The sequence below is a fragment of the Yersinia vastinensis genome (assembly GCF_902726565.1).
GTDB lineage: Bacteria > Pseudomonadota > Gammaproteobacteria > Enterobacterales > Enterobacteriaceae > Yersinia > Yersinia vastinensis.
On the sequence record NZ_CACVAF010000013.1, the window covers coordinates 1 to 106,928 of the forward strand.

Below are 106,928 nucleotides of genomic sequence, written 5' to 3' on the forward strand. Positions count from 1 at the left end.
TTATAAAAAATTAAAAGTTAACTTTTATGAGGCTAAATAATTAATTTAGCCCGCGGGTTAATTTTATTAAAATTTAAAGGAAAAATAATGATGAAGCGCAGTGTGCTGGCCTTAGCGGTCGCCTTGAGTATGGTTCCAGCTCTTTCAAACGCAGCAGAGATTTATAATAAAGACGGCAATAAGTTGGACCTGTATGGTCGCGTAGCCGCTAAATACCTTTTCTCAAACCATAATAATGCCGATGACACTTATGTGCGTTTTGGTTTTAAAGGTGAAACTCAAATCAATAGCCAACTGACCGGTTTTGGTCAGTGGGAATATAACGTTGCAGCAAAAAACGCTGAATCTCAGGGCGACAAAGGCAATAAAACCCGTCTGGGTTTTGCAGGTTTGAAATTTGCTGAATTTGGCTCTTTTGATTATGGCCGTAACTATGGCGTAGTTTACGATGCGCTGGCTTATACCGATATGTTGCCAGAGTTCGGTGGCGATTCAATCGCTTATACCGATAACTACATGACTGGTCGTTCAACCGGTTTGGCAACTTACCGTAACTCTGATTTCTTCGGTTTAGTGAAAGGTCTGAACGTTGCCGCTCAGTATCAAGGCCGTAACGACGAGGGTGACGCTGCTGATAATGGGCGTGCAATTCAGAAAGCCAACGGCGACGGTTTCGGTTTGTCTGTTGATTATCAAGATATCGAAGGTAGTGGTGTTGGTTTCGTTGCCGCATTCTCTTCTTCCAACCGTACCTTAGGTCAGAAAACACTGGCTAACAGTGCTACCGGTGATAAAGCTCAGGCTTGGGCTACTGCATTGAAATATGATGCAAACCAAGTTTATCTGGCAGCGATGTATGGTGAAACGCTGAACATGACCCCTTATAAAGCGCTGATTGCCAACAAAACCCAGAACGTAGAATTGGTTGCTCAGTATCAATTCGAAAATGGTCTGCGCCCGTCAATCGCTTATGTTCAGTCTAAAGGCAAAGACTTGGCCGTGGTGGGGGATGCAGACCTGCTGAAATATGCAGAAGTTGGTGTAACTTACTACATCAACAAAAACATGTTTGCCTATGTTGACTACCAGATTAACTTGCTGGATGAAGACAACAACCCATTGGGTCTGGGTACAGATGATACTGTTGCAGTTAACTTGACTTATCGTTTCTAAGTTGATGTAAGCATTTAATATTACCCTTTTCTGTGTCGGAATTAGGTGAATTGAAAAAGGCGGGGATAACCCCGCCTTTTTGTATTTCATACTATTCATAATGCTAACGGTAAGGGACGCGTCGCATATTATTGTGAGTATTGTTCTTCACCCCATTTCAACATGGTATTGATTATCTTATGGAGTAATTGTTGTAAATGCGTAGCACGCTCAGGCAAATAAGAATAGGGTTGAGTCTCAGACATGTAGTTTAATTGCGCTAATTCAAGCTGCACTGCATGTTGATGGTTTTGTGGTTGGCCGTACGCTCGCGTTATATAACCGCCCTTAAAACGACCATTTAACACATGGCTAAATGTTGATTGATTCTCGCAGCACTCAATCAGTTGCTCACTTAATGATGCCGAGCAACTGGCACCACTGTTGGTACCAAAATTCAAATCAGGTAGTTGCCCGTCAAATAATCGTGGGATAACCGATGCAATTGAGTGCGCATCTAACAATAGCGCATAACCAAAGTCAGCTTTAAGCCTAGCTAACTCTAATTGAAGTTGCTGATGATAAGGACGCCAGATGTATTGCAAATAGGATTGCCGCTCCTGCGGTGGCGGTGTTTTGCCCGGCATAAAACAAGGTTGTCCATCAAACAGTGTTTCTGGGAATAAACCGGTAGTTGCAGTCGTGTAAAGTGGCTGGTTATCCTCAGGGCGGTTTAGGTCGACCACCAGACGAGAGTAATGGCCAATCACCATACTTGCTCCAATGTGCTGGGCAAAGTCATAGAGGCGAGGAATATGCCAATCGGTATCACATAGGGAACGGGCCGCATCTGTTAGACCTGCTTCAACGGTAGGGGTCAACCGGGTTCCTGCATGTGGAATACTGATCAATAAAGGGAGTTTACCTGCATGGAAACTCAAAGGGTCAGTGAAATTCATTGGCGAACGTCTCCTTGAAAAACAACAGAAACAGGTAATTGACCACCGAGCCAATAAGCCAATTCGGCAGGGCGAGATAATGGCCAATGAATCCAGTTAGCCAATTTGCCAGTTTCAAGTGTGCCCTGAGAATCATGCAGTCCTAAAGCTTGAGCTGCATGACAAGTGACTCCCGCCAATGCTTCTTCAGGTGTCATCCGGAATAATGTACACGCCATATTGAGCATTAAACGCAAAGAAAGCGTGGGCGATGTTCCGGGATTAGCATCACTGGCTAATGCCATGGGGACGTTATGTTGGCGAAAGAGTTCAATGGGCGGACATTGTGTTTCCCGCAATAAATAATAGGCTCCCGGTAGTAATACCGCGGTAGTGCCTGCGTTTCCCATCGCCTGAATATCTGACTCGGTTGCATATTCAAGATGATCAGCAGACATGGCGCTATATTTGGCCGCCAGAGTACTGCCATGGAGAGAAGAAAGTTGTTCAGCATGTAATTTGATAGGTAAGCCGGCAAGACGTGCAGCTAAAAATACGCGCTCAACTTGCGCGGGAGAGAATGCCAGATGTTCGCAAAATGCATCAACAGCGTCGGCCAATCCTTCCTCGGCAACCTGTGGAATAATCGTATTGCACACATAATCGATATAGTCATCAGCTCGACCTGCATATTCAGGAGGGAGAGCATGTGCCGCCAGACAGGTTGTTTTTACGGTAATGGGCAATAACTCGCCTAACTTGCGAGCAACACGCAGCATTTTTATTTCACTTTCAAGACTGAGGCCGTAACCGGATTTAATTTCAATACAGGTAACGCCTTCGGCGAGTAGTGGTTTTAGGCGAAACAAGGCTTGTTCCAACAATTGTTGTTCGCTGGTGTCACGTGTCGCTTTGACTGTTGACACAATGCCTCCACCATTGGCTGCAATCTCAGCATAGCTCACGCCATTGAGGCGCTGTTCGAATTCAGCGCTACGATCACCACCAAAAACCAAATGGGTATGGCAATCAATAAATCCGGGGGTAATCAGGCCACCTTGATAGATGACCTCACGTGAAGCGCAGATTGACGGTAACTCATTATACGGCCCAATCCAGACTATTTTGCCGTCAGTAACCGCCATGGCTCCCTGCGGTATCAGGTGATACTTCCCGCCGCGCATGGTCACGATGTCGGCACCATACCACAGACTGTCACAGTGAATTGTTGACACCATCTGACCCCCTTAGAATGTACAGCAATAAGTTGTATATACAATTATGGACAACCTAGCGCATAAATTCACTATCGGCAAGATAGGGATTTAAACAATTGCGTAACACTTCGCAGTTCTTGCAGAGAAATAAAATTGTTCAGGACGACACGGTACCTTGTGCGGTAAAACGACCATAGAGTTGGTAGCGAGCACCCGGATAGAGCAGTTGAGCAGCTGTGACAATAGCTTTTCCATACCAAGTTCTACGGCGGATCAATAGGCAGGGTTCGTATTCACTTAATTGCAACAACTGGCGCTCAATCAGAGTTGGTATCACGGCTTCAACAATATGCTCACCTTCAGTCAGTGGGGCGGCTTGGGTGAGATAGCTGTAAGGGGTGATTTGATTGAAATCCTGCTTCATATAATCGGGTGCAGTACTTGGATTGACACAACGATTTTCAACTTGGATGGGGATGTCATTTTCATAATGAACTATTTGTGAATAGAACAGCTGTTGCCCGGGTTGCAAACCTAAAGCAACGGCTTCTTCTGCGCTTGCTGGGCGTGCCTCTAGTTGCAGAATTTTACTGCTGTGGCGATGACCCCGCGAGGTTATTTCATCAGCAATATTATGGACTTCGAGTAAGGCACTGTGCGCCTTTGCCTCTGCAACAAAGGTGCCCACACCTTGCATGCGAATGAGAAAACCTTCATTAGTGAGTTCACGTAGCGCCCGGTTGATAGTCATGCGACTGACACCTAACTCGGCAACAAGCTCACTTTCTGACGGGACTCGTTGATGTGGTTGCCAGATTCCAGTTTTGATCTGGCGGATGATGGCCAACTTCACCCGCTGGTAAATTGGCGCAGGAATATCGTCCATTGCGGCACTTAATTGTAGAACCGTTGGTTGTTCCGCCACGGCGTTAACCTCGTCAAATAAGAAGATTTATAGGGTAAGTCTACGGTTGAATTTAGCCAGTGTATATGTATATACAAGTAAGTGATTTAATTAATTGACGCAGCTGCTGTTCAGCGCGTTTGACTCTTTACAAAATATTGGGATATCGCTATGCCAGTTTATTTTACCAAACGCGCTTTCTTACCTAATGGATGGGCGGCTGACGTACAGATTACTGTCGATGAACAGGGGATCATACAGAAGATCACTACTGGCAATGGTGGTGTAGATTGTCAGGTTCTATCGGGGCCGATAGTCCCAGGAATGCCGAATCTGCACTCTCATGCTTTTCAGCGCATGATGTCTGGGTTAGCTGAGGTGGCAGGTAATCCGCAAGACAGTTTTTGGACCTGGCGAGATCTGATGTACCGATTGGTGCAGCAATTAACGCCAGAGCAGGTCGGCGTGATTGCTCGCCAGCTATATATTGAGATGCTGAAAGGAGGTTATACCCAAGTCGCAGAGTTTCATTACTTGCATCATGGCCCTGACGGCATCCCCTACGGTAATCCTGGAGAAATGACATCACAGCTAAGTCAAGCTGCACAAGATGCCGGAATAGGGATGACTCTATTACCGGTGTTATACAGTTATGCTGGGTTTGGTGCTCAGCCGGCTCAGCAAGGTCAACGCCGTTTTATACAAAATACAGAAAGCTATCTCAAGCAGCAGCAAGTGATTCAGCAACAACTGGCGAATCAACCGTTACAAAATCATGGGCTATGTTTCCATTCTCTACGTGCCGTAGAATTAAGCCAAATGCAGGACGTTTTACATGTGTCAGATAAACATTTACCTGTACATATTCATATTGCTGAACAGCAAAAAGAAGTAAATGATTGCCTTGCTTGGAGTGGGCAGCGGCCAGTGACTTGGTTATACGATAATCTGCCTGTTGATAGCCGCTGGTGTTTGATTCATGCCACTCATTTGGATGAGTCTGAGCTTGTACGTTTGGCTCAGAGTCAGGCTGTTGCAGGGCTATGCCCGACAACAGAAGCTAATTTGGGGGATGGCATCTTTCCTGCGGTAGATTATGTTCAACGCCAAGGGCGGTGGGGAATTGGTTCTGATAGTCATGTTTCTCTAGATGTTGTAGAGGAGTTGCGTTGGTTGGAGTATGGGCAGCGGCTACGAGATCAACGCCGCAACCGTCTCACTAATGAAAAGCATTCTTCAGTGGCAGATTTGCTTTATAGCCAGGCATTAGCCGGGGGACAGCAAGCTTGTGCCAGTAATATTGGGCAATTGGCCGAGGGATATCGAGCTGATTGGTTAGTTTTAGATGGTGATGACCCTTACATTGCGGGAACAGAATCTGCTTCTTTGTTGAATCGATGGCTATTTGCGGGGCATAAATCGCAAATTCGGGATGTTTATGTGGCGGGCAAAGCGGTAATTGTGGATAGATATCATCCCATTCAACAGCAAACTGCACAGGATTTTCTGGCTGTACTGAAAGCCTGTCAACAGGAGGTCTGATGAGCTTTACCGTTTTTGATTTTGCCAGCTTACCAGTGAGTCGTTGGCGAAATGGTGGCGGCGAAACCCGAGAAATTGCATGTTGGCCGGTAGGGGGGGATGATTTTGCCTGGCGGGCCAGTATTGCGACGATAGAACAAGATGGCCCGTTCTCTGTATTTCCTGATATCGACCGCTCTATTACATTGCTTTCTGGTGATGGGGTTGTGCTCTCTAGCCCAATTTGGGAAGCGCATACACTTTCACAGCCATTGCAACCCTTTGCCTTTCCTGGTGATACCCCTATTCATGCCCATTTACTTGGGAGTAGTAGCCAAGACTTTAACATTATGACTCGACGAGGCTGCTGGCAGGCATCAGTAACGTCTGTGAGCTCAGCCCAAGAATTGCCGGTATCTCACGGCGGATTGGTTTATGTGGTGAAGGGAAAGTGGTTGATCAGTCATACAGAAACCCATGAACTCACAACTTCACAGGGGTGCTGGTGGTTACCCACAATCAAAGTTGGGCAATTGGAGCCGTTGATTGCTGACAGTTGCTTGCTGTGGGTAGATTTATTCCCTGAGCGTTGAGAATGAGCTCATCTTATAATTTGTCATGACATATTGAACTCTATGTTTTTACATGAATTTCCGGTCAAGAGGAATGTCTAGCGCTGCCTATAGTTTTCAAGAGATAGAGCAGAGTTATGGCATTCCTCAATAATATTCTTTCTGTGTGTTTCACTTCAAATGACATCGCATATAAGCGATCTTTTCTGTTATCGACCCACGATCTTAGTCACATACACATGCTTAAATTATCAGCATTTGTTAGATCCCTGTCATAGTTTTGTTATTTGCCCGATACAAAATGCACATTTCGGTTGTTTGGTGTTAAAAATTTCAATAATCTTATTTATGAAATAAATGTTTAAAAAGAGATTTAGGATGTTAGAACCAAAGTTAATTTTTTAACTTTCTGTTTTGTAATTATTTTATGCTTTAAGGTCCGGGAGTGGGGCGGTTGCATTCACGGAAACCACACTGAGATACCTATAAAAAAGTCACATTTTCATTGCATTTAGTTAAGTGTTTGAAAAAATTATTTTCAATAAATAGGTATCAATAAGTTAATGCATTCCACTATTGAAGGGTATAGATCATGAAGCTGAAAAAAATCCTTATTACCTCACTCGCTATCTGTATGCTGCCATTGGGCTCCTATGCTAAAGACCTTAAAATTGGCGTTTCCATGGCTCACTTCGATGATAACTTCCTGACAATATTACGTCAGGCAATGCAAAATAAAATGAAAGAAGAGGGGAATGTTTCTGGGCAATTTGAAGATGCAAAAGGAGACATTGCTCAACAAATTCAGCAGGTCGAAAATTTTGTTAGTCAGGGTGTTGATGCCATTATTTTAAATCCAGTTGATACTCAAGGCGTGAAACCCATGATCAAATTGGCTGAACAGGCCAAGATTCCTTTGGTTTTTGTGAATCGCCGTCCGGAAATAACTTTACCGTCAGGTATGGCCTATGTAGGTTCTGATTCTGAACTTGCAGGGCGCTTACAAATGGAAGAACTTGCAAAACTGATGGGTGAAAAAGGCAATGTCATGATCCTTATGGGAGAGCTATCAAGTGAGGCGACCCGTGATAGAACAAGAGGTGTTGAGAAAGTCGCTGCACAATATCCGAATATTCATATTATTGATAAACAGACAGCAAAATTCTTCCGTAAAGAGGCTGTTGATGTCACCACGGATTGGATTCTTTCCGGGCAGCAAATCGATGCGATCGCATCCAATAACGATGAAATGGCTATTGGCGCTATTCTTGCTTTAAAACAAGCGAAGAAAAATGGTGTTGTGATCGGGGGTATTGATGGTACACCTGATGCACTTGAGTTTATTAAGAAAGGCGATCTCAATGTCAGTATTTTCCAAGATGCGAAAGGGCAAGGAGAAGGTGCGGTAGATACTGCAATTAAATTAGCGTCAGGGCAAAAAGTCGAAAGCAGCGTAATGATCCCCTATCAGTTAATCACTAAAAATAACTATCAAGACTTTGCCAATAAAAACAAAAAATAAAATAGAAGCTATTCTCATGACGAGTCAATGACATGAGTAGATCAGTTAATATATTTTTGAGTTTAAAACCATACGCAATATAAATGTGTGGAAGCTATTTTTACTTGGTGAGTCATGCCGTATTTATTAATTTGTTATTCTAATAAATACGGCATTCCGACATAGACCCTATTGAGGTGGAGATGATACATGTATCCTTACATTCTCGAGGCTGAAAGTATTAGTAAACAGTTCCCTGGAGTTAAAGCGCTGAATAAAGTAGGTATCAAAATAAAACCTGGAAGCGTCCATGCATTAATGGGAGAGAATGGAGCGGGGAAGTCAACACTGATGAAGTGTCTGATTGGAATATATCATCCGGATGAAGGAACGATAAAAATAAAAGGGGAAGTTGTAACCTTTGGCGATACGTTAGATGCATTACATGCTGGTATTGCAATGATTCATCAGGAGTTAAATTTAGTTCCGCACATGACGGTGGCGGAAAATATTTGGCTAGGCAGGGAACCTGTTCACTATGGATTAGTAAATCATGACTTACTGAACAGTAAAACGCGGGATTTATTACAATATCTTAATATAAATCTGAAGCCAGAAATGATAGTTGGTGAATTAAATATCGCCAGCCAACAGATGGTGGAAATAGCCAAGGCAGTTTCCTACGATGCGGATGTTTTAATTATGGATGAGCCGACATCTGCATTAACCGAAGGCGAGGTCTTTCACCTTTTTGCGATCATTAATGAATTAAAGGAGCAAGGTAAAGGTATTATCTATATCAGTCATAAAATGGATGAGATTTTTGAAATTACGGATGAGGTCAGTATTTTTCGTGATGGTATGTTTGTTGCCACTGATAAAACAGAAAATCTGACAAAACAATCGTTAATCACCATGATGGTTGGACGTGAACTGACCCACATGTTTCCCAAGTTTAATAATAATATTGGCGAAGAAGTGCTTAGAGTCAGTGCATTACGGCGCCATGCTTTATTCCGTGATATTTCATTTTCTGTTAAACGAGGTGAAATATTAGGTGTCGCTGGTCTGGTCGGGGCTGGTCGCAGTGAAGTCATGGAGAGTTTATTCGGTATGCATCCAGCTGATAGCGGTGAAATATTTATCGAGGGCTTACCCGTTAATATTGACTCTCCGTCAAAAGCTATTGAGCAGGGATTGGCCTTTTTGACCGAAGATCGCAAGAAATCAGGATTGTTTTTAGTACTATCAGTCGTTGAGAATATGAGTATTGTAAATCTTTCTGAGTATATCAATAAAAAAGGTTTTGTTAGCCATGGGCAAATGGCACAAGACTGTATGGAACAGATTAAAAAATTAAATATAAAAACACCGACCATGGATCAAATCATTAATAACCTTAGTGGGGGTAACCAGCAAAAAGTATTAATTGCTCGTTGGTTATTATCACAACCGAAGATACTTATTCTTGATGAACCTACACGTGGTATTGATGTTGGGGCAAAGTCAGAGATTTATCGTTTAATTAGCGAGTTGGCAAACCGTGGTGTTGCTATTATTTTGGTTTCTTCTGAATTACCTGAAATCCTCGGTATGAGTGACAGAGTCATGGTCATGCATGGTGGTCACATTACAGGAATATTAGATAAGCAAGATGCCAATCAAGAGAAAATAATGGCATTGGCCTCCGAATAATTATTTGAAGGTAACTAAAATGAGTAATATTAAAATTGATAAATCATTGATAAGTGAGTCTGCAAAAGAATACCCATTCCTATCAGGATTAAAAGGTAAATTACCTAAAGATACCGGTATCTTTATTGTCATGATTGGTATCGCACTGATTTTTGAATTTTTGGGTTGGTTTATTCGAGACCAATCATTTCTGTTGAATCCTAACCGTCTTCTATTGATTGTCTTACAGGTTGCCATTATCGGTATTATTGCCGTTGGCGTCACGCAGGTCATTATCACGACAGGTATTGATCTCTCGTCCGGTTCTTTAATTGCATTAACTGCTGTCGTTGCTGCGAGTTTGGCGCAAACATCCGATAGCATTTCTCCAATGTATCCACACTTATTAGATTTACCTGCGGCAATTCCCATTACAGCCGGTATTGGGGTAGGGGTTTTATGTGGTTTCATTAACGGATTTTTGATTACGCGTACTGGAATCCCACCCTTTATTGCAACTTTAGGAATGATGGTTTCAGCCAGAGGGCTTGCCCAATATTATACCAAAGGCAATCCAGTGAGTTTTCTTTCTGATGATTTTACAGCCATTGGCCAAGGAGCAATGCCGGTTATCATCTTTCTAGTTATTGCTGTCATTTTCCATATTGCTTTGAAACATACCCGCTATGGTAAATATGTCTATGCTATCGGAGGAAATATGATTTCCGCTAAAGTCTCCGGTATTAATGTTAATAAATATCTGGTGATGGTTTATACCATAGCGGGTGGTTTAGCCGGTTTAGCGGGAGTTGTTCTGGCGGCACGTGTGAGTAGCGGGCAATCCAGCATGGGCCAATCATATGAGCTGGATGCTATTGCTGCCGCCGTGATTGGTGGTAGCAGCTTGATGGGCGGCGTTGGGAGAATTACCGGTACGGTGATTGGCGCGGTAATCTTGGGCTTGATTAAGAGCGGTTTTACTTTTATCGGTGTGGATTCATATATCCAAGACATTATCAAAGGCATCATTATTGTCAGTGCAGTCGCCATTGATATGCATCGCAATCGTAAGAAACGTTAGTGATTAATGGCAAATGTCCCGTGGCTTATGCGATTCAAAGTTATTGATTGCTCAATATGTAATAGTATAACATAACAGTTAAGGCAATCAGCCAGGAGGCATAAATGTCAATAAAACTAACCCAGTTATCCATCATTGTACTTAGTGTTTGCGCATCATTGACCAGTTTTAATGTATTGGCACACGGGAAACACAGTCATGACCATGAGCATCAACAGTCGGATGTGGCGCGTAAAGCAAGCGAAGGCATTTTCGTCGATAAAGATGTTAAGGATAGGGGGCTGAGTGATTGGGATGGAGTCTGGCAATCAATTAATCCATATTTATTGAAAGGGGATCTAGAGCCAGTATTGATGGATAAGGCGAAGAAAAATAAGGATAAAACCGTTGTACAATACCGAGAGTATTATAAAAGAGGGTATGCCACCGATATCAATATGATTGGTATTGAAAATAACACGATTGATTTTCACACCACTCAAGCAGTTAATTCCTGCCGATACACATATTCCGGCTTTAAAATAATGCACTATGAGTCGGGGAAGAAAGGCGTGCGTTATTTGTATGAGTGTAAAGACATCAATTCCAAAGCACCGAAGTACGTACAATTCAGTGACCATATTATCGAGCCACAAAAATCTCATCATTTCCATATTTACATGGGAAACGAGTCACATGAACAGTTGCTCAAAGAAATGGATAACTGGCCAACCTTTTACCCTATATCTTCAAGCAAAGATGAAATCGTTCACGAAATGCTACACCATTGATTTTACTTTTATTATGTATTTGATGTGGCAAAAATCCGCGCAGTGTAGATTGCGCGGATTGTTTAGGCTAAATAACTATTTACCATGTAGTAATTATGCCCTCTTGCACAGGTCGGTTGAATTTGAAACTCAGCTGATTAGCCGATTTTTTACCCACAATATTATTATTGATGTGGCCGTCATCCTGCTTGTCTCTTCTGACTTTTTCATATTCATTTTGTGAAACTCGGACACCGAATTTTGAAACAATCTTTTGTTCGCCGGTCTCGCTGTCTTTTACCGACATCGAATAGAGTCTGTTTCCAGGGGTGACGGGTTCGACAATCAAGTACCAACTTTTGCCATTTGAGCTGTTATATGTGCGTTCAACCCCTGATTTTTGGCCTACACGATCAATTATCTCCAACTGAAGCGGCTGCTTAATGAAATTGTAGGTGCGTTCAAGTTCAGTCATAGCATCGACCCAGGTTTGAGGAACACCTGTATTCACCAGGTCTACACCTGCCAACATTTCTCTCGCTTCGGCAATTTGGTTGCTAATTATCGCCTTGTCTTGCGGTGAAAGCGGGAGGCTACGAAGTTCCTGAGTTCGTCTATCCATAGACTGATATAAACTCTCACGAGTTTGTTCCTTATCATAGGCTTCAAAAGCAGCACTGACCTGATTACTTGCACTTGGTGTATTTTGCGACAAAGCAAGTGTTGCCGCGGTTATGAGAGAAGCAATCTCTGGCGCTCGTTGAGTATAGAGTTCAAGGTTTGGGTCTTGAACTATTTGGCTCAAAGTTTCGTCCATCTTTTGCAATTTAGGTAAACTATCGAACAATTTCTGAGTTTGCTCGAGTCGCAAGGTTTGCTGTTTATTATTTTCAGATATATTGGTCAGATAATGTTGAGCATTCTCTTTTGAGGTAAAAGATGTTTCAGGTGATGATCCAATGGTTTGCTGTGTAGCATTGAACTCACCTAACACACTTTTTGCTTTAGTCACTGTCTGTTGGGCCGATTGTGCCGCGTAATTTAAATGAACCGGTTTTATCTCATCGATTTCTGTTGATAATTGCTGGGCCTGAGCTGTCAGAGCCGTGTTTTGCACTACCTGCGTGGCAATTTCTTGTTCCAGTGCTTGAATCTGGTTTTTATCAACGAAAATATGAATACTCATGCCGATAGCAAATAAGACAATTATGATACCTAGACCTGTGAGCCACGTCTTACTTGTCATATGTAAGAAGGTTACAATACGCTGGCTGACATTCATTTTGCTACTTTGAAAACGTAACCTATTGTCAAACCAGTTTTTTACCCCTTGTTCAATTAATTCGTCACTGATATCCGTACCTGTACTTTGGTAATAATCACGTATACGTTGAGCAATCCGCTGGCGTAACTTGGGCAGGTCCAAATGTTCTTCTAGCGCGATTTGTTGGGCATACAGAGAATCAATAATCGCCATGGCACCCAGCTGATCCCTTAGCTTAATCTCGCTCATTGGTGCACTCCATTTGGTTTATTAGATTGGCATTTAATGTGCATTAGAAACTGTCCGTAGAGCGGAAACCACCACCGCCCGTGGAGGAAGACGAACTGAACCCTCCGCCTCCTGAAGAAGAAGATGAACCGGAGCCTCTGCCGGCACTTGATGATGTTGATGAGGAACTGAATCCCTCACCTGAAGAAGATGAGCCTGAGCTTCTTCTTGCAGAGCGTCGGTTAGCTAATATAGCCTCCACTGCAAGGGTAGCGATAATACCTGTCGCCGTCGGTACGTCAGAGTCCTGGCGCGCCATGTTGAGTTGCTTGAATACCAATTCCAGGCTGATTGAGCCATTTAAGAAACGCTCAAAAAGATCTTCGAACCTCTCATGCCGACTTTCAATATATTCATAACGTGAATCATTAAGCCGGCTATTTATAAATGTTGACGCCAAAATCGCGGCGGCGGAAGCACGGGGTCGGATGCTGGCAATAGCGTGTTCTTCTTCGTGCTGTGTCTCTGCCAGTTTTACTTCCATACGTTTTAGCCCTCGGAGTTCCTCTAGTAAACGGTCGTCATCAGGCGTGGCAGTTTTTGCAACCAATGTATCCAATCTATCAAGGGGTAGCATCGCCATTTGAGCTGATAATTGCGTGGCGATACGGGCAAAGGTTTCGCTTTCGCCGAGTGAATATTGTTGCAGTTTTTCTTGTAAATTACGGGCTTCTTGCTGACTCGCCACCAATGCTTTTTCGAGTGACTCCAATTGTTGATAGCGGGGAGGTAAATGTATTTTTTCTTCGATTTCAGTAAGGTAATTCAAGTATTCGGAAGTACGCTTTTCAGATTGATGTTGCAATATTTGTAGGCGTCGCTCTGATTCTTTTGGTAGGGCCTGAAGCATTAGGTAATTGGCAAAGTTATTGGTGTAATTAATATGTCTTGCCAGCCAGCTATCCAAATTGCGCGAAATTGGCCCGCGATGATAATCAGGTTGTCCATAATTTTTACTCATTAAAAACATAAAAATAGGCTGATTAAGATACTCTGTTAGCTTAACGTCGGCTTCGACGAGTAATTCGCTATGATTAATCTTTTGCTGGTTAGCCTCACTGTATAATTGAACCATATCCCGCCGGGCAGCAATGGCTTCAGGATTTTGCTGCAATAATTGTTCTCGCTCATGCTCTAGTGGCACAATTTGCTTACGCAAGGTTTCCACCTGTGCGAGCTGGCGCAAAATATCGTTTTCGCTGTGCTGCAAAGCTTGCTGAGTTTGGGATAGCTCTAATTGCAGCTTATCCAGTAAATCTTGCACCATCTCAATATCATTAGCGGCACCATTGTCTTGCAGTAACAGTGAGGCTATTTGTTGATAAGTCGTCGCAATCCGTTGCTTTATCACCAGTTGTTGATGGCGTGTCTCTGCCAAATCTGATTCTGCTCGGGAAAGGTGTTTTCGTGTATTCGCCACCAGATCTATAAGATACTGGCTCACTTGTGCAGCTTGCATTGAGTCACTCCATGCACTCAGCTTCTACCTTTTCGTTTGCAATAGAGGCTGTTAAGGTTTATTTAGCGAGAGACTTCCGCTTTAGTCACAACGTCAGCAAAACGGCGTTTTCCCTCTTCAACAACAGAAGCCAACTCGTTGGCATTACTTGTCGCTTCAGCACGCAGTTCGTCAATCATGCGATAGCTTGACTCTTGGAATGACACAATGGCGTTAACGAGAGCACGGACAGAATCCGCTTTGATGGTCGAGCCATATCCAGCGCGTAACCCCTCTTCCAATTGCTGGCTACCTTGGGTCGCAATAGTTGTCAGGCCATCATTAATTCCCGCTTTCATTGCTTCCAGAGTTTGAGTGCTTTCGGACAAGCCTTGCAGAGATGTCATTGAGGCGGAAAGGGCGGTGAATACGATTTCGTTGGTACTAAAAAAGGTCACGCTTTGGCGGTAAACACGTTCCTTAATGGCGCAGGTTTGCTGGAGACGAGCAAATACGGCTTCCGCAGCGTTATAAGCAATCAGAAGGTTATCCGTCAGATCTTTGACTATCTGATAACGTTCATCTTCTTTCTGCATAGCTCTGATAGATTCATCACGGGCAAGTTCTAGACGTGAATGCTCGGCGGCGTCATTTTTCTGATATTGTTCTGTAGCAGTCTGCGCTTGTTGCAATAGCGACTGGCTTTTTTGCAGATTATCCTGCGCTATCGAAAGTATGGTTTGGGCATCAACATGAGCCTGTTTCAGGCCAAAACGGAAATCCTGATAGGCATCTAAAATTGCTTTCTCACGACTTATCTGCTCATCGGAAGCTTTAGCAACGTCCAAATAGATTTTTTTGATGCCATTGAATCGATCAGGGATAGAGCCGCGACGTAATGTAATCCAACCAGATTTTATACGCTCAATAACGTCGAGTTTGCCATCTTCTAACCAGCCGACCATTTGGGTGGCATCTTCACGAATGGAGTCAAACGCGGCAACTATTTTTGCCTGACGGTTGGCGACATCCATATTGGCAATATTGTCGCGAACCACAGCATTAAATGCACTTTGCTGCTGCAGTGTGCGGCCAATTGCTGTCACGCGGAGTGTATCAAGATCAGCGATGGCATCCAGCAATGCCAGAATCGGTACATCTGATTCTGGTGACAGAATAATTCCTAATTTTTGTAATTTTTGAATGGCTTGAGAGGTATAAGAGGTCAGCATATTACTCATTATTGATTCCATATGTGAGGAAGAGCCCTGATATCAATTTTTCTGCTTCATAAATTGCTCAATTAATCCTGTAAGAGTACCAGTTTTTCAACATATTAATGACTGTAACTAAAAAATAATGGCACAGGAATAGCAGTGATTATGGATACTTCATTCACCAACGTGAAGAGGGAAACAGAGACATCGACACTGGCTTTCTACTGATGTGTGATGTGCGTAGAACTAATTTTCATTAAAATTGAAATGTTGTTTTACTAGTGCTATCTTCGCTATAATCAAGCCAAACAACACATTCAATGGACTCGGTTTCATTGACCTAATCGGAGAGAACATAATGAAAATTGCACTGATGATGGAAAACAGTCAGGCAACTAAAAACGCGATAATCCTGAAAGAGCTGAACGCCGTAGCCTCAGAAAAAGCGTACCCGGTATACAACGTAGGTATGAGTGATGAAAATGATCATCACCTAACTTATATCCATCTGGGGATTATGGCCAGTATTCTGCTTAACTCTAAAGCAGTCGATTTCGTGGTTACCGGTTGCGGTACAGGTCAGGGCGCGATGATGTCATTGAACATTCATCCTGGTGTTGTATGTGGCTATTGTATTGATCCTGCGGATGCTTTCTTGTTTGCTCAGATTAATAACGGTAACGCTTTGTCTCTGCCATTCGCCAAAGGTTTTGGTTGGGGTGCAGAACTGAACGTTCGCTACATCTTCGAGAAGGCCTTTACTGGCGTGAAAGGCGAAGGCTACCCACTGGATCGTAAAGAGCCGCAAGTGCGTAACGCGGGTATTTTGAACCAAGTGAAAGCTGCGGTAGTGAAAGAAAACTATTTAGACACGCTGCGCGCTATCGACCCTGAATTGGTCAAAACTGCAGTGAGCGGTGAGCGCTTCCAGCAGTGCTTCTTCGATAACTGTCAGGTTGAAGAGATTAAAGCATTCGTGAAACAAGTTTTGGCGTAATAATACTCCGCGTCATAACACTAAGGCCCCTTTCGAGGGGCCTTTTGCTTATCTGAGATAGCCTACATTGGATGAAAGCCAAAGGTTAGCATTTCGGCGTTGTTCCTTGTGCAGGCAGATAGCGCAATGGATCAAGGGCGGTTGCCCGGTAACGAATTTGAAAATGTAGCATAAGAGTATCGGTTCCAGAGCTACCTAGAGTGGCAATTTTCTGTCCCGCTTTTACATCCTGTGCGTTTTTCACCAGCATTGTGTCGTTATGGGCGTAAGCGGTAATAAAATCATTACCATGTTTAATCATGATGAGATTGCCATAACCTCGCAGTTGATTCCCGACGTACACAACACGGCCTTTGGCTGACGCATATACTGGCTGTCCACGTTTACCTACAATATCAATACCTTTATTGCCGCCATCAGCAGAGGAGTATTTCGAGATGATTTTCCCGCTGGTAGGCCAGCGCCAACAACCACCAGCCCCCGGTGGAGGTGTTGATTTCGCTATCGCGGTATTTGAGGATTTACGTTTAGTCGATGTTAGACTTCCGCTAGATGCAGAACTGCTGAGGCGCAGTTTTTGCCCCACTTCTAATCGATAAGGGGGGCTAAGTTTGTTGATACGAGCAAGATCACTCACTTCATTGTCACTGATCCAGGCAATAAAATAGAGCGTGTCGCCACGTTTGACGGTATAGGATTTATCGCTGTAACTGCCTTTAGGCAATGTAGAATAGTCGCGATTCGATTTGTTTGAGCACCCAGCCAATAGCAAAATAGTCATTGCATATAACGCCAACCGTGGCCACAACCGCATTCTGCTTTTTGTGTTCAAAACGTTTCCTTTGTCATCAAAATATCAAGCACCCTCAGCCAGCTATATTAACATTTGCATGATATGCGTCAAAAGCCAGAGTAAGGTTATTGTTAAGAATTGAGGGGGATGAGAAAAATGAAAAGAGCTGAACAGCTTTTGTCGGGTATCATCAAAATAAAAATCCACGCGGTTGCGTGGATTTTTGTATAATAACAAAGAGTTAAAAGCCAATGGAGAGTGTATCAGCCTCCCAGATAGCTAAATCGCGTTTTACCGAGTTAAGTTTGGTATTTACCGCCTGATAAGCATCCTCACCCATAAAGAAGTGCAATGGCGGATTGTCTACTTGGCTTATTTTGATAAGTAACGCAGCTGCTTTTTCGGGGTCGCCAATCTGTTGACCATCCATCTGTTCTTTCACCCTTTTTTCGTTTTCACGCACAGTAAGATAATCAGCAATAGGATTTTCCGGCGACATAATAGAGCCTTGTGAGAGGAAGCGGGTACGCATATGACCTGGATAAACCAGTGTAACCTTAATATCAAATTCTGCTGATTCTGCGGCTAAAGCCTCCGTGAACCCAGCCACGGCAAACTTTGCTGCACAGTACACGCCCCAACCTGGAAAATGCCCTTGAATCCCTGCCATCGATGAAATATTCATAATGTGCCCACTCCGACGAGCTCGAAGATGCGGCATCACACTACGAATAACATTGAGCATACCGAATACATTGATATCAAAACTTTTGCGGGCCTCGGCATCACTTAACTCCTCCAGAGTTCCCATCTGACCGAAACCGGCATTGTTAACGACAACATCGATAGAGCCAAAATGATCCAGAGCTTGGTTCACTGCACATTTAACACTGGCTTCATCACTCAAATCGACACTCAGTGGCAAAAATTGTGGCGACGTAATACCCACTTCTTTTTCCAACAATGCTTTATTACGGGTTGTTGCCGCAACACGATGACCGGCGGCTAATAATTGGTGAGTTAAAGCCAAGCCGAGACCTTTGGATGCACCTGTAATCAACCAAGTCTTTGTTGCAGTCATACTATTTACCTCTTCACTGTTAGGTTTCTTGTATTGCAGAGAGCTAATCAAGGATGTTGAAATAAAGCCCACCTTTATTGACCAAAGTACGATTCGCTAATACCGTCAACTTTTTATCCTGCAGCATGTCGGCTGTAGAATGGATGTAATGCTGAAAGTGCGGAGTTTGGCGATGAAGCTCATAGGCAGCATCATCCGCATAGATTTCCACAAAGCGCCACTGTTCAGGGTGGCCTTTTACTGTGGCGGCATACATTGCTAACACACCGTCTTCTTTTTCAATTGCCGCTTTCATTTCATCGATGACAATTTGGCGAAATTGCTCATTTACCCCCTCTTTCAATGTGATTTCGGCAAAGCGTATCACTGGTTTATCCTCGCCATTGATTACCCTAACGGGGGCGGCTTTTTCAGCGAAAAACTGGGCTTCGGTTTCGGTAAGTTTCTTATGTCCTGTGAGCAGACTCGGTGCTTTCGCTTGGTAAGCCTGGAAATGAGGTGACGCTATATGTGCCTCATAAGCACTCTTATCTTGATAAATTTCGAATAAATACGACATATTTTGCTTATCTACTGGGCTGACGGTATACATTGCCAGCACGCCAGGCTCGGTGCTAACGGATGCCGTTAAATTCTCTTGACCAGCCACATTAAAAGCCTGCTGCTGATTATCCTGAATACCAAGTTCAAAAATACGTAATAGTGGTTCGGCATTAGCCGCTGACATGAGGCTGAGAGAAAATAGGGTCGTGGCGGCCATGCTAGTCAGAAAATTCATGTTGCTACATCCTCTGTTGACGATTTTGACTTTGTCAGGGCATGGTAGAAATACCGGATGCCCTGACACACCCAACGTGACAACAAAACATTATTCTGAAAGTGCTGCTAACAGCTTTTGTTGGAATTGCGCGATATTTTCCTCACTTGCACTCGCGACGTCATGAAACACCAACGGTTTCATATAATTCATTCCAACATAGAGCGCGCTGGCTTTCATTGGCGTCAATACTTCATCCATGGTGCTTTGAATCAATCCATTGTGAGAATAAGTATATTGGCTAGCACCAGCCGATGTGACGACCAGCAGCTGTTTGTTTTTGAGTGCATCGCCACCCGGACCGAAAGCCCAGCCATAAGTCCAGACTTCATTTAAATATGCTTTCAGCATTGGAGTGGTATTGAACCAGTGTGTCGGATACATAAAGACGAGACGATCAATACCTTCGTAAGCCATTTGCTCTGCGGCTACATCAAATCCGCTCACGTCATTGCCATAGAGAGACTCAAGGTTACGCACCTTGACGTTTTCTATTCCCTCCACGGTTTGCTGCAATGCTTTGATTATTTTTGATTGTGTTGGATAGGGATGTGAAACAATAACTAAGCTCTTCATTCTCTATTTCCTCTACTTATTCTCTTACTACTCACACTTGATGGCAGAGAGTATGCCCCTCTTTATTGATAACTTTAATGGCCTATATGGTTGAATAATATTTAACTTGAGGTTAATAATCGCTGCAAAGCTATTGGAAATATTAATGTCGAGGGGATGGATATGGAGTTATCACAACGAGTACGGGCAATTCTGTCTTTTGTTGAAGCCGCTGATTCTGGCAGTTTTACTGCAGCAGCTCGCATTCAGGGCATCAGTGCTGCTGCTGTCAGTAAAAATATCGCCAGCCTTGAACAAGCTCTCGGTATACGTCTCATGAATAGAACAACAAGAAAGTTAAGTTTGACAGAGGAAGGCAGTGTATTCCTGAAACAGGCCCGTATTGCGATTGAGGCACTGGATACGGCAGCGGATATGGTGGTTGCGCGCAAGATGGAAACCAGTGGGCATGTGAGAATTTCAACCAGTGCTGCATTTGGTCGAGAACAATTGCTGCCCACCTTGCCGGGCCTGCGATCACGTTATCCCGCCTTGTCGGTGGAAGTTGATTTTGACGACAGAGTGACGGATTTAGTTAGAGATGGCTATGATCTCGCCATTCGTGGTGGCCGTATCGTGGATTCATCATTGGTGTCACGCCCGGTTTGTCATCTCAATATGATTTTAGTTGCCGCGCCAGAATATCTGGCTTTGCACGGCGTTCCCCACTCTCCAGCAGATCTTGAGAAGCACCATTTAATCGCAAGACGGTTTTTGGGCGGTCGTGTTTCTCCTTGGGGATTCCGGGGCACTGATGGCAGTCTTACCTCTATGGATCCAGATTCCGCCGTGGTTACAATTTCAGCCCCAGAAGCACAAGTTCAGGCCGCCTGTTTAGGGCTTGGTATCGCACAAGTCGGGGTTCACCATGCGCTACAGCATCTAAAGTCTGGGGCATTGAAGATAGTGCTCTTTGGTCAACATGACCCGGGTAACTATGAAATGGTGATTCAATACCCACACCGGGCACTGATAGCGCCGCGAGTACGTGTCACGGTGGAATATTTGTTGTCCAGATTTAAACAGGATGAAACGCTGCAATTTCCACTCGATGAGTTGTCTCGTTTTCAGTAAAGAGTCAAAGTTGCAGCGCTATCAAGGGTTATAGCGAGGCTTCTATTTCAGGAATTAATTTGTTCGCCGACCCGCAGACGGTTACTTTGCTGCGGACCACGTCTTTCATCGCATCCATACCGACACGCATGTAATAACGTGGATCGTTGCCCTCGGGATTATCGGCAAACCATTTTTTCACCGCCGCCGCAAACGCGATTTTCAGCTCGGTTGCGACATTCACTTTACAAACACCCAGCTCGATGGCGCGTCTAACATATTCATCAGGGACATCACTTGCGCCATGTAATACCAGCGGAATATCGACAACGTCACGAATTTCGCCCAAGCGCTTGAAGTCAATTTTGGGGCGTTTGGTATACAAGCCATGTGCAGTCCCAATAGCAACAGCAAGACTATCGACTCCAGTAAATTCGACAAAGCGGCGAGCTTCTTGTGGGTCAGTGAGGAAGGCACTCTCCTCATCAACATCCATATCATCTTCTACACCGCCCAGACGACCTAACTCAGCTTCTACGCTGCAATCATGGCGATGGCAAAAATCAACCACGCTTCTAACAAGCTGCACATTCTCAGCAAATGGGAAGTGGCTGCCATCAATCATCGCGCTACGAACACCAGCATTGACTTTGCGGGTGATATCTTCCAGTGATTCATGATGATCAAGATGTAGCGCCAGCGGCATGTCATAGCTTTCCGAATAGGCTTTACACAGTGCATAGATCTCTTCAAAAGCAATGTGTTTAAAGGTGCCCGGAGTGCCGGCAAGGATCACCGGGGACTGCATCTCTTTACAAACTTCAAGGATTGCCTGAATGGTTTCGGCGTTATGGATATTAAACGCCGGTACGGCGTAGCCTCTGGCCTGCGCGTCTTGAAGAAGATATTTGGTAGAAATAATGCTCATATGCTGATCCTCTCAACCTTTCCAAGGGTGAATAACCACGCCTTTCACAACACGGTTGACTGTCCCGCTGGCGGAAGGGGTATCTGGAGTAATGCCCGCTTTGATGGATTCGGTCAGGGCGAAAATTTGTGCATACATCAGAAAGCAGAATGCTTGCTCGATGTCGATAAAGTCGCGGGAGGCGGGTAACAGAAGATGCGGCCCAGCGTCGATTTCTGGATGGGGTGTAGCAGAGATTGCCACAACGCGCATAGCCTGTTGGTCGCGGTGCAATTCAGCCAGTAAATCGAGATCATATTGACGGGTGTAAGGGTGGCTGGAAACAAAAACGACGACCAGTGTTTCGGCATTGACCAAGGATTTTGGCCCGTGACGGAAACCGGTCGGGGAGTCGTAAAATGCCACCAATTTACCGGCGGTTAACTCTAACACTTTCAGTGCTGACTCTCGTGCTACGCCCTGTAGCCCACCACTGCCGAGATAGACAATTCGTTTGAAAGACAAGTCACCAAACACGGCATGACTCAAATTACCTTGTGAGGCAATGATCTGCTGGCAGCGTGTTGCCACATCTTGAAAACGCGAACTGTTGATGACCTCTGGGGCGAAAACCGCCAGACAGCTAGCCATCATGGTGGTAATGCTACTGGTCATGGCGAAACCACGATCATGAGTTTCGGCGGGCATTAACAGTGCCAAAGCATTATCGCTCTTCACCGCATTTTGATACAGACTGCCAGCTTCATTACAGGTGATGACCAAATGATGGCACTGCTTGACGATTTGGTTAGCTAAATCGACTGCGGCAACACTTTCCGGGCTGTTACCGGAGCGAGCAAAAGAGATAAGTAAAGTCGGTTGTTCGGCAGACAGATAATCAGCGGGATTGGTGACGAGGTCTGTGGTGGGTACTGCAACAAAATTTTCCCTGGTGTGGCGTGATAACCATGGTGCAATAATGTCACCGATAAAAGCTGAGGTTCCCGCACCCGTCAGGACAATCTGCAAATCAGATTGTTGCAACAGTGGGGCAAGGAAAGTGTCGATATCGTGACGTAAACTTTCGATATTTTTTAATGATCGTATCCAGCACTCTGGTTGCTGACGGATCTCTTTTTCAGTCCACGTTGACGGGGGAGTACAGGAAAAATGGGTTTCATTCATAACTCAGTCCTTAGCAGTGCGAATTCAATGGGTCAGCACAAAGCAGAACATGGCGACCTTTCGTTTTGTTTCATTTAATGGGTTATATGCTTAAATGAAAATCTATAGAAAAGAAAACGAAAGGTCAACATAAGAAAGGAAATAAAACGAAAAATAGGATCTAAAAAAGAGTTGGTTATTAAAATATCGTTTATTTATAATGGATTACTTTTATTTGTGGTTAATGATGGCTGACTATTCGAAAGGAAAAGAAAGGTTTGTGACACAAAGGCCACAAACCAAAGTGAGGCATAATGAAAGTCTTACAGACGAATAGCTTGGCAATAAATCGTTATATCCCTTCCTCGACGGGAGTAGGTTCGCGATAGCGCCCCATCTCATCCACGAGACTGGTCAATCCTCGATGCCCGCACTCAAGTGCCATAAGACGAAACTCCTGACTACTAAGACCTTCGCGTTCCAGCACCATTTCTAGCACGAGCTGCATATTGACACCGGTGATCACTTCTCGGCCCACCTTCTGCATGGCTAAAGTGGAGGCTACGCGAAAGGGAGTGCCACCGAGTAAATCCGTCAAAAAAACCAGCCCATCACGTTCATCCAGATTGGCTATTGCCTCTTCAAACTGGGCAGTCAGCAGAGCGGTGGTGGAACATTCAGGAAAGTCGATGGCGATAACTTGTGGCTGTTCACCCAATATTTGTTTCATCGCCTTTTCCAGCCCGGTCGCAAATCCACCGTGACCACTGAGAATAATGCTTATCATATTTTCTCCTCTGACTTACAGAAAGTGGCCAAACTTTCCGACGATACCTAAGACCACGGTAAGCCCGATAAGCCGCAGGGGGCTCCAACCGCGTCGTACCAACCAGTACATGGTGAGGGTGTACACCAGTGGAAGAAAGGCGGGCATCAGTTTGTCGATAACGTCGGTTTGCAGTTTAACCACCGCGTCACCAGCAGTAATCTCAAGTGTGGTAGACAGGCGGACATACGTTGCCACCAGCGCACCAATCACCGTCATCCCAACAATGGATGCGGCATGACCTACTTTACGGGTGTTGGCTTTAATGAGTGGGATAGCCGCCACCCCCATACGGTATGCATAGTGAGCCAACCCGAAACGTAATCCAAGATGGACCACGTTAAACAGAACAATAAATACCACTGCGCCAAGGATGGATCCTTGTAGAGCTAGACTAGCCCCGATGCCACCACAAATCGGTAATAAAGTTAGCCAGAACATGGCATCGCCAATACCACCAAGTGGTGCACCCACGGCGATTTTTGTACTTTGGATACTGTTGACATCCTGTTTTGAACGCTCCATCGCCAAAATGATGCCAATGACGAACGTCACAAGGAAAGGATGAGTATTGAAAAAGCCCATATGGCCTTTCATCGCCCGCGCTAAATCATTCTTATTGGTATGGATCTTTTTCAACGCAGGTAACAGGCCATACAGCCAACCGGATGCCTGCATACGCTCATAGTTAAATGAGGCTTGTAGCAGCATAGAGCGCCATGCCACACGGTTAATATCTTTCTTCGTCAGCTCTGCACCGATAGTTTGATCTTCATAGATATTATCATTGCCATCAATCACTGATTTTTCCGTGACATTGATGTCTGGTAAAACGTGAGTATTAGATGCCATCTTCGAATTCCTCTTGCTCAGTACGGGAAGGCTGCTGCACCGTTGGGTCTTTACGCATAAAATCAATTAATGCCATAGCGAGCGCTGCGGCGGCAATCGCTAACACCGGTAGTTTCAGCCAAGCAGCAGCGACAAAACCAAGAATGAAATAGGGGATATAGACGTTTTTCATCATGATTTTCAGCAACACGGCAAACCCAATGGCTGGCATGATGCCACCTGCTACGCCAAGACCATCGATCAAACGGGCTGGCAGCACATCGATAACCGTTTTTGCATGTTCTGCGCCAAAATAGATGGGCAAAAAGGCGCACAAAAAATAGAAAGTCCCTAAGGCCAGTAAGGCGAGATAGTTAACACGCTCAATACCCGCGGTATCTGCATTTGCCGCCATTCTGTCGCAGCGTGCCATGACACCAGACATGATGGAGAACAAGAATGTGATACCCATTTGCACCGCCACGGCGAACGGCACTGCGACCCCAACAGCGACTTCAGGTTTTACGCCCGCGGTAATGGCAAAAGCCGTTCCGACGATGGTGCCGATAATCACATTGGGCGGTTGAGCACCCGCGAGTGGGGCAAGCCCCATCCAAACCAGTTCCAGAGTCCCGCCAGTGAGAATGCCGGTGTGGAGATCACCGAGTATCAGACCAACCAGCGGCCCGAGAACCACCGGGCGGTGCATATGGGTCAGGCCATTGAACATATCCAGACCGGCAATAAAGGCCAGAATCCCCAACGCTAATGCCTGTAGTAAGCTAATTTCCATAGAAAATACCTCAGAGGAGTTTGTAGAGATCCTGAGCCTGCTCAGTTGGCACGCCCTGAATAAAACATTCCACCCCAGCACTTTTCAGGCCATTGAAGGCAACAATATCCTGATCATCAACAGAGACGGTTTTCGTGATTTGTTGTTTCCCTTCGGCGTAGTGCATATTGCCGACATTAATGCGCGTCACGGGAACATCGCCGTTAACCAAGGTCAGAAAGTCTTTGGGTGTCTTGCAGACCAGTAAAATTTTCTGGCGATCTGCTGCGCGATGAATATTGTCGATAACTTTTTGCAGGGGCCAAAAGCGCACTGCAATCCCTTCAGCCAGTACCATTTCCATTAAATTTTGCTGGACCTGATCTTCGGCGACTTCATCATTGGCAACTAAAACCAGATTCGCGCCGGTAAAACCGACCCATTGAACACCAACCTGGCCGTGAATTAGTCGCTCATCAATACGACTTAATACAATGTTTGGCATATTTTATTCCTTGTTATCATTGTGTTAATGGGATGGCGATGTTCCCAGACAGGCAGCATGGTACTGGCGCACAACATCCTGGATATGGTCGATAATCAGTTCGTGCGGCGTTGCTGCGAGACGACCTTCACGGACCTTAACGTATTGAAGAGGCAGATACTGACTGATTAATGGCAGTGGAATCGTTTCATCCAGCAAATTTTCTATTAATCGAGAATAGGCATTGTCGATATTCTGATCGGGCCAATAGTAACGAATGCGGTCAGAATAGCTGTATCCACGTGCTAAACGACGTGCTTCATTGTTGCCGTGATAATGATGTTTCCAGTATTCAGGTTGTTCCTGCATGACACTCTCCAATACCTCTCGCAGCCCCGAACATTGGTAGGCAGGCCGCAATTCCTGTTCGATAGCTGCCAATGAAAATAAGGCTTCACGCAGTGCAAAAGTGAGCGCAGGGCCGACTTTCAAAATAGCGAAGTGATGCTGAACGAGCTGACGTAGCGCCAGTGGAGTTTGATAATCAGTGGAGTGGGCTTCAAAAACCATAGTGTCAAATTCTGCGATCATTTGACTGAGGGCAAGAGATTTCTCTGCTTGATAATCAATAACATGAGCATGATCGAATTCGACACCGGGTTGGACAACCAGCCCGATAATACGCGGCCATATATCGCTTAAACCCTGTTGCTCAAAAGCGTGTCGATGGGCCTCCAAGGTTGCTTTTGCCGCCTGTGGTGAGGTAACAACAAGAGTTGACAGTGTTTCGTGTGCGCCACCAGGGACGGGAACTTCAGTGCCAATGACGTAAACCAGATCAGAGGAACGATACTGCTCCTGACGGGTTTTTTCTGCTATATGGGCCAGTCTTGCGGCTCTTTCGGCAACAATTTGATCAGTGAGTGGCACCGGGTCATCAGCACAAGACATACTGCAATCGAGGTGAATTTTCTTAAAGCCCGCCGCCACATAGTGGCGAATAAGTTCCTCTGCATGAGCCATAGCTTCTTGCGCCGGTCTGTTTTGCCAGCGATTAGGTCCAAGATGGTCTCCCCCCAAAACCAACCGATCACGAGGAAGCTGGTGGTTATCCGCCATTTGTTCAACAAAACCACGAAAGTCTGCCGGTGTCATGCCGGTATAGCCACCATACTGGTCTACTTGGTTGGAGGTCGCTTCTATTAATAAGAGGGATTGGGTCTCCTGGGCGTGGCGTATTGCCGCTTCCAAAACCAATGGGTGAGCGGAACAGACGGCAAAAATGCCACATCCGGTATCCTGTTTATGGTCAGCCACAAACTCGGTTAAATGTTTCACTTTCCTCTCCGTATAATATAGTAAGGTACTTTTATCTTTCGATTTGTTTCATTGATACTGCTTTATCGCTTAATAAAAACAAAACGAAAGATTATAAAATTGAGATCTGTTTCGCAAAAGAAACATAATGAAAGGATTGTGAACCTGAAAGATCGCTGTTCTTGGGCAATGTTAAGACTTGCTTTCCCGCAAAAGAAAGGTGTTAATAGACAAAGTGAAATGAAACGAAAGGCTTTAGAAAGGATTTCCTATGAGCAATACTGATTCGGCAACGGATAAACGCATAACAGGCACCAGTGAAAGGCGTGAGCAGATCATTCAACGCCTGCGTCAACAGGGAAGTGTTCAGGTAAACGATTTATCGTCATTTTTTGGCGTTTCAACGGTAACAATCCGCAATGATCTGGCTTTTTTGGAAAAACAAGGGATTGCGGTACGTGCCTACGGCGGTGCGCTGGTGTGTGATTCAGGTACACCTGCGGTAGAACCTACGGTTGAAGATAAAAGCTCCCTTAACACATCGTTAAAACGCAGTATCGCCCGTGTTGCTGCCAATCTGATTAAGCCTGGGCACCGCGTCATTTTGGACTCAGGCACGACTACCTGTGAAATTGCGCGTCACATGCGTAATCATAAGGAGGTCATTGCGATGACAAATGGTATGAATGTCGCTAACTCGCTGCTTGATGCTGAAGGGGTGGAATTGCTGATGACAGGTGGGCATTTGCGCCGCCAGTCTCTTTCCTTCTATGGTGATCAGGCCGATCAGTCTTTGCAAAACTATCACTTCGATATGCTGTTTCTTGGGGTCGATGCCATCGACCTTGAGCGGGGGGTGAGCACGCATAATGAAGACGAAGCTCGACTCAATCGCCGAATGTGTGAAGTTGCGGAACGTATCATCGTAGTCACTGACTCCAGCAAATTTAACCGTTCCAGCCTACATAAGATTATTGATACCCAGCGTATACATATGGTCATTACGGATAAAGGTATTCCTACTGAAAGCTTGAATGGCCTACGCAAAGGGGGGATTGACGTTATTCTTGTTGGAGAATAAAAAGCATGTGCGCGCATAAATGTTGGGATTCACCTACCTGAGTGGCAGTGATGTGATCAACATGAGAAGCTCGCAATCCTCTTAGGTTTGTGAGCTTTTTAAATTTAACGCGATGACCTAATAACTATCGGTTCACCTTATTGTGATAATGATCATTCCGTTAAGATAATTATAATGTTATTTAATCATTCATTCTGACTACTTTAGGGGGATGCATTATGAATAATTTAGAATTGCAGGCGCTGAGGCAGCTTTTTTTCCTAAGTTATGACGAGGCGGCAAAGTATATTGCAGGCGATAACAACACTGACATGTGGCAGAAATGGGAAAGGGGAGAGCAAGATATCCCACTTTCTGTAGTTGATACGCTGATGCTCATGAATGAAAAAAGAAAGCAAAGAGTTAATGCCATTATTAAAAAGATAAATAATCGTATTGGGAATAATACTATGCGCTTTTTCCCTGATTATGCGGCATTTCATGCTGTGTATACAGAGGGGGACTTTATAGAATGGAAAATATATCAATCTGTAGCGGCCGAACTCTATTCTCATGATCTGGAACGGTTATGTTAAAAATAGGTGGTTTTTTACAACTGATAAATAAAATTACTGTGTAAAGTGAAATTATCTTGCATTAATTACACTTTGATTCTCTAGGTATATTGACAGTCTGCAGGAATTAATTATTTCATTTTACAGTATGATTTTCGTCATAAAATTGAATAATATTTTCTTCTCCTCACAAATTCAAAAATAAATATCTTGCCTATTATCACATATCAACGGCATGTTTATTTCTCCCTATTTTTCATTAAGCGTTATTACCTAGGGATTGATCCCGAATATGACACTCTTTGTGTTAAATATCCAACCATTATGTTGCTTTTATGTTGAAAAATGGATGGCAACTATGTAGATGACATATGATTATAAGAAAAAATACTGTATTGATATGCTCCATCTATAGAAATAATCTATGAGTTACTTTCAAAAAATGAATTATTTATTGCTCGACCTGATTGTTAGTATGGAAATGAGAAAAATACCGAATTTTTAAGAATTGTTTTACTTGCCATATTGAGTCTGGTTGTCATTTTCTTACACGACAACATTTACCGGGAAATATCTGTAGATCAGGTTTTTTAGATAACGATAGGAAAATTCCTGTAGGTTAAATTTAAAAATCCTTTTCTGGAAAAGGTTTATATGAAAAACAATTACATACCTACATCTATCGGCTTGTATATCAATTATTTGGTTCATGGTATGGGGGTCATATTGATCAGTTTGAATATGCCCCATTTACAGCAACAATGGCAAACTGATGCTGCGGGAGTATCTATTGTCATTTCTTCATTGGGAATAGGGCGGCTGAGTATTCTGCTTGTGGCAGGTATGCTGTCTGACCGCTTTGGTCGAAAACCTTTTATCTATCTGGGAATGTTTTGTTATTTAGGCTTTTTCCTCGGAGTCCTGAGTACACAAAGTATTGTCGTTGCCTATTGTTTTGGTTTTTTGGCAGGAATGGCTAACAGTTTCCTAGACTCTGGCACTTATCCATCGTTAATGGAAGCTTTCCCTAATACTCCGAGTACAGCGAATATTCTTATTAAAGCGTTTGTCTCCGGTGGTCAATTTATTCTGCCGTTTATGATTAGTATTTTGGTGTGGTTTGATCTTTGGTTCGGTTGGTCATTTTTGATTGCTGCCAGCATTATGTTCCTCAATGCACTCTATCTGTTTAAATGCCCTTTCCCACGACATGATTCTCCTGTGAAAATAGAATCCACAACGCAAGTTACAGAAGAACCTGAAGCATCTAAAACCTATACCTGTTCGATGCTGGATCTGGCCAGTTTCACGCTATATGGCTATATCGCAATGGCAACATTTTATCTTATCAGTCAATGGTTGGCGCAGTATGGGCAGTTTGTGGCAGGGATGTCTTATACCTTGTCAATTAAACTGTTGAGTGTATATACCATTGGCTCTTTGCTCTGTGTTTTTATTACGGCAGGGTTAGTTAAGAAAACTGTCAGTTCAACCACATTGTTAATGCTTTATACCTTCATCTCTTTTGTCGCGTTGTTAACGGTATGCCTATATACCACTGTCACCACGGTATTTATCTTTTCTTTTGTCATTGGATTTTCTGCGGCAGGAGGTGTTATGCAACTCGGGCTGACATTGATGGCAATGCGCTTTCCGCAAGCGAAAGGCAAGGCTACTGCAATTTTTTATAGTGCAGGGAGTCTGGCGACATTCACTATTCCGTTGATTACCGCAAAACTTTCACAAACCAGTATTGCCAGTATTATGTGGTTTGATGTTGGCCTCGCTGCGGCAGGTTTCCTGACAGCATTATTTATTGGTTACCGGAGCAGGAAAGAGCGGGGTTATATGGTAAAAATGAGTCAAGTTCAGGTTTGAAGTAGGCAATAGGCTGTAGGTGGAAATTACTGCCTACAGCGCGGGTGGGTTACTTGAACGTCATTTGTTGACATGCAGTAAAGATAAATTTCTTAAATGTTTGTGCCGCTGGCGATAATACCTGATCTTTACGGGTAGCTAGGCAAATATACCGTGTGGGGCCGGGGTCTTTGATGTGCATAACATGAACATTAGAATGTGAAAGCGTACTGATCCGCGGCATAATTGCAATGCCGTAGTTAATACTCACTAGCCCAACCATCGCGGTATCTTCTTCGACATAACAGGTTATTTCTGGAATCAGTTTCTTCTGCATAAACATCTTGTCAATAAACTGGCGTAATCCACTTTTTTGTGAAAAAAAGATATAGGGGTATGGAATGGTGTCCTCTAGCGCTATTTCACTTTCATTACGCAGTGCTAAGGGGTGATCACGGGACGTTACCAATACCAGTTCTTGGCTAATTAAAGGGATAAACTCTATTTCTGGTTCTTCCGGCATATGAGAACAGAAAGCCAGATCAAACTTATCAGCTTTCAGATCGTCAATAATCGATGAAGATGTTCCCTGATAGAAGCAAAAACGTTTATTTTCATTGCCGGAGACATGGATAAACCGATCAATCAACTGAGGAACTACTGTTTCTCCCATAGTGTAAATAAAGGCCAGTCTGATGGTATTATTTTGAGAACCACTCATTTGGCGTAGGGCAAGGCGGCCATTCTCCAATTCAAGCAGCGCATTTTCCACATAAGGTAAAAAAATTTTTCCACTCTGTGTTATTCGCACGTTTCTGCCCATTTTTTCAAACAAGGCCACGCCAAGCTCTTTTTCAAGCTCAGATATGGCATGACTTAGTGAGGGTTGGGCAATGAACAAACTCGATGCGGCTTCAGTGTAATGCTGCTTTTCGGCTAAACGCTTAAAATAATGTAATTGTTTTAAATTCATTCAGTTTCTCATCGCGGTTTATCAATTTATCTCATGTGAACATACGATAAACATTCTGCATGTACTAGGGTTACCGTCACATAATGTGCTGGTGCGCGAGAGTTATTATCTTATTAATTTAATGTCTTTGAAGGTTTGCTTTCGTAGGATGTGCAAAATTATTATGGCCTTGTGCAACATAGCATGCTCTTTTTACTATTGATGAAAACGCGCGGCGTAAATGAAGTGTTAAATAATTTAATTATAGTTTTATGGAAATCCCTATTGTTTTGTTGAGTAATTTTCTTAAATAAATTTATGGCTTAATAAATTTTAACTGCCTCACAAAATCAAACGATATTTACTCGTCGCGACGGTTTTTATTCCTCCATTCGTGTTGTGTTGGATGTGTGAAATTAAAACAAATTTTCAACAATACTCTTGTTATTTCTGGCTAGTGGTTTGCAATAAAATTGAAAACGAAAACGTTATATTACGTATAAATAACCGTGGGTGTTATATACATTATATAGGGTTGGTAGTTTATTGATGTTTTATAAGAATATATTTAATAAAAATTAACAATAAACGGAGAAAAGCATGAGCCAGAGCAGGGCCTTTAATGCGCCATTTTTATTAGCTGCGATAAGTATATACCTAAGCTACTTTCTTCATGGGATCAGCGTTATCACGTTAGCGCAGAATATGACTCCATTGGCAGAAAAATTTAACACAGACAGTGCAGGAATCGCCTATGTCATTTCCGGGATAGGTTTGGGGCGGCTCGTTTGTATCCTATTCTTCGGGGTCATCTCGGATAAGTTCGGTAGACGTTCGGTTATTTTCGTCGGCATTGCGTTATACATTCTATTTTTCTTTGGTATTCTCGCCAGTCCAAATCTGATCGTCGCATTTATTCTGGCATTTTGTGTTGGTGCCGCGAACGCAGCATTAGATACAGGCGGTTATCCTGCGTTGATGGAATGCTATCCTAAAACATCTGGGTCTGCTGTTATTCTGCTTAAAGCCACCATTTCCTTTGGGCAGATGTTCTATCCAATGTTGGTTAGTTTCCTGATGGTGAGCCAGCTTTGGTTTGGTTATGCCATGGTGATTCCAGGTGTGTTATTTATTCTTGTCACATTATTAGTGGTCAAGAGTAAATTTCCCAGTCAGACAGTCGATGCTGCTATTGCCAAAGACTTGCCTCAGATGAACAGTAAACCACTGGCGTGGCTGGAAGGTGTCGCCTCCGTTATATTTGGTGTTGCTGCATTTTCAACGTTTTATGTCATCGTCGTTTGGATGCCAAAATATGCTATGGCTTTTGCAGGCATGGCAGAAGCGGACGCATTAAAAACAATTTCTTACTATAGCTTGGGTTCATTACTGTGCGTATTTCTCTTTGCTTTCTTGTTGAAAAGCATGGTGCGCCCCGTCTGGGCCAATGTGTTTAATACTGCGTTATCCGTTATAGCGGCTACCGTTATTTATCTGTATCCATCACCGCTGGTGTGTAATGTCGGCGCGTTCGTTATTGGTTTCTCTGCTGCGGGTGGAATATTACAGCTTGGTGTCTCAGTCATGTCTGAATTTTTCCCAAAAAGCAAAGCCAAAGTTACCAGCATATATATGATGATGGGAGGGTTGGCGAACTTTGTCATTCCTCTAGCTACCGGTTATTTATCTACTATCGGATTGCAATATATTATTCTGCTGGACATCGCATTTGCTCTTGTTGCTTTCGTCACCGCGATAGTCGTCTTTATTCGGTACTATAAAGTCTTCAAAATTCCGCAAAGTGATTTTCGTTTTGGTGAGCGATTCTTTCAATAAGAATACTGCTTATAAATAACAAGAGAAATATTAACTAAGTCAATTTTAATATACCTATTTTTTAGTGAGGAGTGACCAATGGATGTTACTGCAAAATATGAGCTGATTGGATTAATGGCGTATCCAATCAGACATAGTTTATCCCCTGAAATGCAGAATAAAGCATTGGAAGAGGTTGGGTTACCTTATACTTATATGGCTTTTGAGGTAGATACTTCGACTTTTGGAAAAGCAATCGAAGGGTTGAAGGCATTAAAAATGCGCGGTACTGGCGTTTCCATGCCGAATAAACAGCTAGCATGCCAGTATGTCGATGAGTTAACCCCTGCAGCTAAATTGGTGGGTGCAATTAATACTATTGTTAATGATAACGGTTTCCTCAGAGGATATAACACTGACGGAACCGGGCATATTAAAGCCATTAAAGAGACTGGCTTTGATATCAAGGGTAAAAAAATGGTTTTGGTTGGCGCGGGGGGGGCATCTACCGCGATTGGTGCACAAGCAGCGATTGAAGGTATCAAAGAAATTATGCTGTTTAATCGGCGGGATGAGTTTTACGAAGAGGCTCTCGCTTTCGCTAAACGCGTTAATGATAATACCGATTGTGTCGTGACAGTAAATGACCTGGCTAACCAAAAGGCTTTTGCTAACGCGATTGCTAGTGCAGATATTCTGACGAATGGAACAAAAGTGGGCATGAAGCCACTGGAAAATGAATGCATCGTTAGTGATATCTCTATGCTGCGCCCCGAACTCCTTGTTTCGGAATGTGTTTACAATCCTCATATGACTAAGCTATTACAGATGGCCATGGAGGCGGGATGTAAAACTGTTGATGGGTATGGAATGTTATTATGGCAAGGAGCCGAACAGTTTAAGCTTTGGACCGGAAAAGAGTTCCCATTGGAATATGTTAAAAAGGTTATGGGATTCAATGCGTAACTGACTATTCGGGAATATACTGACTAACGTCGGTTGTCAGGCATTAATGGAAGGGAAAAGAATGAAAACGGTAACAGTGAAAAATCTGGTCATTGGCGAGGGTGCCCCCAAAATCATCGTGTCATTGATGGGAAAAAATGCCTCTGCGGTTAAGTCAGAAGCGCAATATTACCAAGAGTTTGACTTTGATATTCTAGAATGGCGTATAGATCATTTTGATGATGTGAAAAATATCGAGAGTATTATCGACGCGGCACACCAGCTCAGAACTATTATTCACAATAAACCGATTCTCTTTACCTTCCGCACAGCGAAAGAAGGGGGAGAGAAAGAAATATCATCCACAGATTATCTCTCCTTAAACAGAAAGATGATTGATAGTGGCTTGGTTGACATGATTGACTTGGAGCTTTTTACTGGTGACCAAGAAGTCAGTGCGACGATAGCATATGCACATGCTAAAGGTATTAAAGTTATCATGTCTAATCATGATTTCCATAAAACACCGCCCAAAGACGAAATTGTTAAACGTCTACGAAAAATGCAAGAACTCGGAGCCGATATACCTAAAATTGCATTAATGCCGCAAAATAAAAGCGATGTTATGACGTTGTTGGCTGCGACATTGGAAATGTATGAGCAATATGCAGATCGCCCCATCATTACAATGTCAATGTCGAAGCTTGGCATTATTTCACGATTATCAGGTGAGGTCTTTGGTTCGGCGGCAACCTTTGGGGCACTAAAAAAAGCATCAGCCCCCGGGCAGATAGATATTAAAGAGTTAAGATCTGTTTTAACGACAATACATCAGTCATAAATTCATATTTATTTAAAGTTATTCAGGAACTATTTCGGTTTCTGAATAACCATCCCTATCTGAATTTTATTTACAGCACCTTGAGGTGAGGATGTGCTTCATCTGTAGGATGGAAAATAAATTTAGTGATAATTAGGAGTACCTATGAAACTGGATAAACCGAAAAGAGTTAATGGTCGGGTTCCCGTTTTATCCGCGGAGGATGCAGTAAAATATATTCCGGATGAAGCGACACTCTGTGTATTAGGTGCAGGTGGTGGGATTCTGGAAGCAACAACTTTAATAACAGCACTATCAGAACAATATAAAAATACACAGTCGCCACGTAATTTATCTTTAATTAGTCCCACCGGATTGGGCGATCGCGCAGAACGAGGAATTAGTCCACTGGCTCAGGAAGGGTTGGTTAAATGGGCACTTTGTGGCCATTGGGGACAATCACCACGTATTTCTGACTTGGCTGAACAAAATAAGATTAGCGCCTATAACTATCCGCAAGGCGTTTTGACTCAGGTTCTTCGTGCCTCTGCCGCTCACCAGCCAGGTATTTTAACTAATATTGGGATTGGCACATTTGTTGATCCACGCCAGCAAGGTGGAAAACTGAATGAAGTGACAAAAGAAGAACTGATTAAACTGATCGAAATTGATAATCAGGAATATCTCTTTTATAAGGCCATAGCGCCGACAGTGGCTTTTATTCGTGCCACAACCTGTGACAGTGAAGGTTACGCTTCTTTTGAAGATGAAGTGATGTATCTAGATGCCTTGGTTATCGCGCAGGCAGTGCATAACAATGGCGGCATTGTCATGATGCAAGTGCAGAAGATGGTCAAAAAAGCGACGCTTCATCCAAAATCCGTCAGAATACCCGGCTATCTGGTCGATATCGTGGTTGTCGATCCAGCACAAACTCAACTCTATGGTGGTGCACCGGTTAACCGTTTTATTTCCGGCGATTTTGTCTTGGATGACAGCACTAAGATGGCGATTCCACTGAACCAACGCAAACTGGTTGCCCGCCGTGCACTGTTTGAAATGCGTAAAGGGGCTGTCGGAAATGTGGGGGTCGGTATTGCAGATGGCATTGGCCTAGTTGCCAGAGAAGAAGGCTGCGCTGATGATTTTGTATTAACCGTGGAAACCGGCCCCATTGGCGGCATTACGACACAAGGTGTTGCTTTTGGTGCCAATGTGAATACCCGAGCCATTCTGGACATGACCTCGCAGTTTGATTTTTATCACGGTGGTGGGTTGGATGTTTGTTATTTGAGTTTTGCTGAAATAGATCAACAGGGCAATGTCGGCGTTCATAAATTTAATGGCAAAATTATGGGGACGGGCGGTTTTATTGATATTAGCGCTACCTCTAAAAAAATAATATTCTGCGGAACATTAACTGCAGGCAGCCTGAAAACTGAGGTCGGTGATGGAACGCTGAAAATAATTCAGGAAGGGCGAGTTAAAAAATTCATTAAAGAAATACCAGAAATTACGTTCAGCGGGAAAATTGCTTTAGAGCGTGGTTTAGATGTGCGTTATATCACTGAGCGAGCGGTATTTACCTTAAAAGAAGACGGATTACACTTGGTTGAAATTGCCCCCGGTGTTGATTTAGAAAGGGATATATTATCTCAAATGGATTTCAAGCCGATAATATCCACTGATCTGAAATTAATGGATGAACGGATGTTTTACGATAACGTCATGGGATTTGTTTTGTCTGATGATAAATAAAATAGGGGAGTGAAGAGTATGGACTTTAGCTTAACCGAAGAGCAAGAGTTATTGCTGGCGAGTATTCGGGAACTCATTACTAATGACTTCCCTGAAGAGTATTTCAGAACCTGTGATCAAACCGGAACTTATCCTAAAGAATTTATGAGGGCGTTATCGGATAATGGTATTTCTCTGTTAGGCGTACCAGAAGAATATAACGGGATCCCGGCTGATTATGTCACGCAAATGCTGGCACTCATGGAGGTTTCAAAGTGTGGTGCGCCAGCATTTCTGATTACTAATGGCCAGTGTATTCACAGTATGATGCGTTTTGGTTCACCGGAACAATTGCGGAAAACAGCAGAAAGTACATTGGCAACGGGTGATCCAGCTTATGCGCTGGCGCTGACTGAACCCGGTGCCGGTTCGGATAATAACAGTGCGACGACAAGTTACACACGCAAGAATGGCAAAGTGTATTTGAACGGCCAGAAGACTTTTATTACCGGGGCGAAAGAATACCCTTATATGCTGGTACTGGCGCGAGATCCTGAACCTAAAGATCCGAAAAAGGCATTTACACTTTGGTGGGTAGAGTCAAATCGGCCGGGTATTAAAATCAATCCATTACATAAAATTGGCTGGCACATGCTGAGTACCTGCGAAGTCTATCTCGATAATGTCGAAGTCGATGAAAGCGATATGGTCGGCGAAGAGGGAATGGGTTTCCTGAATGTCATGTACAACTTTGAAATGGAGCGCTTGATCAATGCTGCCCGCAGTACCGGTTTTGCTGAATGTGCTTTTGAAGATGCAGCAAAATATGCTAACCAGCGTATTCAATTTGGTAAGCCAATTGGGCACAACCAGATGATTCAGGAAAAACTGGTTCTAATGGCAGTAAAAATCGAAAATATGCGAAATATGGTGCTGAAAGTCGCATGGCAGGCTGATATGCATCAGTCATTAAGAACCAGTGCAGCATTGTGTAAATTGTATTGTGCTCGCACTGCTCTTGAAGTTATTGATGACGCGATACAGATTATGGGAGGGTTGGGCTATACCGATGATGCGCGAGTTTCCCGTTTCTGGCGTGACGTGCGTTGTGAGCGAATTGGTGGCGGAACCGATGAGATTATGATTTATATTGCTGGCCGCCAAATCTTGAAAGATTACCAAAATAAATAGTCACTTTTAGCAATCCGTTCACATTTTCAGATGTGAACGGATTGAGCTTAATATAAGACTATTTAGGTTTGCTGCCAGTCTCAGGTTAACATTTCAGTGCGTTCACTAAATTCCGATATATATTCCCCTTTGTTAAGATGGCTTTTGAACTGTTTTCGGTATTCTGAAGGGGAGCAGCCGACATGCCGAATAAATAATTTTGTGAAATGGTCGACATTCTCGTAGCCGACGCGGAAAGAAATTTCGTTTAGACATAATTCGGTATTGGTTAACGCAAACTTAGCTTCTGTTATTCGGCGCTTAATGACATAGTTTATCGGTGAGATACGATACTCTTTACTGAATTCATGGCAGATATAACTCACACTGGCTCGAAATTTTTTCGCTAACTGTTCTAGAGTTATTTTTTCTCTATAGTTATTGTTTAAATAAATAAGAATGTCTTTTACTAATATGTCTTTGATAATATTTCCGGTGTTGGTTCGGTAGGCACTTTTGAAGTTTTCGTAGAAGATAACGGTAAGAAGATAACCAAAGGCATCATAGACTGAGGAGGAAAGGCTCTCTTCTTGCTGAGGTAATAACAGACTGATTTCATGTATGACATCTTTATTTTTAACCGCTGAAACCACAGGGTAGGAATTGGGCTGCATTAATCGATTATCTTCCAACCCGTTTATTTTGAAACCATATACGGCGCAGGCGTAGGTCGTCGCGGGTGAGGTTGTATCAGAGGCCAAAGCATGCAGGCAACCGCGTTCGATAACAATAATATCGCCAGCTTGTGCAACATAATTAGATGAGTCGATGGTCAGTTTGACGACGCCTTTTTTGACGTAAATAAGTTCGGTCTCGGTTTCATGCACATGATGGCCTGATTCCCAATTTGGATCATCACTAATGACATATCTGGAGAGTTTTGGCGTGAGTCCATTTTCAAAAATGGCATCTGCCTTATTATCAAAACAGCGTTGATACATGGCTACTTCCCTATTTAACGATGAGATGAAACCGTCATTTTCAAGCAACTGATGACAAGATATACCACGAATTTAGCATACCAAAACAAGATTATTTGTGCGCTGTGCAAGATAATACGTCAGCAATTAGATGGTTAAAGAATTGAATGCTTGCCGATAATTTATCATTTTATTTGTTATTCTCTCATCTGATTTGACCTGTAAGACACATAGTTAACACACTGAATTTACATCGTGCTGCGGATTTCGCTCCTTCTCACAGCTAATAATGAGAATTTCCTTAAACATACATTCTATCTTTGATAAATATCACACATTTCTTTCCCTGTTTGATTTCATGTGGTAGCGCACAAACCGCTATTATTTTATTTTTATATATTCACGGCGCTGCAAGTAAAAATAAATTATTACCGCACTGATATATTCCTCATGTTTTTTTTGCAAGATAGTTGGTAACTAAAACATATTATCATGTCGTTATTTCCTTGCCAGAGTATCAATATATTCTCATTAAACTTATATATCCGTTTGAGATAATAGGAAATACGATGAAAATAATAACCTGTTTTAAGTTAGTCCCCGAAGAGCAAGACATTGTCGTGACTGCCGACCATAAGCTCAATTTTGATCGTGCTGACCCTAAAATCAGCCAATTTGATCTCAATGCAGTAGAAGCAGCGATGCAATTATCAGGTGATGATGGTCAAGTCATCGCACTCAGTGCAGGAGGGCCCTATTTAGAAAATACGAAAGTACGCAAAGATGTATTGTCACGTGGCCCTCATGAACTGTATTTACTGCAAGATGCATCTCTGGAATTTGCACTACCTAAAGACACAGCTCAGGCATTGGCGAGTGCGGCCAGTAAAATCGGATTTGATCTGATGCTGTTTGGCGAAGGTTCTGGTGATGTGTACGCCCAGCAGGTTGGGTTATTGGTGGGTGAAATGCTGCAGCTTCCTACTGTCAATGCTGTCAGTAATATTCAGGTGCTGGATGGTCGAGTCCTGATAGAACGCACTTTGGAAGATGAAATAGAGGTGTTGGAGTTGTCACTTCCGGCGGTACTTTGCGTCACCTCTGACATCAATGTGCCTAAAGTCCCTTCCATGAAAGCTATCCTCGGTGCAGGGAAAAAACCAGTAACACACTGGAAAGCGAGCGACATTGATTGGACACCTAGCCAACCTTATACCGAGATGGCCAATATTCAAGTCCCCCCACAAGCCGAACGCAAGCACATCATTATTGAAAATGATTCACCAGATTCCATTGCTGAACTGGCCGAGCATTTGAAGAAAGTACTGAACTAACCCAATACGGAGAGAAAAGATCATGAGCAAATTAAATAATGTATGGGTGTTCAGCGACAATCTTGATCGCTACGCCGAATTATTAGCTGGTGCTCGCCAGTGGGGAGAGCAGGTCAACGTCTTGGTACTGGGTGGTGAAAATACTCCATCCATTAAACCTCTGGGAGCGGACGCGCTCTATGTTTTGGCAGAGAAGTCTGCGCTACAGCGGGTAGAGAATTATGCTGAAACGTTGGTTTCTCTCATTGAGAAACCAACGGCGCAACAAACGCCTGCCACATTGATTTTGATGTCAGCAACTAAGCGTGGTAAAGCACTGGCGGCCCGTTTAGGCGTTTTACTCGAAGCGGCGGTGGTCAATGATGTCACGTCATTATCCGTTGGCGATGAAGGTACTTTTGCTGAACACCGGATGTATGGCGGGCTGGCATTTGGTAGAGAGAAAATTATGACGCCGATAGCTATTGTGACGCTTGCGCCCGGTGTCATCGAACCCATAGCGGCAGATCAATCCCATGATTGCACCATCCATCAAGCAAATTATGTCGCTCCTCGTCAGGAAATCTTGTGCAAAGAACGCCGTGCCAAATCTTTGAGTAGTGTTGATTTGAGTAAGGCCAAACGTGTTGTCGGGGTAGGGCGTGGCTTGGTCTCTCAAGCTGACCTCAATATGGTTCAAGAGCTGGCAACAGTGCTAGGTGCCGAAATGGGGTGTTCGCGCCCCATCGCTGAAGGTGAACATTGGATGGAGCGTGAACGTTACATTGGGGTGTCCGGTGTCTTGCTTAAGTCTGATCTTTACCTGACGTTGGGTATTTCCGGCCAGATTCAACATATGGTTGGGGGCAATGGTGCGAAAACTATTATTGCCATTAATAAAGATAAAAACGCGCCTATTTTCAAATATGCCGACTACGGCTTGGTTGGGGACATTTACAAAGTGGTTCCTGCCCTTATTGAGCAATTGACCCGTTAAGCCTGGATAGGGAGTCAAAGCAATGTCGGAAGAAAAGTTCGATGCCATTGTCGTCGGTGCGGGAGTCGCAGGATGTATTGCTGGCTATGTGATGGCGAAAGCCGGGCTGGATGTACTGGTCATTGAGCGGGGGAATACCGCTGGTAGTAAAAATATGACGGGAGGGCGCCTCTATGCACACAGTCTGGAGAGAATCATGCCGGGCTTTGCGCAAGAGGCCCCGATTGAGCGCAAAGTGACGAAAGAAAAGATTTCGTTTCTTACGGAAGAAAGTGCGGTCACGCTGGATTTCCATAGCGAGCAACCCGACATCCCCCTTAAAGCTTCTTATACCGTGCTGCGTAACCGATTTGACCCGTGGTTAATGGAAAAGGCGGAAGAGGCCGGAGTGCAATTTATTCCTGGCGTCAGAGTCGATGCTTTGCTCAGGGAAGGCAATCGAGTTATTGGGGTGCAAGCCGGCGAAGATTCGCTGGAGGCTAACATTGTTATTTTGGCCGATGGCGTCAATTCGCTGTTAGGCCGCTCCATTGGCATGGTGCCACCTTCGTCTCCCCATCATTATGCCGTCGGGGTTAAAGAGGTGATCGCGCTGTCGCCCTCGCAAATTGAAGATCGTTTCAATCTCTGTGCAGGAGAAGGGGCCGCTTGGTTGTTTGCTGGTTCCCCTTCGAATGGCTTAATGGGCGGTGGGTTTCTTTATACCAACCAAGATTCGGTCTCGCTGGGATTGGTCTGTGGGCTGGCAGATATTGAGCATGCCACTAAAAGTGTTCCACAGATGCTGGAGGATTTTAAACAGCATCCGGCGATTCGCCCGCTGATTCAAGGCGGCACATTGCTGGAGTATTCTGCGCATGTTGTACCGGAGGGCGGATTGGCGATGGTGCCACCACTGGTCAATGATGGCGTGATGATTGTCGGTGATGCTGCGGGGCTTTGCTTGAATCTGGGGTATACCATTCGCGGTATGGATTTGGCGATTGCCTCGGCAGAGGCTGCCGCCCAGACCGCTATTGAGGCCAAACAGCAGCAGGATTTCTCAGCCGCCATGCTGATGGGCTACAAGAAAAAACTGGATCAAAGTTTTGTGATGCAGGATATGCATCATTTCCGCAAGATGCCTGCAATGATGGAAAACCCGCGAATGTTTACACAATATCCTCGGATGGTCGCTGACATCATGACAGACATGTTCATCATCGATGGGAGCCCCAGCAAACCCATTCGCTCTAAAATATTGAATCGGGCCAAAAAGGTTGGGTTAATCAATCTGTTGAAAGATGGAATTAAGGGGGCAACGGCGTTATGAGTAATGAAAATACAGTTAATGTCGACGTCAAACTGGGTATCAACAAATTTCGTGTAGATGAAAGCAATCCTCACATTGTGTTAGTTGATAATCCTGATAGGGCGCAGTTTCGCAAGTTGATTAACGCCTGCCCTGCGGGGCTATACAAGCAAGACAGCGATGGCAATATTCATTTTGATTATGCCGGATGTTTGGAATGTGGAACTTGCCGAGTGCTCTGCGGCGATACCATCCTCGAAAAATGGGAATATCCCCAAGGTACTTTTGGTATCGAATTTCGCTTCGGTTAATCCCTGCATTGAATTGCTCTCATCTTTGGCCTATTCGTAGGCCATCTTCCTGCATCACTACCTATTAGATTTACAACGACACCGCGCAGTTGCTGTTAATAAGTGAGATAAAGCGAATGGCTATTACAATTAAATTTAATGATGAGCGTAGGGAGGCCTACCGGAAGCAAGGCTACTGGGGGGATGCGTCGCTCGCTGACTATTGGCACCATTCGGTCAAAGTTGCTCCCGAAAAGATAGCGGTCCTTGATAACCAAGGTACGTCATATACCTATGCTGCACTGGATTGCGCCGCCGGAAGTGTGGCTTCGTATCTGTTAGATTGTGGCATTCAGCCCGGCGACAGGGTTGCTTTTCAACTTCCGGGTTGGTGTGAGTTCACTCTGATCTATCTGGCCTGTCTGAAAACGGGGGCAGTTGCAGTCCCTCTGCTACCTGCTTATCGTGAAACCGAGCTTATTTGGACGCTGAATAAGAGTCAGGCGCGGATTCTATTTGTGCCGACCTTGTTCAAAAATGTCGACCCAGTGGCAATGATTGCCCCACTGCGTTCACAGCTTCCTTATCTTCAGCAAATGGTCGCAGTGGATAAACTGGCACCAGCAACATCACTGCCTTCATTGAGCCAGTTATTGCGCGATTATCCTCCGTTGGAAAACCCCGTTAAAGTCCATGGCGATGAACTGGCCGTTGTGCTGTTTACCTCTGGTACTGAAGGGGTTCCTAAAGGCGTGATGCTCACTCATAACAATGTGCTTGCCAGCGAGCGTGCATATTGTGCGACGTTAAATTTGAATTGGACGGATATCATCTTAATGCCCGCCCCGCTAGGGCATGCGACCGGTTTTCTGCATGGCGTGACTGCGCCTTTTATCATTGGTGCTCGCAGCGTCCTGCTGGATATTTTTAGTCCCCAAGCGTGCCTGACCTTGTTAGAACGGGAAAAATGTACCTGCGTGATGGGCGCCACACCTTTTGTGTATGATTTGCTGTGTACGGTGCAACAACAGCCGTATGACCTTTCTTCGTTGCGTTTCTTTTTATGCGGTGGTACGACGATCCCAAAACAAATAACCCGGGACTGTTTGCTCGTCGGCATTAAATTACTCAGTGTTTACGGCGCGACGGAAAGCTCACCTCATGCTGTGGTTAAACTTGATGATCCACTCTCTCGTGTGGTTAACACCGATGGGGTCGCAGTGTCTGGTGTCGAAATCAAAGTTGTCGATAAAGCACGTCAGACAGTCTCTCATGGCGAGGAGGGCGAAGAGGCCTCACGTGGCCCCAATGTTTTCATGGGGTATCTGGGGGAGCCGGAATTGACGGCTCAAGCGCTAGACGAGGAGGGCTGGTACTACAGCGGTGATCTTTGCCGCATGGATGAGGAAGGGTACATTAAAATAACGGGCCGCAAGAAAGATATTATCGTGCGCGGCGGTGAGAACATTAGTAGCCGTGAGGTCGAGGAGATTCTGTTATTGCACCCTCTGGTACAGGATGTTGGTGTCGTGGCGATGCCAGACGAAAGGCTTGGCGAACGGGCTTGTGCTTATGTGGTATTACGTGACGGTTGCCAGCCGTTAACGTTTACAGCGATGATCGATTTTTTTCGCAACCGACGGGTAGCCAAATACAAATATCCTGAACGGCTAGAGCTGGTGGATCGTTTACCACGCACGGCTTCAGGCAAAATCAAAAAATTTTTGTTACGCGAACTTTTGCTGCAAAAGCTGGTGCAGGAGGCGTCTTCTCATAACACACGAAATTGAAAATAGGGGAGAAGAAGCCTGTAACAGTGGTTTTCTTCCTAGAGCGCGGCAACTTTCGTTAGCCGCGCACTAGGAAGTAAAATAATAGTGGCTGATATCAGATCTGTTTTTCTTCGTTTATGAGGGCAGGGTTCGCCATTCATGGGGATAGTGCGAAGGAGTAAAGCGCAGAGTTAGCACCATTAGCCCAATAATACACCCAGCATGAAACATCCAGTCGAGCAGATAGTTTCCACTGAGGCTACGTAGCAGGCCAGATAAATACGGCGAAAGCCCGGCGATAATAAACCCAATTCCCTGCATAAAGGACACCAATCGCCGGGTAATCTCGTTGTGGGGGGAATGGTCAAGAGCCAGCACGAGGCACAAAGGAAATGCCCCGCCAAGCCCAATACCACAGACGACAGCCCACAGTATGGCGAACTGTTGTGGAAGCCAGATAAAGCCAAAGAAACCAATCAGTTGTAGTACTAGTGTGAGTAACAATAGTCCTCTTCTGTCCTGACGATTTGCCAGCAGAGGCAGAATTAATGCCCCCAGCGTCTGTCCGAGTGTCATTAACGCCAGTAAACCGCCGCTAAACTGAGTGCTGAAACCGAGTTGCATATAGTAAGGCGGTAACCAGGCAACCAAGCTGGCATAACCGCCGTTAATGAGCCCAAAATATAAACCTAATATCCACGCTCTTGGGTTGATATGTATGCGAACAGGTGAAGTAGATGGGGCGATATATGCGACTGAATTTAGTGATTTGCATTGAACCCGCCAACCGACAAGTGCGATGATGGCAGGCAATCCCCACCAAGCCAATGCGTGATACCAGAGAAGACTGTGCTGCGCCAGCCAAGGTGTCAAGGCCGCCCCCAATCCGCCGCCGCCCATTAGCATTGCAGACCATAAACCAATCACTTGTGGCATACGTTGGCTAAACAGACGTTTGATAATCGTCGGCATAATCGTTTGAATCACCCCGATACCAATACCGCCAAGTAGTGCGCTACTGAGCAATAAGCTGCTGCGCGGAGCGCTTTCGCGTAACAAAGAGCCAAGGGCAATCATCAGTAAGCTGAGTGCCACACTGTTGTACTCATTGAAATATTTACCCAGCCAGCCACCAACCAGAGCCATGACACCCATTGCCACGATAGGGAGCGTCGTCAGCAATGAGGCTACGCCGAAGCTTATGCCACTGGCTTGTTGTAACTGAGGCAGTAAGGGGCTAATAGACGTTAAGAGTGGGCGCATATTCAGGCCAATCAATACCAGTACCAACAACATCAGGTTATTTTTTTTCTGCTGCGCAAGCTTGCAAGATGTTGGCAATACGTCTTGTTGATGGCGGTTATTATGACTTGGGGACATCGTGTTCCTTGATGAGATCGGCGAATAGCAATATCCGCCTTGTTTGCTTCAATAAAAGTTAAAACGGTTTAGTTGGCAGGTATTTTCCGTCTAATGTGATGACCGCGCGCTCACCTCCATCGGGATCAGCGACTTTTTTCACGTCCAGTTTAAAGTTGATTGCGCTAATAATGCCGTCACCAAATTTTTCGTGAATCAAGACTTTGAGTGTGGTGCTGTAAACTTGCAGCATTTCGTAGAAACGGTACATGGTCGGATCGGTAGGAATGCCATCTTCGAAACTGCCACGTACCGGAATGGTTTGCAGCAGTCTCACGGCATCACTGTCGAGCTCTAGTTTTCGACCAACAATTTGTGCAACTTCTGCTGGCAATGGATGCTGCCCTAAAAGTGCAGCAGTGACGAAAGCCTCGGATAAGCCCGTTTCGTCAGCAATCTCGGCAAACGATAGATCTTTTTTCGCTTTAATATTCAGAATTTGATCTGCCAATATCAGACGAACATTGCGGTTAATTTGTGACTGAATCACGGTAATACCTCTTTTTATAAATTAATCAGTTATAGGAAGAAACGGCACGAACATTCGGGTTCGTAGCCAGAGAAACAAACTGGCGAGATGCGCGATCAAAAGCAGAAATCAGACCACTTTCAATGTCATACACCCAACCATGAATTGTCAGACGGCCTTCTTCAAGAGCAAGGCGTACCGATGGGTGAGTTTGGATATTGACCAGTTGGGCCGCTACATTCTCATGAACCATGGAAATCGTTTTATCGTGCATATTTTTGTATTCACGAGATTCATTCACTACTTTTGCTGAGTCCGCATACTGCAACCAGTGCTTGACGGCAGGCATATGGTCCAAGCAGAGACATTTGGCAATTGCGGTCATCGCGCCGCAGTCAGAATGACCACAAATCACGATGTCCGTTACTTTCAGTGCCGCAACGGCATATTCTACCGAAGCCGATATACCACCGGGCTCCGGGCCGTAAGAGGGGACAATGTTGCCAGCATTGCGGATCACAAACAGGTCACCGGGTTCACGCTGAGTCACCAGCTCTGGCACCATGCGGCTGTCTGAACAGGAAATGAACAGTGTTTTTGGACTTTGTTGCGTGGCCAGACTTTTGAATAATTCAGCACGTTCAGGAAATGCGTCACGTTGGAATTTCAGGAAACCGTTAATAATCTCTTTCATGGTAGGTTCACTTTCTTGCTCTAGGATGCGGTGAAGATTATTCCTTTTGTTCTATAAGATAAAAGACTGATTTATAATTGGTGTAATTCAAAAATCTTATGAGTCATTGCCATGAATGTCCGCTATGTTCGCTATTTTCTTGCTGTCGCAGAGCACCAAGGGTTTACAAGAGCTGCCGCCGCGCTGCATGTATCACAGCCCGCGTTGTCACAGCAGATCAAGCAGCTGGAAGAAAGTCTTAATACCCAACTATTTGATCGCAGCGGGCGTAATATTCGGCTGACGGATTCCGGGGAAGTCTATTTACAATATGTGCGCCGTGCATTTCGGGCTTTGGACGAAGGGAAACGAGCTATTCATGATGTTGAGGATCTCAGTCGGGGATCGCTACGTGTTGCTGCCACACCTACCTTTAGCGCCTATTTTATCGGGCCGCTGGTGGCAGAGTTTTATGCACGCTTTCCAAATATTAATTTACAAGTCCAAGAAATGTCGCAGGAGAAGATAGAAAGTCTGTTATTGAATAATGACTTGGATGTAGGAATTGCCTTTGATAACGGTGATTTTCAAGATATTGAATCACAGCACCTTCTGACTGAAACTCTGGCATTGATTGTTGCCAACCATCATCCTCTGGCATGGCAAAAAAAGGTGACTCTTGAAGATCTCAACAATGAAAAACTCATCCTTCTCAGTCAGGAGTTCGCCACGCGTGTACATATCGATCGCAATTTTCTTCAAGCAGGGTTGCACCCTAGGGTACAGATAGAGATGAATGAAATCAGTACTGTTCTTGATGTGATCCGTCGTACATCACTCTCAACCTTGCTTCCCGCCACGATTGCTATACAAAATAATGACTTGGTGGCACTCCCTGTTACAGGTTGGGAATTAGGAAGAACGGCGGTATTAATGCGGCGAAGAGGGGCGTGGCAGACAGCGGCAACAAAGGTATTTATTGATGTTGCATTGGAAGTGGCTAATAAAATTGTTGTGACCAAATAGTTCGGCATCTTGAATATAAGAGTATCGGAGACAGAGAAAAAAAATCCACGCATGCGCGTGGATTTTGTGGGGTTTGTGCTCTTTGTGAGGTCTAGTGAGAACTTATGAGACAACAAATTCTATTTAGACGTTAAATAAGAAGTTCATCACATCGCCATCTTTTACGATGTAATCTTTGCCTTCTGAACGCATTTTCCCAGCTTCTTTCGCGCCTTGCTCACCTTTGTAGGTGATGAAGTCTTCAAACGCGATAGTTTGTGCGCGGATGAAACCCTTCTCAAAGTCAGTATGAATTTTACCCGCAGCTTGAGGTGCGGTTGCGCCGACAGGAATAGTCCAAGCACGAACTTCTTTCACTCCGGCGGTGAAATAGGTTTGCAGATTCAGCAGTTCATAACCGGCACGGATAACACGGTTCAGGCCAGGCTCCTCAATACCTAATTCGGCCATAAACTCAGCGCGATCTTCATCTTCTAACTCAGCAATATCAGATTCCACCGCGGCACAGACAGCAACGACCACCGAGCCTTCCGCTGCGGCAATAGCACGGACTTGGTCCAGATATGGGTTATTCTCGAAGCCATCTTCATTGACGTTGGCAATGTACATAGTGGGTTTCAGCGTCAGGAAGCTCAGATAACGGATAGCCGCTTTATCTTCCGCTGTCAGGTCAAGCGCACGCAGCATGCCCGCATTCTCTAAATGTGGCAGACATTTTTCCAGTGCTTCCAGCTCAGCTTTTGCGTCTTTATCGCCACCTTTGGCTTTCTTCTGTACACGGTGTATTGCACGTTCGCAGGTTTCAAGGTCAGAAAGTGCCAACTCAGTATTGATGGTGTCAATGTCATCTGCTGGATCAACTTTGCCAGCAACATGAATAATATTGTCATTCTCAAAGCACCGCACCACATGCCCGATGGCTTCTGTTTCGCGAATATTGGTCAGGAATTGGTTACCCAAGCCTTCACCTTTGGATGCCCCTTTAACCAGACCCGCGATATCAACAAATTCCATCGTCGTTGGCAAGATTCGCTGAGGTTTAACAATTTCGGCCAATTGGTCCAGACGCGGATCCGGCATTGGCACAACACCCGTATTGGGTTCAATGGTACAGAACGGGAAGTTAGCTGCTTCGATGCCCGCTTGTGTCAACGCGTTGAATAGGGTGGATTTACCAACGTTAGGCAGGCCCACAATACCGCATTTGAATCCCATGTTTTATATCACCTTAAATAACTTAAAAATCAACTTGTTAGGGTTAACAAGCCAATGTAATCAAAATTTATGCCGCCATTATACACATAATGATGATTTATCTCGATCATGCTCTTACGTTGTGGGGCTGGCATTTATTGCTATAGCTGATAGGTAATTGATTTTTCTAACTCTGTGTTCGAGATCACGCTTTGGCCATCTGAAGTTTTCCAGTAAATATCCGATAACGAGTTATTAGGATTTACATAATGAATTTGGATAATGTCCATGGAAATGAGCATCTACAAATGGTTGATAGTCATTCTATTTGGCGGCGTGGTGGGGATTGCAGGCATACGGTTTCTGACTGCGGATATTGAGTCTAGTGACCCCACTTTTGCACAATTAGTCGATCAATATGGTGTACAGATAGAGAATCAGTCGGGCAAAAGTGTCAGATATGTAGGTTACAAGAAAAATACACTTTATGAGGATTTTGATGGAGTTCAACTGACATTCACTGCCCTGAACGATAAATTCGAACGCAGCCATGAATTAGCCGAAAATAAGAAGAAAGCGGCGGATTGGACATCTCTTTTTTGTACTGATGAACTACAGGATATTGCTGGCGAATATGATGCGAAGAGCAATCATTTTCTTGGGCGGGTGAGGGTCATTATTGCAGGGGTTGTGCTAACCAGTGAGGGGCAACAGGGAATTAATGCACTGTGTAATAAAAATGAGTAAAGCCAGAAGTTGAGGCCCCGGCGCAGGTTTATCCGCCGGGGAATTGGAAAATGGCTATACGCTCGCCTTAAAGGAATGTAGACGATTCATTGCTTTGGTGATGCCCTCTTTCAACAGCACCTCAGTACAACGAATAGATTCGTCAATTGCATCGTCAATTAATGTTTGCTCACTGGCTGGCGGTTTACCAAGAACAAAACCAGTGACTTTACTCTTATCACCCGGGTGGCCAATACCAATACGTAGACGATAGAAATTGGGATTGTTGCCAAGTTTGCTCTGAATATCTTTCAGGCCGTTATGTCCACCATTCCCCCCACCCAATTTCAACTTGGCTACGCCTGGTGGGATATCAAGTTCATCATGGGCGACTAGAATTTCTTCGGGCAGTATGCGGTAAAATCCGGCCATTGCCGAAACCGCTTTGCCACTTAAGTTCATAAATGTAGACGGCACCAGCAAGCGAACATCCTGACCTGCCAGATTTAACCGTGCGGTATAACCGAAGAATTTACTCTCTTCTTTCAGTGATTGATTATGGCGTTCAGCCAATAAATCCACATACCAGGCTCCCGCATTATGGCGAGTTTGGGCATATTCAGCGCCCGGATTTGCCAGCCCAACGATTAATTTAATGCTGCTCACGTCGTCATTCACTATAACTAAAGGAATTAAAGTGGGACAGTTTACCTGTCATGGGCGTAATAACAAAACCCAGGATGGTAACTTATTTGTTATTGACTCATTAGTCGATAACACCTTTGAGGGTTTTTAATATGGATTACACAGAAACTGATTCACAATGTGAATAATTACTTGAATGTATAATTCAATCTTGGTGCTAAATGACTGGATAATGTAAAGATTTGTTGGAATATATTTGCCAGTTGTGATCACAAGCGCAATACCTTCGCGGTGAGGCTGACTATACTTAGTTATTAAGTGGACATGAATAATCGCATTAAGCAAGCAGTTTAGATGTATGGCTAAGTGGTTATTTATTGGCAGCCCAAGTGGAGGTGGCATATGAAACGTAAAAATGCAGCAATGCTCGGTAATGTGCTCATGGGTCTGGGTTTGGTAACAATGGTCGGCGGGGTAGGTTACTCTATTCTGACAGAAGTTACCCAGCTTGGTTTACCGCAATTTTTTGCCCACGGAGCAGTGATGAGTATTTTTGTCGGGGCACTGTTATGGTTAGTCGGTGCACGTATTGGTGGGCGTGAAGAAGTGGCAGACCGCTATTGGTGGGTTAAACACTTTGATAAACGTTGCAACCGTAATCAACGTCACTCGTAGTCATTTGTTAGCGCTATCGATGAATGGCAGCGTTTAGACGTTTAAAACAGTCAATAGAGAACCTATCTTCTCGGCTTTTAAGTGAGCTGATGTTAGGGAGGGGTAAATGACGGCTCAACGATCTATTAGCCAAGAGTCAATTGATCACGAACCTATCGATCAAGAGTAGAAAACCCGTTGTCGCATCTGCTTCAACGGGTTTTTCTTTATCTGCTTCAGTCAGTTCATCGCGCAGTATCAAAAAGCCACAAATACCCTAACGCGATCCCCACGGAGTGGCTTATCACGAAATAACCCGATGGTTAACTGCGGCCACATAGCACCGCAGGGATATTCATAACGTAATACTGATTAATGCTCAAACATCGCAGAGATCGACTCTTCATTACTGATACGGCGGATGGCTTCAGCCAGCATGCCGGACAGTGTCAGAGTACGTACATTTTTCAATGCTTTGATTTCAGCTGACAGCGGAATAGTGTCACAAACAATCACTTCGTCAATAACGGAATGTTTGATGTTTTCAACCGCATTACCAGAGAAGATCGGGTGAGTTGCATAAGCGAATACACGCTTGGCACCACGTTCTTTCAAGGCTTCAGCCGCTTTACACAAAGTGCCACCGGTATCGATCATATCGTCAACTAATACGCAGTCACGGCCCGCAACGTCACCGATGATATGCATCACCTGAGAAACGTTGGCGCGTGGACGACGTTTGTCGATAATCGCCATATCAGTATCATTGAGCAATTTTGCGATAGCTCTGGCACGAACTACGCCGCCGATATCTGGAGAGACAACAATTGGGTTTTCCAGATTCTGCTGCAACATATCTTCCAGCAGGATTGGGCTACCAAATACGTTATCAACCGGAACATCGAAGAAGCCTTGGATCTGTTCAGCATGAAGGTCCACTGTCAATACGCGGTCAACCCCAACACTCGAGAGGAAATCGGCAACAACTTTGGCAGTGATAGGTACACGAGCGGAACGCACACGGCGATCCTGACGGGCGTAACCGAAGTAAGGAATAACAGCAGTAATACGTCCTGCGGAGGCGCGACGCAGGGCATCAACCATGACAACCAGTTCCATCAGGTTATCGTTCGTGGGTGCGCAGGTGGACTGGATGATGAAAATATCACCACCGCGTACATTTTCGTTGATTTGCACGCTCACTTCGCCGTCGCTAAAACGACCTACAGCGGCGTCACCAAGGCTGGTGTACAAACGGTTGGCAATACGTTGTGCTAGTTCCGGGGTGGCGTTACCAGCAAAAAGCTTCATATCAGGCACGAGAAGAACCTCAGGCATGCGTCCAGAGAAGATATTGTCAGATCAGTAATCAGGGGCGATTAATACATACTGATTGCAATATACATACGGGTATTTAAAGCCAAAACACATCAAACCTAAAACAGCATTATGAACCGGCTTTCAATCAAGTGAGACAGGTATTTCAGAACCCAAGGTCAGCGGCCAATACTTCGACCTGACATAACGCTGTAAATCGTTATCTGTGCTCACTGCTTTCAATTTTCCCAGAGCGTACACGATGCAGTGGCGAAACATTCACACCACGGGCGACAAAACCGTGCAACCACTCAGGGGCAATACTTAACACCTGCCGGGCCGATGACTCAGTGTCGAATTCTGCAAACACACAAGCGCCGGTTCCGGTAAGGCGTGACGGAGCGTATTCTAACAGCCATGAAAGAGCCTGTTCAACCTCGCGAAAACGTTTTCTTGCTATTGGTTCGCAATCATTTGCGTACGGAGCGCTTAAAAGCGCCGCCAGCGGGCGAATTGGCGTATTTCTTTTTAATTCGGGATCGGAAAAAATAATGGGGGTTGGGATGCTGACTCCGGGGTGTGCGACCAAATACCACTTCTGTTCAGGCTCCGCCGGTTGCAATTTTTCACCCACACCTTCGGCAAAAGCGGCATGCCCACGTACAAATACCGGGACATCAGCACCCAAGGTTAAACCCAATGTGGCTAATTCTTCATCAGATAATCCGCATTGCCACAAGGTATTGAGTGCGACCAACACCGTCGCGGCATTAGACGAACCGCCACCCAATCCTCCCCCCATAGGTAAGCGTTTATCGATACTGATATCGGCTCCCCGAGGCAAGTTTGCCGCATGACCGCTTTGCCGGGTGGAGTGGTGTTGCAGCAACCGTGCAGCTCGTACTATCAGGTTCTGTTCGTTTTCTACACCTGCAATAGGGGTTAATAAGCGAATTTGGTCATCATCTCGCGGCACGATAGTCAGTTCGTCACCATAGTCGAGAAACTGGAACAACGTCTGCAATTGGTGATAACCATCGGCACGTTGCCCAGTGATATAAAGAAATAAATTCAATTTTGCTGGCGACGGCCAGACATATTGATTATGGGTAACCATGTTATTTAACCGTCCAGTTATCCATTTTTAGCTTGATACGTTGCTCGCCTTGGCTCAATTCCATACGGCTAGGTAATGGCGGTGTCACCTTGGTGTTGTATTCCTGATAATCAACAACCCACGTCACCCCATCTTGTTTATACGTTAGTTGCTTCAGGCGGTATTTATCATCAAGGACGAAATCAGTGGTATCACCCGGTAGCCCCAGAATCCATTGGCGTAAGCTTTCCAATGGAATCGACATGCCTGTTAATTTTTGAATCATCTCTTGCGGGTCATCACTGACATAGCGTTTACCCTGATTATCAGTCAATTGGGTCACACCGGGTTGGACGACTAACTCAAGCTCAGTGCTGCCCAGCGGGTTGGTTAACAAGAGGCGATAACGTTCAGGTGCCGTTTGCTGCCAAAAGAAGCGTGCATAAACTTTTTGTTTTTCAGAGAGGTATGCAAATGCACCACGGGTTTGGAATTGGCTCAATTGCTGCAATTGTTGCTCATGTTGACGCCATTGCGGTGATGTTGGGCTGGTCGCCGGGCCGGTTGGCGGTGTTGTGCTACAGGCTGCCAACAGCAGAGTAGCCAATGGAAGCAGACGATAAAAACTGATTTTGCACTGAGGCATATGGGTATAAATCCTATCGGTCGCAGGGTTTTCACGGCGGCACGTTTTAAATGAAGCGGCTTAATAATAAAGCAAATCGTTTTGATGTGTCTTGATTTGATGCAGCTTAATTCGGCGTCATTGCTGTTCACGCTAACGACCTGAGGGCAGAGCGTCAATATCTTGTTCTATTTTGTACATCATATAATCAATTCTTGAGCATAATTTGGGATAATACTTAGGATGATGCACTGCGACTTTTATTGATCCCGCGCATCAAGTAGAATGCGGTTCAGACGAGAATCCATACTAACATCAGTATTACTCGAAGCCGTTCTCATGACACTGCTTGCATTAGGCATTAACCACAAAACCGCACCTGTATCGCTACGTGAACGCGTGACGTTTTCGCCGGAATCGATCGATCAGGCTCTTGCTAGCTTGCTCCAACAACCGTTGGTGCAGGGCGGTGTCGTGTTGTCTACGTGTAACCGAACTGAGTTATATCTCAGCGTAGAACAGCAAGAAAATCTGCACGACCAACTTATCAGCTGGCTATGTAACTACCATCAGCTCAGTCCGGAAGACGTGAAAAAAAGTCTGTATTGGCATCATGGTAATGATGCAGTCAGCCATTTGATGCGTGTTGCTAGCGGGTTGGACTCACTGGTCTTAGGTGAGCCGCAAATTTTGGGGCAAGTGAAAAAAGCCTTTGCGGAGTCTCAGCGCGGGCAATCACTGTCAGGCGAGTTGGAGCGTTTGTTCCAAAAATCGTTCTCCGTGGCTAAGCGGGTTCGCACGGAAACTGAAATTGGTGCCAGCGCAGTATCGGTTGCGTTTGCAGCTTGTACACTGGCGCGTCAAATTTTTGAGTCACTCTCCGAGCTGAATGTGTTGCTAGTAGGGGCCGGTGAAACTATTGAGCTGGTAGCTCGCCATCTGCGCGAGCATCAAGTCAAACATATGATTATTGCCAACCGGACACGTGAACGTGCGCAAGCACTGGCGACAGAAGTCGGTGCTGAGGTGATTACATTACCCGAGATAGATGCCCGCCTTGCCGATGCGGATATCATCATCAGTTCCACTGCCAGCCCACTGCCAATTATTGGCAAAGGTATGGTAGAACGTGCACTGAAAAGCCGCCGCAATCAGCCAATGCTGTTTGTTGATATTGCTGTGCCGCGGGATATCGAACCCGAAGTTGGTAAACTGTCCAATGCTTATTTATACAGTGTTGATGATTTACAAGCGATTATTCAGCACAATATGGCGCAGCGTCAGGCAGCTGCAGTTCAAGCTGAATCGATAGTACAGCAAGAAAGCATGAATTTTATGACTTGGCTCCGAGCACAAGGGGCGGTCGAAACCATTCGTGACTACCGCTCTCAGGCCGAGCAGGTTCGCAGTGAGATGACAGCGAAAGCTTTAGCTGCCATTGAGCAAGGGGCTAATATAGAACAGGTGGTGAATGAATTGGCCCATAAGCTAACCAACCGTCTGATTCATGCGCCCACCAAATCCCTCCAGCAAGCCGCTAGCGATGGCGATATGGAGCGGTTGCAATTATTACGCGACAGCCTTGGGCTGGATCAGCACTAGTTTCCTCTAATTACAGGGTTTAAAACCACGGATGAAGTCTTCTATTGTTGCCAAACTGGAAGCGTTACAAGAGCGCCACGAAGAAGTGCTGGCGCACCTTGGCGATGCCAGCGTTATTGCTGATCAAGACCGTTTCCGCGCGTTATCACGTGAATATGCGCAATTGTCCGATGTCACTCGCTGTTTTAAAGAATGGCGCAGTGTACAAGATGATCTTGAAGCAGCAGAAATGATGCTCGAAGATCCTGAAATGCGTGAAATGGCACAGGAAGAACTAAAAGAAGCCAAAGCTCGGAGTGAAGAGCTGGAACAGCAATTGCAGCTATTATTGCTGCCAAAAGATCCTGACGATGAACGTGATTGCTTCCTGGAAATTCGCGCTGGAACTGGCGGTGACGAAGCGGCTATTTTTGCCGGAGACATGTTCCGTATGTATAGCCGATATGCTGAAGCGCGCCGCTGGAAAGTTGAGATTATGAGCGCCAGTGAAGGTGAGCATGGTGGTTATAAAGAAGTGATAGCTAAAGTCTCCGGTGAGGGGGTCTTTGGGCAACTGAAATTTGAGTCAGGTGGTCACCGTGTTCAGCGTGTGCCAGAAACCGAGTCGCAGGGGCGTATTCACACCTCGGCTTGTACTGTGGCAGTGATGCCTGCGATTCCTGAAGCTGAGATGCCGGAAATCAATGCTGGCGACTTGCGCATTGATACCTTCCGCTCATCAGGCGCGGGGGGGCAGCACGTTAACACCACGGATTCGGCCATCCGTATTACCCATATCCCGACCGGGATTGTGGTGGAGTGTCAGGACGAGCGCTCACAACATAAGAATAAAGCCAAGGCGATGTCAGTGTTGGGGGCTCGTATCCGTGCAGCAGAAATGCAAAAACGTCAATTGGCCGAAGCCTCTGAGCGCCGTAATTTGTTAGGTTCTGGTGACCGCTCAGATCGCAACCGCACTTATAACTTCCCGCAGGGGCGTGTCACTGATCATCGTATCAACCTGACACTTTATCGTCTGGATGAAGTAATGGAAGGTAAACTGGATATGTTGATCCAGCCGATTGTGCAGGAATATCAAGCGGATCAGCTCTCTGCGTTGTCTGAGCAAGACTAATGGATTATCAGCAGTGGCTGTCGCTAGCGGCAGCCCGTTTTAATCAAAGTGACAGCCCAAAGCGTGACGCTGAGATCTTGTTGAGTTTTGTCACCGGGCGCGCACGCACCTATTTGCTGGCTTTCGGTGAAACAGTGCTGACAAGCGAGCAGTTAGCCATCTTGGAGCCATTGGCAGCCCGGCGTGAACAGGGGGAGCCGATAGCTTATCTGGTCGGGGAGCGTGAGTTTTGGTCACTGCCATTGAGTGTTTCCTCCGCCACATTGATCCCGCGTCCAGACACCGAGTGTTTGGTTGAGCAGGCGTTGGCGCATCTCCCCGCCACTCCCTGTCACATTCTGGATTTAGGAACGGGCACAGGGGCTATTGCTTTGGCTATCGCCAGTGAACGGCCCGATTGCACTGTCATGGGGGGTGATATAAACGCTGATGCTGTTGCGCTGGCTCGACACAATGCAGAAAAACTGGCGATAAAGAATGTACATTTTGTGCAGAGTCGCTGGTTTGAATCGGTGAGTGGTCAATTTACTCTTATTGCCAGTAACCCCCCCTATATCGATGCCAATGACCCTCACCTTAATGAAGGTGATGTTCGCTATGAACCGCACAGTGCGCTGGTGGCCCCGGCTGAAGGTTTAGCAGATTTGGCCGAAATTATTCGACAATCTCCAGCATATTTAGAAACTGGGGGATGGTTGCTGTTGGAACATGGCTGGCAGCAAGCTGAGGCAGTACAGAGATTACTTAAGAATTCAGGATTTAGCGCAGTAATGACGTATAAAGATTATGGTAATAATGATCGTGTTACACTGGGACAATGGGGCGTTTAATCAAGAAAAATCCCGTTTTAATTAAATTTTTCGTATTGAATATACTTTAAATAATTTGAGTTGCAGGCCGGCGGCTTTAAGTTTGACGAGTATAGATACCCAACGCAATGGGAGTTGTTATGTGGATTGATTACATCGCCATGAAGTATTTACATTTACTCACAGTGGTCATCAGTATTACGCTGTTCGTACTACGTTTCTTCTGGAAATGTCGCGGTTCGGCTATGATGGAGAAACGCTGGGTAAAAATAACGCCGCATATCAATGATACGTTGCTGTTTGTCAGCGGTATTGTCTTGATCTTTATTACTGGTTTTTACCCTTTCAGCCCGCAAGGAACATGGCTGACTGAAAAGTTATTTGGCGTTATTATCTATATCCTGCTTGGCTATGTCGCATTAGGTAAGCGAACCCGCAGCCAGAAAAGTCGCTGGCTTGCCTTTATACTCGCATTGGGTTGCCTGTATTTAATTGTCAAACTGGCAACAACTAAGTTACCACTGCTGATGGGATATTTATGAGTAGTATTGCTGATTTCGAATTTAACAACGCGTCCCTGTGTGATGGAGTGTTACTGGTTACCCAGGAGATTCGACAGAATTTTCCACTGGCTGATGTGCGCAATCAACTGCAACAGCTTGTCGATGATGCGCGGGCGGCAATGCCCGAGGGTCTCAATCAGGATCAGCAATTAGAAGTGCTTATCGATCTATTTTACCGCCAATGGAAATTTGGTGGTGCAGGGGGCGTCTATCGCCTCTCTGATGCCATTTGGCTGGATAAAGTGCTGGATAAACGGCAGGGGACACCGGTGTCACTGGGTGTTATTTTCCTGCATATTGCTCATCAATTAGATTTACCGTTGATGCCGGTGATTTTTCCAACCCAATTAATCCTTCGTGCCGATTGGTTAGATGAAGAGATGTGGCTGATTAACCCGCTGAACGGTGAAACACTGAACGAGCATATGCTGGAAGTGTGGATCAAAGGCAACTTGGGATTGAGTGCCGAATTGGAAGATGAAGATCTGGAAGAGGCGGAAAATACACTGATTGTGCGCAAAATGCTTGATACGCTGAAAGCGGCGCTGATGGAAGAGAAGCAGATGGAGCTGGCTTTGCGTGCCAGTGAAGCGGTATTGGCTTTTGACCCCGATGACCCTTATGAAATTCGCGACCGTGGCCTGATTTATGCGCAGTTGGATTGCAACCACATTGCTATCTCTGATTTAAGCTATTTTGTTGAGCAGTGCCCAGAAGACCCCATTGCTGAAATGATAAAAATGCAGATCCACTCCATTGAGCAACAGCGGGTGACGTTGCACTGATTCTCTTTCTCTAGCGAAGATGCAGCACTGAATAGCCACAAGAATATGGCTTTGCTGGCTGCGTCTAACTCGTTGTAATTAATCTCGATTTACCCTTTATAAAGGTATATGTATGAAACAGAAAGTGGTTAGCATTGGCGATATCAACGTAGCGAACGACCTGCCTTTCGTGCTGTTTGGCGGTATGAATGTGCTTGAGTCCCGTGATCTGGCGATGCGCATTTGCGAGCATTACGTCACCGTGACCCAAAAACTGGGCATTCCTTACGTTTTTAAAGCCTCGTTTGACAAAGCCAACCGTTCTTCGATTCATTCTTACCGTGGCCCCGGTCTGGAAGAAGGGATGCGCATCTTCCAGGACCTGAAAAGTGCATTTGGCGTAAAAGTCATCACTGACGTGCATGAAGCGAGTCAGGCACAACCCGTATCTGAAGTTGTTGATGTTATCCAATTGCCCGCATTTTTGGCTCGCCAGACCGATTTAGTCGAGGCAATGGCTAAAACGGGTGCGGTTATCAACGTTAAGAAACCTCAGTTTGTCAGCCCAGGCCAGATGGGTAACATTGTCGAGAAGTTCAAAGAAGCCGGTAATGATCAAGTTATTCTGTGTGATCGCGGCAGTAACTTTGGCTATGACAATCTGGTGGTAGACATGTTGGGCATCAATGTCATGGTGAAAGCGACGGGGGGGCATCCTGTTATTTTTGACGTGACTCATGCATTGCAGTGCCGTGATCCCTTTGGTGCAGCATCTGGTGGGCGCCGTGCTCAAGTGGCTGAACTGGCTCGTGCAGGTATGGCCGTTGGTTTGGCTGGGTTATTCATTGAAGCACATCCCGAACCCAACAGTGCTAAATGTGACGGCCCGTCAGCATTGCCATTAGACAAACTGGAGCCGTTCTTGGTGCAGATGAAAGCGATTGATGATTTGGTCAAAAGCTTCCCGGAGTTGGATACCAGCAAGTAAATATCTCTCAACCTAGGTGCTGAGACGAATAAATAAAAAGGCAGTGTCGGTTTCGACACTGCCTTTTTTGATGCTAAACGGGTTAACTTTTCGCGTGTAGCGCTTCTAGCGCTTCGGGCAATGATCCATAAAAACTCAGCTTACCCTCAATCGGCTTCACTCTTGCTCTTGCCAGCGTCTTCAGTGGCTGGAAAGGAATATCCGTGATGACGAGTTGCTGATGTTCATTCAGCGCTTCTGTGAAGCGTAGAAACGCATTTAAGCCACCGGCATCCAGAACCGGCACAGCATCCCATTGCAGAATAATGGTCTGATAATGCTCACTGCGGCTTAATAACTCATTAAATATGCGTTCAGCCGCGGCGAAGAACAGTGGCCCATTGACTCGCAATATCAGCGTCTGCTCATCACTATCTGACGGTATTTCGCTCAGCCGTGTCATACGGGCAATACGGCGCATAAATAACAATGAAGCGAGTACAATCCCCACAGTAATAGCAATCACCATGTCGAATAGCACCGTCAAACTCATACATAGCAGCATGACGATAATGTCGTCTTTGGGGCCACGTCGCAGCAGATCGATAACTTTATGAGCCTCACTCATGTTCCAGGCCACGATTAAGAGCAAAGAGGCCATGGCCGCCAGTGGTAAGTAAGACAACATAGGAGCCAGAACTAATAAGGCCAGCAGCACCAACAGGGAATGAACAATGGCGGACACCGGCGATGTCGCACCTGCGCGGACATTTGCTGCTGACCGAGCAATAGCGGCAGTAGCGGTGATGCCACCAAAGAATGGGGCGACCATATTGCCTAACCCTTGCCCCACTAATTCACTATTTGAATGATGTTTTTGCCCGGTCATACCATCAAGTACCACAGCACATAACAATGACTCTATTGCTCCCAACATCGCCATCGAAAAGGCAGCAGGGAGCAGTGCGGAGAGTGTCGCCCAGTTCAGAACAAATTCTTGCCCATTTGCTGCGGGAAGATGCCAAGGTAAGACAAACTGCGGCAGAATGGGGGGGATACCTTGGCCTTGGCTACCGTCAGCCAGTAAATAGCCAAATCGTGAACCAATGGTCGCCACCTGAAAATCAAATAACGATAGCAACCCCATCACGGCAGTACCTGCGATTAAAGCCGGTAAGTGACCCGGTAACTTTAGTTTTAATCGTGGCCATAGGATCAGTACCATCAGCGTTACGGTCGCAATTAGCGTGTCACTGAGATTAATCGTGGGCAGCGATTGTGCCAGTGCGGCAACTTTGCCAACGTAATTTTCGGGTACTTCTTCCATGTGCAAGCCAAAGAAATCTTTTACTTGCATGGTGGCAATCGTGATACCGATGCCTGAGGTGAAACCTAATGTGACGGATAATGGAATATATTCGATTAAACGCCCGAGGCGGCCCAGCCCCATGCACAGTAGAAATATACCTGATATTAATGTGGCTAATAATAAGCCAGCCAAACCAAATTGCTGTGAAACGGGATAAAGAATAACCACAAAGGCGGCTGTTGGGCCAGATACGCTATAGCGCGAACCGCCGCTGACAGCGATAACGATCCCGGCGATAGCCGAGGTATATAAGCCGTACTGCGGCGGAACACCACTGGCAATAGCCAGTGCCATAGCCAGCGGGATGGCAATGATACCGACGGTGACACCGGCAATAATATCTTTGAGAAGTCGTTGAAGTGTATAGGTTTCTCGCCAGCAAGCGTCAATAAGCGCGCTGAACGGCCTAATGCCGTTAATTCCGTGCGTTTTCATCTAAGGTGCAAACCAAATAAAGAAAAGACAAAATAAATGGCGGGCCAATAAGGGTCCGTCTCGAGTAGCTGATAACAACGATACGCCAATTGATGCGAAGAGATCTAGATGTATATCAATCTCTGATAGAAATGTAGATAACTGTCCGTTTAATAAAGTGGTTTAAATGAACAGAACCCTATTGGGTATGTGTTTTTTCGCTATGGTTAAATAGAAAGTGAACATTATCTTAGATATTGCCTTATTTTAAGCCCAAGAGTCCAAAATTGAGTAATAAGTATTATCTGGTCGGAATTAAGTGATCTGACGATAACGCGTAACCGGAAGTCTGGAAGCTAACACATAATGAAATTATTCAGGAATAAAGGTTACCGCACAGCTAAGATGTAGATGAGCAACGGTGGCTATTAGCTAAATTTAATGTTTAGGGATTCAAATGAATAACTTCAATTTAGAATGCGATTTTATGGCAGTAATAAGTTGGCAACATCTATGTTGGTCGAAATCAATACTTAAAATTCAAAGGACTGACGCTACGCCATGAGTGAATTAGAATCTCTGTCAACGTTATACCGAGATGCTTGTGTAACCTACGCGACACTCTCGATCAGTTATTTTGCCTTAAGTAAAAACAGCGCTTTTTCCTTTGATGGTGATGTTTGGAAACGTGTCGTGTTTGGTCTTGTTGCGGGGGCGGTTTCACTCTACCTTAATCAAGATCAGTGGATTATTTCCGACTCATTCTTCTTCAGCTTCGAATTGATCCCAATTATATTAGTCACTTTTTATGGTGGTTGGCTAAGTAGCTTGACTGCGTTGATGATAAACTTCGCTTTTAGCGGTTGGTTTAATATAGATAACTTATTAATAATGCTAATTTTTATTCCTATATTGTTCTCCAAAGTATGGGAGAAAAAGAGTAATCGTATTTTTTATACCACCATTATTCTCATCGCTATTTATCGAACTCTTGCCGCTTTCTTATTTGTTCCTCACTTACTTGTCTGGACGCAGGTGGTGGTTTATCAACTGATTTCTGTCTCCTGTTTAGCCATTTGCTACCATGCGCTGAATTTTAAAGAACGTCATATTTATGCCTATTTCGCGATGCAGAACCGGGCGAATATCGATAAATTAACACAGTTGAATAATAGAGCCTGTGTTGACAATCGGCTAACGACGATTCATAACAGGCGACAGGCGTGTGGCTTGATGATTTTAGATCTTGACCATTTTAAATCAGTCAATGATACCTATGGACATAACGTCGGAGACATCCTGCTGACAGAGGTAGGAAAGTTATTGATGACGGCAGTTAGGGATGAGGATTTTGTTGGCCGTTATGGGGGGGAAGAGTTCATTATTATTACTCACCGCCATGAGCCGCAAGCGATTAAAGCCGTTGCGGAACGTATCAGACAACGGGTTGAAGATTTAGTGGTAGATTTACATGACGGGAGAAAAGTAAGAGCAACTATCTCCATTGGTGCTTCTCTCTATTTACCGGGAATGTCGATGTTAAAAGCATTAAAAGTCACCGATGAAGCGCTGTATGAGGCTAAGAATCAAGGGCGCAATCAAGTGGTTTATAGCCGGTTAATGTCGTTTTCCCCTCTTGGGGATCGCGTCACGAAAGGTAAACATCGACGCACATAATGATTGTGCAGAATGCAGACTACATTCCAAAGAAAAAGGCCCTGACTTTCGTCAGAGCCTTTTGCTCGAATATGGCGGTGAGAGAGGGGTTCGAACCCTCGATACACTTACGCGTATACACACTTTCCAGGCGTGCTCCTTCAGCCACTCAGACACCTCACCGTTTCGTTACCGCGCTATGCACTGCAACGGGGCGGTACTATAGTGACCGACAGCCTGATGGTCAAGCAGTATTTATTCGTTGTTTGTCATCTGGTTATTCTGCGCTCATATAGAAGAATTCACAGGCAAGTTATCCCCATTTAACGCCAATTTCTGGCTACGGCAGGGGAGTCCACCATGACATAATCTGCGCCTAAGTTTTCTGCCAATTGGTAGTCATCATAAGAATTGATACCTATCAGCAGAATTTTGGTGTCATTATTTGTTTTAAAGCATGCCATTGCTTGCTGATTCCAAATCAATTGCGCTTGTGATGAGCCTTTGCCAAGGGTGTATTTCTCGACAACTTTCACATCACGCCTTAATTCAAAGGCATGGTACTTATCAGGTCCGTGGCTTAACATGCTCTCGGAGCGTTTATTTATTTTGCAGTTATTGGCCATTACTGCATTCGCTAGGATGTTCCGGGTCAAATTTCGTGATTCAAATTTACGAATGTCATGGGGCAGGGCTTTTAGATATTTTTTGTCGGTAGAATAAAATATCACTCTATCGTGAGAATTTGTTTCCTTGATGGTCTTATCAAGAATATTAGCCATGATAATTGGATCTGCATTGGGTGATTTAATATCAAGAATGAATTTCGTTTCAGGGTAAGTGCGGAGAATTTGCTGCAATGAAGGTATTTTTATGCCTCTTCCTCGATAGATATATAAGTTATTAATATGAAAGCTATATGCGGCATCTAATTGCTGTAACTCATCCCAAGAATATTGAGAAACAAAGCCACTACCATCCGTGAGGCTGTTAAGATCACTGGGGCGGTACAGCACAGGGATATCATCTTTACTCAACTGAACACTTAGCCAAATAACATCAGCTTCATTTTGTAGTGCCATGCTGATGGCATGGTGGGTGTTTTCAGGATGTTCTGCGGTTCCTGCCCGATGCGCGACGATAAATGGAGCAGCAAATACAGAATTGAAGCAGGAAAATAATAATAATGCACTAATATACCTCTCCATGTTTTATCTCTCCGTGGTTTATGTTTCAAAAAAGAAAGTGCCTCCACGTTGTAACATGCAATGATAACGAACAGCATAATCAATTAATAATAAAGGAATTTGTAATTAGAGAGAGATATTTATTGTTTATACCGAGAAGAATTGGTAGTCCACTTGTGTCTATAAAAGTGGCCAACATTTAAGAGGAAATAGAAGGTAAAAAAAACGGCAATCTGAACAGCAAGACATGGGATAAAACACCAAACTTGCTTTAGATTGCCGCTTATTAACTGCTTTAAATATGGCGGTGAGGGAGGGGTTCGAACCCTCGATACGCTTACACGTATACACACTTTCCAGGCGTGCTCCTTCAGCCACTCAGACACCTCACCGTGTTACAACTATCAACCGCGTTATACGTTGTCGACCGGCGTAATGTAGGCAAAAGTGCGGCCAGCGTCAACCCTCTTATGTTCGCTTTGTCACTGTTTAGCTAAAGTTGCAGCAGTTTGCTGATTTCATCGGCATTTCTTGTGAGTAGCACTTGCATCCTAACGTTAATCGCGGAAATCTAAAGGGACTTTCGCAAGGAGCTGGCAAATAATGAATATTATTTTTTATCACCCGTTTGTTGAAGCAAAACCGTGGTTATCAGGGCTGCAATCTCGTCTACCCACCGCGAATATTAGGCAATGGCGACGTGGTGATACGCAACCCGCTGATTATGCGCTTGTTTGGCAGCCTCCACAGGAAATGTTGGCTAAACGCACTGAATTGAAAGGGGTCTTTGCTCTGGGAGCCGGAGTGGATGCCATTTTGGACCAAGAGCGTCGCTATCCGGGGACATTACCCGCCGGAGTACCATTGGTTCGGCTAGAAGATACGGGAATGTCTTTGCAAATGCAGGAGTATGTTGTTGCCAGTGTATTACGCTATTTCCGTCGAATGGACGAGTATCAGCTACAACAACAACAGAAACTGTGGCAGCCGCTAGAACCACACCAGCATGATAAATTTACGGTGGGTATTCTCGGCGCGGGTGTCTTAGGGAAAAGTGTTGCCCACAAACTGGCAGAGTTTGGTTTTACCGTCCGGTGCTGGAGCCGCACCCCAAAGCAAATTGATGGCGTGAGCAGTTTCGCGGGTAAAGAGAAACTACCCGCGTTCATTCAAGGGACACAATTACTGATTAATCTCTTACCGAACACGCCAGAAACGGCCGGTATCCTTAATCAGTCGCTCTTTTCACAACTGAATGCTAATGCCTATATCATTAATATTGCTCGAGGTGCCCATCTATTAGAGCGAGATTTATTGGCAGCAATGAGTGCAGGTAAAGTTGCCGCCGCGACATTAGATGTGTTTGCCGAGGAGCCTTTACCTTCGATGCATCCTTTTTGGAGCCACCCGCGGATTACCATCACGCCACACATTGCGGCGGTAACGTTACCGGAAGCGGCAATGGATCAGGTGGTTGCTAACATTCGCGCCATTGAGGCGGGCAGGGAACCTGTCGGGTTGGTTGATGTGGCACGGGGTTACTGATTCAAGACCTCCCAAGGCTATAGGGATGGGCAGGCGAGGTTTTTAGCGCTGTTGATGAGAAGAATTCCTGCTATCATTAGCGGACTATGCTTTGCCTGCAAAAATGATGTCCCGCCTGAAAAGACTTTGTGGAGTAGTCATGTATCCTGTTGATTTACATATGCATACCATTGCCAGTACTCATGCTTACAGCACCCTGCACGATTATATCGCCGAAGCTAAACTAAAGAATATCAAGCTGTTTGCCATTACCGACCACGGCCCGGATATGGCTGACGCCCCGCATTATTGGCATTTCATGAATATGCGAGTGTGGCCACGCTTGGTTGATGGTGTCGGCATTTTGCGTGGCATTGAAGCGAATATCAAAAATCTAGAGGGCGACATCGATTGTACCGGGCCAATGCTCGATGTTATCGACCTGCTAATTGCTGGGTTCCATGAACCTGTATTCCCACCTCAAGATAGGGCTGCCAATACCCAAGCCATGATTGCGACCATGGAACAGGGGAATGTGCATATTATTAGCCACCCCGGAAATCCTAAATATCCCGTTGATATTACAGCTATTGCTGAAGCAGCGGCAAAATGTAATGTTGCTCTGGAATTAAATAATTCATCTTTTACACATTCACGTAAAGGCAGTGAAGACAATTGCCGTGCGATTGCCGAAGCTGTTCGTGATGCGGGTGGGTGGTTGGCGCTTGGTTCCGATTCTCATATCGCTTATTCATTGGGAATTTTTGAGCACTGCGAACGAATTATTGCTGAAGTGGATTTCCCGCAAGACCGAATTTTAAATGTCAGTCCGCGTCGTCTGCTCAATTTTCTTGAACAGCGTGGTTGCCCTGCAATTCCTGAATTAGCGGACCTTTAGCTATTTATGTGACGTTGTCACTATTATGGTTTAAAAAATATAAAAGAAACAGGGATATAGAAATGAATGATTTTTCTCTGGTGTGCCGCATTTTGGGGTCACTATTTTATCGCCAGCCGCAAGATCCGTTGTTGGAGCCACTTTTTGTCCTGATAAGTCAGGGTAAATTGGAACAGCATTGGCCACTGGAGCAGAGTGAATTACTCGCCCGTTTGCAGCAAGAGTACCAGCCAGATACTTTGATTGCGGATTATAAGGCCCTGTTTGTGGGTGAAGAACGCAGCGTTTCACCTTATGGTTCTGATTATGAGGAGGCTTGTCCAGAGGCTGAAGTTAGAGCCTTTTTACAGCAACGTGGCATGCCGTTAGGTGACGGACCAACGGACCATTTTGGTGGGTTATTGCTTGCGGCATCCTGGTTGGAAGATCAAGCGGCTGAAGATGAAGTCGCAGCACAGATCGCGCTATTTAACGACTATTTGTTGCCTTGGTGTGGTCGTTTTTTGGGGAAAGTTGAAGCCCATGCAACTACCGGTTTTTATCGCACCCTAGCGCAGTTGAGCCGAGAAGCATTGCAAGCGATGTGGGATGAGTTATCTGAGGAAGATAACCCGGAGGAGTAATATCGATCTCCTCCAGATTTAATCTATCTATAATAAGCCGGCCGTAGAGTTAGTCAGTCAGTGGGATGACTAATTGGCCCGGCTTCACTTCTAAGCCTTTCGCCAGTTTTTTCGCCATCGCTTCAGCTTTACTCTTCTCACCGTCTAATACATAAGCGGGCTGCTGATCAAAATAGGATTTCAGCGACTGATTTAAATAGGGGGTCAGTGCTTTCATCACTGAATCCATTTTTTCCGGTTTAACCTGATAATCAGTCAACTCCATGTCTTTTAGGAAAATAGCGCCTTTTTCGCGATCAAATGTTGGCTGTGCTTTTAGCGTCAGTGTCATATCGGCAGTTTGCGGGCCGAGGATTGAGGTGATATCCACTTTAGCATTGCCGGTCAATGTCACTTTACCGGGTTCGGCGCGGCCAATCTGGCTTTGTAATTGGGTCAGGGTAATATGGGCATCAACCAAACCCGGAATACCAATCTGTTTCTCATAGTTATTATGTTTTTGCAGATAGTCATTAACTTCCTGCTCGCTCAGGGTGTACTGGGTTAGTTGGTTGCAGCCAACCAGTGTTGCAGTCACAATCAGCGCTGCTGCGCCCCACATTAATTTATTCATTAAAGCCTCGTTGCAATTTGCACTCATTACATCAAACAAAAAGAATTGCCCAATAGTAACTGGTTAATCAGCTGTTTTGTATTATTAACCGTGTTTGTTCAACGACGGTTTGGAATGGCGGCGATAGTGCGGCAGGATTAGCGCATTGCCAATCAGATAACCCTGAATCAGAGAATATTCAAAGAAGGGAAAGGTGCCGGAGACCCATTTGCTCCGGCAAACAACCGACTAACTTCCACTCAACATAGCAGATTCGATACGGCGTTGATTGAATTGCCAGTAAAGCCCCACCAGCGTAATTAAACCAATAACACCCAGTAGGAACCAAGGTAGTTCCGGCATTTCAAGTGAGCGGCCGGTATCATACATCCACCCTCCACCGGTATAGCCAAGCGCCCCCCCTAATGCCAGCCCAAGACGGCTAAAGCCCATATAGCTGCCACGTGCGCGAGAATCTGCCAGGGAGGCGCTCAACGTTTCACGAGCAGGTTCGGCGATGATGGAACCCATATAGAAGAAGCAAATAAACATAAACAGCGTTTGTAGATGGCTGATAAGACCCACAGGAAACAAACTTAATGTCATGATGAGCAGCCCGAACATCAAGCGCTGTTCAAGACGAAAACGTTTTTCACTCCAACGAGCGATTGGGTAAAGCAATGTCAGTGAGAGTGCAGCTTCAATGGCATACATCCATTTCACTGCGGCAGGCGAGCCAGCAATTTCATTGACCATGATGGGTAACATCAACATCACTTGCACTGATAGCATGTAATAACCGGTCAGCGTCAGCACATAGGTCACAAAGCGGCGATCACGTAGCACCCGCATCATGCCCTCTTTCATTGGTGCACGAACGGTCGAGATACGATAGGCGGGTAGCAACCAGAGGTTCCAGCCTGCAGCCAAGATAAAAATAACGGCGCCGGCCCAGCAGACAAAATGAAAATCGTATTGCAGCAGCCAACTCCCGATCAGTGCACCAATCACCGCACCAGCACTGTCTTGCATCATGAGTAAGGAGTAAAAACGGCCACGTTCGTGTGGACGAGTGAGTTTAATCACCAGTGCGGTGCGCGGAGGATCGAATAAGGTGCCACCCAAGCCCGACAGCGCACAAGCCAGCCAAAGGATCCACGGTTCATCAGCCATTGCCATCAACGCGAAGCCTGCTGCGCGCATGAGCATCCCGGTGACTATCATGGGCTTGGCCCCAAAGCGGTCGGCAATTGCCCCGCCGAAGATCCCCAATCCCTGTTGGACCAATTGCCTTAATCCCAAGGCAAGCCCGACCAGCACCGCAGCCCAACCCAATTGATCGACAAATCGGATGGATATGAGGGGGAAGACAACGAAGAAACCCAATACAACTAATAAGTTATCGAGCAATAAGAAATACTTACCCAAGCTGCGAGCTTGTGATACCAAGGCCATGCTTCACCGTCAGAAATTAAAAAAGGAGGGAAAAGAAAATACACGTATAGTTTGTACCCAAATTGTCTGAAACGATAGAGGTTAGATGGATAATATTTTTTTATCGTCAATACGTTACCTCATCAACAAATTCATAATAAAATGCATTTTAAGCACTGTTGTTGCGTAATCTTGTTGTATTGATGTGTGAAAAAGAGCGCAGCGTGGTTTTACGCGGTAACGACACAACAGGTATATTGAAGATTGCCGCTAAATTATGTCCAGCGCATAGCTCAAGGGGAGCAGATGTTCGGCTATCATTCAGCAACACCTAAAATACGCTTAGCGACTGACCGCATGTCACTGCGGCTAGTTAATGAACGTGATGCTTACCGCATGGCGGAGTATTACGCTGAGAATCAGGCATTCTTAAAACCGTGGGAGCCAGTGCGAGATCAAAGCCACTGCATGCCTTCGGGGTGGCAGGCACGGTTAGGAATGATCATGGAGTTGCAAAAACAGGGCAGCGCCTATTATTTTATTTTGTTAGATCCGGAAGAAAAAGAAGTACGTGGCGTCGCGAATTTTAGCAATGTTTTGCGTGGTTCGTTTCACGCCTGTTTTCTGGGCTACTCACTTGGTGAGCGTTGGCAAGGGCAAGGGCTGATGTTCGAAGCGCTGCAACCTCTGATTCGCTATATGCAACGCCAAGAACGGATGCACCGGATCATGGCTAACTATATGCCGCATAATCATCGCAGTGGCAATTTACTTGAACGCCTTGGGTTTGAGCGCGAGGGTTACGCGAAAGATTATTTATTGATTGATGGTCAATGGCGCGATCATGTGTTGACGGCATTGACTAACAAAGAATGGACGCCAACTCGCTGAGGTCAGGATGAAACACAGTTTAAATGCACACGAAGCTCGCGTTATTGGTTGCTTGCTGGAAAAACAGGTCACGACGCCGGAGCAATATCCAATGTCGCTCAACGGTGTGACGATTGCTTGTAATCAGAAAACCAACCGTGAGCCAGTGATGGAGTTATCAGAATCCGACGTGCAACAAACGTTGGATTTTTTGTTGAAAAAGCATCTTATCCGCACCCAAAGTGGTAATCGGGTAATGAAGTACGAACACCGTTTTTGTAATTCCGAGTTTGGTAATCTTAAATTCTCACCTGCTGAATTGGCCGTAATTACCACATTGTTACTGCGTGGCGCGCAGACACCGGGTGAATTACGTACTCGGACCAATCGAATGTATGAATTTGCGGATGTGGCTGAAACTGAAGCGGTGCTCACTCAATTATCCTTACGCGAAGATGGGCCTTTTGTGGTGCGTTTAGCGCGTGAGCCGGGTAAACGTGAGAGCCGCTTTATGCATCTTTTCAGTGGTGATATTGCGCCAATATCACCCGCAGAGGAAAGTGTAGAGGGAGGCTCGACGAATGGTCTTGAAGCCCGAGTGACCCAACTTGAACAGCAGGTTGTGGTACTGACACGTCGTCTGGATGAAGTGCTGCTACAACTGGATGACTAATAAGGATGCTATGAACAAAAGCTCAGTGGGTAAAAAACTGCGAGTCGGTATCGTGGGGTTGGGGGGGATTGCGCAAAAGGCGTATTTACCTATTTTGACTCAAGCGCAGGATTGGCAGTTGGTTGGTGCTTTCTCCCCCAATCAGATCAAAGCTCAACCTATATGCGACAGTTACCGCATGCCTTATTTCTCACGGCTGGATACTTTAGCAGCGAACTGTGATGCTATTTTTGTCCACAGCAGCACAGCCAGCCATTTTCAGGTGGTGAGTGAGTTACTACAGGCGGGAATTCATGTTTATGTTGATAAACCACTGGCTGAAACCTTGGCGCAATCCGAGCAATTGATTGCGCTGGCGGCGAAACAACGCTTGGCCCTTATGGTGGGTTTTAATCGCCGTTTTTCTCCTTTGTATCAACAACTTAAAAATAAAATGATACAGCCCGCATCTTTGCGCATGGAGAAACACCGCCAGAATGGTGTCGGGCCGAATGAAGTTCGTTTTACTCTGCTTGATGATTATTTGCATGTGGTCGATACCGCGTTGTGGCTTGGCGGTGAGGCGGCAACGTTGCTGACAGGGTCTGTGCAGAGCAATGAGCATGGGCAAATGTTATACGCGGAGCACCACTTCCAGGCGGGTAATTGCTTAATCACCACCAGCATGCATCGCCATGCCGGCACTCAACGGGAAAGCGTGCAAGCTGTCAGCCCTGAAGCGTGTTATCAGATTACGGATATGCGCCAATGGCAGCAGGAGTCTGAGGGGCAGGTGATAAGCTTGCCTGCACCGGGTTGGCAAACGACGCTGGAGCAGCGGGGGTTTAGTGGTGCAGTGCATCATTTTATTGCGGCTGTCAGTCACCAAACTGCGCCACTCGTCTCTGGCGAAGACGCCATTTATGCGCAACGGATGATAGAGCGTATTTTGCAGCAATAAAAATACTCGCGTAAATAATAACGGGCCATTAATTTGTTACATCTATCTGTGGCTATTCAGTGTTGATTACGTAGACTAGCGCCAGTTTTGTCATTCAAGTCTATTAGAAAAATCTATGAACCTATTGAAATCACTGGCAGCTGTCAGTTCTATGACCATGTTTTCCCGCGTATTGGGTTTTGCCCGCGATGCGATTGTGGCGCGGGTTTTTGGTGCGGGTATGGCAACGGATGCCTTTTTTGTGGCCTTTAAATTACCTAATTTATTACGGCGTATATTTGCTGAAGGGGCATTCTCTCAGGCTTTTGTCCCTATTTTAGCCGAATATAAAAGCCAGCAGGGTGAAGAGGCCACGCGAACCTTTGTCGCCTATGTATCGGGATTGCTCACACTGATTCTGGCCGTGGTGACGGTATTAGGGATGTTGGCAGCACCTTGGGTTATCTTTATAACGGCCCCCGGTTTTACCGACACGCCAGATAAGTTTGCGTTAACCTCCGCACTATTACGGGTGACTTTTCCCTATATTTTGCTTATCTCATTGGCATCATTAGTGGGGGCGATTCTTAATACTTGGAACCGTTTCTCCATCCCTGCTTTTGCGCCAACATTCCTGAACATCAGCATGATCGGATTTGCCCTATTCGCTGCCCCTTATTTTAATCCTCCGGTGATGGCGTTGGCTTGGGCTGTCGTTGTCGGTGGGGTACTGCAACTGGGTTATCAACTTCCTCATTTAAAAAAGATAGGCATGTTGGTATTGCCGCGGTTGTCTTTGCATGATGCAGGTGTTTGGCGGGTTATGCGCCAGATGGGGCCTGCCATACTCGGGGTGTCCGTTAGCCAAATATCCCTCATTATCAATACTATTTTTGCATCCTTTTTGGTCTCAGGCTCAGTCTCGTGGATGTATTATGCCGACCGCTTAATGGAGTTCCCATCGGGGGTGTTAGGGGTGGCCTTGGGGACGATTCTGCTGCCCTCACTGGCAAAAAGCTTCTCCAGTGGCAACCATGATGAATACTCAAAACTGATGGATTGGGGTTTGCGTCTGTGTTTCTTGTTGGCATTGCCAAGTGCAGTTGCCTTGGGCATTTTAGCGAAACCGCTGGTGGTTTCGCTATTCCAATATGGCAAATTCAGTGCTTTTGATGCCGCGATGACGCAGCGTGCGCTGGTGGCTTACTCTGTGGGGCTGATGGGCCTGATAGTAGTGAAGGTGCTGGCACCGGGTTTTTACTCGCGCCAGAACATTAAAACGCCGGTCAAGATTGCGATTATCACACTGATAATTACCCAGATAATGAACTTGATTTTCATCGGCCCACTCAAACATGCTGGCCTATCTCTGTCGATTGGCTTGGGGGCATGTCTGAATGCCAGCTTGCTATATTGGCAGTTGCGCAAGCAGGACATTTTCCAGCCGCAGCCAGGTTGGGCGCTGTTCTTGATGAAATTGGTTATTGGTGTCGCAGTGATGTCTGCGGTGTTACTGGCATTGCTGTGGGTGATGCCAGCTTGGGATATCGGGGGAATGGCGTACCGTTTGTTACGGTTGTCTGGCATCGTGGTGGCGGGGGTGATTGCTTACTTTGGAGCACTCGCTTTACTTGGATTTAAACTGCGTGATTTTGCTCGCAGAACGAATTGATTTTTCAGCAATAAAAAAGGCCCTTTGGGGCCTTTTTTGTCACTTAGTGATGAGAAACTACATCCGCTCAACCGTTTGGATGCCTAAAGTGTCCAACCCTTGCTTCAGGGTTTTTGCTGTCAGCATGGCCAACTTCAAACGGCTCTGGCGGCTTTCCTCACTTTCTGCATTCAGAATCTGGCAATGCTCATAGAAGCTTGAGAACAAGCCCGCCAGATCATACAGATAAGAGCACATCACATGGGGTGTGCCTTCGCGGGCAACGGTGGTGATGACTTCTTCAAACTGGAGTAGGCGAGTCGCCAATGCAGCTTCGCGATCTTCAGTTATCACAAGGGGTAACGTCAGGCTATTTTCATCAATACCCGCGCGTTTAAATACGGAAACCACACGAGTATAAGCATATTGCATATAAGGCGCTGTATTGCCATCCAGTGCCAGCATGTTATCCCAATCAAAAATGTAGTCAGTAGTCCGACTTTTTGACAGATCGGCATATTTCACTGCACCGATACCAACAGCTTCAACCACCTGTTTCAGTTCATCCGCTGGCATGTCAGGATTTTTCTCAGCAATCAACTTGCCAGCACGTTCAATGGCTTCATCCAGCAAATCGGAGAGCTTAACGGTGCCGCCAGAGCGGGTCTTAAATGGCTTGCCATCTTTGCCCAGCATCATGCCAAACATATGGTGCTCTAGTGGTACTGACTCTGGCACATAGCCGGCTTTGCGAACGATGGTCCACGCTTGCATAAGGTGCTGGTGCTGGCGAGTGTCGATATAGTAGAGCACACGGTCGGCGCCCAGAGTTTCGTAGCGATATTTCGCACAGGCGATGTCGGTAGTGGTATAGAGGTAGCCGCCATCTTTTTTCTGGATGATGACTCCCATTGGCTCGCCGTCTTTGTTCTTATACTCATCCAAATAGACGACCGTTGCGCCTTCACTTTCTACTGCCAAACCTTTAGCTTTCAGGTCGGCAACAATGCCAGGCAGCATCGAGTTATACAGGCTTTCACCCATCACATCGTCTTTGGTCAAAGTGACATTGAGGCGGTCATAGGCAATCTGATTTTGCGCCATGGTGATATCCACCAATTTACGCCACATCTGACGGCAATATTCGTCACCACTTTGCAGTTTCACTACATAAGCTCGGGCGCGTTGGGCAAATTCTTCATCTTCGTCGTAGGTTTTTTTGGCCTGCTGATAGAACAGTTCCAGATCAGATAACCCCATGTCACTGGCGTTTTCATTCTGCATCTTTTCCAGATAAGCAATCAGCATGCCGAACTGGGTACCCCAGTCGCCGACATGGTTGGCGCGAATAACATTGTGGCCTAAAAATTCTAAGGTACGTACTGCGGCATCACCAATGATAGTCGAACGTAAGTGGCCCACGTGCATCTGTTTTGCCACATTGGGTGCGGAGTAATCGACCACAATCGTTTGTGGTTCAACTGGCGCAACGCCCAATTTAGGGGCTGTCAGCGCGTGTTCTACCTTGCTGGCAATCCATTGGCGATCAAGGAAAATATTGATAAAACCGGGACCGGCAATTTCAACCTTGCTGGCAATGCCGTCAAGATCGAGTAATTCAATGACTTTTTCTGCCAGTTGTCGGGGTTGCATGCCAAGTTTTTTGGCAACGGCCATGACACCGTTAGCTTGATAATCGCCAAATTGCGCTTTGGCAGATTGGCGAACTTGAGCTTCGCTACCTGCTGGAGCACCTGCTGCAATCAGCGCCTGGCTGACTTTATCTGAGAGAAGAGCCTGAATATTCACCGGGTTACCTTAATTACGCACAAAAGACACATGAATGATGCACAAGGGCATCTTCGTGCCAGTTAATTCAAACGGGGACAGAACCCGACACCATAGAATAATCATAGCGGTGTCCGGGGCTGGCAGCACGTTAGTCACAAGATGGCAGGATTTATACCATATTTGCCCCTCGACGTCAGCATCAGGGCCGCGGTTGCGGTTAATCTATTTAGAGGATGAATCAACTGGTGATTTTATTAGCAATGAATGAGGTACAGTCATAAAACAGTCAGATTAAATATGGCTGATCAGTGCTAATAACTGTAGATTATGGCCGCTTCACATTTATAAGGGGAATAAAATGAGCAGCCTGAATGATATCGCTGAATTACAGGATTTATTAACAGATTTGCCGCGCTTTGAACAAAAATTGGCTATTTTTGCGGCCAAATTAAATCTGAATTTGGCGCAATTCAACGCTGACCATATTTCATTACGCTGTCATCAAACGGAAACGGCGCAACGCTGGCGCAACGGATTACAACAGTGCGGTAATTTGATGTCCGAGACACAGATTAATGGGCGGCCAATTATTTTATTCGATTTAGCGCAGTCGCTCGCGATAGGCCCATGGCAAATTGACTGTATCGAGTTACCCTATCCTGGAAAGACTTACTATCCTCATGAGGGCTGGGAGCATGTTGAACTGGTCTTGCCCGGCGATCCGCAAACCCTTTACACGCGCGCACTGGCTTTATTGCCAACGATATTACCTGAGGGAATAAAGACTAAATTTAGCTCCCCTCAAGGGGAACATGAACGTTTGGCTAACCCAACACTGGCGGTGAGTGATGGCGAAATAACGATCAAGTTTCATCCTTACACTTTGCGACAAATCGTCGATAGCGAACGCAATGACTAACGTATATGGGTTATTTATTTCAATACCGACTATCACTTATGGTTATCACTGTGACTGACATCTACTCATGGAATCGAAATGAGTGTCATAGTGAATGCTGAGTGTGTCTGATTAAATTCTGTTTTAGCTTAAGAGATATATTTAGCATTTAATTTATTCAATATTGTAATTATTTAAAGCTAACTTATATGCCAATAAATAATTTTGGTATATGCACTGTCGCAGTGGCATCCATCAAACGGGGGAGAGAATGACTACATTGGAAATTTGTTGCTATAGCGTTGATTGCGCGCAGGTAGCAGAAAAGGCAGGAGCCGACCGGATTGAATTATGCTGCGGCCAGTCCGAAGGGGGCTTAACGCCGAGCATCGGTGCATTAATGCAAGCCAGAGAGACAGTTAACATTCCGGTTCATCCGATTGTGCGTCCTCGTGGCGGCGACTTCTGTTACAGCAAGAATGATTTTGACATCATTAAAAATGATGTCGCACGAATTCGTGATATGGGTTTTGCCGGCGTGGTGGTCGGAATGTTGGATAACGATGGACATATTGACATACCTCGGATGAAGGAAATCATGTCCATCAGTGGCCATCTGGCGGTGACATTCCATCGCGCATTTGACATGTGTCAGAACCCCATGGTTGCACTGCAGCAATTGGCGGAGCTTAAGGTGGCGCGAATTTTAACCTCTGGCCAGCAACAAAATGCCGAGTTAGGATTGGCATTATTGAAAGATTTGGTTGCAGCAACTCAAAAACAGGGGCCAATTATCATGGCCGGAGCCGGGGTCCGCCTGACCAATATGCAAAAATTTATTGATGCGGGTATCCGAGAACTGCACAGTTCTGCCGGGCATACGGTACCTTCAACAATGAAATATCGTAAAGCCGGCGTCACCATGTGTGCGGATAGCGATGTTGATGAGTTTGCTCATTATTGTGTGGATGGACGAGTCGTTGAAGCAATGAAGGATTTGTTGGTGTTAGGCGCGCCGCTGCCTGAGAGCGCGTAGCCCCTGCGGCCTTGGCGCTACAGCGTTGTTAGCGGCGTTCACTCACCCGAATCACTGACCAGAGTCAGTTCATCGGGATTTGCTCACTGGCTGCCTAGCTGTAACACCAATGACTTTGGGGCTTGCCCTGCGGCCTTGGCGCTACAGCGTTGCGGCACATCAAACTACCCCCGACCATTAGGCCGGGGTTTTCTTTAGGGTTTGCGGGCGATCAATACTGCTCTAAGTGGGGCAGGATAGCCCTCTACGGTTTTGCTTGGATCATTTGGGTCAAGAAATTCCGCTAATGACTCGCTGGTCATCCAGTCGGTACGGCGTTGCTCATCCGTGGTGGTCACTGCCATATCGACGATTCTGACATCGACAAACCCGCATTTCTCCAGCCAAGCTTTCAAGGCTGACGCCGATGGAATAAAGTACACATTGCGCATCTGAGCGTAACGATCACCGGGGACTAATACCTGCTGGCTATCACCTTCAACCACTAACGTCTCAAGGACCAGCTCTCCTTCGCTAACTAGTTGATTTTTCAGTTGGTAGAGATGATCTAAGGGAGAACGACGGTGATACAGTACGCCCATAGAAAAGACGGTATCAAACGCCGCCAGTTCAGGTAGCTGTTCAATTCCCAGCGGCAACACGTGGGCGCGCTGATCACCTCCCAGTAGCTTGCGAATAGCCTCAAACTGGCATAAAAACAGTTGCATTGGGTCAATGCCAACTGCTAAATGGGCACCTTCACCCACCATGCGCCAAAGGTGATAACCACTACCACAGCCGACATCCAGGATTGTGCGCCCTGCCAGTGGGCTGATATGCGGTAATACGCGCTGCCATTTCCAGTCGGAACGCCATTCGGTATCAATATCTAGCCCATAGAGTGAGAAAGGGCCTTTGCGCCATGGCATCAGGGCGCGCAACATATTCTCCATCCCTTCACGTTGACCGGCAGAGATCGGCGGGGACATTTCTGCCCGCACACCATCGCGCAAATCAAGCGAAGTGGGGGTGAGTGTGGGTAAATGCTCGACTGCATTGAACCAGGTTTTAAACTTACCGTGCAAGGATTCTCGCTGCCAGGCACTGAGCTGGGCGGGCAGGGTATCTAGCCATGGACTTAATGGGCCTTTAGCTATCAGCCGGTAAAAATCGCCAAATTCAATCATTGCGCCGCTCCTGCTTTTAAGGCAATCAACGAGCCAAAATTAAAGCATTGAAACCAAACTTCGGCATGTTCGAAACCGGCCTGATGTAGGCGGTTTTTATGGGTTTCAACCGAATCGGTCAACATGACATTCTCCAACATGCTGCGCTTTTGGCTGATCTCCAGCTCGCTGTAACCATTGGCGCGCTTGAAATCGAGGTGCATATTAAATAGCAGCTCGCCAATATCGTTATCTTCAAAATTAAACTTCTCTGATAACACTAAAGCCCCACCTGGGCGTAATCCTTGATAGACCTGATTGAGTAGCCGCTGGCGATCTGCTGGTTCAAGAAATTGTAGAGTGAAGTTAAGTACCACCATGGAGGCGTTTTCTAACTTGATATCGAGAATATCCGACTCCACCACATCTACCGGTGTTTCTGCCCGGAAAGCATCAATATGACGGCGGCAGCGCTCGACCATGGCCGGTGAGTTATCCACGGCAATGATTTTGCAACCTTCAGCCTTAATATTACGGCGCATTGACAGTGTGGCCGCACCCAGTGAACAGCCGAGATCATAAATCTGGCTATTGGGCTGCACAAAACGCTCCGCCAACATGCCTATCATCGAGATGATGTTGGAATAACCGGGAACCGATCGCTGGATCATATCAGGAAAGACTTCAGCGACTTTTTCGTCGAAAGTCCAGTCACCTAACTTGGCAATAGGGGCGGCAAACAGGCTATCACGCTGCGGCTCTGTTGCCCCAGACTGAGGGCGTGGTGCATCGTTTTGAGATTGGGTGTCGTGATTTGGCATGACTGTCATTGGCATTAACAAGAAATTAAAGGCGCATATTGTAACAGAAAACCGAGCAGATAAGCGCAATAAACCGAATGGAGGGAATAGATAACTGAGGGCTGACATGAAGGCGGCGTTAAGCCGCCAAAACTAACAATGTTCCGATTGCAGGTGCTCGGAACAGATAACGCGGTGATACCTATCAAGTCAGACTAAAAATCTGATCCCAAGGTAAATAGTAAATATTAGCAATAACCATCAATATTAAAGAAACATAGGTGGCGCTCATCCCCGAGCGGCGCCAGCGAATTTCGCGATGGCGTAAGCCATAATAATGTAACAGTCGGCCCACGATCAGCATCAATCCACAAATATGGATCATCCACGTCTCAGCACCGTTCATTTCCATCATAATGAGCAAAATGACAGCAATAGGAATATATTCTACGGCGTTGCCATGTACACGAATGGCGGTTTGTAATTCATAAAAACCGCCGTCGCCATAAGCGACTCGGTACTGATTTCTCAATTTAACCACATCAAATGAAAGCTTGATCAATAACAGTGCGCCCAACACGACATAAAGCGAGCTAACCATTTTTAACTCCATTGCCCAACCATAGACTGGCTGAATAATGATAACTGTCTACACGGTTACTGTCGCTAGAAAAAATGGATGGAAGCACATTTCTTAATACCCAGTTTAGTGTTTGGAAAGATAAGCTTGCGAATGTATTACAGACATTGTCAGGTGAGTCACTCCGCTTTGGAGCAAAAAACAAACAAAAAAGATTAAAACAGTGCATCTTGCTCTGGCCAATCTGGTGCGGGGGGCAGAGTAGCAATCACTCCCGCTAATTGCTGCCAGATTTTTTGTGCTTGCTGCGGCGAGTCGCTGTTATCAGGCGTGTGGATGAAAACAAAAGGCTGATATTGCTGCTCCCACAGTGGCAGTTTTTGTAACCACGGAGAAAATAAAGCTAAATTCTCTTCCAATTGATCGCCCCCAATGAAACGCACTAAAGGTTGCTCGCCAGTGACAAGAGCATGTACCGGCAAACGAGGTTTTTTGCTTTGTGCATCCCGCACTGCAATGGTGGTGGGTTTGGCTGCATGAATAGGGCGGCTGTCTAACATTACGCGATTAACTCTTCGCTGATGTAAACCTTGATTGAGTGCGCGTTCTGCGGCCCCTTTAGCGAAAAACTCCGGATGACGTACTTCCACACCATAATGGAAGCCTGCGGGTAATTTATCGATAAATTGCCATAGACGGTTTAGTTCATTTGGGCCGAACGCTGCGGGCAGTTGTAACCATAATTGGCCAATACGGTCATGCAGTGGTGATAAGCATTGATAAAACGCGTGTAGCTCTTTATCACAGTCACGCAGGGCTGCCTGATGGCTAATAGCCGCAGGGAATTTAAAACAAAAACGGAAACTATCCGGGGTCATATCACGCCAGCGTTGGGTTATTTCCAGCCGTAGCAATGCATAGAAAGTAGTATTTCCTTCGACACAATTAAAGTAGCGGCTATAGTCTGCCAAATCCTTGATACCCAGACGATTCCAGGTTGGGTGTTGCCATTGCGGCAGTCCAATGTACATTTTTTACCCTTCCTATTTGCTGCTACAGCGTTGTTGGCTACATTCGCTCACCCGAATCACTGACCAGTGTCAGCTCATCGGGATTTGCTCATTTGCCGCCTAGCTGTAACACCAAATACTTTGGGTAAACTTTTTTATTTGCTGTTACAGCGTTGTTGGCTACATTCGCTCACCCGAATCACTGACCAGTGTCAGCTCATCGGGATTTGCTCATTTGCCGCCTAGCTGTAACACCAAATACTTTGGGTAAACTTTTTTATTTGCTGTTACAGCGTTGTTGGCTACATTCGCTCACCCGAATCACTGACCAGTGTCAGCTCATCGGGATTTGCTCATTTGCCGCCTAGCTGTAACACCAAATACTTTGGGTAAACTTTTTTATTTGCTGCTACAGCGTTGTTGGCTACATTCGCTCACCCGAATCACTGACCAGTGTCAGCTCATCGGGATTTACTTATTTGCCGCCTAGCTGTAACACCAAATACTTTGGGTAAACTTTTTTTATTTGCTGCGACAGCGTTGTTGGCTACATTCGCTCACCTGAATCACTGACCAGTGTCAGCTCATCGGGATTTGCTTATTTGCCGTCTAGCTGTAACACCAAATACGTTGGGTAAACTTTTTATTTGTGGTTACAGAACGAGTTAGCGGTATTAGACCGATAGAATTTATCGTCACTCACTCAGTGCTGCAAGAATTTCACTGCTACTACGCACGCGGGATATCCGAGGGAAGATATTATTGACTGCAAATAGCTGCATTTCAGTGCTCGCTGTACTGCAACCGTCTTCTGCAATCACTAATTCATAACCGCGCTCCCAAGCGTCCCGAGCGGTAGATTCAACACCAATATTAGTGGCAATACCCGCCAATACGATGGTTTTAATGCCTCGGCGTCGTAGCTGCAAATCTAAATCTGTGCCGTAGAATGCTCCCCACTGATGTTTTATGACTTTAATATCGTGTTCAGTGACCGCTAATGCTTCAGGAAACGTCCACCATGATTCGGGTAAACCCCCAGCGGGAGGCGGGCTTGGCTGATCAACGGGCTGTTTAAGTGCCTCGGCAAATGAATCAGACCAGCCCACACGAACGAAAATGACCGGTGCGCCTAACTCCCGGAATTTATTCGCTAGACGAGCATTGGTCGTAATAACCTGCTCTGCATTGTAGGGGCCTTTGGCAAAGGGCAAGATCCCTTGTTGCAAATCAATCAGTACCAGCGCGGTGGTTTTTGCATCAATTATCATGGTGTTGTGCCTCAATTTGACGGGTAGAAACCCAGATGGCCAATTTTTTCTGTCGACCAGTTTATGCCAACAGATGTTATCGGGCAGTCTTTACGAGGAGATAAATTTGTTAAATGATGTGTTAAAACACCGTTGAAAGAGATTTTGTCGTCTCTGAGCTGTGCGTTCGCTCTTATCTATGCCACGAAATTCCTTTATAATGGCCCCCTTTTTTCAACACTCTTTAATCTATAAATACCTATGCCAATCTATGAATATGAGTGTAGCGCTTGCAACCATCGATTAGAGAAACTGCAAAAATTTTCCGACGCGCCACTGACTCAATGTCCCGCGTGTCATCAGCCCGCGTTATCGAAACTTATCTCTGCGGCCGGTTTTCAATTGAAAGGCACCGGTTGGTATGCGACAGATTTCAAGCCGGGCAGTAAGAGCAAACCAGATAATAAGAGTAAACCAGACAGTAGTAGCTGAGGCTCGAATCAGGGCTCATCAGAAAACAGCCGCACGGACAGTACATAACGCGTGCGGCATCGGCTGAGTAAAAGGATATTGTATGCGTACTGAGTATTGTGGGCAGTTGAATCTGTCTCATGTGGGCCAAGAAGTGACTCTTTGTGGCTGGGTTAACCGTCGTCGTGACTTGGGTGGCCTGATTTTTATTGATATGCGCGATCGCGAAGGTATTGTTCAAGTATTCTTCGATCCGGACCATAAAGCGGCCTATGAGCAAGCTTCTGAGCTGCGTAATGAGTTCTGTATTCAGATTACCGGTACTGTGCGTGCGCGTCCTGACAGCCAAATCAATAAAGATATGTCTACCGGTGAAGTGGAAATCTTTGCCAACGCATTGAATATTATTAACCGTTCTGAGCCATTGCCGTTGGACTCTAATCAGACCAACAGCGAAGAGCAGCGCCTGAAATATCGCTATCTGGACTTGCGCCGTCCAGAAATGGCTGACCGCCTGAAGACCCGCGCTAAAATTACCAGCTTCGTACGCCGCTTTATGGACAGCCATGGTTTCTTGGATATTGAAACCCCAATGCTGACCAAAGCAACCCCTGAAGGTGCCCGCGACTATCTGGTGCCAAGCCGCGTACATAAAGGCAAATTCTATGCTTTGCCACAGTCACCACAGCTGTTCAAACAGTTGCTGATGATGTCAGGTTTTGACCGCTATTATCAAATTGTAAAATGCTTCCGTGATGAAGACTTGCGTGCTGACCGCCAGCCTGAATTTACTCAGATTGATGTGGAAACCTCTTTCATGACCGCCGATCAAGTGCGTGAAGTGATGGAGAAACTGGTCCGTGAGTTGTGGCAGGAAACCAAAGGTATTGACCTGGGTGATTTCCCGGTGATGACGTTTGCCGAAGCAATGCGTCGCTATGGTTCTGATAAGCCGGACTTGCGTAATCCACTGGAATTAGTGGATGTCGCGGATCTGGTTAAAGATGTTGAATTTAAAGTCTTCTCTGGCCCAGCGAATGATGCCAAAGGCCGTGTTGCGGCACTGCGTGTACCCGGTGGCGCTCAGGTAACTCGTAAGCAAATTGATGAATACACACAGTTTGTCAGCATCTATGGCGCGAAAGGCTTGGCATGGCTGAAAGTGAACGACCGTGCTGCGGGTGTTGAAGGCGTGCAAAGCCCGGTGGCGAAATTCCTCAGTGCAGACGTGCTGGACGCTATTCTGGTACGTACTCAGGCTGAAAGCGGCGATATTCTATTCTTTGGCGCAGATAGCGACAAAGTCGTGACTGACGCAATGGGCGCACTGCGTCTAAAAGTGGGCCGTGACCTGCAACTGACTCAGTTGGGGGCATGGGCACCATTGTGGGTTGTTGATTTCCCAATGTTTGAAGACGACAGTGAAGGTGGCTTGACCGCCATGCACCATCCGTTCACTGCGCCTAAAGATATGAGCCCGGAACAATTGGCTGCGGCACCAACTACCGCTATCGCCAATGCTTACGATATGGTCATTAATGGCTATGAAGTCGGTGGGGGTTCGGTACGTATTCACCGGACTGAAATGCAGCAGCAAGTCTTCGGTATTCTGGGTATCAATGAACATGAACAACGTGAGAAGTTTGGCTTCTTGCTCGATGCATTGAAATACGGCACCCCACCACACGCCGGCCTGGCTTTTGGCCTAGACCGCCTAGTGATGCTGCTGACCGGCACCGATAACATTCGTGATGTCATTGCCTTCCCGAAAACCACTGCTGCGGCTTGTCTGATGACTGATGCGCCAAGCTTTGCTAATCCTGCCTCACTGCAAGAGCTGTCTATCAGCGTCGTGGCGAAGAAAGGGGCAACAGATAGCGTGGAAGAAGAGAATCAGTAATGAACTATAAATGCCCCGAATCGATACTGGCGGTTATTTATGCCAGATCGAGTGGTCGGGTGCTGATGTTGCAACGGCGTGATGATCCTGATTTTTGGCAGTCGGTGACCGGCAGTCTGGAAGAGGGGGAAACCCCGTTGCAAACCGCGCAGCGCGAAGTAAAGGAAGAGGTCGGCATTGATATACTGGGTGAAAACCTTGAGTTGATCGACTGCCAACGCTGCGTGGAATTTGAAATATTTGTGCATTTTCGTCATCGCTATGCACCGGGAATTACGCGGAATAAAGAACATTGGTTCTGTTTGGCGTTACCTGAAGAGCGGGATGTGGTGATTACCGAACACCTTGCTTATCAGTGGTTAGATGCTGTGGAGGCCGCAGCATCGACCAAGTCCTGGAGTAATCAGCAAGCGATTGAAGAGTTTGTTATTTAATTCCCGTCTATCCCCAGAGTTATTGGAGTGACAAGTCGGTAGCAACCCATCAGGTTTCGATGATCTGACATGAGTAAGTGATTTGGGCGAATGTGGGTTGCTAACACTGCTGTGGCTTTAAGTACGAAGGGGATAATTAGGCTATTTTGGAGATACTTATTTATGGCAGGTCATAGTAAATGGGCCAACACAAAACACCGCAAAGCAGCGCAGGATGCCAAACGCGGTAAGATTTTCACTAAAATTATTCGTGAATTGGTTACCGCCGCACGTCTAGGTGGTGGTGATCCGGGTGCGAATCCACGTTTACGTGCAGCTATCGATAAAGCATTGTCGAATAACATGACGCGTGACACCCTGAACCGCGCAATTGCGCGTGGTGTCGGTGGTGACGAAGATAACAACATGGAAACGATCATTTACGAAGGCTATGGCCCAGGCGGTACTGCCGTGATGGTCGAATGTTTAAGTGATAACCGTAACCGTACCGTATCTGAAGTCCGCCATGCATTCACCAAAACAGGTGGCAATCTAGGAACGGATGGCTCAGTTTCTTATCTGTTCACCAAAAAAGGTGTCATTTCATATGCTCCGGGTTTGGAAGAAGATGCAGTGATGGACGCAGCATTAGAAGCAGGTGCAGATGATATTGTGGTCTATGACGACGGTGCTATTGACGTGTTCACTGCTTGGGAATCGCTGGGTGCCGTAAAAGATGCATTGGATGCCGCAGGGCTGGTGGCCGAGGGCGCTGAAGTCTCATTGATTCCATCAACCAAAGCAGACTTGGATGCTGAAACCGCACCAAAACTGTTACGTTTGATTGATATGCTGGAAGACTCTGATGATGTGCAAGAGGTTTACCACAATGGTGAAATCTCTGATGAAGTCGCAGCTACCCTGTAAATCATCATCCACTCATCCGACTCTTTACCGCTATCAGTCATCCTCTCTGGCCGCATTTGTGGCCAGAGCTTTTTATGTAAAAAGGTAAATAAGCTGGTATGGCGATCGTATTAGGCATCGATCCCGGTTCTCGTGTCACCGGTTATGGCGTGATTCGCCAGCAAGGTCGTCAGCTCACCTATCTGGGCAGCGGCTGTATTCGCACTGTTGTTGACGATATGCCTACTCGCCTGAAGTTAATATATGCAGGCGTGACTGAAATCATCACCCAATTTCAGCCCGACTTTTTTGCCATTGAACAAGTGTTTATGGCGAAAAATCCAGACTCGGCATTAAAACTGGGGCAGGCACGTGGCGCGGCGATTGTGGCTGCGGTAAATCTAAATCTGCCGGTTTCCGAATATGCCGCCCGTCAGGTCAAACAGACGGTCGTTGGTACTGGCGCGGCTGAAAAAAGTCAGGTTCAGCACATGGTCCGTTCGCTGCTGAAACTGCCAGCAAACCCACAGGCGGATGCCGCTGATGCCTTGGCAATTGCGATTACCCACTGCCATCTTAGCCAAAACACGGTGCGACTGGGTGATAGCCAATTGGTGATGGCCCGTGGTCGTTTGCGCTAATATTGTGCAACGGTGCGCAAAGACAGTATAAAGGTAGGCCAATCACTGAGGCTGGATATCCATCCAGCTTTTTTTATGCTATAAACAGCCATGTTTGATAAGCGATAACATCATTTATAAGCAAGGAGAGAGTTAACGTGATAGGGCGCCTCAGAGGTATTATTCTGGAAAAACAGCCGCCGCTGGTGCTGCTGGAAACAAACGGCGTTGGCTATGAAGTTCAACTGCCAATGACGTGCTTTTATGAGCTGCCAGATCTGGGGCAAGAAGCCATTATTTTCACCCAGTTTGTGGTGCGCGAAGATGCTCAACTGCTGTATGGATTTAATGATAAGCAGGAGCGAGCGTTATTTCGCGAGCTGATCAAAGTGAATGGTGTGGGGCCGAAATTGGCATTAGCCATTCTCTCTGGTATGTCGGCACAACAATTTGTGGCTGCGGTTGAACGAGAAGACATTACCACGCTGGTGAAATTACCCGGTGTCGGCAAGAAAACTGCGGAGCGGTTGGTGGTCGAAATGAAAGACCGCTTTAAAGGTCTTAATGGTGATTTGTTCAATAATACTGGTGATATCCAGTTGCCGGCCAGTGCATCGCAAAACTCTGATGCAGATATCGAAGCTGAAGCTGTTTCTGCGCTAGTGGCTTTAGGTTATAAACCACAAGAAGCCAGCCGTTTAGTTAGCAAAATAGCAAAACCGGGTGCAGATTGTGAAACCCTAATTCGTGATGCCCTGCGCGCCGCGTTGTAGAACTTATAGGGGCTAAGGATGATTGAAGCAGACCGCCTGATCTCTGCGGGTGTTATCAGTGATGAAGAGAGTATTGACCGGGCTATCCGCCCTAAACTGTTGGCAGAATATGTCGGGCAGCCTCACGTCCGTGAGCAAATGGAAATCTTCATTCAGGCGGCTAAACAGCGTGGTGATGCGCTTGACCATGTATTGATCTTTGGTCCGCCGGGGCTGGGTAAAACCACATTGGCGAATATTGTTGCCAATGAGATGGGGGTAAATCTGCGGACAACCTCTGGCCCAGTGCTGGAAAAAGCGGGTGATTTAGCGGCGATGCTCACTAATTTGGAGCCTCACGATGTCTTATTTATTGATGAGATTCACCGTTTATCTCCTGTGGTAGAAGAAATACTTTACCCGGCGATGGAAGACTATCAACTGGATATCATGATTGGTGAAGGCCCGGCTGCCCGTTCAATTAAATTAGATTTACCGCCATTCACTCTGATTGGCGCGACGACGCGAGCAGGATCGCTGACCTCTCCATTACGCGATCGATTTGGCATTGTGCAGCGGCTCGAGTTTTATCAAGTAGCCGATTTAGAACATATCGTTTCGCGTAGTGCTAAGTGTTTGGGGTTGGACTTAACCCCGGAAGGAGCACACCAATTGGCACGTCGCTCAAGGGGAACCCCTCGAATCACCAACCGGTTGCTACGGCGTGTGCGTGATTTTGCTGAAGTTAGGGCTGATGGTGCGATTAACGGTGATGTCGCGATGAAAGCGCTGGATATGTTGAATGTCGACGCTGAAGGGTTTGATTTTATGGACCGTAAGCTTTTGCTGGCTGTTATTGACAAATTTATGGGTGGTCCGGTGGGGCTAGATAATCTGGCCGCCGCTATTGGCGAAGAGCGAGAAACCATAGAGGATGTCTTGGAACCGTATTTAATCCAGCAAGGTTTTATTCAGCGAACCCCTCGTGGGCGTATTGCCACCAACCATGCGTATAAACATTTTGGTATCACTCGTGAAGAGTAAGCCTTGTCGACGTAGGGCTGAGACAGTCTCAGCCCTGAGGGTGACTATTTTCAGACTGTAACTTTCTCGGCGATCGGAGTATTAATCATTCGATTGAGCCATGGGATCAGTAGTGCCATAACCACCGCAATAACCAGTGTAACGATGCCTATTTTGCCAAATACATCGGTATAAATAGGTAGTGTCTCCAGTGGATCCGTTATCCCCTCCGGTGTCGCTGTAAAGGTCGCAACATAACCGCCAATCAGAAATGATGCTGCTTGTGTCAGGAACCACATCCCCAGAATAAAGCCCATCAAATATTGTGGAACCAGAGCTGCAACCATGGCGAGGCCCAATGCACTGATCATCAACTCTCCTAAACTCTGGAATAAGTAAACCAGGACAATAAACCAAGGTGAGGTCAGACCTTGCGCATCAGCAAACCACATTCCGGCAGCGGCGGCGGTCAGGAATCCCAGTGAACATAAAAACATCCCTAACGTAAATTTTGCCGGCATGGACAGATCGCGATCTTTACTGCCTAATCGAGTATAAATTGAGGCTAAAATCGGGCTGGCGACCACCACCCAGAAAGGGTTCAGCGCTTGGAAGCTAACGGGGTTAATATTAAATCCAAGAATCTCATGATGAACATTATTAATAGCGAAGAAGTTCAGTGAGGTGGGCATCTGCGCATACAAAACATAAAAAACGATAGCTTCAATCATCAAAATAAAAGCCACGAACATTTTATTACGACCAAGTTGATCCTGTTTTAATGCTTCTTTAAAGAAGATGCATACCACAACCAGTGATAAGACGATCAGCACCAGATTGGCAATGATGACATGGTTCATCAACCAAGCGCAGACGCATATCATCACTACTGTCCCGGCTAACACTAATAACAGATTCCGCCAATTTAAGGGTTTTGCATCTGGCTCAGAACCAATATCACGCACCATATGGCGGCAGCAGAAGTAAACCAAGAGAGCAAAAATCAAACCAACACCACATAAATAATAGGTGATGGTGTAACCGAAGCGTTCAGCGATAACCGGTGCCAATGACAACGACAACAGAGAACCAATATTGATCGACATATAAAACAGCGTAAAGGCCCCATCTAGTCGCGGGTCTTTAGGCGGATAACATTTTGAGAGTAGGCTCGCAGGATTGGCTTTAAATAAACCATTCCCCACGGCGATAGTGCCTAGTGCGAAGAAAATCAGATTGGGTTGATACAATGATAGGCCGGTGGCGAAATACCCAATAGCCAACACCACAGCACCTAGCACCATGGTGCGTTTGGTCCCTAAGAGATGGTCACCCACGTACCCACCAATGGAGATCAAACCGTAAACTAGCGCGGCAAAAGCGCCAAAAGTAACGAATGCCTGTTCCTGTGAGAAACCTAATTGCTTGACGAAGAAAACAGCAAGAATACCTTGAACACCGTAATAACCGAATCTCTCCCACAACTCGACAAAAAAGATCATAAAGAACGGTTTGGGCTGCTGAAGTAAACCCGTTGGGGTGGTTCTATCCATGATTGGTCGCCTCTGCACAATAGTTATTCTACGAAAATGAGGAGCGTACAAGGCCTATGCAGAGACGTAGATGTATCTGCATAATCATTATAATGCTCATGGTATTGAGTGTTATGCAGGGTATTACACTGCATATGCATTGTATTTGTGGTTGATCACACTAATTAAAATATAAAAATCAGAATTGATGCTTATTGGCGAGAGTAAATAATATGGTGTGAAGAATACTAATGGGGAGAGAGGAGAACTGGGGTTTATCAATATAAACCCCATCGATGAATAAATTATCCGCGCGCTTTCTGTGACAGGCTAAGTACAAACATGGCGGCAGCACAAAGCACCACCGAAGGCCCAGCAGGAGTATCATACAAAGCGGAGAAGGTTAGCCCTCCTGTCACGGCAATAATGCCAATACCGATGGCGATACCTGCCATTTGCTCAGGTGTCCGGGCAAAACGGCGCGCGGCTGCGGCAGGGATTATCAACAATGAAGTAATAATGAGTGCACCAACAAATTTCATCGATAACCCAATTGTTAATGCGGTTACCAGCATCAACAGCATTCTGACTCGCTCCAGATTAACCCCATCCACGTGGGCCAGTTCCGGGCTAATCGTCATTGATAGCAGTGCTCGCCATTGCCAACACAACACCCCAAGAACTACAACTACGCCTGCGGCAATCAGCCAGATGTCACTCAGTGTTACGGAAAGCAGGTCGCCAAACAGATAGGCCATTAAATCAACCCGCACATTGTGCATCAGGCTAACGACCACCAAACCCAGTGATAATGCACTGTGAGCCATAATTCCCAATAACGTATCGACAGCCAGTTGTGGCCGACGCTCCAACCACACCAAAATCAGCGCCAATACCATGGTCATCACAATCACGGCATAGAATGGATTGATATTGAGCAGTAAACCAAACGCAACGCCTAGTAAAGAAGCGTGCGCCAAAGTATCGCCAAAATAGGACATCCGACGCCAGACGACAAAAGACCCCAATGGGCCAGCCGCCGTTGCTAACAACACTCCTGCTAGCCAGCCTGGCAGTAATAATTCAATCATGCGTCACGACTCCCGCTGTTCTTCAAAATAATCTTCCCGTGTAAATCATGACGATGATTATGGTGATGACGATAAACAGCTAACTGTTCAGCTCCGCGATTGCCAAACATGGCGATAAATTCAGGGTGAGTTGAAACCACTTCAGGTGCGCCGGAACAGCAAATATGTTGGTTAAGGCACAATACTTCATCCGTTTTTGCCATCACCAAATGCAAGTCATGGGAGACCATCAAAACAGCGCATCCCAACTCTTTACGCAATTGTTCAATTAAGTCATATAGCGCTAATTGCCCATTAACATCAACACCTTGCGTTGGTTCATCCAATACTAATAATTGCGGGCGATTAAGTAAGGCACGGGCCAGCAATACTCGTTGGTTTTCGCCACCAGACAATTTCTGCATGGGCTGGTCCAATAAATGAGCAGCATGCACCCGCTTTAGCGCTGGCAGAATATCCGCTTTTTTGACGCCAGGTTTCAACCGCATAAAACGACTTACGGTCAGTGGCAAAGTAGCATCCAAATGAAGTTTTTGCGGGACATAGCCAATGCGTAGGCCAGGTTCTCGAATCAGCGTGCCACTGGTGGGGGCGATAAGCCCGAGCACCACGCGAACCAATGTTGATTTACCTGCACCATTTGGCCCAAGCAGAGTGAGAATTCTTCCCGGACGCAGAGAAAGGGAAATATCATTTAGTACCCGTCGACTACCAAAAGTGACGGATATCTTATTTAAAGAGACCAATGTGGACATGATGATTACGTTTGCAGAACCGAGTGAATGTTATAATATTACGCTTTACCCATCAAAACGTCGAGAATTCGTATTATGTTACATAAAAATAAATGGCTAAAGCGGGCAATGTTGGTCAGCGCAATTTTGGTCGCTAACCCATTTAATATTGCCTCTGCGGCGGTCGTTACTTCAGTGCGTCCGTTGGGTTTTATTGCTTCAGCTATCGCTGATGGGGTGCTGCCAACTGAAGTTTTACTGCCCGATGGTGCATCTCCGCACGATTATGCGCTACGTCCATCAGATGTCCAGCGGTTACGCAGTGCTGAACTGGTTATTTGGGTCGGCCCTGAAATGGAAGCATTTTTATCAAAGCCATTAACACAAGTTGCTGATAATAAAAAGATAGCATTAGCACAGCTTCCTTCTGTTACGCCTTTATTGATGAAAGGTGATGAACATGAAGAAGATGAAGGGGAAGAAGCAGGGCATGACCATGATCATGCTAAAGATAATCACAGTGATGAGCACCATCATGGCGAATATAATATGCATATTTGGTTGTCCCCAACCATAGCCAAACAATCTGCAATCGCTATTCACGATAGATTATTGGAACTTATGCCACAAAATAAGGACAAACTAGATGCAAACCTGCGCCGATTCGAGGATCAACTAGCGCAAAATGAAAAAAATATTGCTACTATGCTAAGGCCTGCCCAAGGTAAGGGATATTTCGTTTTTCATGATGCCTATGGCTACTTTGAGAAACATTTTGGCTTAAGTCCGTTGGGGCATTTTACAGTCAATCCCGAAATTCAGCCTGGTGCGCAGCGTTTACATCAAATTCGAACACAGTTGGTTGAGCACAAAGCGGTATGCGTTTTTGCTGAGCCACAATTCAGGCCGGCCGTCATTAGTGCTGTCGCCAAAGGAACCGACGTGCGTTCAGGCACCTTGGATCCCTTGGGGAGTGGCATAGTATTAGGCAAGGACAGCTATGTGAACTTTATGTCTCAGTTGTCTAACCAATACGTGAGCTGCCTGAAGTAAGATTAAAAGGATACTCATAAGTGCAGCAGATAGTCCGAACTATCACATTGGCGTATAACAATCTCCCTCGACCCCACCGCATCATGTTGGGGTCGTTGACTGTAATGACACTGGCCGTCGCTGTTTGGCGGCCTTTTGTTTATCATCCAGAGCATGAACCTGTCGCCAAAAGCGTAGTATTAGATAACAGCCAATCCCGTATTTTATTACCTGAAGCCAGTGAACCAATTGATCAGCCAACTCCTGATGATGAAATCCCGCAAGATGAATTAGATGCCAAAGATGTCAGTGAACCTGGTGTCCATGAATATGTTGTCTCAACTGGGGATACCCTGAGCAGCATCCTGACTCAATATGGTATCGACATCTCGGATGTATCTTTATTAGCGAATCAAAACCGTGATTTGCGTAATCTGAAAATTGGGCAACAAATCTCATGGACCGTCAATGACACCGGCGATTTGCAGCGCTTAACATGGGAAGTTTCTCGTCGCGAAACCCGCACTTATGATCGCGTTGGTAATAGTTTCAAAGAAACAAAAGAGCTGCAAAAAGGTGAGTGGAGTAATTCGGTTCTAACCGGCCGGCTTGATGGCAGCTTTGTAAGCAGCGCTAAAAAAGCGGGCTTAACCAATTCTGAAATTCGCGCAGTGACCAAAGCATTACAATGGCAGTTAGATTTTTCCAAATTGCGCAAAGGTGATCAGTTCTCGGTGTTGATGTCGCGTGAGATATTGGACGGGCGCAGTGAACAAAGCCAACTGGTTGGTGTTCGTATGCGATCTGGCGGCAAAGATTACTATGCTATCCGTGCTGATGACGGTAAGTTTTATGATCGTCAAGGTTCTGGTTTGGCGCGTGGCTTCTTACGTTTCCCAACGATAAAACAGTTCCGTGTCTCGTCTAACTTCAACCCCCGTCGTCTTAACCCGGTCACAGGGCGTATTGCCCCACACAAAGGTGTCGATTTCTCTATGCCTGTAGGGACGCCAGTGTTGGCTGTCGGTGATGGAGAAGTTGTTATCGCCAAGCGCAGTGGGGCCGCTGGTAACTATGTTGCTATCCGTCATGGTCGTCAATACACCACACGTTATATGCATTTGAAAAAGCTACTGGTCAAGCCTGGGCAAAAAGTTAAACGTGGCGATCGTATTGCATTGTCTGGCAACACGGGGCGTTCTACTGGCCCGCATCTGCACTATGAATTCTGGATGAACCAACAAGCAGTCAATCCACTGACGGCCAAATTGCCGCGTTCGGAAGGGTTAACCGGCAAAGATCGCAGCGAATATCTGGCTATCGCCAAGCAGGTCATTCCTCAGTTGCAGTTGGATTAACTATTACCCGGTCGCCATTTCTACCGGATTAAGTATCTCGGAACCGCCAGTCGTTAAACACTGGCGGTTCAGTTTCAGTCAGATAGGCTATATATCTTTGCGGGCTTGAATTTCAAATAATCGTTTTTCTAACTGATTATTTTTCTCTAAGATTGTCTGCAAAAAATGTCATCTGCAATTATTATTAGCCCACTGCCAATTCTAAGAGTTTCCCCATGCAAAAAGAGAAAAACGACGCTGCTGGCTTTATTCCGGTATTCAAAAAATCTTTCCTACACCCTCGGTTTTGGGGCGTATGGCTAGGAACCGGAGCAATGGCAGCCATGGCTTATGTTCCCCCCAAATTCCGTGACCCGTTATTAGCTGGAATTGGTCGTTTTGCGGGGAAATTTGCCAAAAGTGCCCGTCGTCGTGCCCGGATTAATCTTCTCTATTGTATGCCAGAACTACCAGAGGCAGAGCGCGAGCATATTATCGATCAAATGTTTGCCACTGCGGCGCAACCTTTAATGATGATGGCGGAACTGTGTTTTCGTGATCCGAAGAAAGTGTTAACTCGTGTTCATTGGCATGGGCTAGATATTCTGGACCAGCTCCAACAGCAAGAGCGTAATGTTATTTTGTTAGTGCCACATGCCTGGTCAATAGATATTCCGGCCATGTTATTAGCCGAGCAAGGTAAGCCTGTGGCAGGGATGTTCCATCATCAGCGTAATCCATTGGTCGATTATTTATGGAACAGTGCGCGGTTGCGATTTGGTGGGCGTATCCACGCACGCGACAGCGGTATTAAGCCCTTTATCAGTTCAGTGCGTCAGGGGTTCTGGGGCTATTATTTACCCGATGAGGACTATGGCCCTGAGCAAAGTGAGTTTGTTGATTTCTTTGCTACCTACAAGGCAACATTGCCGGCCGTGGGGCGGTTAATGAAAGTCTGTCGCGCGGCTATCGTACCTATGTTCCCAGTTTATAATTATCGCGAGCATCGCCTCGATATTTATATTCGTCCGCCAATGGATGATTTAGCTGATGCCGATGATGCTTATATTGCCCGTCGTATGAATGAAGAAGTTGAGATACTGGTAAAACCTAATCCAGAGCAATATACATGGATTCTTAAACTTCTAAAAACGCGCAAAGAGGGTGAATTAGAGCCTTATGTTCGTAAAGACCTCTAATTTAGAATTGAATATAAAAAAGCCCGCTGTTAATTAGCGGGCTTTTTACTTCTGGTTGATTAACGGTTAATCAAAGCCAATAGTGGCTTAAAACAGATTAGTCGACACGGACGATACGGCTGGTATTTGTTGTACCAATAGTTCCCATTACGTCGCCTTGAGTCACGATAACCAAGTCACCAGACACCAAGAAGCCTTTATCTTTCAGGCGATTGACTGCTTCATTAGCAGCCAGTACGCCATCAGTATGAGTATCACAATAAACCGGGGTCACACCGCGATAAATAGCCGTCAGGTTTAGCGTATGGTCGTGGCGTGACATCGCAAAAATTGGCAAGCCAGAACTGATACGGGACATCATCAGCGCAGTGCGGCCTGATTCCGTCATCGCGATAATTGCCGTGATACCTTTGAGGTGGTTGGCCGCATACATCGTCGACATGGCAATGGCTTCTTCGACATTATCGAATTGCACATCAAGACGGTGTTTTGACACATTGATGCTTGGGATTTTTTCAGCACCCAGACAAACCCGGGCCATGGCTGCCACCGTTTCTGCCGGATACTGCCCAGCAGCGGTCTCTGCCGACAACATCACGGCGTCAGTACCATCTAGCACGGCGTTAGCTACGTCCATGACTTCTGCACGAGTTGGCATCGGGTTGGTTATCATCGATTCCATCATCTGGGTCGCAGTGATAACGGCACGGTTAAGCTGACGAGCGCGGCGAATCAGTTTTTTCTGAATACCGACTAACTCAGGATCACCAATCTCAACACCCAGATCACCACGAGCTACCATCACGACATCCGAGGCCAGAATGATGTCATCCATGGCTTCATCGGTTGCGACCGCTTCAGCGCGTTCAACTTTTGCCACAATTTGAGCATTGCAGCCTGCATCACGGGCCAAACGACGCGCGTAATGCAAATCTTCACCAGTCCGTGGGAAAGAGACGGCCAAGAAATCCACACCGATTTCAGCGGCGGTAATGATGTCGGCTTTGTCTTTTTCCGTCAAAGCTTCGGCTGACAGGCCACCACCCAATTTGTTAATGCCTTTATTATTGGAGAGCGGGCCACCGACAGTAACTTCGGTGAACACTTTCATACCCCGAACTTCGATCACTTTTAGTTGTACGCGACCATCGTCCAGTAACAAGATATCGCCGGGCACCACATCTGCTGGCAGGCCTTTGTAATCGATGCCAACTTTGTCTTTATCGCCTTCACCTTTTGCCATGTTGGCATCAAGCAGGAATTTATCATGTATGTTAAGGAAAACCTTGCCTTCCTTAAAAGTAGATACCCGGATCTTCGGACCCTGCAAATCGCCAAGAATAGCTACGTGGCGCCCCAATTTGGCAGCAATGACACGGACTTTTTCGGCCCGCAACTTATGATCTTCAGCGCTACCATGGGAAAAATTCAGGCGGACTACGTTAGCGCCCGCAGCAATAATCTTTTCCAGATTATTGTCGCGGTCAGTAGCCGGCCCCAGTGTAGTAACAATCTTGGTCCTTCTGAGCCGTCTGGACATCTCTTACTCCGTTGACTGATGAAGCATGGTGTTGTTAAAACAGCGGATAATAAATCCGATAGTAAAATGTAATTAAGCTACAAATTTTACGACGACATGCTCATGCCACTGGGTTTTGTCAAAAACATCCCTTTAATAAAATCCTGCATTATCAAAAGATATCCTCATCAAAAACAGTATCTAGCATGTTATCCGCTTGCGGATGTAAAACGATTAATGAATCAAATGGCCCTGTTCGAAGACCGCTTATCCATTAATGACAACATTACAAAAGCGAGCTATTTACCACTTATCGACTCAAAGAGTATTCGAGCCATTAAGAACGTTATTTTTCAATAGTACGTCAAATTTTCATGACAGAAGATGCGCTAACACAAAACAAAGCGACTTCTGGCACTGATTGCATTTACTTTTTGATACAATTCGTTGTCTAGCACTATTCGCCACTGTTGACCTGTGGTGAGCTCTTATCGAAACGAGATTCTTTCAGTGCGTCTTTGACTCGCTTCAGGTTGTCCCTAAATTTTGCCCCTCGACGAAGGGTAAAGCCGGTTGCCAAGACATCAACCAATGTTAATTGCGCAATGCGCGACACCATCGGCATATACACATCGGTGTCTTCTGGCACATCCAACAACAGAGATAATGTTGCTTCATCGGCCAGTGGCGTATCGCGTGAGGTGATGGCAATCACTGTGGCATCGTTTTCACGGGCCAGGTGGGCCAGCTCGACCAAACTTTTCGTCCGACCAGTGTGGGATATCAATACCACGACATCACCTTCACTAGAATTCATACAGCTCATTCGTTGCATAACGATGTCATCGAAATAAATCACCGGGATATTGAAACGGAAGAATTTATTCATTGCATCATGAGCAACGGCAGCTGAGGCACCTAAACCAAAGAATGAAATTTTCTTTGCTTGAGTCAACAAATCCACAGCACGATTAATTGCGGCAATATCTAAATTGTTCTTCACCATATCCAGACTTGCCATGGTCGATTCAAAAATTTTCCCCGTGTAAGCGCCTACACTATCATCCTCTTCAACATTTCGGTTCACATAAGGTGTGCCATTAGCCAGACTTTGTGCCAAATGAAGTTTAAAATCGGGGAAACCTTTGGTGTCTAATCGACGGCAAAAACGGTTTACCGTGGGTTCGCTGACATTCGCCATTTTAGCGAGTGTAGCGATACTGGAGTGAATGGCAGTTTGTGGGGAGGCGAGGATCACCTCGGCGACTTTCCTTTCCGATTTGCTCAGGAGGTCCAGATTATTTTGGATATTTTCCAGCGTATTCATATAACGAGAGTCACCCATGGGTTTTACCGATTTCATTTAAAGGAGAAATCTATGCCGGTTTAATGAAAATATACTACGTGCTGGGACCCGTTGGCAGTGGCATCTGGTTGGAAGTCACATTTTTTCACCAGAATATGACCTGTGTCTAATTTTCATAATGGTAAATAGTTGTCAAAAACGTCATAAAATTACATTTCAAAGTTGCGCGGCCTGATTTGACGCGGCCTGCGGTTCTATTGAGTGTTATTTCGCCTTTTTTGGTCCACTTTTATCCGGGTTTACTGGCTATAGTCAAAGAGAGTACATTAGTAATGTAAGAAAATTACAAATATCCTGCAACGAGGAGAATAACATGGCGGTAACTAATACAGCCCAGGCAGCCCAGGCGTGTGATCTGGTGATTTTCGGCGCTAAGGGAGACTTGGCTCGCCGTAAACTGCTGCCTTCCCTTTACCAATTAGAGAAAGCGGGTCACATCCACCCTGATACTCGGATTATCGGCGTAGGCCGTGCCGATTGGGATAAAGACGCGTACACAGCCGTGGTAAAGGAAGCCCTCGATACCTTTATGAAAGAGAAGCTGGATGACGAACTGTGGCAAAAGCTCAGTTCTCGTCTCGACTTCTGTAATTTAGATGTCAATGACAGCAAGCATTTTGCCAAGTTGGGCAAGATGTTGGATCAAAAAAATCGCACCACTATTAACTACTTCGCTATGCCGCCGGATACCTTTGGGGCTATTTGCAAAGGGTTGGGTGAGGCCGGCTTGAATAAAGAACCAAGCCGCGTCGTGATGGAAAAGCCGCTGGGGAAAGATTTGGCGTCTTCACGGGTGATTAACGATCAAGTCGCTGAATATTTTAATGAGTGTCAGGTTTATCGTATCGACCACTATTTGGGTAAAGAGACGGTATTGAACCTGTTGGCACTGCGTTTCGCTAACTCACTGTTTGCTTCCAATTGGGACAATCGCACCATTGATCATGTACAGATCACGGTGGCTGAAGAAGTGGGAATTGAAGGGCGCTGGGGGTATTTTGATCAGGCCGGCCAAATGCGGGATATGATCCAAAACCATTTGCTGCAAATCCTGACCATGATTGCAATGTCACCGCCAGCCGATTTGAGCACCGACCGCATCCGTGATGAGAAAGTGAAAGTGTTGCGCTCGCTGCGTCGTATCGATCACACCAATGTGCGCGAAACCACGGTGCGTGGTCAGTACACTGCCGGATTTGTTCAAGGCAACAAAGTCCCTGGCTATCTGGAAGAGGAAGGAGCGAACAAAAGCAGCAACACCGAGACCTTCGTTTCTATCCGCGTAGATATTGATGACTGGCGTTGGGCTGGTGTGCCGTTCTATCTGAGAACCGGTAAACGTCTGCCAAGCAAATGCTCTGAAGTGGTGGTGTATTTTAAAAATCCGGCACTGAATCTGTTCCGTGAATCCTATCAGCAACTGCCACAAAACAAGTTGACCATCCGTCTGCAACCAGATGAAGGCATCGAAATTGAAGTGCTGAATAAAGTCCCAGGTCTGGAGCACAAGCACCGTTTACAAACCACGAAGCTTGATTTGAGTTTCTCCGAAACCTTTAACGAGCAGCATATTGCTGATGCCTATGAGCGTCTGCTACTGGAAACCATGCGAGGTATTCAGGCACTGTTTGTACGTCGTGATGAGGTTGAAGAGGCCTGGAAGTGGGTTGACTCCATTATGAATGCATGGGCTGCTGATAATGAAGCGCCAAAACCTTATCAAGCAGGGACATGGGGGCCGGTGGCATCCGTTGCCATGATCACCCGTGATGGCCGTTCTTGGAACGAGTTCGAATAGATATAGATAATGTTGTCAACGCCATCAGAAATATTCTGGTGGCGTATCTTCGCCAGGGAAATTGGCGCGTAGCCAAGGGCAGGAGGCCCCATCTATTTTACGCAAATAATAAAAAGAGCCGTTGGCTGGCTCGATTCTAATTCTTTATGGCTGGTGGAAAGCCCCACTGGACATATTTCAACTGACACCTTCGGGTGAGTACATGCCGATCGGCATAAGTGGAGATACAACTGATGAAAAGCTGGAAAACGAGCGCAGAACAGATCATGACCGCAGGCCCTGTTGTCCCGGTGATTGTGATTAACAAGCTCGAGCAAGCGGTACCGCTGGCAAAGGCCTTAGTGGCTGGTGGTGTTCGGGTGCTGGAAGTGACGTTGCGCACCCCTTGTGCTGTTGAGGCTATCCGCGCTATCGCTAAAGAAGTGCCTGAGGCGATTATTGGTGCTGGCACCGTGCTTAATCCACAGCAATTGGCTGAGGTTGTTGAAGCTGGTGCACAATTTGCCATTAGCCCAGGATTGACTGATGAGTTGCTAAAAGCCGCAACCGAAGGCTCTATCCCGTTGATCCCAGGGATCAGTACCGTTTCAGAACTGATGCTTGGCATGAGCTATGGCCTGCGTGAGTTTAAATTCTTCCCTGCAGAGGCTAATGGCGGTGTGAAAGCGTTACAAGCTATTGGTGGTCCATTCTCACAAGTGCGCTTCTGCCCAACAGGGGGTATTACGCCTAGTAACTACCGTGATTACCTCGCGCTGAAAAGCGTTTTATGTATCGGCGGCTCTTGGTTGGTTCCTGCTGATGCGCTGGAAAAAGGTGACTACGCTCGCATTACTGAATTAGCGAAACAAGCTGTCGCGGGTGCTACAGCATAAGCAGTGCCAACTCCCTGAACTGATGGGAGATTCGCAAATTTGTTCGTAATATAAAACCTCTGCAATGCAGGGGTTTTGTTTTTAGAGAATGACTAACTTATTATTTTTTAATCTCTTTTTCTAAACTATTTGTCAAATAGATGGTTTGCTTTCTAAAATTGACTGTGGTAAAAATACAGCAGTTAATTATTCTAACTTTATGAGGATTTTAGGCGTATCACACTAGGTTTAGCAAACATGTATGTGGCTAAAGCCGGTGTGGCTAAAAAAAAGAGAGATATTATGATTAAAATTAATGGAATTACTGTCACTCACTCTACATGCCTACTCTTCCTGTCAGCCATTCTGGCCAGTGAGCATCACTGGTGCAGCGAGCTATAGCGTCTTTCTTCTCCCGTTTTAAGCATACCTGTCATATTTCAAGCTGCATATGCGTTGGCTGCGTTCAATAACCGGACAACTTACTCATGTAAGTTCATCGGGATTGTCTTCCTTGCCGCCTTGCTGTTACTCGAAATATTTAAGGTAAGAGTTTATACGCCAAGTGAGTTTCTATTTCTTACGGTCTGTGCGTGCCCTTTGTCTTCGACATCACAGGGGTGTTCGCTACGTTCACTTATCCGAATCACTTACCAGAGTCAGCTCATCGGGATAAGTTCGCTTGCTGCTTACCTGCAACGGTATATATCAAGTGAATTAGAAACCGTAACAAATAGACCTTAGCGTGCGTTTTACCCGTCATCTTTTAAATTGTAGGTGTGTTAGCTACGGTGGTTCACCCGAATGACTGACTTGTATAAGCTCATCGGCATCACCTTCCTACACCTTAAAAGCCATCGGGTATAGGGATGTTAGGAGTAGAATCATGATTTATTGGATATTTTTAGGTTTAGCGATCATTGCTGAAATTATTGGCACCTTATCAATGAAATACGCGAGCGTCAGCGGGGAAATGGCCGGGCATATCGTGATGTACGTTATGATAACCGGTTCATACATTTTGCTTGCTCTAGCTGTTAAAAAAGTGGCTTTGGGGGTTGCGTATGCATTGTGGGAAGGGATTGGGATCCTGATTATTACTGTTTTCAGTGTGCTGTGGTTTGATGAAAGTCTATCACCGCTGAAAATTGCCGGTTTAGTGACTTTGGTCGGCGGCATCATGTTGGTGAAATCAGGTACTCGTAAGCCGAAGAAGCCGGGCAGTGGCAAGATGACCGGAAAGTCAGGTGAGCATCATGCAACAGCTTGAGTTCTATCATATTGCCTTTCTGATATTGGCCGTCGTTCTAGAAATTATCGCTAATATTTTGCTGAAGATGTCAGACGGTTTTCGCCGCGTATGGCTGGGTATTTTGTCGTTGCTGTCAGTATTAGGGGCATTCAGCGCTTTAGCACAAGCAGTCAAAGGCATTGAGTTATCCGTAGCCTATGCCCTATGGGGTGGGTTTGGTATTGCCGCTACTGTGGCAGCCGGTTGGATTTTATTCAACCAACGGCTGAATTATAAAGGCTGGATTGGTCTGATCTTGTTACTGGCGGGGATGGTGATGATCAAACTGTCCTGATGCCCTTCGTCTTTGGTACAACACCAGTGACGTAGGTATAAACAGTATTCAGCACATCAAATTAAGGGTAGCCCAATGGCTACCCTTATCATTTATGGCCACAAACTATTACAATGCGGCAATGATTTTGATTTCGACTTTATAGTCTGGATTCATCAATTTGGCCTCGACTGTGCAGCGCACCGGGGCGCTACCATCGACAACCCAAGCATCCCAAGCGGCATTCATTTCGGCGAAGTCAGCCTTATCGGCTAGAAATATCGTGGCATCCAGAATACGACTTTTATCGGAGCCGAGTTGATTCAACATCATATCGATAGCAGCAAGTGCGTTGGCTGTTTGCGCTGTGGCGCCGGCATCCAGATTTTCGGGCACACTGGTGTAGTAGATTGTGTTGTTAAATACGACTGCGTCTGACCAACGTTTTTCCGGATTAATTCGCTCAATACTCATTTTCACTCCCTTGTGTGAATGTCAATGTCAGTTTCATTGCTAGAGTAGCATAGCTTGTGATGAGAATGTGTGGTCGCGGGCCGTCAGGCTTGGCATAATCACCGCTGATTTCACTCGGAAGAGAAAGCGTGACAGACGATTTTGCAACAGACGGCGCACTAGCACAGGCCATTACAGGTTTTAATCCTCGCGAATCCCAGCGCCAGATGGCGGCGGCCATCAGTGAATCTATTGATGCCAAACAGCAATTGGTGGTAGAGGCAGGAACGGGGACAGGCAAAACATTTGCTTATTTGGCACCTGCGTTACGGGCTGATTGCAAAGTCATTATCTCCACGGGCTCTAAGGCATTACAGGATCAACTTTATTCCCGGGATCTCCCCACTGTTGCAACCGCTTTAAAGTACAAAGGGAAGCTGGCTTTACTCAAAGGCCGCTCAAATTACCTCTGTCTGGAGCGACTTGAACAGCAGTCATTGGCGGGGGGAGAATTGGCGAGTGAGACATTGGTTGATTTGGTTCGCCTGCGAGGTTGGTCAGCAGAAACCGTTGATGGTGATATCAGCACTTGTGGTCAGGTTGCAGAAGACAGTTTTGTCTGGCCGCTGGTGACCAGTACCAATGATAATTGTCTGGGCAGTGATTGCCCGTTGTACAAAGATTGTTTCGTGGTTAAAGCGCGTCGTAAGGCGATGGATGCGGATATTGTGGTGGTAAACCATCATCTGTTTCTTGCCGATATGGTGGTGAAAGAGAGTGGATTCGCTGAATTAATCCCCACCGCTGACGTGATGATTTTCGATGAAGCCCATCAGATTCCAGATATTGCCAGTCAATATTTCGGCCAGCAACTGACCAGCAGACAACTGATGGATCTGGCGAAAGACATCATTATTGCTTATCGCACCGAAGTGCGTGACGCCGCACAGCTACAAAAAAGTGCTGACCGGCTGACACAAAGCACGCAAGACTTTCGTTTGGTGCTTGGCGACCCCGGTTACCGCGGCAATTTACGCGATGTTATGGAGCAGCCGGCCATTCAGCGCGCATTGCTATTGCTCGATGATGCGCTGGAGTTATGTTACGACGTGATGAAACTCTCACTGGGACGATCAGCCATGCTGGACGCCGCTTTTGAGCGAGCGACAGTGTACCGTAATCGTCTCAAGCGGTTGAAAGATGTCAACACGCCGGGTTACAGCTACTGGTATGAGTGTAATTCACGCCATTTTGTTCTGGCTCTCACGCCGCTTTCTGTTTCTGACCGTTTCCGTGAATTAATCGAAGAAAAACCAGGAACTTGGATTTTCACGTCGGCCACACTCTCTGTGAATGACCAATTGTCGCACTTCACCACACGGCTGGGGCTGACCAACGCCAAGACGCTGCTGTTACCCAGCCCATTTGACTACGCTAATCAGGCATTGCTGTGTGTACCGCGTAATTTGCCTTCGGCAAATGAGCCGGGGGCAGCACGCAAATTAGCGGTCATGCTAAAGCCTTTGATTGATGCGAATAAAGGGCGCTGTTTCTTCCTGTGTACTTCACACCAGATGATGCGTGGCTTGGCGGAGGAGTTCCGCGCCAGCATGACATTGCCGGTGTTGGTACAAGGGGAAACCAGCAAAGGGCAATTACTGACACAGTTTGTGGCGGCAGGGAATGCGCTATTGGTGGCAACCAGCAGTTTCTGGGAAGGGGTAGACGTACGGGGTGATGCACTCTCTTGTGTCATTATCGATAAACTGCCGTTTACCTCGCCTGATGATCCTTTATTGAAAGCACGAATCGAAGATTGCCGTCTGCGCGGTGGTGATCCCTTCAATGATGTGCAATTACCGGATGCCGTCATTACCCTGAAGCAAGGTGTGGGCCGATTAATTCGCGATATTGATGATCGCGGTGTTCTAGTGATTTGTGATAATCGGCTAGTGATGCGCCCTTATGGGGCGATGTTCCTCAATAGTTTACCGCCAGCACCACGAACTCGCGACTTGGCGAAAGCCATCGCTTTTCTCAAGCAGCGCGATTGAGGGAAAAGCGAGGAGGGGTGTGCTATCATGCGCGCCCTGTGTTGAATTCATACTCTTTTCCTGCCGAGGTTGGCATGTCCACGCGAATTTTAGCGATCGATACCGCAACAGAAGCTTGTTCTGTCGCACTCTGGAATAACGGCGACGTTCAGGCGTTGTTTGAACTGTGCCCACGGGAACACACCCAACGAATATTGCCGATGGTACAGCAAATATTGTCGGAGTCTGGCCTGTCCCTACAACAACTCGATGCCTTAGCTTTTGGTCGAGGCCCAGGCAGCTTTACCGGTGTGCGCATTGGTATTGGTATTGGTCAGGGGCTAGCATTAGGTGCCGACTTACCGATGATTGGTGTTTCTACTTTGCAGACCATGGCGCAGGGGGCATTTCGCCTGACTGGCGCTCAACGCGTGTTGGCTGCCATTGATGCGCGTATGGGGGAAGTCTATTGGGGCGAGTTTGAGCGTGATGCGCAAGGACACTGGTTTGGCGAGGCTACCGAGGCAGTTATGACCCCGGCACAAGTGCTACAGCATGCCCAGTCATTGAGTGGTCAATGGGCAACCGTGGGAACGGGTTGGCAGACTTATCCCGACATGATCAATGGCAGCAATGTGGTGCTGGCTGATGGACACGTTATTTTGCCGCAAGCCGAAGATATGTTGCCATTGGCTTTATCATCATGGGACAGCGGGCAGGTTGTCAGTGTAGAAAATGCCGAGCCAGTTTACTTACGTAATGAAGTGACATGGAAAAAACTGCCCGGACGCTAGAACTTAGCAACTTGTTATCTGGTTTAGCGTCTAAAATATCAGGATAGCGAAAAAGAAATAATAAGGGGTAGCAAGCAATGGTAATCACTCAATCTAGACAGAGCAGAAGTCGTGGATGGATGTGTTGTTGGCTGGGCTTGGGCGTTTTGCTACTTTCTGGCTGTGTCACGATCCCGCCAGCTATTCAGGGAACAACGGCGACACCGCAGCAAAATTTGGCGTTGGTCAGAACCTCTCCACAGGTATTTGTCGGTCAGGAGGCGCGCTTTGGTGGCACGGTCATTAATGTCACTAACGAGCAGCAACGTACTCGGCTGGAGATAGCCAGTGTACCTTTGGATTCTGGAGCGAGGCCTATTTTGGGTGAACCTTCACAGGGGCGAGTTATTGCTTATGTGAATGGTTTTCTTGAACCAGTTGATTTCCGAGGGCATCTGGTTACCGTGGTCGGCCCCATTACTGGAGTTGAAGCGGGCAAGATTGGGATGACGCCGTATGACTTTGTCGTGATGAATGCGACAGGCTACAAGCGCTGGAATCTGGCTCAACAAGTGATGATGCCACCTGCCATGGGGCCTTGGGGTTACCGTAGCCCCGGAATGTGGGGGCCAGGATGGGGTGGCTGGTATAATCCAGGCCCGGCACCAATACAAACAATTGTTACGGAGTAGCGAGTCGGTGGCATAGTGGGCACGTAATTAAGAGAAGGGCGCTGAATTCAGCGCCTTTTTTGTGCACAGAAAACCTCCAGCTAGGCTGGAGGTTCCGTAAAGCTTTCAGCTTTGAATCAGTTATAAAAACCCCTT

101 protein-coding genes and 2 tRNA genes are annotated in these 106,928 nt (G+C 45.9%); 58 read left to right on the plus strand and 45 right to left on the minus strand.

The features are described 5' to 3' along the window. Nucleotides 1-87: 87 nt before the first annotated feature. Entirely contained in the window at nt 88-1,173 is a 1,086-nt protein-coding gene (locus tag HUZ92_RS17175) for a porin (protein ID WP_050098245.1), read from the plus strand. A gap of 128 nt (nt 1,174-1,301) precedes the next feature. Here the strand turns inward: HUZ92_RS17175 and hutG are convergent, their stop codons facing one another. The 3 genes from hutG to hutC all read right to left on the minus strand — a co-directional run bounded on the left by hutG (nt 1,302) and on the right by hutC (nt 4,232). Then, nucleotides 1,302-2,111, minus strand: coding sequence for an N-formylglutamate deformylase (gene hutG, locus HUZ92_RS17180; RefSeq protein WP_050140846.1), 810 nt, complete (start codon nt 2,109-2,111; stop codon nt 1,302-1,304). After that, entirely contained in the window at nt 2,108-3,328 is a 1,221-nt protein-coding gene (gene hutI / locus HUZ92_RS17185) for an imidazolonepropionase (protein WP_050098243.1), read from the minus strand. Before hutI ends, hutG begins: the two co-directional genes overlap by 4 nt. A gap of 136 nt (nt 3,329-3,464) precedes the next feature. Then, nucleotides 3,465-4,232, minus strand: a complete 768-nt coding sequence (hutC, locus tag HUZ92_RS17190) for a histidine utilization repressor (RefSeq protein ID WP_050098242.1) — start codon at nt 4,230-4,232, stop codon at nt 3,465-3,467. A 150-nt stretch (nt 4,233-4,382) separates the two neighbouring features. On the opposite strand from hutC, the gene HUZ92_RS17195 reads away from it, so the two are divergent. The 6 genes from HUZ92_RS17195 to zinT all read left to right on the plus strand — a co-directional run bounded on the left by HUZ92_RS17195 (nt 4,383) and on the right by zinT (nt 11,330). After that, entirely contained in the window at nt 4,383-5,753 is a 1,371-nt protein-coding gene (locus tag HUZ92_RS17195; protein WP_145579551.1) for a formimidoylglutamate deiminase, read from the plus strand. Next, on the plus strand, nt 5,753-6,325 hold the full coding sequence (locus HUZ92_RS17200; RefSeq protein ID WP_145579552.1) for a HutD/Ves family protein: 573 nt from the start codon (nt 5,753-5,755) through the stop codon (nt 6,323-6,325). The genes HUZ92_RS17195 and HUZ92_RS17200 overlap by 1 nt, the downstream gene beginning before the upstream one ends. Before the next feature lie 571 nt (nt 6,326-6,896). Further along, nucleotides 6,897-7,826, plus strand: coding sequence for a sugar ABC transporter substrate-binding protein (locus tag HUZ92_RS17205; RefSeq protein WP_050098239.1), 930 nt, complete (start codon nt 6,897-6,899; stop codon nt 7,824-7,826). Between the two features lie 189 nt (nt 7,827-8,015). After that, nucleotides 8,016-9,500 carry a sugar ABC transporter ATP-binding protein gene (locus HUZ92_RS17210; protein WP_145579553.1) on the plus strand — a complete coding sequence of 495 codons (1,485 nt, stop codon included), beginning with the start codon at nt 8,016-8,018 and terminating at the stop codon, nt 9,498-9,500. 19 nt (nt 9,501-9,519) lie between these two features. Further along, nucleotides 9,520-10,560: an ABC transporter permease gene (locus HUZ92_RS17215; RefSeq protein ID WP_050098237.1), complete on the plus strand. Its 1,041-nt coding sequence runs from the start codon at nt 9,520-9,522 to the stop codon at nt 10,558-10,560. Between the two features lie 104 nt (nt 10,561-10,664). Continuing rightward, nucleotides 10,665-11,330, plus strand: coding sequence for a metal-binding protein ZinT (gene zinT / locus HUZ92_RS17220; RefSeq protein WP_050140850.1), 666 nt, complete (start codon nt 10,665-10,667; stop codon nt 11,328-11,330). Between the two features lie 79 nt (nt 11,331-11,409). Here the strand turns inward: zinT and HUZ92_RS17225 are convergent, their stop codons facing one another. From HUZ92_RS17225 to HUZ92_RS17235, 3 genes are all read right to left on the minus strand, one after another. Beyond that, nucleotides 11,410-12,822 (minus strand): DUF6384 family protein, encoded by a 1,413-nt coding sequence (locus HUZ92_RS17225; protein WP_050098235.1) that lies wholly within the window; start codon nt 12,820-12,822, stop codon nt 11,410-11,412. Nucleotides 12,823-12,865: 43 nt separating this feature from the next. Beyond that, nucleotides 12,866-14,320 carry a coiled-coil domain-containing protein gene (locus HUZ92_RS17230; protein WP_145579554.1) on the minus strand — a complete coding sequence of 485 codons (1,455 nt, stop codon included), beginning with the start codon at nt 14,318-14,320 and terminating at the stop codon, nt 12,866-12,868. Between the two features lie 62 nt (nt 14,321-14,382). Continuing rightward, nucleotides 14,383-15,540, minus strand: coding sequence for a merozoite surface protein 3b (locus tag HUZ92_RS17235; protein ID WP_145579555.1), 1,158 nt, complete (start codon nt 15,538-15,540; stop codon nt 14,383-14,385). Between the two features lie 334 nt (nt 15,541-15,874). Here HUZ92_RS17235 and HUZ92_RS17240 point away from each other — a divergent pair, with 334 nt between their 5' ends. Next, complete coding sequence (locus HUZ92_RS17240) at nt 15,875-16,513, plus strand: RpiB/LacA/LacB family sugar-phosphate isomerase (RefSeq protein WP_004706483.1); 639 nt, start codon at nt 15,875-15,877, stop codon at nt 16,511-16,513. Nucleotides 16,514-16,598: 85 nt separating this feature from the next. Here HUZ92_RS17240 and actS read toward each other — a convergent pair whose 3' ends face one another. The 4 genes from actS to HUZ92_RS17260 all read right to left on the minus strand — a co-directional run bounded on the left by actS (nt 16,599) and on the right by HUZ92_RS17260 (nt 19,780). Then, nucleotides 16,599-17,327, minus strand: coding sequence for an amidase activator ActS (actS, locus tag HUZ92_RS17245; RefSeq protein WP_174846871.1), 729 nt, complete (start codon nt 17,325-17,327; stop codon nt 16,599-16,601). Between the two features lie 220 nt (nt 17,328-17,547). Next, nucleotides 17,548-18,387, minus strand: a complete 840-nt coding sequence (locus HUZ92_RS17250) for an SDR family NAD(P)-dependent oxidoreductase (RefSeq protein ID WP_145579557.1) — start codon at nt 18,385-18,387, stop codon at nt 17,548-17,550. 43 nt (nt 18,388-18,430) lie between these two features. Next, nucleotides 18,431-19,165 (minus strand): putative quinol monooxygenase, encoded by a 735-nt coding sequence (locus HUZ92_RS17255; protein ID WP_145579558.1) that lies wholly within the window; start codon nt 19,163-19,165, stop codon nt 18,431-18,433. A 90-nt stretch (nt 19,166-19,255) separates the two neighbouring features. Continuing rightward, nucleotides 19,256-19,780: an NAD(P)H-dependent oxidoreductase gene (locus tag HUZ92_RS17260; protein ID WP_050098229.1), complete on the minus strand. Its 525-nt coding sequence runs from the start codon at nt 19,778-19,780 to the stop codon at nt 19,256-19,258. 162 nt (nt 19,781-19,942) lie between these two features. On the opposite strand from HUZ92_RS17260, the gene HUZ92_RS17265 reads away from it, so the two are divergent. Continuing rightward, on the plus strand, nt 19,943-20,893 hold the full coding sequence (locus HUZ92_RS17265; protein WP_050098228.1) for a LysR family transcriptional regulator: 951 nt from the start codon (nt 19,943-19,945) through the stop codon (nt 20,891-20,893). A gap of 28 nt (nt 20,894-20,921) precedes the next feature. Here the strand turns inward: HUZ92_RS17265 and kbaY are convergent, their stop codons facing one another. From kbaY to kbaZ, 7 genes are all read right to left on the minus strand, one after another. After that, the gene (gene kbaY / locus HUZ92_RS17270; RefSeq protein ID WP_050098227.1) at nt 20,922-21,800 is read right to left on the minus strand and encodes a tagatose-bisphosphate aldolase subunit KbaY; all 879 of its coding nucleotides are present in this window, start codon (nt 21,798-21,800) and stop codon (nt 20,922-20,924) included. A gap of 12 nt (nt 21,801-21,812) precedes the next feature. Beyond that, complete coding sequence (locus HUZ92_RS17275; RefSeq protein WP_145579559.1) at nt 21,813-22,964, minus strand: SIS domain-containing protein; 1,152 nt, start codon at nt 22,962-22,964, stop codon at nt 21,813-21,815. Nucleotides 22,965-23,295: 331 nt separating this feature from the next. Then, complete coding sequence (gene agaF, locus HUZ92_RS17280; RefSeq protein ID WP_050098225.1) at nt 23,296-23,730, minus strand: PTS galactosamine/N-acetylgalactosamine transporter subunit IIA; 435 nt, start codon at nt 23,728-23,730, stop codon at nt 23,296-23,298. A 15-nt stretch (nt 23,731-23,745) separates the two neighbouring features. After that, nucleotides 23,746-24,621 carry a PTS N-acetylgalactosamine transporter subunit IID gene (gene agaE, locus HUZ92_RS17285; RefSeq protein ID WP_050098224.1) on the minus strand — a complete coding sequence of 292 codons (876 nt, stop codon included), beginning with the start codon at nt 24,619-24,621 and terminating at the stop codon, nt 23,746-23,748. Next, nucleotides 24,611-25,393, minus strand: coding sequence for a PTS N-acetylgalactosamine transporter subunit IIC (gene agaW, locus HUZ92_RS17290; protein WP_050098223.1), 783 nt, complete (start codon nt 25,391-25,393; stop codon nt 24,611-24,613). Before agaW ends, agaE begins: the two co-directional genes overlap by 11 nt. Before the next feature lie 10 nt (nt 25,394-25,403). Next, nucleotides 25,404-25,877 carry a PTS N-acetylgalactosamine transporter subunit IIB gene (gene agaV, locus HUZ92_RS17295; RefSeq protein WP_145579560.1) on the minus strand — a complete coding sequence of 158 codons (474 nt, stop codon included), beginning with the start codon at nt 25,875-25,877 and terminating at the stop codon, nt 25,404-25,406. A 24-nt stretch (nt 25,878-25,901) separates the two neighbouring features. Further along, nucleotides 25,902-27,194 (minus strand): tagatose-bisphosphate aldolase subunit KbaZ, encoded by a 1,293-nt coding sequence (kbaZ, locus tag HUZ92_RS17300; RefSeq protein WP_050098221.1) that lies wholly within the window; start codon nt 27,192-27,194, stop codon nt 25,902-25,904. A gap of 250 nt (nt 27,195-27,444) precedes the next feature. Here kbaZ and HUZ92_RS17305 point away from each other — a divergent pair, with 250 nt between their 5' ends. The 3 genes from HUZ92_RS17305 to HUZ92_RS17315 all read left to right on the plus strand — a co-directional run bounded on the left by HUZ92_RS17305 (nt 27,445) and on the right by HUZ92_RS17315 (nt 30,686). Continuing rightward, on the plus strand, nt 27,445-28,254 hold the full coding sequence (locus tag HUZ92_RS17305; protein WP_050098220.1) for a DeoR family transcriptional regulator: 810 nt from the start codon (nt 27,445-27,447) through the stop codon (nt 28,252-28,254). A gap of 218 nt (nt 28,255-28,472) precedes the next feature. After that, nucleotides 28,473-28,829, plus strand: coding sequence for a YdiL family protein (locus tag HUZ92_RS17310; protein WP_050098219.1), 357 nt, complete (start codon nt 28,473-28,475; stop codon nt 28,827-28,829). 633 nt (nt 28,830-29,462) lie between these two features. Then, entirely contained in the window at nt 29,463-30,686 is a 1,224-nt protein-coding gene (locus HUZ92_RS17315) for an MFS transporter (protein WP_050098218.1), read from the plus strand. A 49-nt stretch (nt 30,687-30,735) separates the two neighbouring features. Here HUZ92_RS17315 and HUZ92_RS17320 read toward each other — a convergent pair whose 3' ends face one another. Continuing rightward, nucleotides 30,736-31,638 carry a LysR family transcriptional regulator gene (locus tag HUZ92_RS17320; protein ID WP_050098217.1) on the minus strand — a complete coding sequence of 301 codons (903 nt, stop codon included), beginning with the start codon at nt 31,636-31,638 and terminating at the stop codon, nt 30,736-30,738. A 579-nt stretch (nt 31,639-32,217) separates the two neighbouring features. Between HUZ92_RS17320 and HUZ92_RS17325 the strand changes: the two genes are divergently transcribed. The 5 genes from HUZ92_RS17325 to HUZ92_RS17345 all read left to right on the plus strand — a co-directional run bounded on the left by HUZ92_RS17325 (nt 32,218) and on the right by HUZ92_RS17345 (nt 38,125). Further along, complete coding sequence (locus HUZ92_RS17325; RefSeq protein WP_050098216.1) at nt 32,218-33,453, plus strand: MFS transporter; 1,236 nt, start codon at nt 32,218-32,220, stop codon at nt 33,451-33,453. Nucleotides 33,454-33,531: 78 nt separating this feature from the next. After that, on the plus strand, nt 33,532-34,398 hold the full coding sequence (gene ydiB, locus HUZ92_RS17330; RefSeq protein ID WP_050098215.1) for a quinate/shikimate dehydrogenase: 867 nt from the start codon (nt 33,532-33,534) through the stop codon (nt 34,396-34,398). Between the two features lie 61 nt (nt 34,399-34,459). Beyond that, the gene (gene aroD / locus HUZ92_RS17335; protein WP_050139547.1) at nt 34,460-35,218 is read left to right on the plus strand and encodes a type I 3-dehydroquinate dehydratase; all 759 of its coding nucleotides are present in this window, start codon (nt 34,460-34,462) and stop codon (nt 35,216-35,218) included. 144 nt (nt 35,219-35,362) lie between these two features. Then, a complete protein-coding gene (locus HUZ92_RS17340) occupies nt 35,363-36,955 on the plus strand; it encodes an acyl CoA:acetate/3-ketoacid CoA transferase (RefSeq protein WP_050098213.1) in 1,593 nt (530 codons plus the stop codon). Between the two features lie 18 nt (nt 36,956-36,973). Then, nucleotides 36,974-38,125 carry an acyl-CoA dehydrogenase gene (locus HUZ92_RS17345; protein WP_050098212.1) on the plus strand — a complete coding sequence of 384 codons (1,152 nt, stop codon included), beginning with the start codon at nt 36,974-36,976 and terminating at the stop codon, nt 38,123-38,125. Between the two features lie 80 nt (nt 38,126-38,205). Here the strand turns inward: HUZ92_RS17345 and HUZ92_RS17350 are convergent, their stop codons facing one another. Further along, nucleotides 38,206-39,105 (minus strand): AraC family transcriptional regulator, encoded by a 900-nt coding sequence (locus HUZ92_RS17350; protein WP_050296365.1) that lies wholly within the window; start codon nt 39,103-39,105, stop codon nt 38,206-38,208. A 548-nt stretch (nt 39,106-39,653) separates the two neighbouring features. Between HUZ92_RS17350 and HUZ92_RS17355 the strand changes: the two genes are divergently transcribed. The 5 genes from HUZ92_RS17355 to fadK all read left to right on the plus strand — a co-directional run bounded on the left by HUZ92_RS17355 (nt 39,654) and on the right by fadK (nt 44,765). Continuing rightward, nucleotides 39,654-40,418: an electron transfer flavoprotein gene (locus tag HUZ92_RS17355; RefSeq protein WP_050139545.1), complete on the plus strand. Its 765-nt coding sequence runs from the start codon at nt 39,654-39,656 to the stop codon at nt 40,416-40,418. A gap of 22 nt (nt 40,419-40,440) precedes the next feature. Continuing rightward, nucleotides 40,441-41,394: an electron transfer flavoprotein subunit alpha gene (locus tag HUZ92_RS17360; RefSeq protein ID WP_050296364.1), complete on the plus strand. Its 954-nt coding sequence runs from the start codon at nt 40,441-40,443 to the stop codon at nt 41,392-41,394. Between the two features lie 22 nt (nt 41,395-41,416). Next, entirely contained in the window at nt 41,417-42,706 is a 1,290-nt protein-coding gene (locus HUZ92_RS17365) for an FAD-dependent oxidoreductase (protein WP_050098208.1), read from the plus strand. Next, nucleotides 42,703-42,996, plus strand: coding sequence for a ferredoxin family protein (locus HUZ92_RS17370; RefSeq protein ID WP_050098207.1), 294 nt, complete (start codon nt 42,703-42,705; stop codon nt 42,994-42,996). Before HUZ92_RS17365 ends, HUZ92_RS17370 begins: the two co-directional genes overlap by 4 nt. A gap of 116 nt (nt 42,997-43,112) precedes the next feature. Further along, the gene (gene fadK, locus HUZ92_RS17375) at nt 43,113-44,765 is read left to right on the plus strand and encodes a medium-chain fatty-acid--CoA ligase (protein ID WP_145579561.1); all 1,653 of its coding nucleotides are present in this window, start codon (nt 43,113-43,115) and stop codon (nt 44,763-44,765) included. A gap of 117 nt (nt 44,766-44,882) precedes the next feature. Here the strand turns inward: fadK and HUZ92_RS17380 are convergent, their stop codons facing one another. The 3 genes from HUZ92_RS17380 to HUZ92_RS17390 all read right to left on the minus strand — a co-directional run bounded on the left by HUZ92_RS17380 (nt 44,883) and on the right by HUZ92_RS17390 (nt 47,329). Then, the gene (locus tag HUZ92_RS17380) at nt 44,883-46,043 is read right to left on the minus strand and encodes a cyanate transporter (RefSeq protein WP_235896981.1); all 1,161 of its coding nucleotides are present in this window, start codon (nt 46,041-46,043) and stop codon (nt 44,883-44,885) included. Between the two features lie 142 nt (nt 46,044-46,185). Continuing rightward, entirely contained in the window at nt 46,186-46,656 is a 471-nt protein-coding gene (gene cynS / locus HUZ92_RS17385) for a cyanase (protein ID WP_050098205.1), read from the minus strand. Nucleotides 46,657-46,681: 25 nt separating this feature from the next. Continuing rightward, the gene (locus HUZ92_RS17390) at nt 46,682-47,329 is read right to left on the minus strand and encodes a carbonic anhydrase (protein WP_050098204.1); all 648 of its coding nucleotides are present in this window, start codon (nt 47,327-47,329) and stop codon (nt 46,682-46,684) included. A 111-nt stretch (nt 47,330-47,440) separates the two neighbouring features. On the opposite strand from HUZ92_RS17390, the gene cynR reads away from it, so the two are divergent. Beyond that, the gene (gene cynR, locus HUZ92_RS17395; RefSeq protein WP_145579563.1) at nt 47,441-48,334 is read left to right on the plus strand and encodes a transcriptional regulator CynR; all 894 of its coding nucleotides are present in this window, start codon (nt 47,441-47,443) and stop codon (nt 48,332-48,334) included. A gap of 123 nt (nt 48,335-48,457) precedes the next feature. On the opposite strand, the gene ychF is transcribed toward cynR, so the two are convergent. Beyond that, the gene (gene ychF / locus HUZ92_RS17400; RefSeq protein ID WP_050098202.1) at nt 48,458-49,549 is read right to left on the minus strand and encodes a redox-regulated ATPase YchF; all 1,092 of its coding nucleotides are present in this window, start codon (nt 49,547-49,549) and stop codon (nt 48,458-48,460) included. 267 nt (nt 49,550-49,816) lie between these two features. Between ychF and HUZ92_RS17405 the strand changes: the two genes are divergently transcribed. After that, nucleotides 49,817-50,275, plus strand: a complete 459-nt coding sequence (locus tag HUZ92_RS17405) for a hypothetical protein (RefSeq protein ID WP_050139778.1) — start codon at nt 49,817-49,819, stop codon at nt 50,273-50,275. A gap of 54 nt (nt 50,276-50,329) precedes the next feature. Here the strand turns inward: HUZ92_RS17405 and pth are convergent, their stop codons facing one another. Next, entirely contained in the window at nt 50,330-50,920 is a 591-nt protein-coding gene (pth, locus tag HUZ92_RS17410; protein WP_050098615.1) for an aminoacyl-tRNA hydrolase, read from the minus strand. Between the two features lie 381 nt (nt 50,921-51,301). Here pth and ychH point away from each other — a divergent pair, with 381 nt between their 5' ends. After that, entirely contained in the window at nt 51,302-51,574 is a 273-nt protein-coding gene (gene ychH / locus HUZ92_RS17415) for a stress-induced protein YchH (protein ID WP_050098201.1), read from the plus strand. Nucleotides 51,575-51,925: 351 nt separating this feature from the next. Here ychH and prs read toward each other — a convergent pair whose 3' ends face one another. The 3 genes from prs to lolB form a co-directional block, all read right to left on the minus strand. After that, complete coding sequence (gene prs / locus HUZ92_RS17420; RefSeq protein ID WP_004390739.1) at nt 51,926-52,873, minus strand: ribose-phosphate diphosphokinase; 948 nt, start codon at nt 52,871-52,873, stop codon at nt 51,926-51,928. A 217-nt stretch (nt 52,874-53,090) separates the two neighbouring features. Beyond that, nucleotides 53,091-53,987 (minus strand): 4-(cytidine 5'-diphospho)-2-C-methyl-D-erythritol kinase, encoded by an 897-nt coding sequence (gene ispE, locus HUZ92_RS17425; RefSeq protein WP_050098200.1) that lies wholly within the window; start codon nt 53,985-53,987, stop codon nt 53,091-53,093. A gap of 1 nt (nt 53,988) precedes the next feature. Further along, nucleotides 53,989-54,612, minus strand: a complete 624-nt coding sequence (gene lolB / locus HUZ92_RS17430; protein ID WP_050098199.1) for a lipoprotein insertase outer membrane protein LolB — start codon at nt 54,610-54,612, stop codon at nt 53,989-53,991. A 318-nt stretch (nt 54,613-54,930) separates the two neighbouring features. Here lolB and hemA point away from each other — a divergent pair, with 318 nt between their 5' ends. The 6 genes from hemA (at nt 54,931) to kdsA (ending at nt 60,431) form a co-directional block, all read left to right on the plus strand. Beyond that, nucleotides 54,931-56,193: a glutamyl-tRNA reductase gene (gene hemA / locus HUZ92_RS17435; RefSeq protein ID WP_128450982.1), complete on the plus strand. Its 1,263-nt coding sequence runs from the start codon at nt 54,931-54,933 to the stop codon at nt 56,191-56,193. Between the two features lie 31 nt (nt 56,194-56,224). After that, nucleotides 56,225-57,307: a peptide chain release factor 1 gene (prfA, locus tag HUZ92_RS17440; protein ID WP_050098197.1), complete on the plus strand. Its 1,083-nt coding sequence runs from the start codon at nt 56,225-56,227 to the stop codon at nt 57,305-57,307. After that, the gene (gene prmC / locus HUZ92_RS17445; RefSeq protein ID WP_050098196.1) at nt 57,307-58,137 is read left to right on the plus strand and encodes a peptide chain release factor N(5)-glutamine methyltransferase; all 831 of its coding nucleotides are present in this window, start codon (nt 57,307-57,309) and stop codon (nt 58,135-58,137) included. Before prfA ends, prmC begins: the two co-directional genes overlap by 1 nt. A 119-nt stretch (nt 58,138-58,256) precedes the next feature. Continuing rightward, nucleotides 58,257-58,658 carry a SirB2 family protein gene (locus HUZ92_RS17450; RefSeq protein ID WP_050098195.1) on the plus strand — a complete coding sequence of 134 codons (402 nt, stop codon included), beginning with the start codon at nt 58,257-58,259 and terminating at the stop codon, nt 58,656-58,658. Next, nucleotides 58,655-59,464, plus strand: a complete 810-nt coding sequence (gene sirB1, locus HUZ92_RS17455; RefSeq protein ID WP_050098194.1) for an invasion regulator SirB1 — start codon at nt 58,655-58,657, stop codon at nt 59,462-59,464. The genes HUZ92_RS17450 and sirB1 overlap by 4 nt, the downstream gene beginning before the upstream one ends. Before the next feature lie 112 nt (nt 59,465-59,576). Further along, on the plus strand, nt 59,577-60,431 hold the full coding sequence (gene kdsA / locus HUZ92_RS17460) for a 3-deoxy-8-phosphooctulonate synthase (protein WP_050098193.1): 855 nt from the start codon (nt 59,577-59,579) through the stop codon (nt 60,429-60,431). Between the two features lie 82 nt (nt 60,432-60,513). On the opposite strand, the gene dauA is transcribed toward kdsA, so the two are convergent. After that, entirely contained in the window at nt 60,514-62,214 is a 1,701-nt protein-coding gene (gene dauA, locus HUZ92_RS17465) for a C4-dicarboxylic acid transporter DauA (RefSeq protein WP_050098192.1), read from the minus strand. A gap of 540 nt (nt 62,215-62,754) precedes the next feature. On the opposite strand from dauA, the gene HUZ92_RS17470 reads away from it, so the two are divergent. Further along, nucleotides 62,755-63,870, plus strand: coding sequence for a GGDEF domain-containing protein (locus tag HUZ92_RS17470; protein ID WP_050098191.1), 1,116 nt, complete (start codon nt 62,755-62,757; stop codon nt 63,868-63,870). Nucleotides 63,871-63,942: 72 nt separating this feature from the next. Here the strand turns inward: HUZ92_RS17470 and HUZ92_RS17475 are convergent. From HUZ92_RS17475 to HUZ92_RS17485, 3 genes are all read right to left on the minus strand, one after another. After that, nucleotides 63,943-64,032, minus strand: a tRNA-Ser gene (locus tag HUZ92_RS17475). A gap of 140 nt (nt 64,033-64,172) precedes the next feature. Beyond that, entirely contained in the window at nt 64,173-65,057 is an 885-nt protein-coding gene (locus tag HUZ92_RS17480) for a glycerophosphodiester phosphodiesterase family protein (protein ID WP_128450980.1), read from the minus strand. A 281-nt stretch (nt 65,058-65,338) separates the two neighbouring features. Beyond that, a tRNA-Ser gene (locus tag HUZ92_RS17485) sits at nt 65,339-65,428 on the minus strand. Between the two features lie 211 nt (nt 65,429-65,639). Here HUZ92_RS17485 and ghrA point away from each other — a divergent pair. The 3 genes from ghrA to HUZ92_RS17500 all read left to right on the plus strand — a co-directional run bounded on the left by ghrA (nt 65,640) and on the right by HUZ92_RS17500 (nt 68,081). After that, entirely contained in the window at nt 65,640-66,581 is a 942-nt protein-coding gene (gene ghrA, locus HUZ92_RS17490) for a glyoxylate/hydroxypyruvate reductase GhrA (RefSeq protein WP_050098189.1), read from the plus strand. Between the two features lie 139 nt (nt 66,582-66,720). After that, on the plus strand, nt 66,721-67,458 hold the full coding sequence (locus tag HUZ92_RS17495) for a phosphatase (RefSeq protein WP_050098188.1): 738 nt from the start codon (nt 66,721-66,723) through the stop codon (nt 67,456-67,458). 62 nt (nt 67,459-67,520) lie between these two features. Then, nucleotides 67,521-68,081, plus strand: a complete 561-nt coding sequence (locus tag HUZ92_RS17500; RefSeq protein WP_145579564.1) for a TorD/DmsD family molecular chaperone — start codon at nt 67,521-67,523, stop codon at nt 68,079-68,081. Nucleotides 68,082-68,130: 49 nt separating this feature from the next. Here the strand turns inward: HUZ92_RS17500 and HUZ92_RS17505 are convergent, their stop codons facing one another. Next, nucleotides 68,131-68,694, minus strand: a complete 564-nt coding sequence (locus HUZ92_RS17505; protein ID WP_050098186.1) for a lipoprotein — start codon at nt 68,692-68,694, stop codon at nt 68,131-68,133. Between the two features lie 228 nt (nt 68,695-68,922). After that, nucleotides 68,923-70,128 (minus strand): multidrug efflux MFS transporter MdtH, encoded by a 1,206-nt coding sequence (gene mdtH, locus HUZ92_RS17510; RefSeq protein WP_050296361.1) that lies wholly within the window; start codon nt 70,126-70,128, stop codon nt 68,923-68,925. Between the two features lie 285 nt (nt 70,129-70,413). Between mdtH and rimJ the strand changes: the two genes are divergently transcribed. From rimJ to murJ, 4 genes are all read left to right on the plus strand, one after another. Beyond that, complete coding sequence (gene rimJ, locus HUZ92_RS17515) at nt 70,414-70,998, plus strand: ribosomal protein S5-alanine N-acetyltransferase (protein ID WP_050098184.1); 585 nt, start codon at nt 70,414-70,416, stop codon at nt 70,996-70,998. Nucleotides 70,999-71,005: 7 nt separating this feature from the next. Beyond that, nucleotides 71,006-71,650, plus strand: coding sequence for a YceH family protein (locus tag HUZ92_RS17520; protein WP_050296360.1), 645 nt, complete (start codon nt 71,006-71,008; stop codon nt 71,648-71,650). Further along, nucleotides 71,643-72,590: a Gfo/Idh/MocA family protein gene (locus tag HUZ92_RS17525; RefSeq protein ID WP_050098182.1), complete on the plus strand. Its 948-nt coding sequence runs from the start codon at nt 71,643-71,645 to the stop codon at nt 72,588-72,590. The genes HUZ92_RS17520 and HUZ92_RS17525 overlap by 8 nt, the downstream gene beginning before the upstream one ends. Before the next feature lie 115 nt (nt 72,591-72,705). Beyond that, nucleotides 72,706-74,241, plus strand: coding sequence for a murein biosynthesis integral membrane protein MurJ (gene murJ / locus HUZ92_RS17530; protein WP_050139539.1), 1,536 nt, complete (start codon nt 72,706-72,708; stop codon nt 74,239-74,241). 57 nt (nt 74,242-74,298) lie between these two features. On the opposite strand, the gene argS is transcribed toward murJ, so the two are convergent. Continuing rightward, nucleotides 74,299-76,029 carry an arginine--tRNA ligase gene (gene argS, locus HUZ92_RS17535; RefSeq protein ID WP_050098180.1) on the minus strand — a complete coding sequence of 577 codons (1,731 nt, stop codon included), beginning with the start codon at nt 76,027-76,029 and terminating at the stop codon, nt 74,299-74,301. 340 nt (nt 76,030-76,369) lie between these two features. Between argS and HUZ92_RS17540 the strand changes: the two genes are divergently transcribed. Then, on the plus strand, nt 76,370-76,930 hold the full coding sequence (locus tag HUZ92_RS17540) for a VOC family protein (RefSeq protein WP_050098179.1): 561 nt from the start codon (nt 76,370-76,372) through the stop codon (nt 76,928-76,930). Nucleotides 76,931-77,180: 250 nt separating this feature from the next. After that, on the plus strand, nt 77,181-77,945 hold the full coding sequence (cutC, locus tag HUZ92_RS17545) for a copper homeostasis protein CutC (protein ID WP_050098178.1): 765 nt from the start codon (nt 77,181-77,183) through the stop codon (nt 77,943-77,945). A 194-nt stretch (nt 77,946-78,139) separates the two neighbouring features. On the opposite strand, the gene cmoB is transcribed toward cutC, so the two are convergent. The 5 genes from cmoB to HUZ92_RS17570 form a co-directional block, all read right to left on the minus strand. Beyond that, nucleotides 78,140-79,111 carry a tRNA 5-methoxyuridine(34)/uridine 5-oxyacetic acid(34) synthase CmoB gene (gene cmoB, locus HUZ92_RS17550; protein WP_050098177.1) on the minus strand — a complete coding sequence of 324 codons (972 nt, stop codon included), beginning with the start codon at nt 79,109-79,111 and terminating at the stop codon, nt 78,140-78,142. Then, nucleotides 79,108-79,911, minus strand: a complete 804-nt coding sequence (gene cmoA, locus HUZ92_RS17555; RefSeq protein WP_145504073.1) for a carboxy-S-adenosyl-L-methionine synthase CmoA — start codon at nt 79,909-79,911, stop codon at nt 79,108-79,110. The genes cmoB and cmoA overlap by 4 nt, the downstream gene beginning before the upstream one ends. Nucleotides 79,912-80,095: 184 nt before the next feature. Then, nucleotides 80,096-80,491, minus strand: a complete 396-nt coding sequence (locus tag HUZ92_RS17560; protein WP_032817126.1) for an MAPEG family protein — start codon at nt 80,489-80,491, stop codon at nt 80,096-80,098. A gap of 194 nt (nt 80,492-80,685) precedes the next feature. Beyond that, nucleotides 80,686-81,501, minus strand: a complete 816-nt coding sequence (locus tag HUZ92_RS17565) for a DUF72 domain-containing protein (protein WP_145579565.1) — start codon at nt 81,499-81,501, stop codon at nt 80,686-80,688. 674 nt (nt 81,502-82,175) lie between these two features. Further along, entirely contained in the window at nt 82,176-82,751 is a 576-nt protein-coding gene (locus HUZ92_RS17570) for a hydrolase (protein ID WP_145579566.1), read from the minus strand. Nucleotides 82,752-82,991: 240 nt separating this feature from the next. Between HUZ92_RS17570 and HUZ92_RS17575 the strand changes: the two genes are divergently transcribed. From HUZ92_RS17575 to ruvB, 7 genes are all read left to right on the plus strand, one after another. Beyond that, nucleotides 82,992-83,222: an FmdB family zinc ribbon protein gene (locus tag HUZ92_RS17575; RefSeq protein ID WP_072086732.1), complete on the plus strand. Its 231-nt coding sequence runs from the start codon at nt 82,992-82,994 to the stop codon at nt 83,220-83,222. An 82-nt stretch (nt 83,223-83,304) separates the two neighbouring features. Continuing rightward, nucleotides 83,305-85,101, plus strand: coding sequence for an aspartate--tRNA ligase (aspS, locus tag HUZ92_RS17580; RefSeq protein ID WP_050101145.1), 1,797 nt, complete (start codon nt 83,305-83,307; stop codon nt 85,099-85,101). After that, nucleotides 85,101-85,535, plus strand: coding sequence for a dihydroneopterin triphosphate diphosphatase (nudB, locus tag HUZ92_RS17585; RefSeq protein WP_050101146.1), 435 nt, complete (start codon nt 85,101-85,103; stop codon nt 85,533-85,535). The genes aspS and nudB overlap by 1 nt, the downstream gene beginning before the upstream one ends. A gap of 162 nt (nt 85,536-85,697) precedes the next feature. Next, a complete protein-coding gene (locus HUZ92_RS17590) occupies nt 85,698-86,441 on the plus strand; it encodes a YebC/PmpR family DNA-binding transcriptional regulator (protein WP_050101147.1) in 744 nt (247 codons plus the stop codon). Nucleotides 86,442-86,539: 98 nt separating this feature from the next. Then, on the plus strand, nt 86,540-87,061 hold the full coding sequence (ruvC, locus tag HUZ92_RS17595; protein WP_050101148.1) for a crossover junction endodeoxyribonuclease RuvC: 522 nt from the start codon (nt 86,540-86,542) through the stop codon (nt 87,059-87,061). A 137-nt stretch (nt 87,062-87,198) separates the two neighbouring features. Continuing rightward, the gene (gene ruvA / locus HUZ92_RS17600; protein ID WP_050101149.1) at nt 87,199-87,813 is read left to right on the plus strand and encodes a Holliday junction branch migration protein RuvA; all 615 of its coding nucleotides are present in this window, start codon (nt 87,199-87,201) and stop codon (nt 87,811-87,813) included. Between the two features lie 18 nt (nt 87,814-87,831). Next, nucleotides 87,832-88,836 carry a Holliday junction branch migration DNA helicase RuvB gene (gene ruvB, locus HUZ92_RS17605; protein ID WP_050101150.1) on the plus strand — a complete coding sequence of 335 codons (1,005 nt, stop codon included), beginning with the start codon at nt 87,832-87,834 and terminating at the stop codon, nt 88,834-88,836. A gap of 50 nt (nt 88,837-88,886) precedes the next feature. Here the strand turns inward: ruvB and dtpB are convergent, their stop codons facing one another. From dtpB to znuC, 3 genes are all read right to left on the minus strand, one after another. Continuing rightward, entirely contained in the window at nt 88,887-90,368 is a 1,482-nt protein-coding gene (gene dtpB, locus HUZ92_RS17610) for a dipeptide/tripeptide permease DtpB (RefSeq protein WP_128450976.1), read from the minus strand. Nucleotides 90,369-90,652: 284 nt separating this feature from the next. After that, nucleotides 90,653-91,438, minus strand: a complete 786-nt coding sequence (gene znuB / locus HUZ92_RS17615; RefSeq protein ID WP_050101152.1) for a zinc ABC transporter permease subunit ZnuB — start codon at nt 91,436-91,438, stop codon at nt 90,653-90,655. Next, nucleotides 91,435-92,193: a zinc ABC transporter ATP-binding protein ZnuC gene (gene znuC / locus HUZ92_RS17620; protein ID WP_050101153.1), complete on the minus strand. Its 759-nt coding sequence runs from the start codon at nt 92,191-92,193 to the stop codon at nt 91,435-91,437. Before znuC ends, znuB begins: the two co-directional genes overlap by 4 nt. A 75-nt stretch (nt 92,194-92,268) precedes the next feature. Between znuC and znuA the strand changes: the two genes are divergently transcribed. The 3 genes from znuA to lpxM all read left to right on the plus strand — a co-directional run bounded on the left by znuA (nt 92,269) and on the right by lpxM (nt 95,740). Then, entirely contained in the window at nt 92,269-93,225 is a 957-nt protein-coding gene (gene znuA, locus HUZ92_RS17625; RefSeq protein WP_050101154.1) for a zinc ABC transporter substrate-binding protein ZnuA, read from the plus strand. A 20-nt stretch (nt 93,226-93,245) separates the two neighbouring features. Then, a complete protein-coding gene (mepM, locus tag HUZ92_RS17630) occupies nt 93,246-94,562 on the plus strand; it encodes a murein DD-endopeptidase MepM (protein WP_050101155.1) in 1,317 nt (438 codons plus the stop codon). Between the two features lie 215 nt (nt 94,563-94,777). Next, nucleotides 94,778-95,740 carry a lauroyl-Kdo(2)-lipid IV(A) myristoyltransferase gene (gene lpxM / locus HUZ92_RS17635; protein WP_050101156.1) on the plus strand — a complete coding sequence of 321 codons (963 nt, stop codon included), beginning with the start codon at nt 94,778-94,780 and terminating at the stop codon, nt 95,738-95,740. Nucleotides 95,741-95,837: 97 nt separating this feature from the next. Here the strand turns inward: lpxM and pyk are convergent, their stop codons facing one another. Continuing rightward, the gene (pyk, locus tag HUZ92_RS17640; protein WP_145579567.1) at nt 95,838-97,280 is read right to left on the minus strand and encodes a pyruvate kinase; all 1,443 of its coding nucleotides are present in this window, start codon (nt 97,278-97,280) and stop codon (nt 95,838-95,840) included. A gap of 436 nt (nt 97,281-97,716) precedes the next feature. Further along, entirely contained in the window at nt 97,717-98,586 is an 870-nt protein-coding gene (locus HUZ92_RS17645) for a MurR/RpiR family transcriptional regulator (RefSeq protein ID WP_050101266.1), read from the minus strand. 352 nt (nt 98,587-98,938) lie between these two features. Between HUZ92_RS17645 and zwf the strand changes: the two genes are divergently transcribed. The 4 genes from zwf to mdtI all read left to right on the plus strand — a co-directional run bounded on the left by zwf (nt 98,939) and on the right by mdtI (nt 102,863). Further along, nucleotides 98,939-100,423, plus strand: coding sequence for a glucose-6-phosphate dehydrogenase (zwf, locus tag HUZ92_RS17650; RefSeq protein WP_050101158.1), 1,485 nt, complete (start codon nt 98,939-98,941; stop codon nt 100,421-100,423). Between the two features lie 233 nt (nt 100,424-100,656). Beyond that, on the plus strand, nt 100,657-101,298 hold the full coding sequence (locus HUZ92_RS17655) for a bifunctional 4-hydroxy-2-oxoglutarate aldolase/2-dehydro-3-deoxy-phosphogluconate aldolase (protein ID WP_050101159.1): 642 nt from the start codon (nt 100,657-100,659) through the stop codon (nt 101,296-101,298). An 865-nt stretch (nt 101,299-102,163) separates the two neighbouring features. Continuing rightward, complete coding sequence (gene mdtJ, locus HUZ92_RS17660) at nt 102,164-102,547, plus strand: multidrug/spermidine efflux SMR transporter subunit MdtJ (RefSeq protein ID WP_050101160.1); 384 nt, start codon at nt 102,164-102,166, stop codon at nt 102,545-102,547. After that, entirely contained in the window at nt 102,534-102,863 is a 330-nt protein-coding gene (mdtI, locus tag HUZ92_RS17665) for a multidrug/spermidine efflux SMR transporter subunit MdtI (RefSeq protein WP_050101161.1), read from the plus strand. The genes mdtJ and mdtI overlap by 14 nt, the downstream gene beginning before the upstream one ends. Nucleotides 102,864-102,971: 108 nt before the next feature. On the opposite strand, the gene HUZ92_RS17670 is transcribed toward mdtI, so the two are convergent. Beyond that, nucleotides 102,972-103,316, minus strand: a complete 345-nt coding sequence (locus tag HUZ92_RS17670; RefSeq protein WP_050101162.1) for a RidA family protein — start codon at nt 103,314-103,316, stop codon at nt 102,972-102,974. A gap of 128 nt (nt 103,317-103,444) precedes the next feature. On the opposite strand from HUZ92_RS17670, the gene HUZ92_RS17675 reads away from it, so the two are divergent. The 3 genes from HUZ92_RS17675 to HUZ92_RS17685 all read left to right on the plus strand — a co-directional run bounded on the left by HUZ92_RS17675 (nt 103,445) and on the right by HUZ92_RS17685 (nt 106,793). Further along, nucleotides 103,445-105,349, plus strand: coding sequence for an ATP-dependent DNA helicase (locus HUZ92_RS17675; RefSeq protein WP_128450974.1), 1,905 nt, complete (start codon nt 103,445-103,447; stop codon nt 105,347-105,349). 74 nt (nt 105,350-105,423) lie between these two features. Beyond that, nucleotides 105,424-106,122, plus strand: coding sequence for a tRNA (adenosine(37)-N6)-threonylcarbamoyltransferase complex dimerization subunit type 1 TsaB (tsaB, locus tag HUZ92_RS17680; RefSeq protein ID WP_050140650.1), 699 nt, complete (start codon nt 105,424-105,426; stop codon nt 106,120-106,122). A gap of 77 nt (nt 106,123-106,199) precedes the next feature. Then, entirely contained in the window at nt 106,200-106,793 is a 594-nt protein-coding gene (locus HUZ92_RS17685) for a Slp family lipoprotein (protein WP_050101164.1), read from the plus strand. The last annotated feature ends 135 nt before the right edge of the window (nt 106,794-106,928 follow it).

Coding starts and splice junctions, on each gene's coding strand:
- HUZ92_RS17360 (WP_050296364.1), top strand. CDS start 40,441: ATGAGCAAATTAAATAATGTATGGGTGTTCAGCGACAATCTTGATCGC.
- ruvB (WP_050101150.1), top strand. CDS start 87,832: ATGATTGAAGCAGACCGCCTGATCTCTGCGGGTGTTATCAGTGATGAA.
- mdtJ (WP_050101160.1), top strand. CDS start 102,164: ATGATTTATTGGATATTTTTAGGTTTAGCGATCATTGCTGAAATTATT.
- HUZ92_RS17685 (WP_050101164.1), top strand. CDS start 106,200: ATGGTAATCACTCAATCTAGACAGAGCAGAAGTCGTGGATGGATGTGT.
- mdtI (WP_050101161.1), top strand. CDS start 102,534: ATGCAACAGCTTGAGTTCTATCATATTGCCTTTCTGATATTGGCCGTC.
- HUZ92_RS17260 (WP_050098229.1), bottom strand. CDS start 19,780: ATGAAGAGCTTAGTTATTGTTTCACATCCCTATCCAACACAATCAAAA.
- HUZ92_RS17210 (WP_145579553.1), top strand. CDS start 8,016: ATGTATCCTTACATTCTCGAGGCTGAAAGTATTAGTAAACAGTTCCCT.
- lpxM (WP_050101156.1), top strand. CDS start 94,778: ATGCAAAAAGAGAAAAACGACGCTGCTGGCTTTATTCCGGTATTCAAA.
- HUZ92_RS17305 (WP_050098220.1), top strand. CDS start 27,445: ATGAGCAATACTGATTCGGCAACGGATAAACGCATAACAGGCACCAGT.
- HUZ92_RS17670 (WP_050101162.1), bottom strand. CDS start 103,316: ATGAGTATTGAGCGAATTAATCCGGAAAAACGTTGGTCAGACGCAGTC.
- agaE (WP_050098224.1), bottom strand. CDS start 24,621: ATGGCATCTAATACTCACGTTTTACCAGACATCAATGTCACGGAAAAA.
- HUZ92_RS17320 (WP_050098217.1), bottom strand. CDS start 31,638: ATGAATTTAAAACAATTACATTATTTTAAGCGTTTAGCCGAAAAGCAG.
- HUZ92_RS17340 (WP_050098213.1), top strand. CDS start 35,363: ATGAAACTGGATAAACCGAAAAGAGTTAATGGTCGGGTTCCCGTTTTA.
- dtpB (WP_128450976.1), bottom strand. CDS start 90,368: ATGGATAGAACCACCCCAACGGGTTTACTTCAGCAGCCCAAACCGTTC.
- znuC (WP_050101153.1), bottom strand. CDS start 92,193: ATGTCCACATTGGTCTCTTTAAATAAGATATCCGTCACTTTTGGTAGT.
- hemA (WP_128450982.1), top strand. CDS start 54,931: ATGACACTGCTTGCATTAGGCATTAACCACAAAACCGCACCTGTATCG.
- HUZ92_RS17235 (WP_145579555.1), bottom strand. CDS start 15,540: ATGAGTAATATGCTGACCTCTTATACCTCTCAAGCCATTCAAAAATTA.
- aroD (WP_050139547.1), top strand. CDS start 34,460: ATGAAAACGGTAACAGTGAAAAATCTGGTCATTGGCGAGGGTGCCCCC.
- HUZ92_RS17215 (WP_050098237.1), top strand. CDS start 9,520: ATGAGTAATATTAAAATTGATAAATCATTGATAAGTGAGTCTGCAAAA.
- HUZ92_RS17590 (WP_050101147.1), top strand. CDS start 85,698: ATGGCAGGTCATAGTAAATGGGCCAACACAAAACACCGCAAAGCAGCG.
- actS (WP_174846871.1), bottom strand. CDS start 17,327: ATGCGGTTGTGGCCACGGTTGGCGTTATATGCAATGACTATTTTGCTA.
- HUZ92_RS17370 (WP_050098207.1), top strand. CDS start 42,703: ATGAGTAATGAAAATACAGTTAATGTCGACGTCAAACTGGGTATCAAC.
- ychF (WP_050098202.1), bottom strand. CDS start 49,549: ATGGGATTCAAATGCGGTATTGTGGGCCTGCCTAACGTTGGTAAATCC.
- HUZ92_RS17655 (WP_050101159.1), top strand. CDS start 100,657: ATGAAAAGCTGGAAAACGAGCGCAGAACAGATCATGACCGCAGGCCCT.
- HUZ92_RS17390 (WP_050098204.1), bottom strand. CDS start 47,329: ATGAAAGAGATTATTAACGGTTTCCTGAAATTCCAACGTGACGCATTT.
- HUZ92_RS17350 (WP_050296365.1), bottom strand. CDS start 39,105: ATGTATCAACGCTGTTTTGATAATAAGGCAGATGCCATTTTTGAAAAT.
- ydiB (WP_050098215.1), top strand. CDS start 33,532: ATGGATGTTACTGCAAAATATGAGCTGATTGGATTAATGGCGTATCCA.
- HUZ92_RS17230 (WP_145579554.1), bottom strand. CDS start 14,320: ATGCAAGCTGCACAAGTGAGCCAGTATCTTATAGATCTGGTGGCGAAT.
- HUZ92_RS17240 (WP_004706483.1), top strand. CDS start 15,875: ATGAAAATTGCACTGATGATGGAAAACAGTCAGGCAACTAAAAACGCG.
- mdtH (WP_050296361.1), bottom strand. CDS start 70,128: ATGGCCTTGGTATCACAAGCTCGCAGCTTGGGTAAGTATTTCTTATTG.
- prfA (WP_050098197.1), top strand. CDS start 56,225: ATGAAGTCTTCTATTGTTGCCAAACTGGAAGCGTTACAAGAGCGCCAC.
- HUZ92_RS17250 (WP_145579557.1), bottom strand. CDS start 18,387: ATGACTGCAACAAAGACTTGGTTGATTACAGGTGCATCCAAAGGTCTC.
- HUZ92_RS17470 (WP_050098191.1), top strand. CDS start 62,755: ATGAGTGAATTAGAATCTCTGTCAACGTTATACCGAGATGCTTGTGTA.
- HUZ92_RS17405 (WP_050139778.1), top strand. CDS start 49,817: ATGGAAATGAGCATCTACAAATGGTTGATAGTCATTCTATTTGGCGGC.
- HUZ92_RS17575 (WP_072086732.1), top strand. CDS start 82,992: ATGCCAATCTATGAATATGAGTGTAGCGCTTGCAACCATCGATTAGAG.
- HUZ92_RS17310 (WP_050098219.1), top strand. CDS start 28,473: ATGAATAATTTAGAATTGCAGGCGCTGAGGCAGCTTTTTTTCCTAAGT.
- ghrA (WP_050098189.1), top strand. CDS start 65,640: ATGAATATTATTTTTTATCACCCGTTTGTTGAAGCAAAACCGTGGTTA.
- HUZ92_RS17225 (WP_050098235.1), bottom strand. CDS start 12,822: ATGAGCGAGATTAAGCTAAGGGATCAGCTGGGTGCCATGGCGATTATT.
- HUZ92_RS17205 (WP_050098239.1), top strand. CDS start 6,897: ATGAAGCTGAAAAAAATCCTTATTACCTCACTCGCTATCTGTATGCTG.
- prmC (WP_050098196.1), top strand. CDS start 57,307: ATGGATTATCAGCAGTGGCTGTCGCTAGCGGCAGCCCGTTTTAATCAA.
- pyk (WP_145579567.1), bottom strand. CDS start 97,280: ATGTCCAGACGGCTCAGAAGGACCAAGATTGTTACTACACTGGGGCCG.
- HUZ92_RS17645 (WP_050101266.1), bottom strand. CDS start 98,586: ATGAATACGCTGGAAAATATCCAAAATAATCTGGACCTCCTGAGCAAA.
- cutC (WP_050098178.1), top strand. CDS start 77,181: ATGACTACATTGGAAATTTGTTGCTATAGCGTTGATTGCGCGCAGGTA.
- kbaY (WP_050098227.1), bottom strand. CDS start 21,800: ATGAGCATTATTTCTACCAAATATCTTCTTCAAGACGCGCAGGCCAGA.
- nudB (WP_050101146.1), top strand. CDS start 85,101: ATGAACTATAAATGCCCCGAATCGATACTGGCGGTTATTTATGCCAGA.
- HUZ92_RS17380 (WP_235896981.1), bottom strand. CDS start 46,043: ATGTTGTTGGTACTGGTATTGATTGGCCTGAATATGCGCCCACTCTTA.
- rimJ (WP_050098184.1), top strand. CDS start 70,414: ATGTTCGGCTATCATTCAGCAACACCTAAAATACGCTTAGCGACTGAC.
- cmoA (WP_145504073.1), bottom strand. CDS start 79,911: ATGCCAAATCACGACACCCAATCTCAAAACGATGCACCACGCCCTCAG.
- cynR (WP_145579563.1), top strand. CDS start 47,441: ATGAATGTCCGCTATGTTCGCTATTTTCTTGCTGTCGCAGAGCACCAA.
- aspS (WP_050101145.1), top strand. CDS start 83,305: ATGCGTACTGAGTATTGTGGGCAGTTGAATCTGTCTCATGTGGGCCAA.
- znuA (WP_050101154.1), top strand. CDS start 92,269: ATGTTACATAAAAATAAATGGCTAAAGCGGGCAATGTTGGTCAGCGCA.
- agaF (WP_050098225.1), bottom strand. CDS start 23,730: ATGATAAGCATTATTCTCAGTGGTCACGGTGGATTTGCGACCGGGCTG.
- lolB (WP_050098199.1), bottom strand. CDS start 54,612: ATGCCTCAGTGCAAAATCAGTTTTTATCGTCTGCTTCCATTGGCTACT.
- HUZ92_RS17520 (WP_050296360.1), top strand. CDS start 71,006: ATGAAACACAGTTTAAATGCACACGAAGCTCGCGTTATTGGTTGCTTG.
- fadK (WP_145579561.1), top strand. CDS start 43,113: ATGGCTATTACAATTAAATTTAATGATGAGCGTAGGGAGGCCTACCGG.
- cmoB (WP_050098177.1), bottom strand. CDS start 79,111: ATGATTGAATTTGGCGATTTTTACCGGCTGATAGCTAAAGGCCCATTA.
- HUZ92_RS17200 (WP_145579552.1), top strand. CDS start 5,753: ATGAGCTTTACCGTTTTTGATTTTGCCAGCTTACCAGTGAGTCGTTGG.
- zinT (WP_050140850.1), top strand. CDS start 10,665: ATGTCAATAAAACTAACCCAGTTATCCATCATTGTACTTAGTGTTTGC.
- HUZ92_RS17495 (WP_050098188.1), top strand. CDS start 66,721: ATGTATCCTGTTGATTTACATATGCATACCATTGCCAGTACTCATGCT.
- HUZ92_RS17365 (WP_050098208.1), top strand. CDS start 41,417: ATGTCGGAAGAAAAGTTCGATGCCATTGTCGTCGGTGCGGGAGTCGCA.
- sirB1 (WP_050098194.1), top strand. CDS start 58,655: ATGAGTAGTATTGCTGATTTCGAATTTAACAACGCGTCCCTGTGTGAT.
- ychH (WP_050098201.1), top strand. CDS start 51,302: ATGAAACGTAAAAATGCAGCAATGCTCGGTAATGTGCTCATGGGTCTG.
- znuB (WP_050101152.1), bottom strand. CDS start 91,438: ATGATTGAATTATTACTGCCAGGCTGGCTAGCAGGAGTGTTGTTAGCA.
- HUZ92_RS17345 (WP_050098212.1), top strand. CDS start 36,974: ATGGACTTTAGCTTAACCGAAGAGCAAGAGTTATTGCTGGCGAGTATT.
- HUZ92_RS17265 (WP_050098228.1), top strand. CDS start 19,943: ATGGAGTTATCACAACGAGTACGGGCAATTCTGTCTTTTGTTGAAGCC.
- HUZ92_RS17570 (WP_145579566.1), bottom strand. CDS start 82,751: ATGATAATTGATGCAAAAACCACCGCGCTGGTACTGATTGATTTGCAA.
- zwf (WP_050101158.1), top strand. CDS start 98,939: ATGGCGGTAACTAATACAGCCCAGGCAGCCCAGGCGTGTGATCTGGTG.
- HUZ92_RS17195 (WP_145579551.1), top strand. CDS start 4,383: ATGCCAGTTTATTTTACCAAACGCGCTTTCTTACCTAATGGATGGGCG.
- tsaB (WP_050140650.1), top strand. CDS start 105,424: ATGTCCACGCGAATTTTAGCGATCGATACCGCAACAGAAGCTTGTTCT.
- HUZ92_RS17480 (WP_128450980.1), bottom strand. CDS start 65,057: ATGGAGAGGTATATTAGTGCATTATTATTATTTTCCTGCTTCAATTCT.
- ispE (WP_050098200.1), bottom strand. CDS start 53,987: ATGGTTACCCATAATCAATATGTCTGGCCGTCGCCAGCAAAATTGAAT.
- murJ (WP_050139539.1), top strand. CDS start 72,706: ATGAACCTATTGAAATCACTGGCAGCTGTCAGTTCTATGACCATGTTT.
- ruvC (WP_050101148.1), top strand. CDS start 86,540: ATGGCGATCGTATTAGGCATCGATCCCGGTTCTCGTGTCACCGGTTAT.
- HUZ92_RS17505 (WP_050098186.1), bottom strand. CDS start 68,694: ATGAATAAATTAATGTGGGGCGCAGCAGCGCTGATTGTGACTGCAACA.
- HUZ92_RS17565 (WP_145579565.1), bottom strand. CDS start 81,501: ATGTACATTGGACTGCCGCAATGGCAACACCCAACCTGGAATCGTCTG.
- HUZ92_RS17540 (WP_050098179.1), top strand. CDS start 76,370: ATGAGCAGCCTGAATGATATCGCTGAATTACAGGATTTATTAACAGAT.
- HUZ92_RS17525 (WP_050098182.1), top strand. CDS start 71,643: ATGACTAATAAGGATGCTATGAACAAAAGCTCAGTGGGTAAAAAACTG.
- HUZ92_RS17325 (WP_050098216.1), top strand. CDS start 32,218: ATGAGCCAGAGCAGGGCCTTTAATGCGCCATTTTTATTAGCTGCGATA.
- agaW (WP_050098223.1), bottom strand. CDS start 25,393: ATGGAAATTAGCTTACTACAGGCATTAGCGTTGGGGATTCTGGCCTTT.
- HUZ92_RS17315 (WP_050098218.1), top strand. CDS start 29,463: ATGAAAAACAATTACATACCTACATCTATCGGCTTGTATATCAATTAT.
- agaV (WP_145579560.1), bottom strand. CDS start 25,877: ATGCCAAACATTGTATTAAGTCGTATTGATGAGCGACTAATTCACGGC.
- HUZ92_RS17175 (WP_050098245.1), top strand. CDS start 88: ATGATGAAGCGCAGTGTGCTGGCCTTAGCGGTCGCCTTGAGTATGGTT.
- HUZ92_RS17275 (WP_145579559.1), bottom strand. CDS start 22,964: ATGAATGAAACCCATTTTTCCTGTACTCCCCCGTCAACGTGGACTGAA.
- HUZ92_RS17255 (WP_145579558.1), bottom strand. CDS start 19,165: ATGAATTTTCTGACTAGCATGGCCGCCACGACCCTATTTTCTCTCAGC.
- HUZ92_RS17500 (WP_145579564.1), top strand. CDS start 67,521: ATGAATGATTTTTCTCTGGTGTGCCGCATTTTGGGGTCACTATTTTAT.
- hutI (WP_050098243.1), bottom strand. CDS start 3,328: ATGGTGTCAACAATTCACTGTGACAGTCTGTGGTATGGTGCCGACATC.
- kdsA (WP_050098193.1), top strand. CDS start 59,577: ATGAAACAGAAAGTGGTTAGCATTGGCGATATCAACGTAGCGAACGAC.
- HUZ92_RS17560 (WP_032817126.1), bottom strand. CDS start 80,491: ATGGTTAGCTCGCTTTATGTCGTGTTGGGCGCACTGTTATTGATCAAG.
- hutG (WP_050140846.1), bottom strand. CDS start 2,111: ATGAATTTCACTGACCCTTTGAGTTTCCATGCAGGTAAACTCCCTTTA.
- HUZ92_RS17355 (WP_050139545.1), top strand. CDS start 39,654: ATGAAAATAATAACCTGTTTTAAGTTAGTCCCCGAAGAGCAAGACATT.
- HUZ92_RS17450 (WP_050098195.1), top strand. CDS start 58,257: ATGTGGATTGATTACATCGCCATGAAGTATTTACATTTACTCACAGTG.
- dauA (WP_050098192.1), bottom strand. CDS start 62,214: ATGAAAACGCACGGAATTAACGGCATTAGGCCGTTCAGCGCGCTTATT.